This window comes from Streptomyces sp. DH41, from assembly GCF_029813785.1.
GTDB lineage: Bacteria > Actinomycetota > Actinomycetes > Streptomycetales > Streptomycetaceae > Streptomyces.
In genome coordinates, this window is sequence record NZ_JARVKY010000010.1 from 114349 (window position 1) to 229691 (window position 115343).

Sequence of the window (115343 nt, forward strand, 5' to 3'; positions counted from 1 at the left end):
TTCCGCGTCGAGGCCGCCAACGAGCTGATCGCGGACGTGCCGCCGCCCCGGGACAGCAGCGAGCTGATGAAGTTCGCGTCGTCCCGGCTCGGCAAGACCGTGTTCGACCTGGAGGACGTGACCGTCCAGGCCGGTCCCAAGGTGCTGCTCAAGCACGTCACCTGGCAGCTCGGCCCCGGCGACCGCATCGGCCTCGTCGGAGTCAACGGCGCCGGCAAGACCTCCCTGCTGCGGGACCTCGCGAACGCCGCGTACAGCGACGGGGAGCAGCAGCCCGCGGGCGGGCACGTCAAGGTCGGCCGGACCGTCAAGCTCGCGTACCTGTCCCAGGAGGTCGCCGAACTCGACCCCACCTGGCGGGTGCTGGAGGCCGTGCAGCGCGTCCGTGAGCGCGTCGACCTCGGCAAGGGCCGGGAGATGACCGCCGGGCAGCTGTGCGAGACGTTCGGCTTCGGCAAGGAGAAGCAGTGGACGCCGGTCGGTGACCTGTCCGGCGGTGAGCGGCGGCGGCTCCAGCTGCTCCGCCTCCTCATGGACGAGCCCAACGTCCTCTTCCTCGACGAGCCCACCAACGACCTCGACATCGAGACCCTGACCCAGCTGGAGGACGTACTCGACGGCTGGCCCGGATCGATGATCGTCATCTCCCACGACCGGTTCTTCGTCGAGCGCACCACCGACCGGGTCTTCGCCCTGCTCGGTGACGGCGCGCTGAGGATGCTGCCGCGCGGCATCGACGAGTACCTGGAGCGCCGCAAGCGGATGGAGGAGGCCGCCGCGGCCAGTGCCCCGGCGGCGGCGGTGAAGCCGGCCGCGGAGGTGCCCGAGAAGAGCGCCGCCGACGTGCGCGCCGCCAAGAAGGAGCTCCAGAAGGTCGAACGGCAGTTGGACAAGGTCTCCGAGAAGGAGACGAAGCTGCACGCGCGGATCGCCGAGAACGCGACGGACTTCGCCAAGGTGGCCGAACTCGACGCCGAGCTGCGCGAACTGGCCGGTCAGCGCGAGGAGCTGGAAATGCGCTGGCTGGAACTGGCGGAGGACGCCTGAGTCAGGCGAAGGACGGCTGAGTCCGGCTGAGTCTGGCCGAAACCGTACGGATACCGGGCGCACGCCGCGTGCAGAGGGCGTGCTGTGCTTTCTGGGGGGAACCCCCCCAGACCCCCCAACGCGTAACAGAGGCATCACGGGCCGGTCCTCCCTTGGGCACAGGGGCGGACGCGGCCCGGTGTGCTGTCGTGCCCGGGTGATAGAAAGGCCGTCCGAGAACTGTCTGAGTGACTGCCGTTCGACGACTTCGAGGCCAGCGCGTACCTCGGGTCGTGGCTAAAAAACAGTAGTAATAAGGGGGAACGCGCTGATGAGCCAGCCGCCCAACCAGCCGCCGCAGCCGGGTGGCTTCGGAGCACCGCAGGATCCACCACCGGGAGGCTTCGGGGCCCCGACCCCGCCGCCCCCGCAGGGTCCGCCGTCCGGTCCGCCGCAGCAGCCGGGGTACGGATATCCGCAGCAGCCGGGGCCGTACGGCCAGCCGCAGCCGGGACAGCCCGGGCAGCCGCAGCCGGGACAGCCGGGGCCGTACGGCCAGCAGCCCGGACCGTACAACTCCGGTCCGTACGCCGCCCAGCCCCAGCAGCCCGGCCCCTACGGCCAGCAGCCCGGGTACGGCTATCCGCAGCCGCAGTTCCCGGGCGCGCCCGGCACCCCGCCGCCCGGCTCCCGCAACCCGTTCAAGGGCAAGCCGGCCCTGGCGATCGGCGCCGCGGTCGCGGCCCTGCTGGTCATCGGCGGCAGCGTGTGGGCGGTCACCGCGACCGGCGGTGACGACAAGGACGAGAAGCCCGTCGCGGGCAAGAGCGACGACCCCAAGCCCTCCGGCTCCGGCGGCGCCCCGGTCAACCCCGGTGACGGCAGCGGCGACGGCGGTGAGGACACCGAGGACCTCAACGAGGGCCGCCAGGCCGGGGAGTCCAAGGTGCTCTGGTACAAGGAGGCGCCCGACGCCCCCGGTTCCGGCGCCGACGCCCCCGGCATGTGGGTCACCGGCGACACCGCGGTGAAGGCGGCGTACAAGCAGGTCTTCGCCTACGGCGTCGGTGACGGCAAGCCCGCCTGGGACCCGATCACCTTCCCGGAGGAGATCTGCGCGGTCACCCCGCAGAAGACGGCCGCGGACAAGATCGTCGTCGCCTACATGAGCGGCTCCAGCGACCGCGCCAAGTGCAACCAGATGCAGGAGATCGACCTCGCCACCGGCGCGAAGGGCTGGAAGGGAGAGGTCGAGGACGGAGAGCTCTTCGACTCCGCCCTCTCCGTCGAACTGAACGTCAGCGACAACGTCATGATGGTCGGCCGTTCCCAGTCCGGCACCGCCTACGACGTCACCAGCGGCAAGAAGCTGTACGACAAGAAGCGGTACGGCGACGCCTGCTTCCCCGCCGGGTTCGCGACCGGACCGACGAGCATCGTCCAGGTCGCCTCCTGCGGCGCCGGCGGCAACAACGAGCACGACGAGGTGCAGGGTCTCGACCCGAAGACCGGCAAGGTCCTGTGGACCTACAAGTACGAGAAGGGCTGGCGGGTCGAGCGCGCCTACTCCGTCGACCCGCTCGTCGTCTACGCCACCAACGAGGAGAAGAAGGTCTGGAACATCTCCACCTTCACCTCCAAGGGCACGGTCCTCGAACAGGTCGGCGTCGACGAGGACTTCGCCCCCGAGTGCGGCTGGGCCATCCTCGACCGCGACCTCCAGGGCTGCGAGGGCGTCGCCGTCGCAGCGGGCACGCTCTACCTGCCGACCGAGGCGACCAGCGGCGCCAACGAGATCGTCGCGATCGACCTCGCCACCGGCAAGGAGAAGTGGCGCGCGAAGTCCCCCGCGGACGAGTCGATGATCCCGATGAAGGTCGAGGGCGACCAGCTCATCGCGTATGTGCGGCCGTCCTACGACGCGGGCGGCCAGATCGTGTCGATCGCGACCGGCGGCAACAGCCACGAACCGGCCAAGCTGCTGCAGAACCCGCAGGGTGTCGCGGACATCGAGAACAGCTTCTACTCCAAGGACATCGACTGGGTCGACGGGCGGTTCTACATCTCCACCACCCGCCTGACCGGAAACGACGAGTCGAAGGAGAAGTTGATGCTCGCCTTCGGCAAGTGACCTTCTTCTTCCGCTCCGTTCGGTTCGTGCGTTCCGTTCGGTTCGTACGCCCTGTCCGGCCGTTCCCGCCGTCCCCGCTCCCAGAGGTACTCACGTCATGACCCAGCCGCCGCCCCCGCCACCCAACCAGCCCCCGCAGGGGGGAGGCTTCGGCCCCCCGCGGAACGAGCCGCCGCAGCCGCCGACCCCGCCCTCGGGCGGTACACCGAACCTCGGCAAGGCCCCCGAGCCGGGCTACGGCTACCCGCAGACACCGCAAACGCCTCCGCCGGCCCCGCAGGCGCCCGCGGGGCCGCCGACCCCGCCGGCGGGCGGTCCGCAGCCGGGTTACGGCTACCCGCAGGCCCCGCCGCAGCCCCAGCCCGGGTACGGCTACCCCGGTCAGCAGCCCGGCCCGTACGGGCAGCCGCAGCAGCCCGGGCCCTACGGGCAGCCGACGCCGCCGTACGGCCAGCCGGGGCAGCCCGGTATGCCGGGCCAGCCCGGTATGCCGGGCCAGCCCGGCCAGCCGGGCTACGCCTATCCGCCGGTGACCGTGCCGATGCAGGCCCAGGCCGGCGGTCCGGGCGGCGGACGGAAGATCAACGCACAGCTGGCGATCATCGTGTCGGCCGTCGTGGCGATCGCGCTGATCATCGGCGGCGGCGTCTGGTACGCGAGCTCCGACGGCAAGAACGACGGCAAGGACGACACCGCGAGCTCCGGCGGCAAGGGCGGCGAGGGCGGCACGGACCAGAAGGGCGGCGAGGGCGGCGCGTCCTCCGGCGGCGAGGAGAAGGTGCCCGCCGACCCCGCCTCCAAGATGCTCTTCCAGGTTCCCGCGCCCGCGGTGGCCAAGGACGACAACAGCGTCGTCGTCTCCGGCTCGTGGCTCACCGACACGGTGTACGCCAAGAGCGGCATCGCCGAGATCGTCGGCTACGACCGCGACAAGGGCAGCAAGAAGTGGTCGGTCAAGCTGGCCGGCCCCGTCTGCACGGCCACCCGGCACGTCACCGACGACAACAAGACGGTCGTCGTCCACCAGCCCGCCATGCCGACCAAGACGAAGACCTCGCACGGCTGCTCCCAGGTCGCGCTCATCGACCTGGACGCGGGCAAGACGCTGTGGACCAAGACCGCCGGTGACCAGCCGATGACCTTCAACAACGTCACGATCAGCGGCGGCACCGTCGCCGCCGGCGGCAATGACGGCGGCGTCGCCTGGGACATCGCCAAGGGCAACGTCCTGTGGTCCCCGAAGACGACCGACACCTGCTCCGACGCGGGCTACGGCGGCGGCGAGAAGCTGGTCGCGGTGCGCAGGTGCGGCTCGTACGACGCCCGGGAGCTGCACATCCAGACCATCGACCCGAAGGACGGGAAGGTGATCTCGGAGTACAAGATGGCCAAGGGCATCGAGTACGCGAGCGTCGTGTCGACGAACCCGCTGGTCGTGGCCGCCGATGTCGGCGACTCCGCCGGTGACGGCAGTGGCATCTCGGACTTCTTCTCCATCGACAACAAGACCGGCAAGCTGCTCGCCCGCATCTCGGCGCCGGGCGACCAGTTCGCGGCCGAGTGCGACGGCATCACCGAGATGGAGAACTGCACGGGGCTCGCGGTCGGCAAGGACCGGCTCTACATCCCGACGGAGGAGCACGAGGCCAGCGGCGGCAAGTCGTACAGCCGGACCAACGAGATCGTCGCCTTCGACCTGGCCACCGGGAAGCAGACCGGGCAGCGCGCCGACGCCGGCGTCGACTACACGATCATCCCGCTGCGCATGGACGGCGGCAACGTGATCGCCTACAAGGTCCCGCCGTACGACAAGGGCGGCCAGATCGTGAGCATCGACGGCGGTACGTTCGAGCAGACCACGCTGCTGGAGAACCCGGCGACCGAGGCGGTGCGGGACGTGGAGACCAGCATGTCGCCCGAGTACTCCGAGTTCATCTACTCGCAGGGACACCTCTACATGTCGGAGGTGTACGCGAGCGAGCCGACCAGCGCGGACGACAAGGAGTACCTCGTGATCGCGTTCGGTACCGGCGGCTGAGGCCGTTCGTCGCTTCGCCGGTGCCCCGATCGCGGCCCCGTCCCTGTTCAGGGGCGGGGCCGTATTGCGGGGGATTTCGGCGATCCGGGGCGGTTATCACCGGTAGGGCAGCGCGACGGCGGGCTAGCGTGTAGCTTCCGGGGGCATGAAGGGCGGGGTCGGGGCTGGGCCGCGGGCGGGGGAGCCGGGGGCCTTGGCCGACCGTGCCGGGGGACTGGGTGACTGGGGGGTTGCTCTATGGGAGTACGGCTCATGGTGGTCGACGATCACCGATTGCTCGCCGAGGCGCTGGCCTCGGCGCTGAAGCTGCGCGGGCACCGGGTGCTCGCCGCGGCGGCGCCCGCCGCCGGCGCGGCGGAGCTGGTGATCAGCCGGGCGCCGGAGGTGTGCCTGCTGGGGACGGCGACACCCGCCGAGCCGGGGATGTTCGATCCGGTGGTGCGGATCAAGCGGGAGCGTCCGCAGGTGGCGGTGCTGGTGCTGGGGCCGGTGCCGAACCCTCGCGGGATCGCGGCGGCGTTCGCGGCGGGGGCGTCGGGCTATGTCCGGCACGACGAGCGGATCGAGGGCGTCGAGCGGGCGATCATGAAGGCGCGGGCCGGGGAGGCGGCGGTGGCGCCGTCGCTGTTGCAGGGGGCGTTCGGCGAGCTGCTGAACCCGGCGGCCCAGCCGGACGACGAGGGGCAGCGGCTGCTGCAGATGCTCACGCCGCGGGAGGTGGAGGTGCTGGTCCGGGTCGCCGAGGGCGAGGACACCCGCCTGATCGCGGCGGGTATGGGGATCGCCCCGTCCACGGCGCGTACGCACGTCCAGCGCGTACTGATGAAGCTGGGTGTGGGCTCCCGCCTGGAGGCGGCGGCACTGGCCGCGCGGACGGGGCTGCTGGACCGGGCGAGCGCCCTGGGCGGCTGAGCGCCTTGGGCGGCTGAGTGCCTTGGGTGGCTGAGCCGCCCGCACCGACGCCGGTGCCCCGTGAGCGCGGGGCACCCGGCGTCGGACGTCACTCCTTCGGTGCCTTCTCCTTCGGCGCCTCCTCGACCGGCGGGGGCGGCGGAGCCGTCGGCCTCAGCTTCAGCCACGCCAGGAAGAACAGCCCCAGCACCAGCATGCCCAGCCCGGTCCACAGGTTGATGTTCACCCCCTGCGCCTTGTCGATCTCGTCGTCGGACGCCACGAGGCCCGCGATCGTCACGATGACGCCGTAGACCACGAACAGCCCGCCGATGATCCGCCGGATGTCGAACAGCCGCGCGGCGGTGACGGACTTGGTCTCCAGCTCGGTGACCTCGTCCTGGACGTTCTTGTCGGAGTAGGAATCAGACATGTTCTCTCAATCCTCCCGCGATCAGAACGAGAACGGGATGTAGCAGGCGGCGGCCAGTACGACCGCTCCCCAGCCCAGCAGCGCCGGCTTGCGGTACCACGCGTCGTCGCCCTCGGCGGGCGCCTCGGCCATGCCGGGGGAGGTGGTGCCGTAGACCAGGCCCCGCAGCTCGGCGACCGGCTTCGGCTTGGTGAACAGGGTGACGGCGACCATGACCACCGCGCCGGCGACGAAGCCCGCGATCGCGGAGACGAAGTTGGCGCCCTGGTCGGTGGGGATGTCGACGATGCCCTGCTCGTAGAGGACGAAGTAGTTCACCATCGCCGCGGTGGTGCCCGCGATCAGGCCCCAGAAACCGGACTTCATGGACGCGCGCTTCCAGAACATGCCGATGATGAAGACCACGAACATCGGCACGTTGAAGAAGGAGAACAGCGTCTGGAGGTAGCTCATGATGTTGGAGAACGACGACGCCAGGAAGGCCGTGCCGATCGAGGCCAGGACGCCGATCACGGTGATCAGGCGGCCGAACCGCACGTAGTAGCCGTCCTCGCGGTCCTTCACGACGTACTTCGCCCAGATGTCGGCGGTGAAGACCGTGTTGAAGGAGGAGATGTTCGCCGCCATGCCCGCCATGAAGGCGGCCAGCAGGCCGGTCACCGCGATACCGAGGACGCCGTTGGGCAGCAGCTGCTGCATCAGGTACGGGATCGCGTCGTTGTACTGGAGATCCGAGCCGGGCGTGCCGATCTTCGGGACGAGTACGGCGGCGACCAGGCCCGGGATCATCACCACGAAGACGATGAAGATCTTCGGGAACGCGGCGATCAGCGGCGTGCGCTTGGCCGCCGAGAGGTTCTTCGCCGACAGGGCGCGCTGCACCTCCGCGAAGTTCGTCGTCCAGTAGCCGAAGGAGAGGACGAAGCCCAGGCCGAGCACGATGGTCAGCCAGTTGGCGCCCAGCGGGTTGTCGCTGCCGATGCCCGTGCCGCCCCATGAGGTCATGAAGTCGGCCCCGCGGGTCTGGGTGAGGGAGTCGGACAGGCCGTCCCAGCCGCCGACCTTCTTCAGGCCCAGGATGGTGATCGGGATGAGGCCGGCCAGGATCACGAAGAACTGGAGGACCTCGTTGTAGATCGCCGAGGACAGTCCGCCCAGGGTGATGTAGGCCAGGACGAAGAAGCCGGCGACCACGATGGCCACCCACTGGGGCCAGCCCAGCAGTGCCTCGACGACGATCGCGAGGGCGTAGAGGTTCACTCCGGCGATCAGGATGGCGGCGACGGCGAACAGGACCGAACTCAGCAGGTGCGCCGCCTTGTCGAAGCGCAGCAGCAGGAACTCGGGGACCGAGCGGACCTTCGAGCCGTAGTAGAACGGCATCATCACCAGGCCGAGGAAGACCATGGCCGGAATGGCGCCGATCCAGTACCAGTGGGTCGTGTAGACGCCGTACTGGGCGCTGTTGGCGGCCATGCCCAGGATCTCGGTGGCGCCCAGGTTGGCCGCGACGAAGGCGAGGCCGGTGACCCAGGCGGGCAGTGAGCGGCCGGACAGGAAGAAGTCCAGGCTGGTCTTGACCGAACGCCGGGCGGCGAAACCGATGCCGAGTACGACGAGGAAGTAGATCCCGAGGATCGAGTAGTCGAGCCAGTTGGTGGGGAGTCGAAGCTCAGCGGCTAGATATGTGGGGGTATGCATACGAACTCGCTTCGTTGCGCGAACTGATCAGAGCGGAACCTACGCCTCCGCGTTCAGTAATTGAACACTTTTGGTGATGTTCTTTGTTCGATTGTGATGATCGGCGCGCTGACGGATCGGTGGTCGGTCGCGGATGGCTCGTCGGTTCGATTGCTGATTGGTTGTGACGTGTTATGTTTGATTGTGTTGGATGATTGGGTGCGGATGCAGGTGTAGAGGAGTCCGGCAGTGAAGAAGACCTCGACCCGACTGGCCGACGGTCGCGAGCTCGTCTACTACGACCTGCGCGACGACACCGTGCGGGACGCCGTCGACCGCCGTCCGCTGGAGCCCACCGTCACCACCTCCGAGGTCCGCCGCGACCCGCTGCTCGGCGACTCGGTGGCCGTCGCCTCCCACCGCCAGGGCCGCATCTACCACCCGCCGGCCGACGAGTGCCCCCTGTGCCCCTCGCAGGGCGAGCGGCTGAGCGAGATCCCGGACTCGTCGTACGACGTGGTGGTCTTCGAGAACCGCTTCCCCTCGCTGGCCGGCGACTCCGGCCGCTGCGAGGTCGTCTGCTTCACCTCCGACCACAACGCCTCCTTCGCCGACCTGAGCGAGGAGCAGGCCCGCCTGGTGCTGGACGCCTGGACGGACCGCACGTCGGAGCTCTCCCATCTGCCCTCCGTCCAACAGGTCTTCTGCTTCGAGAACCGGGGCGCCGAGATCGGTGTGACGCTGGGTCACCCGCACGGGCAGATCTACGCCTACCCCTTCACCACGCCCCGCACCGCCCTGATGCTCCGTTCACTCGCCGCGCACAAGGAGGCGACGGGCGGGGAGAACCTGTTCGACGCCGTCCTGGCGGAGGAACTGGCCGGTGAGCGGGTCGTCCTGGAGACCGATCACTGGGCCGCCTTCGTGCCGTACTCCGCGCACTGGCCCTACGAGGTGCACCTCTACCCCAAGCGCCGGGTGCCCGACCTGCTCGGCCTCGACGAGGCGGCGCGCACAGAGTTTCCCCAGGTCTATCTGGAACTCTTGAGGCGCTTCGACCGGATCTTCGGTGCCGGTGAGCCCCCGACGCCGTACATCGCGGCCTGGCACCAGGCCCCGTTCGGGCAGCTGGAGGACTTCGAGGGCGTGACGCGGGACGACTTCGCGCTGCACCTCGAGCTTTTCACCATCCGCCGGACATCGGGCAAGCTGAAGTTCCTCGCGGGCTCCGAGTCCGGCATGAACGTGTTCATCAACGACGTGCCTCCGGAGCGCGCGGCCGAGCGACTGCGAGAGGTAGCGAGTTCATGAGCGGGAAGTACCTGGTGACGGGCGGGGCCGGTTACGTAGGCAGCGTGGTCGCCCAGCATCTGCTGGAGGCCGGCCACGAGGTCGTCGTCCTCGACAACCTCTCGACGGGCTTCAGGGAGGGCGTGCCGGCCGGCGCCTCGTTCGTCGAGGGCGACATCCGTGACGCCGCCAAGTGGCTGGACCCGTCGTACGACGGTGTCCTGCACTTCGCCGCCTTCTCCCAGGTCGGCGAGTCGGTCGTGAAGCCCGAGAAGTATTGGGACAACAACGTCGGCGGCACCATGGCCCTGCTGGAGGCGATGCGCACGGCGGGCGTCGGCCGCCTCGTCTTCTCCTCCACGGCCGCCACCTACGGCGAGCCGGACCAGGTCCCGATCGTCGAGTCCGCGCCGACGAAGCCCACGAACCCGTACGGCGCCTCCAAGCTCGCCGTCGACCACATGATCACCGGCGAGGCGGCGGCCCACGGCCTGGGCGCGGTCTCGCTGCGCTACTTCAACGTCGCGGGCGCGTACGGCGCGTACGGCGAACGCCACGACCCCGAGTCGCACCTCATCCCGCTGGTCCTCCAGGTGGCACAGGGCAGGCGCGAGGCGATCTCCGTCTTCGGCGACGACTACCCGACGCCGGACGGCACCTGCGTCCGCGACTACATCCACGTCGCCGACCTGGCCGACGCCCATCTGCTCGCCCTGGACGCGGCCACCCCCGGCGAGCACCTCATCTGCAACCTGGGCAACGGCAACGGCTTCTCCGTCCGCGAGGTCGTCGAGACCGTCCGCCAGGTCACCGGCCACCCGATCCCCGAGGTCGTGGCCCCCCGCCGGGGCGGCGACCCGGCGGTCCTGGTGGCCTCGGCCGGCGCCGCCCGCGAGAAACTGGGCTGGAACCCGTCGCGCGCGGACCTCGCGGGGATCGTGGCGGACGCGTGGGAGTTCGCGCAGCAGCGCGCGAAGTAGACCGTACGGACGAGAAGGGTGAGGGGTCAGGGCATGGGCGAGGCTGTCGCAGGGGACGTCGCAGGAGCTGTCGGCGAGCGGTTCCGGGAGCTGTACGGGACGGACCCCGAGGGGGTGTGGGCGGCGCCGGGCCGGGTCAACCTCATCGGCGAGCACACCGACTACAACGACGGCTTCGTCATGCCGTTCGCCCTGCCGCACACCGCCGTCGCGGCGGTGTCCCGACGCGACGACGGCATCCTGCGCCTGCACTCGGCGGACATCGCGGCCGGCCCCGTAGAGCTGCGCGTCGCGGACCTCACCCCCGAGTCGGACCGGTCCTGGACCGCGTACCCCTCGGGCGTGGTCTGGGCGCTGCGCGAGGCCGGCCACGAGCTGACCGGCGCCGACATCCACCTCGCCTCGACGGTCCCGTCCGGCGCGGGCCTGTCCTCCTCGGCGGCCCTGGAGATCGTCGTCGCCCTCGCCCTGAACGACCTCTACTCCCTCGGCCTGCGCGGCTGGCAGCTGGCCCGCCTGTGCCAGCGCGCCGAGAACGTCTACGTCGGCGCCCCGGTCGGCATCATGGACCAGACCGCGTCCGCCTGCTGCGAAGCGGGCCACGCCCTCTTCCTCGACACCCGCGACCTCTCCCAGCGCCAGATCCCCTTCGACCTCGCCGCCGAGGGCATGCGCCTCCTCGTCGTCGACACCCAGGTCAAGCACTCGCACAGCGAGGGCGAGTACGGCAAACGCCGCGCGGGCTGCGAGAAGGGCGCCGCGCTGCTGGGCGTGAACGCGCTGCGCGACGTGGCGTACGACGAACTCGACGCGGCACTGGAGCGGCTGGCCGACGACGAGGAGGTGCTCCGCCTGGTCCGGCACGTCGTCACCGAGGACGCCCGGGTCGAGCGGGTGGTGTCGTTGCTGGAGTCCGGCGACACCCGCGCCATCGGCCCCGTCCTGGTCGAGGGCCACACCTCCCTGCGCGACGACTTCCGCATCTCCTGCCCCGAGCTGGACCTGGTCGTCGACACAGCCCTCGCCTCCGGCGCCCTGGGCGCCCGCATGACCGGCGGCGGCTTCGGCGGCTCGGCGATCGTCCTGGCGGAGGCCGCCGACGTCGACGCCATCACCAAGGCGGTGAAGGAGGCCTTCGCCTCGGCGGGCTTCACGGCGCCCCGCGTGTTCGAGGCGGTGCCTTCGGCGGGGGCGCGGCGGGTGGTCTGACGGGGCGCGGAGGTGGTCTGACACGGCAGGACTGCTGACAGGGCCCGGGTGTGACTGGTGTCACACTCGGGCCCTGTCAGCAGTCGGAGCGCCGTCTCGTTCAGGGAGCACGCGAACGAGACAGGAGCACGCCATGAAGCACCGCATCGTCGTCCTCGGCGCCGGATACGCCGGGGCTTTCGCCGCCGGGAACCTGGCCCGCCGGCTCTCTCCCGCCGACGCCGAGATCACCGTCGTCAACGCCGTGCCCGACTTCGTCGAGCGGATGCGCCTCCACCAGCTCGCGGCCGGCCAGGAGATCGCGTTCCGCAAGCTCGCCGACGTGTTCGCGGGCACCGGGGTCCGGCTGCGGCTGGCACGCGTCACCGGCGTCGACCCCGGGCGCAAGTCCGTCGCCGTGACCGGCGAGGACGGCGACGGGGAGCTCGCCTACGACACGCTGCTCTACGCGCTCGGCAGCTCCGTGGCCCACCACGGCGTCCCCGGCGTGGCCGAGTACGCCTTCGACGTGACCGGCCGTTCCTCGGCGCTGCGTCTGCGCGAACGCCTGGCCGGCCTGGGCGCGGGCGGCACCGTGCTGGTCGTCGGCGAGGGGCTGACCGGCATCGAGACCGCCACCGAGTTCGCCGAGTCCCGGCCCGACCTCTCGGTCGCGCTCGCCGCCCGCGGCGAGCTGGGCGCATGGCTCTCCCCGAAGGCCCGCCGCCACCTGCGCCAGGCTTTCGACCGGCTCGGCGTCACCGTCCACGAGAACACCGCCGTCGAAGCCGTCGAGCCGACCCGGACGATCGCCGTCGACGGCACGGTCATCCCGGCCGACGTCATCGTGTGGTCGGCCGGGTTCGCCGTGCACCCCATCGCGGCAGCCAGCGGCCTGGAGGTCGCCGGGACCGGCCAGATCGTCGTCGACCGCACCATGCGCTCGGTCTCGCACCCGGACGTCTACGCGGCCGGCGACTGCGCCTACGCGATCGGCGACAACGGCCGGCCACTGCCGATGTCCTGCGCCTCGGCCGGCTTCACCAACATGCAGGCGACCGCCGCGATCATCGCCCGCCTGACGGGCGGCGACGTCCCCACGGTCGGGCTGAAGTACCACGGCAACCACATCAGCCTCGGACGGCGGGACGGAATCTTCCAGATGGTGGACGGGGACGTCCGGTCGAAGTCCTGGTACCTGGGCGGCCGGACCGCCGCCCGGCTCAAGTCCGGCATCCTCATGGGCGCCGGCCTGGGCATCGCCCACCCGACCTTCGGCATGCCGAAGCGCAGGCGCCGACTGGCCACCACGCCCGACCGTGGGGCCGGGGCCGGGGCCGGGGCCGGTGCCGGTGCGAAGGCCGCCGCATAGGCTGACCCGCATGGACGACGCAGCCCTCGACCGGTTCGAGGCCGGCCGGGACCGGCTGGCCTCGCTGGCGTACCGTCTGCTCGGCTCGGCCGCCGACGCCGAGGACGCCGTGCAGGACACGTTCCTGCGCTGGCAGGCCGCGGACCGCGAACGGATCGAGGTGCCGGAAGCGTGGCTGACCAAGGTCGTCACCAACCTCTGCCTCGACCGGCTCCGCTCGGCACAGGCACGCCACGAGCGGACGGCCGGTGCCTGGTTGCCCGAGCCGCTCCTCCAGAGCGACCCGATGCTCGGCCCCGCCGACACCTTCGAGCGGCGCGAATCGGTGTCCTTGGCCGTACTGACCCTCCTGGAGCGCCTCTCGCCCGTCGAGCGGGCCGTCTACGTCCTGCGTGAGGCCTTCTCGTACAGCCACGCCGAGATCGCCGGGATCCTCGACATCACCGAGTCCGCGAGCCAGCAGCACGTCCACCGGGCCCGGACCCGGGTCGCCGCCGAACGCCGACGCGGCGGCGAGGCCGACCCCGCCTCCGCGCGCCGGGTCGTCGAGGAGTTCCTCGCCGCCGCCGTGTCGGGGCGTACCGAACGGCTGGTGGCGCTGCTCACCGACGACGTGACGGCGGTATCGGACGGCGCCGGACTGGCCGGGCGGCTGCTGCGGTACCGGACGCCCGAGCGGGTCGCCTCCTTCGTGCGGGCCGGCTTCAAGCCCACGGCGGCGAAGCGGCGGCTGGTCGGCGGCTCGCCGGCGATGCACCTCGCGACGCTCAACGGCTCCCCGGCCGTCGTGGCCGTGGTCGACGGCCGGGTCGTGGGCGCCGTGGCGTTCGAGGTCGCCGACGGCAAGGTCGCCTCCCTGCGCGGCATCGCCGCCACGGCCCGCCTCACGCGCCTCAACGAGACCTGGCGGCAGCACGAACCCGAGGCGCCGGTCCTCGCGGCGTGGTGACCGGGCGACCGGATCCGGTGAGCTGAGCCGGAGTGAGCACGGCACCGGGCGGCGGGGCGATGGCCCAGGGCCGCGGAGTACACCTGAGTTGCGAGTCGGCGACGGACCGTTCGGAAGGTTGGATTCCGGGTGATCGTGGAACCATGCCTGAACTTGCCGACAAGCAGCCCTCCGGCGGAGAGGGTGATGCCGTCACTGAAGGTTGTCTCCTGCTTCTCGTGCTGATGGCGGACGTGGCGGCCGCGCTGTTGGTCGCCATCGTGCTCGCAGCCCGAGGGCTGGGCCGGACGGACGCCGGCTCCGGACAGACAGCGATCGGCGTGCCGTCCCTGGACTGGGCGCCAGTGCTGGGCTTCGGCGCTCTGGCCCTGGTGGTCGGGGTAACGGCCGTCGTGCTGCTGCGGATCGGGCACCGAGTCATCGGGGCGGTGCAGCTGACGCTTTGCGTCTTCCTGACAGTCCACACGCTGGGGTCCTGGCCCTGACCGCCGGTGCCGCCCGGCGCTACCTCCGTGCCACGGCCGGGTCATGGCGTCTGCCGCCCGACACGACGGACGACCTGGAGGCCATCACCGGGGAACTGGCCGCCAACGCCCTGGAGCACAGTGACAGCTCCACCGTCACGGTCACCTGCGCCCTCACCGCCGACACGGTCACGATCGGCGTGACCGACGACGGCGGAAGCAGGCGTACGCCCGTGATCCCCGCGCCGACCGGATCACCCGAGCCGGAGTGTGAGCGTGGACGCGGCCTGCTGATCACCGACGCGCTGGCCACCCGGTGGGGGACGCGGCGGACGAGCGGTGGCCTGACGGTCTGGGCCGGGGTCTCCGTCGGTGTCGCGTCGGGTGCGCCGGCCGGTACCTGGTGAGCAGGAGGACGCTCGCCCGCACCGGAAGGCCGGCGCCTTCTGCCCCAGTTCCGCCTGTCGTCACCCATTGTGATGACGATCAGCGGAGCCGACGGCCACCGTGGACGGGCCGGCCGAGAATCCCGTCCATGGGAGGAACCATGACCGCCGAGCCCCTCGCCGAGCCGAACGCCACGCCCGGCTGCCGCTGGCCGGTGCCGCCCCGGGACGGGTACACCGTGGACGACCTGTTCACGTTGCCGGACCTTCCGCCGCACACCGAGCTGATCGACGCGAGCTTGGTTTTCGTGAGTCCGCAGCGGCATTTTCACAGCATCACGATCGACCTGCTGATGGCCGGTCTGCGCCGCACGGTGCCCAAGGAGATGAAGGTCCGCCGTGAGATGACTGTCGTCCTGGACCGCCGCAACGGTCCCGAACCCGACATCTCCGTCGTCCGCGCCGACGCCGTCACCGGCAGGGAGCAGACCCGCTTCCAGGCCGCCGACGTCCTGCTCGCCGTCGAGGTCGTCTCCCCGGACTCCGAATCCCGCGACCGCGACACCAAGCCGCACAAGTACGCCGCCGCGGGCATCCCGCACTTCTGGCTGGTCGAGACGGGCGGCGGTGCCGGCAAGCACCCGGTGGTCCGGGTCTACGAACTGGACCCCGTCTCCAAGACGTACGACCTGACCGGTACCCATCGCGAGCTGCTCAAGCTCGGCGTGCCGTACGACATCGACGTCGACATCACCTCGGAAGCGCTCGACGATTTCTGAACACCTCAGACCGGCTGCCGCCGGCCCAGCCGCTTCACCAGCGTGTACTCCGTGATCCCCGGCGGGTAGTCAGGGATCACGCACATCACGTCGTAGCCGTGTCTCGTGTAGAAGTCCGGTGCCTGGAAGTCCCAGGTCTCCACGCGGGCGGCCGCGCAGCGCCGTTCGTCGCGGGCCGTGCGCTCCGCCTCCGTCAGGAGGGCCGAGCCCAGGCCCGCGCCCCTGCACCGGGCGTCCACCCACAGGTACGTCACGTGCAGCCAGGTCGCCCAGGTGTGGCCGACCAGGCCGCCCGCCAGGCCGCCGCCCTCCTCCAGCACCCAGACGTGCAGCGGGAATTCGCGTTCGTGAGGGGTTCCGCGCAGGGAACGGAGGGTGGAGGAGGCAACCGTGTTCGTCTCCCGCAGGCGGGTGCGCAGCAGATCGCGCCGTGCCTTGTCTACTTCTGTCACAAGACGAAACATGCGGCTCACCATAAACGCGCGGGGCTGTCAGTTCTGCAAATAGCCTTCCGCTCCCGGCGACCGTCCGTACTCTGATGAGCAGCACCGGTGGGGGCCGGTGCCGTTCAGGGGGCGAGACAGCCGGGTACGGCGCCCGGGGCGGGGGTAGCGGTTACTGCACGGCGGCGGCCGTGCGGCCGCGGCGACCTGTCCCGGAGTACCGAGCGCACAGTCGGATACGGGGCTTCGGGCGCCGTACCCGTGCCGGTGTCGTCTTCCGTGTTCCGTGGATGGACAGACGATGGGTATCCCCTGCTCCTCCAGGAGCTCGGGGGAGGGGGTTTCGTGGTTCGTATCCGAGTCCTGGTCGTCGACGACCACCGGATCTTCGCCGAGTCGCTCGCCGCGGCGCTGGCCGCCGAGCCGGACGTCGACGTCTCCGCGGCCGGCAGCGGCCCGGCCGCGCTGCGCTGCCTGGAGCGGGCCGCGTCCGAGGGGCGGCGGTTCGACGTGCTGCTCGTCGACGCCGACCTGGGAGGTCACGCGCCCGGCGCGCGTCCCGCCGCCGTGCCCGTGCGGGACGGCAACGAGGACGGGCTGGTGGACGGGATCTCGCTGGTCGCCGGGGTGCGGTCGGGGCAGCCGAGCGTACGGACCGTGGTCCTCGCCGAGAAGGACGACCCCCGGCGGGCGGCCCTCGCGCTGGGCGCCGGCGCCTCCGGCTGGGTGGCCAAGGACTGCTCCCTGTCGCGGCTGCTCAGCGTCATACGGGGGGTTCTGCGCGACGAGACGCATCTGCCGCCCGCCCTGCTCACCGGCGTCCTGCGCGAACTGACCGCCGCCCGCAAGCACCGCACCGAGAGCGAACGGCTGGTGGAGTCGCTGACCCCGCGTGAGCGGGAGGTGCTGCGCTGCATGGTCGCCGGACTCGGGCGCAAGGCGGTCGCCGAGCGGCTGTACCTGTCCCCGCACACCGTGCGGACACACATGCAGAACGTCCTGGGCAAGCTGGGCGTCCACTCCACCCTCGCCGCCGTGGCACTGGCGAGAAGGGCCGGGGTGGGGCCGGCGGACCTAACCGGGGATGTTGTCGAACGGGGCGGTCAGCTGGCGTAGCAGCGCGGCCAGTTCGCTGCGCTGGGCGCGGGAGAGTTCGGCCAGGATCGCGCGCTCCTGGGCGAGCAGGCCCGCCAGCGACTGGTCGGCGCGGTCGCGGCCCTCGTCCGTGAGCCGGACCAGTACGCCGCGTCGGTCGCTCGGGTCGGGCAGACGCTCCACCAGGCCCTTCTTGGCCAGGCGGTCGATACGGTTGGTCATCGTGCCCGAGGTGACCAGGGTCTGGGTGAGGAGCTGCCCCGGCGAGAGCTGGTACGGGGTGCCCGCGCGGCGCAGCGCCGTCAGGACGTCGAACTCCCAGGGCTCCAGATTGTGTTCGGAGAAGGCCAGGCGGCGTGCGCGGTCCAGGTGCCGGGCGAGCCTGCTGACCCGGCTCAGCACCTCGAGCGGTTCCACGTCGAGGTCCGGGCGCTCCCGGCGCCACGCTGCGACCAGCCGATCGACCTCGTCCTCCATGACGATCAGTGTAGTGGTTGTGTCGACGTGAAGTCTCTTGATGTCGATTATCTTGACGCCGAGAGAGTGTCGGGGTGACGCTGGGTACCCGTCCCACACGGACATCCCCTGGAGGCCTCATGCCCGCCACCGCCCCCACCTGGGACCCCGCCCAGTACCTCCGGCACGCCGACCACCGCGCCCGCCCCTTCACCGACCTCCTCGCCCGCGTCCACGACCTGCCCGGCGACCCGCCCCGCATCGCCGACCTCGGCTGCGGCCCCGGCAACGTCACCGCCCTGCTCGCCGACCGCTGGCCCACCGCCCGCGTCACCGGCTACGACAACTCGCCCCGGATGCTCGAACGGGCCCAGCGGCACGCCGGCCCCACACCACACGGCGGCCACCTCGACTTCGCCCCCGCCGACGCCCGCACCTGGACCCCCGACGAGCCGTACGACCTCCTCGTCACCAACGCCACCCTCCAGTGGGTCCCCGGCCACGTCGAGCGCTTCCCCGACTGGATCGCCGGGCTCGCCCCCGGCGGCACCCTCGCCCTCCAGGTGCCCGGCAACTTCGACGCCCCCAGCCACCGCCTGCTGCGCGAACTCGCCCACTCCCGGCGCTGGCGGGACCGCCTCGCCGGCACCCTGCGCCACGACGACGCCGTCCTCACCCCCGAGGCCTACCTCGCCCACCTCACCGACCTCGGCTGCACCGCCGACGTGTGGGAGACGACGTACGTCCACCTGCTGACCGGCGACGACGCCGTGCTGGACTGGGTGAGCGGGACGGCGCTGCGGCCCGTGCTCACCGCGCTCGACGACGAACCGGAAGCCCGCGACGCGTTCGTCGAGGAGTACCGGACCGTCCTGCGCGCCGCCTATCCCGCCGGGGCGCACGGCACACCGTTCCCCTTCCGGCGCGTCTTCGCCGTCGCCCGGAAGACGAACCGCTGATCCACGCGGCCCGTCACGAGACAGCAGCCGGTCACGCCAGGAGGGGCACGGCCCGGGGCCGTGCGCATCCGCTCACGCCACGCCCTCCGCGACGAGCGCGTCGACGGCCTCCCGGGACAGACCCAGCTCGCCGAGTATGGCGCGGGTGTGCTCACCCAGCGCCGGCACCGCCTCCATGCGGGGCGCGCCCCCGGCCGGGCCGGGCGGTGCCATCGCCGGGACGGGACCGGCCGGCGTCGGCACCTGGTGCACGCGTCCGCGCGCGGCCAGTTGCGGGTGGTCCCACACCTCGGCGAGCGTGTTCACCCGGGCGTTGGCGACCGGCACCGCGCTGAGCAGGGCGATCGCCTCCGTGCCGGTCAGCTCCGCGAACCGGGCCGCGATCAGCCCGCCCAGCGCCTCCCGGTGCGCGTCGCGGTCCACGTTGGTGGCGTAGTGCGGGTGATCGGCCAGCTCCGGACGGCCCAGGAAACCCGCGCAGAAAGCGCGCCACTCGCGCTCGTTCTGGACCGCCATCATGACGACGTCGCCGTCACCCGCCGTGAAGGGGCCGTACGGGTGGATCGTGGCGTGCGCGGCGCCCGCCCGGGGCGGCGGCTCGGCTCCGTCGAAGGCGTAGTAGAGGGGGAAGCCCATCCACTCCACGGTGGCCTCCAGCATCGACACGTCCAGGTGCGTGCCCCGCCCCGTCCGCACGCGCTCCAGCAGGGCGCCGAGGATCGAGCTGTACGCGTACATCCCGGCGGCGATGTCCGACACCGAGATGCCCACCTTGGCCATGTCGTCCGGCGTGCCCGTGACGGACAGCAGCCCTGCCTCGGACTGCACCATCAGGTCGTACGCCTTGCGGCCCGTGTAGGGGCCGGGCTCGCCGTAGCCGGAGATGTCGCACACGATCAGCTTCGGATGCAGCTCCAGCAGCTCCTGTGCGCCCAGACCGGCGCGGGCCGCCGCCCCCGGTGCCAGGTTCTGGAGGAAGACGTCGGCGTCCGCGATCAGGCGGCGCAGTACGTCCGCGCCGCGCGGGTCCTTGAAGTCCAGGGTGAGGGACTCCTTGTTGCGGTTGGCCCACACGAAGTGCGAGCTCAGACCACGTACGCGGGTGTCGTAGGACCGGGCGAAGTCCCCCGCCCCGGGACGCTCCACCTTGATCACGCGCGCGCCGAGGTCGGCGAGCTGACGGCTGGCGTAGGGAGCGGCGACCGCCTGTTCGAGTGAGACGACGGTGATTCCGCGCAGCGGCTGCATGTGTTTTCCGGTTCCGTTCTCCGGTTCCGTTCCCGGATACGGCCGTCCCCGGGTATGGCCGTCTCCGGATACGGCCGTCCCCGGGTACGGCCTCTAGTTCTTGCGGTGCCCTATCAGCCGCGGCTTCGGCTCCAGGCCGTCCAGGCCGTGCCACGCCAGGTTCACCAGGTGCGCCGCCACCTCCGCCTTCTTCGGGCGGCGCACGTCCAGCCACCACTGCCCGGTCAGCGCCACCATGCCGACCAGCGCCTGCGCGTACAGCGGGGCCAGCTTGGCGTCGAAGCCGCGGTTCTTGAACTCGCGGCCCAGGATGTCCTCCACCTGGGTGGCGATGTCGGAGATCAGCGAGGCGAAGGAACCCGTCGACTGCGGGATGGGGGAGTCGCGGACCAGGATGCGGAAGCCGTCCGTGTACTCCTCGATGTAGTCGAGGAGCGCGAAGGCCGCCTGCTCGCACAGCTCGCGCGGGTGACCGGCGGTCAGGGAGCTGGTCACCATGTCCAGCAGCCGCCGCATCTCACGGTCCACCACCACCGCGTACAGCCCCTCCTTGCCGCCGAAGTGCTCGTACACCACCGGCTTGGAGACCCCGGCCTTCGCCGCGATCTCCTCCACCGACGTGCCCTCGAAACCCTTCGCCGCGAAGAGGGTGCGACCGATCTCCAGCAACTGCTGGCGGCGCTCGGCACCGGTCATCCGGGTGCGACGCGCGCGCCGCGGCTTCTCATTGCTCGGGGTGCTGCTGGAGTCGGTCGCCACGCCGACCATCATGCCGCTTCGACGGTTTCCTTCCGGCGGCGGGAGCCGCCTTGGTCCGTGTTGCGGCGGGAATCGATACGCGAGCGTGACGGCCACCGCACGTCGTACGCCCAGCCGCACCGCTCGAACCAGCGGATCAGCCGGGCGGAGGAGTCCAGCTGCCCGCGCATCACGCCGTGCCGCGCCGACGTCGGGTCGGCGTGGTGCAGGTTGTGCCAGGACTCGCCGCAGGACAGGATCGCCAGCCACCACACGTTGCCCGAACGGTCCCGCGACTTGAAGGGACGCTTGCCGACCGCGTGGCAGATCGAGTTGATCGACCACGTGACGTGGTGCAGCAACGCCACCCGGACGAGTGACCCCCAGAAGAACCCGGTGAACGCCCCCCACCAGGACATCGTGACCAGCCCGCCGATCAGCGCCGGAAGGGCCAGGGACACCAACGTCCACAGAACGAACTGGCGGGAGACCGCACGGAGCGCCGGATCCCTGATCAGGTCCGGCGCGTACTTCTCCTGCGAGGTCTGCTCCTCGTCGAACATCCACGCGATGTGGGCCCACCACAGGCCCTTGATCAGGGCCGGCACCGTCTCGCCGTAGCGCCACGGCGAATGCGGGTCGCCCTCGTCGTCGGAGAACTTGTGGTGCTTGCGGTGGTCGGCCACCCAGCGGACCAGCGGCCCCTCGACCGCCATCGAACCCGCGATCGCCAGCGCGATCTTCAGCGGCCGCTTCGCCTTGAAGGAGCCGTGGGTGAAGTGGCGGTGGAAGCCGATGGTGATGCCGTGGCAGCCCAGGAAGTAGAAGAAGACCAGCAGGCCCAGGTCCAGCCAGCTCACGCCCCACCCCCACGCCAGCGGCACCGCCGCCACCAGCGCGAGGAACGGAACGGTGATGAACAGCAACAGCGTGATCTGTTCGAGTGACCGCTTCTGCTCACCACCCAGCGTGGCGGAGGGTGTGGAGGCGCCGCCCTCGGGGGGCGGCTGCGGAGCGTCTGGGATCACATCGGAACTCGTGGTCATGCGCGTCCCCTGTGGGGTCGAGGGTGGGGGTCGGGGTGGGGGTCGGGGGTGTGTCCGGTTGTCCGGTGCCGGGCTTCGGGAACCTGTGCACGGTTTCCTACGGTTCCGTAACCTACGGCGACGTAAGTATGGCAGCGCGTCACGCCGCGGCGAGAGCCCGAGGCCCTGCGCGTCCTGGTCGACACCTATCCTGGGAGTCGGTCGGACAGCGCGGTCCGCTCTGATTTCTTCCCGGACGTCCGGCCCCGTAAGCGGCTCCCGCCGCGCGAGACGCCGTCCGGGTTCCCTCCCAGACGAGCTTCAACACTGCAAGGAGCCGCACCTGTGAGCAGTGCCGACGACCAGACCACCACCACGGCCAGCAGCGAGCTGAGCGCCGACATCCGCCGGCTGGGTGATCTCCTCGGAGAGACCCTTGTCCGGCAGGAGGGCCCCGAGCTGCTGGAACTCGTCGAGAAGGTACGCCGACTCACCCGAGAGGACGGCGAGGCCGCCGCCGAGCTGCTGCGCGGCACGGAACTGGAGACCGCGGCCAAGCTGGTCCGCGCCTTCTCCACCTACTTCCACCTCGCCAACGTCACCGAACAGGTCCACCGAGGCCGCGAACTGGGCGCCAAGCGCGCCGCCGAGGGCGGACTCCTCGCCCGTACGGCCGACCGGCTGAAGGACGCCGACCCCGAGCACCTGCGCGACACCGTCCGCAACCTCAACGTCCGGCCCGTCTTCACCGCCCACCCCACCGAGGCCGCCCGCCGCTCCGTCCTCAACAAGCTGCGCCGCATCGCGGCCCTCCTGGACACCCCGGTCATCGAATCCGACCGCCGCCGCCTCGACACCCGCCTCGCCGAGAACATCGACCTCGTCTGGCAGACCGACGAACTCCGCGTCGTACGCCCCGAACCCGCCGACGAGGCCCGCAACGCCATCTACTACCTCGACGAACTCCACGCGGGCGCCGTCGGCGACGTCCTCGAGGACCTCACGGCGGAACTGGAGCGCGCCGGCGTCAAGCTCCCCGACGACACCCGCCCGCTCACCTTCGGCACCTGGATCGGCGGCGACCGCGACGGCAACCCCAACGTCACCCCCCAGGTCACCTGGGACGTCCTGATCCTCCAGCACGAACACGGCATCAACGACGCCCTGGAGATGATCGACGAGCTGCGCGGCTTCCTCTCCAACTCCATCCGCTACGCCGGCGCCACCGAGGAACTCCTGGAGTCCCTCCGCACCGACCTGGAGCTGCTCCCCGAGATCAGCCCCCGCTACAAGCGCCTCAACGCCGAGGAGCCCTACCGGCTCAAGGCCACCTGCATCCGGCAGAAGCTGGAGAACACCAAGGAGCGCCTCGCCAAGGGCACCCCCCACGAGGAGGGCCGCGACTACCTCGGCACCGCACAGCTCCTGGACGACCTGCGGCTCGTCCAGACCTCCCTGCGCGAACACCGCGGCAGCCTCTTCGCCGACGGCCGCCTCGCCCGCACCATCCGCACGCTCGCCGCCTTCGGCCTCCAGCTCGCCACCATGGACGTCCGCGAACACGCCGACGCCCACCACCACGCCCTCGGCCAGCTCTTCGACCGGCTCGGCGAGGAGTCCTGGCGCTACGCCGACATGCCCCGCGAGTACCGCGCCAAGCTCCTCGCCAAGGAGCTGCGGTCCCGGCGTCCGCTGGCGCCCAGCCCGGCACCCGTCGACGCCGCCGGCGAGAAGACCCTCGGCGTCTTCCAGACCGTCAAGCGCGCCCTGTCGGTCTTCGGCCCCGAGGTCATCGAGTCCTACATCATCTCCATGTGCCAGGGCGCCGACGACGTCTTCGCCGCGGCGGTCCTCGCCCGCGAGGCCGGCCTCATCGACCTGCACGCCGGCTGGGCCAAGATCGGCATCGTGCCGCTCCTGGAGACCACCGACGAGCTGAAGGCCGCCGACACCATCCTCGAGGACCTCCTCGCCGACCCCTCCTACCGGCGCCTGGTCGCCCTGCGCGGCGACGTCCAGGAGGTCATGCTCGGCTACTCCGACTCCTCCAAGTTCGGCGGCATCACCACCTCGCAGTGGGAGATCCACCGCGCCCAGCGCCGCCTGCGCGACGTCGCCCACCGCTACGGCGTACGCCTGCGCCTCTTCCACGGCCGCGGCGGCACCGTCGGCCGCGGCGGCGGCCCCACCCACGACGCGATCCTCGCCCAGCCCTGGGGCACCCTGGAGGGCGAGATCAAGGTCACCGAGCAGGGCGAGGTCATCTCCGACAAGTACCTCATCCCCGCCCTGGCCAGGGAGAACCTGGAACTGACGGTCGCGGCAACCCTCCAGGCCTCCGCCCTGCACACCGCGCCCCGCCAGTCCGACGAGGCCCTCGCCCGCTGGGACGCCGCCATGGACGTCGTCTCCGACGCCGCCCACACCGCCTACCGCGAGCTGGTCGAGGACCCCGACCTGCCGACGTACTTCCTGGCCTCCACGCCGGTCGACCAGCTCGCCGACCTGCACCTGGGCTCGCGGCCCTCCCGCCGCCCCGGCTCGGGCGTCTCGCTCGACGGACTGCGCGCCATCCCGTGGGTGTTCGGCTGGACCCAGTCCCGGCAGATCGTCCCCGGCTGGTACGGAGTCGGCTCCGGCCTCAAGGCCCTGCGCGAGGCCGGCCTGGACACCGTCCTCGACGAGATGCACCAGCAGTGGCACTTCTTCGGCAACTTCATCTCCAACGTCGAGATGACCCTCGCCAAGACCGACCTGCGCATCGCCCAGCACTACGTCGACACGCTCGTCCCGGACGAACTCAAGCACGTCTTCGACCGGATCAAGGCCGAGCACGAACTCACCGTCGCCGAAGTCCTGCGCGTCACCGGCGAGGCCGAACTGCTCGACGCCGACCCCGTCCTCAAGCAGACCTTCACCATCCGCGACGCCTACCTGGACCCCATCTCCTACCTCCAGGTGGCCCTCCTCGGCCGCCAGCGCGAAGCCGCCGCCGCCGGCGAGGAAGCCGACCCGCTGCTCGCCCGAGCCCTGCTCCTCACGGTCAACGGCGTCGCCGCGGGCCTGCGCAACACCGGCTGACCCGCACCCCGCCGTACACACGACGGTGCCCCCGCGCTCACCACTCGAGCACGGGGGCACCGTCACGTCCGTACGCGCCGGCGGATCACACCGCGAAGAACGCCGCCGTCAGCAACGCCACACCCGCGCCGGCCATCCCCCACGCCGCCCGCGTCCGCCGCAGACCGCCCGCCACCACCACCGAGGCGAGCAGCAACGCCCCGCCCAACGGCACCCACGCGTACAGCATCCCGGCCGGACCTGAACGCACCACGTCGTCACCGCCCGGCTTCACCACCACCGAGTACGTCCGCCCCTTCGCCACGGCGACCGAGTCCTCGATGACGACCCGCTCCCGCGCCTGCGACCCCGACGACACCGGCGAGTACGGCCCACTGCACGACCCCTCGCCGCACCGCGCCACCTCGACCGTGCCCTGCTCCCGCCCCTTGGTCAGCAGCACGTGCTGCGCCGTCCCCCAGGACGCCCACACACCCGCGATCAGGATCAGCGCCGTGACCGTCCCCATCGCCGCGACCCGGCCGAACCGCAGCACGGCGTGGGAGGCCCGGCGGGAGCGGGCGGCGGACGCGGCGGTTGCGGCTGCGGCGGATGCTGAGGCAGGCATGGCGGGGATCATTGGCCACTCCTGTGCGCTCGGTCAACTCGCCCGCGCGCCATCGACGGACAAGTCGGGAGTTGTACGTCAGGAGCCGCAGGCCAGGAGCCGCGGGTCAGGAGCCGCGGGTCAGGAGTCGCGGGTCAGGAGTCGCGGGTCAGGAGTTGTACGCGCTCTGCGCCCGCTCCAGCCCCTCGATCACCAGGGCCTCCACCGCGTCCGCGGCCCGGTCCACGAAGTAGTCCAGCTCCTTGCGCTCCGTCGACGAGAAGTCCCGCAGCACGAAGTCCGCCACCTGCATCCGCCCCGGCGGCCGTCCGATGCCGAACCGCACCCGGTGGTAGTCCGGACCCAGCGCCTTCGTGATCGACTTCAGCCCGTTGTGCCCGTTGTCCCCGCCGCCCAGCTTCAGCCGCAGGACGCCGTAGTCGATGTCCAACTCGTCGTGGATCGCCACGATGTTGGAGACCGGCACCTTGTAGAAGTCCCGCAGCGCCGTCACCGGCCCGCCCGAAACGTTCATGAACGACATCGGCTTCGCCAGGATCACCCGCCGGTTCGCCGGCCCCGGCGGTCCGATCCGCCCCTCGACCACCTGGGCCTGCGCCTTGCCGTGCCGCTTGAACCGCGCCCCGATCCGCTCCGCCAGCAGATCCGCCACCATGAAACCGACGTTGTGCCGGTTCGAGGCGTACTCGGGTCCGGGATTGCCGAGACCGGCCACCAGCCAGGGCGCGGCCGCGTCCGTCGTCACGTCCGTGTCTCCTTCGTATCCGTCACGCCGTATCCGTCATGTCGTACCCGTCACATGCAGACGAGTCGGCCGCTGCTCCGCACGGGAACAGCGGCCGACCCAACGATGACCGTGCTGAGGATCAGGCCTCGGCGGCCTCGTCGCCACCCTCGGCGGGGGCCTCCTCGGCCTGCGACGACAGCACCTGCAGGACCACGGTGTCACCCTCGACGTCCAGCTTCACACCGGACGGCAGCGTGATGTCCTTGGCGAGGATCGAGGCACCGGCCTCCAGGCCCGCCACCGACACGGTGACCTGCTGCGGGATGTGCGTGGCCTCGGCCTCGACCGGCAGCGCGTCCAGGACGTAGTCCAGCAGGAAGCCACCCGGGGCCAGCTCGCCCTCGGCCTGCACCGGGATCTCGACCGACACGGTCTCGCCGCGCGTCACCAGCTGCAGGTCGACGTGCTCCAGGAAGCCCTTGATCGGGTCACGCTGGACCGACTTCGGGATGGCCAGCTCGTTGGTCTTGCCGTCGATGTCCAGCGCGATCAGCACGTTCGACGTACGCAGCGCCAGCAGCAGCTCGTGACCCGGAAGCGTCAGGTGCAGCGGGTCCGAACCGTGACCGTACAGAACACCCGGAACCTTGTTGTCGCGGCGGATACGACGCGCGGCACCCTTGCCGAACTCGGTGCGCGTCTCGACGGCGATCTTTACCTCAGCCATGAACACTCCTCGTATGAAACAGAAACGGACGTGGTCACCCGGCCACGAACGGCCTGCTACGAAGAGCGCGTCGATAACGGACCGCCACACCCGTGAAACGGGTACGGCCTCCCTCGCCGAGCAACTTCGACAGTCTACTCGGAGAGGAAGGCCGTACCCAAAACGATCTCTGCGGAACGATCTCTGCAGAACGGTTACTGCACGACGCTCACTGCTCGTCGAACAGGCTCGTCACCGAACCGTCCTCGAACACCTCACGCACCGCACGCGCGATCGTCGGCGCGATCGACAGCACCGTGATCTTGTCCAGCTCCAGCTCGTTCGGCGTCGGCAGCGTGTCCGTGAACACGAACTCACTCACCTTCGAGTTCTTCAGCCGGTCCGCCGCCGGACCCGACAGCACACCATGCGTCGCCGTCACGATGACGTCCTCCGCACCGTGCGCGAACAGCGCGTCAGCCGCCGCGCAGATCGTGCCACCCGTGTCGATCATGTCGTCCACCAGGACGCAGATCCGGCCCTCCACCGAACCGACGACCTCGTGCACCGTCACCTGGTTCGCCACGTCCTTGTCGCGCCGCTTGTGCACGATCGCCAGCGGAGCGCCCAGCCGGTCGCACCACCGGTCCGCCACCCGCACCCGGCCCGCGTCCGGAGACACCACCGTCAGCTTCGACCGGTCCACCTTCGCGCCCACGTAGTCCGCGAGGAGCGGCAGCGCGAAGAGGTGGTCGACGGGCCCGTCGAAGAAGCCCTGGATCTGGTCCGTGTGCAGGTCCACGGTCAGGATCCGGTCCGCGCCCGCCGTCTTCATCATGTCGGCGATCAGACGCGCCGAGATCGGTTCACGTCCCCGGTGCTTCTTGTCCTGACGCGCGTAACCGTAGAACGGCACGATGACCGTGATGGAGCGGGCCGACGCGCGCTTCAGCGCGTCGATCATGATCAGCTGCTCCATGATCCACTTGTTGATCGGAGCCGTGTGGCTCTGGATCAGAAAGCAGTCGGCGCCACGGGCCGACTCCTGGTACCGCACATAGATCTCGCCGTTGGCGAAGTCGAAGGCCTTCGTCGGGACGACCCCGACACCCAGCTGATGGGCGACCTCCTCGGCAAGCTCGGGGTGGGCGCGGCCGGAAAAGAACATCATCTTCTTTTCGCCGGTCGTCTTGATCCCGGTCACAGCACTTTCTCCTCAGAGGTTTCGCAGCTGAACGTCACGGACGCTCTTCCGGCTGGGTGCGGGAGGGCGTCTCAGCTGGTGGGGTGCGGATGTGCACTTATCACGGTACGCCGTGTTCGGCGCGCCGGTTTCCGGTCAGCCTTCGCCGCCGGCCTCCCGGGACACCGCCTCGGCCGCCTTCGCCGCCGCGCTCCCCGGACGCTTCCGAGCCACCCAACCCTCGATATTCCGCTGCTGGCCACGGGCCACGGCCAGCGAACCGGGCGGCACATCCTTCGTGATCACCGAGCCGGCGGCGGTGTACGCACCGTCCCCGACCGTGACAGGAGCCACAAACATGTTGTCCGAACCCGTACGGCAGTGCGAGCCCACAGTGGTGTGGTGCTTGTCCTGCCCGTCGTAGTTCACGAACACGCTCGCGGCACCGATGTTCGTGTACTCACCGATCGTCGCGTCACCCACATAGGAGAGGTGCGGAACCTTCGTCCCCTCGCCGATCGAGGCGTTCTTCGTCTCCACGTACGCACCGATCTTGGACTTCGACCCCAGACGGGTACCGGGACGCAGATACGCGTACGGACCCACCGTCGCCTCCGGACCGACCACGGCACCGAGGGACACCGTGTTGTCCACGCGGGCGCCCGAGCCCACGCGCGTGTCCGCGAGCCGGGAGTTCGGCCCGACCTCGCAACCCTCGGACAGGTGCGTCGAACCGAGCAGCTGCGTACCCGGGTGGACGACCACGTCCTGCTCGAACGTCACCGTCACGTCCACCCACGTCGTCGCCGGGTCCACGACCGTCACGCCGGCCAGCATGGCGTCGTTCAGCAGCCGGTCGTTGAGCGTCCGGCGGGCCTCGGCGAGCTGCACCCGGTTGTTGATCCCCGCGATCTCCCGGTGGTCACCGGCCACGGACGCGCCCACCCGGTGACCCGCCTCGCGCAGGATCCCGAGCACGTCGGTGAGGTACTCCTCGCCCTGGCTATTGTCCGTCCGCACCTTCCCCAGCGCCTCGGCGAGCAGCCGCCCGTCGAAGGCGAAGACACCCGAGTTGATCTCACGGATCGCCCGCTGCGACTCGGAGGCGTCCTTGTGCTCGACGATCGCGGTCACGGCACCGGAGGCCCCGTCCCGCACGATCCGGCCGTACCCCGTCGCGTCCGGCACCTCCGCCGTCAGCACGGTCACGGCGTTCCCGTCGGCGGAGTGCGTGGCGGCCAGCGCCCGCAGCGTCCCACCGGTGAGCAGCGGAGTGTCACCGCAGACGACCACGACCGTGCCGTCCACGGCACCGCCCAGCGCCTCCAGCCCCATCCGCACGGCGTGCCCGGTGCCGTTCTGCTGCTCCTGCACGGCGGTGCGCACGTCGGGGGCGACCTCGGCGAGGTGCGCGGTGACCTTCTCGCGGGCGTGCCCGACGACGGCGACCAGGTTCTCCGGGTCCAGCTCACCGGCTGCGGCGAGCACGTGCCCCACGAGGGACCGGCCGCACAGCTCGTGCAGGACCTTGGGTGTGGCCGACTTCATACGGGTGCCCTCACCCGCTGCGAGAACGACGACGGCGGCCGGGCGAATGGCGCTCACGGGATGCCCTTCGACTGAGGGGGTGGGGGTGGACATCCGCAGGATACCGGGGTGGTTCGTGGGGGACATGAGTGCGGGCCCTGACTGAGTGGTCAGGGCCCGAACCGAGCATGGCTCCCCCGCCAGGACTCGAACCTGAAATACATCGTCCAAAGCGACGCGTGTTGCCGATTACACCACGGGGGATTACCGGGTGCAGCCTACGCGGTTCGCCGCTTGGCCTCCACCACCATGCCAGACCACCAGCCTTCGATGCGACGGTACAAATCGGCTCCTCCGCGGACATCGACGCGGAGGCAGCCGTAGTAGGTCTCGTCAGTGTTCTTGCGGTTCGTGCTGGGGTTGTGCTTTTTCAGCGTCGTCTTGAGAAGCGCTGTTCGTTCAATGCCCACATGGTCTGTCCAGAACTGCTCGGCGCCTGCCACATCGGCGGTCTCGTGGATGTGCACGGCGAACTTGAGGCGCATCGGCTCAACGCGGAGCAGGTGTAGCCAGGCGAGGAAGAGCGTGATCATGTCAGGGTCGCTGTTGACAAAGGTGACCCGCTCCTGTCGCCGGTAGGGCTTGCTCTTGGAGCCTTCAGCCCAGTAGAGACCCACGCCCACCAGGAACAGCTCACGGTCGGTCATTTGTGCGATCTCCTGGGTTGCTGCCTGCTTGGTTCGCTGACGTTCCTCTTCTCGAAGACGCAGCGTCGCCTCCCAACCGCGCTTGGCGATCACCGAAGCTTCCTCACGTGTCCGTTTCCGTCGCTCCGGCTTCGGCAGGTCACGTACCCAGAGCGAGATCGAGCTCTTGCTGCACCCCAGCTCCACCTGGATCTGGTCGTAAGTCCACCCCTGGAGCCGCAGCTCCCGCGCCCGCTCCCGTACGTCGTCCTTCGCGTTCGGGCGCTTCGTCCACTCCGGGGGTGGCTCGCCCTCCAGGAGGCGGTTGAGGATGTCGTTGTTGTCGACGTGGAGCCGGTCGCGGATCTGGCGGCGGCTCAGGCCCTCGCGCCGCAGCGCCACCGCCCGCTCCCGCAACCCTTCGAAGTCCGCGTACTTGTTCTGTGGATGTGCCATAGGCATACCGTCCGGCCGGAATCCTCCCCTCCGGAGGTGAACGGCGTACGGTTCGCCAGTTCGAGGGATATCGCGTCGTATCGCTTGTCGAAAGTCGCCGGAAATGTGCCGCCCGCCGCCCGTAGGCTGGTGGGTATGACCACGACGGGGGAAGACCACGTACCGGCCCGGGGTGGGCCTTGGTGGTGGGACAGGCGGCGCGGTGCGGTGCTCGATGTGAGCCTCGGTGTCGTGTCCGCGTTGGAGTGCGCGGCGGAGGGGGTTCCGTTCGCGCGGGACGCCGGGATCCCGTGGGCGGCGGGGGTCGTCTTCGGGTTGCTGGCCGGTTCGGTGCTGGTGGTGCGGCGGCGGTGGCCGATCGCGGTCGTGCTGGTGGCGATCGCCATCACGCCCGCGCAGATGGGCTTCCTGATGGGCGTCGTCGGCCTCTACACGCTCGCGGCGTGCGAGTTGCCGCGGCGGATCATCGGTTCGCTGGCCGGCATGTCGATGCTGGGGACGTTGATCGTGACGTTCGTGCGGGTGCGGCAGGACATGGTGCGGGAGGACCTGGGGGTCGGGGACTGGGTCCTGCCTTTCGCGGCGATCACGATGTCGGTGGGGGCGACCGCGCCGCCGTTGCTGCTGGGCCTGTACGTGGGGCAGCGTCGGCGGCTGATGGAGAGTCTGCGGGAGCGGGCGGACAGCCTGGAGCGGGAGCTGCAGTTGCTCGCCGAGCGTGCGGAGGAGCGCGCGGAGTGGGCGCGGGGTGAGGAGCGGACGCGGATCGCCCGGGAGATGCACGACGTGGTGGCGCATCGGGTGAGTCTGATGGTGGTGCACGCGGCGGCGTTGCAGGCGGTGGCGCGGAAGGATCCCGAGAAGGCGGTGAAGAACGCCGCGCTGGTGGGGGACATGGGGCGGCAGGCGCTGACGGAGTTGCGGGAGATGCTCGGGGTGCTGCGCAGTGGCGGGGCCGGTGCGCGGGCGGAGCGGGCGTCGGTGCCGTTGGCGGCGGTGGGGGTGGCCGCGGCGGCGGCGGCCTCGCGGGCCGCGGGTGACGGTGAGGGGCTCGCCGAGGGGCCTTTTCTGTCCGAGTTGGGTGAGCTGATCGGGCAGTCGGAGGCGGCGGGGATGGTCGTGGATCTGTCGGTGGAGGGGGAGGAGCGGTCGTATGCGGCGGGGGTGGAGCAGACGGCGTTCCGGGTGGTGCAGGAGGCGTTGACGAACGTGCACAAGCACGCGGCGGGCGCGAAGACGTACGTACGGCTGGCGCACCGGGTGTCGGAGGTGGCGATGCAGGTGGAGAACGAGCCGCCGCCGGAGGTGTCGTCGGAGTCGTCGGCGCGGTTGCCGTCGGGTGGCAACGGGCTGGTGGGGATGAAGGAGCGGGTGGCCGCTCTGGGGGGTGTGTTCGTGTCGGGGCCGACGGACGCGGGGGGTTTCCGGGTGTCGGCGGTGATTCCGGCTTCGTCGTAGCCGCGGGGTCGGTCGGTGGCCGGCACGGTGCTGGCCGTGAGGGTGTGCCGTGGCAGTGGCCGTCGGCGTCGGTGTGCGTCAGCCCGTGGTGAGGCGGGTCGGCTGGGTGCCGGCGACGAGGGTGGCGAGGGCCTGGTCGATGGTGGGGCCGAGGTACCAGTCGCCGGTGTGGTCGAGGGCGTAGACGCGGCCCTCAGTGTCGATGGCGATGAGGGCCTGGCTGTCGGTCTCGGCGCCGAGGGGGCAGGTCTGGGTGTCGAGGGCGCGGCCGAGGTCGCCGAGGGTGCGGGCCAGGTGGAGGCCGTGCAGGGGGTCCAGGTGGAGGGTGGCGGGGGCGATCTGGCGGCCGGGGCCGGTGGGGGTGAGGTGGAGGCCGCCGAATTCGGCCCAGGCCTCGACCGCGGCGGGGAAGACGGTGTGCCGGTGTCCTGCGGGTGAGGTGTGTTCGCGCAGGGTGTCGGCCCAGATCTCGGCCTGCTTGATGTCCCAGCGTCCGGGTTGCCAGCCGGCGTCCCGCAGGGCGGCGTCGACGGGGACGGGGAAGCGGGTGGTGGAGGTGCGGTCGGCGTGCATCTGCCCTTGGCTTCGTTTCGGTCGGCTCGGTCGGCTCGGTCGGCTCGGTGGTGACGTGCCGTGTGCCGTGTTGTGTGGCGCGGGTGGTCTTTGGCGTGGGTCGCCGGGGGTCAGTCGTCGTGCGTCGTGGGGTCGACGACTCGGACGCCGAAGTGGGCGCTGAGGGCGGTGCAGGCGCGGCACGGTGCGGCGAAGCTGCCGTGGAGGGGGTCGCCGTCCTCGCGGATGCGGCGGGTGGTGAGTTTGGCGTGTTTGAGTGCTTTGCGGGCTTCGCCGTTGGTCATGGGTTTTCGGGCGGCGCGTTTGCTGCGGGTGGCGTCCGCGGTGGCCAGGTGCCGTGAGATGAGGATGGTCTCGGCGCACCGGCCGGTGTAACGGTCTCGTTGGCCGCTGGTGAGGGTGTCGAGGAAGTCCTGTACGAGGTGGTGCAGGGCCGGGGGTGTGTCGGCGCGGGTGGCGGTGCCGGTGAGGGTGGTGCCGCGGACCGAGAGTGCGGCGGCGACGGTGGGGAGGATGCCGTCGCGCCGGTGCTGGAGAGTGGGGGTGTGGAGGGCTTCGGTGGCGCTCCAGCCGATGCGGGGGTCGCCGCCGCGGGGGTCGCCGTCGCGGAGGTGGCCGCCGCGTGGATCGCCGCCGCGGGGGCCGTCGGGCCGTCCCGTGTGGGGTCCCGCCTGTGTCGCACTCATGATCATCTTCCCCTCCTGAGCATCCCCCCGAAGGTCACAGAGTGCCAAATCCCGTGGCTGCTGCGGAAGCTGGGGCGTGTTGACACGCCCGGGCGTGGGCGTTGCGTCACGGCAGGGTGACGGCTGGTCACGGAAGTGGAGGGGCGGGGGTCGGGTGCGGGGTCCGGTGCCGGTGACCCGTCCCGTCGTACCGCATAGGCTGTCGGCACCGCGATCGCGTGCGGTGACCGGACAGTGCAGACGGATTCGGTCGGACCCAGATCAGACAGACGCCGCAGGGGGCAACCGCCATGACGACAGGTCGGCTCGGGCTGGGGGCACCTCCCGGCCGCCAGGCCGGGGGACACGCCGCGCCGCCGAACGCGGCCTATGCCGGGCAGGTCGTGCATTTCCCGGATCCGGTGCGGGCGGCGCGTCACCCGAGAGGGGTACGGGTGGACGAGGGCGGTTACCCCGTCTTCTCGCCGTACGCCCGTGCGATCGCGGAGATCGCGGACCCGCCGGAGGGGTTCGGTGTCGACGAGCTGCGGCTGACGGACTACGTGTCGGCGAACGCCGCGCTGTCGGCGTCGGGGCACGAGTTGTGGGACACGGTGCCGGCGGTGGCGACGCCGCACGGCTGGACGTGGCACCACGTGGCCGGTTCACGGCGGATGGAGCTGGTCCCGGTCGAGGTGAAGGCGCTGCTGCGCCATCACGGCGGGATCGCGACGGCGGCGGTGGACCAGGGCAAGCGCGGGACGAGGCCGTTGCAGGAGACGCGTCCGGCGCACTTCGGTCTGCCGAAGTCGGGTGTGGCCGTGTCGGAGCAGCAGGTGCAGGAGGTCGAGGAGGACCTCGGGTACCGGCTGCCGGGCGCGTACCGGTCGTTCCTGAAGGCGGCGGGTGGTTGCGCGCCGGTGGGTACGGCGCTGGACGCGGAGCTGGGGCTGCTGGTCGACCAGCCGTTCTTCACGGTGCGTGAGGAGGCGGCGGTCAATGACCTGGTCTATGTCAACAAGTGTCTGCGGGACCACCTGACGAAGGACTACCTGGGCGTCGCGTTCGTCCAGGGCGGTCTGCTCGCGGTGAAGGTGAAGGGCGAGCGGATCGGTTCGGTGTGGTTCTGCGCCTACGACGATGTGCGGGACGTGGACCCGTCGTGGCCGCCGGCGGATCGCGTGGAGCGGTTGCTGCTGCCGTGCGGTGACGACTTCGACGCGTTCCTGTCGAGGCTGGCGGGGTCCCCGCCGGAGCTGGAGACGGTGGCGAACCTGATGGTGGACGGCGGGTTCGCGCGTGCGGTGCCCGTGGCGTCGGCGTCGGTAGGGGAGTGAGCTGACGATGGTGACGTTCGCGCAGGCGCAGGAGCGCGCGGAGGAGTGGGTCAACGGCGAGCTCCCGGCGTACCAGCACCGTGAGGTGCGGGTGCGGGAGTTCGAGCTCGGGTTCGTGGTGTGGGCCGAGGACCGTGCGGACGGGCCGCGTTCGGACGGGGGCGCGCAGCGGCTGGTGCTCGCGCGGGACAGCGGTGAGGCCACGCTGTGGCCGGGGCTGCCGGTGGGTGAGGTGATCCGCCGGTACGAGGAGGAGTACGGCCGTCCCGACGGGGCCGCGGAACCGGCGCCGGCGCCTGCGGCGCGGGTGGACCTGAACCAGACGTCGTTCCTGTTGACTCCGCCGGAGTGGTTGCAGGAGGCGGCGGACAAGCTGGGCATTCCGGATCGTCGGCGGGGGGATCACGACGGCGGTGGCGGTGGTGGTGCCGGTGGTGACACCAGCGGTGCCGGTGCCGGTGGTGGTGCCGGAACCGGGGCTGGTGCGCTTCCCGAGACGCCGGCCGGGGTGCCGTCGGCGCCTGCGGCGGCGTCGGCTTCTGGGGTCCCCGGGGCTCCTACGGCTCCCGTGACGTCCGCCGCTTCGGCGGACGCGCAGGGGAGCGGTGCGGCGTGGCCCGCCGCCGGGGCGAGTGGTGCCGGCTCCGGGTCGGGCGCGGCCGGTGCGCCGGGTGCGCCCGCCGGGGCGACGCCCTGGGCGGGGACGGACACCAACGCGGACGCCGGTGAGGACCGCTCCGTACCGCTGCCTCAGACCGTGTTCGCGCCGCCGCTGAGCGGCTCCGACGATGACGGGCCGCCGCCCACGGCGACGCCGGACGCCAAGACGGCGCTGATGTCGGGCGGCAGCGGGCTTCCGCCGACGGCGCTCGCGCCGGCGCTCGACGACCCGAACACGCCGGGCGCGTCCGCGGGTGCGGGCACGCCGCCGCCCGCACCGCCGACGCCGCCCACTTCGCAGCCGCCCGCCGGTCCGGGGGCGTCCGCCACGCCGGCCCGGCCGCTCGCCCCGAACGCCGGGGACATCGCTGACGCAGCGACCAGCAAGGCGGCGCCTCCGCCGCGCCGTGGCGGTGGTTCGACCACACCGCCTCCGCCGGGTGCCCCGGGTATGCCGGGCGCGCGGCCGGGAAGCACGCCGCCGCCGACGGGGCCTCAGGCGCCGGGAGCGCAGGCGACGGGTGGCGGCGGTTACGTGCCTACGCAGTTGGTGTCGTCACTCGGCCCCGAGGGCTCGGCCGGCCCCGGCGGTCCGTCCGGTCCGGGTACGCCGCCCCCGCCTGGGGCGCCGCAGTCTCCGGCCGGTCAGGGCGCCCCGGGTACGCCGCCCCCGCCGAGTGCTCCCGGTGGGACGCCCCCCGGTGGGATGCACCATGCCGCCACGATGCTGGCCGACCCGGGCCGGACGGGCGGCGGTGCTCCCCAGCCGCCGGGTCCGCCCGGTGCTCCCGGTGTTCCTGGCGCTCCAGGTGTTCCCGGTGCTCCTGGTGTCGCAGGCGGGCCCGGTGGGCCGGGCGTGCCGCCGCCCCCCGCCGCTCCCGGCGTTCCGGGGGCGCCCGGTCCGCAGGGCTCTTCCGGGGGTGCGGGCGGTGCCGTGCACCACGCGCAGACCGTGCTGGCCGGGCCTCCGATGGGCGGCCCCGGCGCGCCTCCGCCGCCGAGTGCCCCGGGTGTCCCCGGAGTTCCGGGCGCGCCCGGCGCTCCGGGCGTCCCCGGTGGCCCGGGTGCCGCACAGCCCATGCCGGCCGGCGCCGTGCCGCCCGGTGCCGTGCCGCCGCCGGGCGGGCCGGTGCCCGGTCAGCCGCCGGCGTACGGCTATCCGCAGCAGCCTCCGTCCGGTCTGCCGACCGTCGGTCCGGGCTACCAGGCCGTGCTGCGCTATCGCGCCCAGGACGGTTCCGAGCAGCAGCTGATCCGGCGTTCGGCGCCGGGTACGCCGCACCCGGAGTGGCAGATCTTCCACGAGCTGCGGGCCATGAACGTGCCGCCGGACCAGGTGCTGGAGCTGCACACGGAGCTGGAGTCGTGCGAGCTGCCGGGCGCGTACTGCGCGCGGATGATCCGGGAGCAGTGGCCGCAGGCGCGGATCACCTCCATCGCGCCGTACGGCACGGATCACGCGAGCCGGCAGCAGGGTATGCGGCAGTTGCTGGCGCACCAGGGCGAGCTGCACCAGGTGGCCGACGGGCCGGCCCGTCCGGCGCCGGTGCGTGCTCCGCTGCCGCAGGTGCAGCCGGTGCCGCCGGTCCCGCCGGAGGCCATCGGGCAGGAGCTGGGCGGCGCGTTCGGTCCGGGTGTCTTCCGGTTCGAGCAGGCCGCGGTGTCCCGGCAGGGGGTGCCGCCGATCGTGGCGCACACGCTGGTGGCGGCGGGTCTGCCGATGGACATGGGGCCGTTCTTCTGGGCGCAGGCCCAGCCGGGGCGTCCGGTGCCGACGCTGGCGGAGCTGGCGGCCGAGCGGGGGGTGCAGCCGGCCTCGGACGCGGGTTCGTACCTCGTCGTGGGCAGTGACTTCGGCCGGGCGATCTGTGTGCAGTACGGCACGGCGGCCATCGTGGCGGTGCCGGTGGAGGCGGGGCCGGGTGGTGCGCCCGTGCCGCCGCAGTTCGTGAACACGGGGCTGCCGGAGTTCGCGCGCTGCCTGGCGCTGCTGGGCCGGATGTGGCGGCTCAGGTTCGGTCTGAACCAGGAGCAGGCGGGCCGCTGGACGGTGGACTTCCAGGCTCAGCTGGCCGCGTTGGACCCGGCGGCGCTCGGGTCGCCGGAGAGCTGGTGGTCGGTGCTGCTGGAGCAGATGTGGGACGGACTGCTGTGAGGCGGTTCGGCCGCTGACGTGACCGACGGGCGGGGCCCGGTCGACCTGTGAGGCGACCGGGCCCCGCCCGTTCGCGTGCGGTGTGTCGCATTATGAGGCCTTCCTTCCGATCCATAAAGTCGGTTAAGTCCGTTTAGTGTGACAGTTCACCGCAGGGGTGGTAGGCATGAGCAGCGCATCGGCGTCCCCTCACGGCTTCGTGACCGTACGCGGGCGTGAGCGCGGCTACCGTCCCGAACAGGTGGAGGCGTACGCGGCGGCCCTCTTCGCGGAGCGTGACGCGGCCTGGGAGCGGGCCGCCCGGCTCACCGTGCTCGCCCGGGAGATGGAGGAGGAGCTGGAGGACCTGCTGGACGTGGTCGCGGAGCTCGCCTCGCAGGACTACGAGGAGCTCGGTGAGCGCGCGCGGCACCTTTTCCGGCTCGGTCAGGAGGAGGCCGAGGCCGTACGGGAGGGGGCGCGCGGTGCGGCGCGGAGCCTGCTGGAGGAAGCCCGGGCGCACGCGGCCGGCGTGAACGAGGCAGCGCGGGCGCACGCCGACGCCGTACGCGCCGAGGCCGACGAACGCGCCCGGCATCGGCTGCTGGCGGCCCGCGCGGAGGCCGACGAGGCGCGGATCGAGGCGCGGCGCGAGGTGCGGGCGGGGCGCGCAGAGGCGCTGGCCGCACTGCGCGAGATGCGGAAGCGGACCACCGGGATGCTCGCCGAGCAGCGCAGGGAGCAGGCGGAGCGGTGGGCCGGGGAAGAACGGGCGGAGGAGGAGCGGGCGAGGGCACTCGACGCGCACCACGCCGAGCTGGAGGCCGCCGCCGAACAGGATGTGTGCGAGGCCGGGCAGGCCCTCGCCGACGCCGGGGAGGCGGACGGGCGGTGGCAGGAGGAGGCCCGGGCCCGGGCGGCCGAGGTGGTCGCCGAGGCCCGGGAGTGTCAGGAGCGGATCGCCCGCGAGACGGAGCGGGTGCTGCGGGAGCACGGGGAGCGGTGGGACGAACTCCAGGCCCACATGGCCTCCGTACGCAGCAATCTCAGTTCGCTGACGGGGCGGGCGGTGGAGTGACGCCGGGGCGGTGCGGGCGCGGCGGGGACGGGTCGTAGACCCTCCCTTCCGGGGCTCCTCGCGCGGCCAGGGGTGTGGCGCGGCGGGCCGCTGGGAGTTGAGGGGGCGGCGGGCCCCGCACGCTACCGGGCGGTTCGGCCACGCGCTGCGCTGAGGCGGCTCCAGGTCGATCGGTGAGGATGCGCGGCCCCGTCCTCGGCCCCGGGTGTCACCCCCTCGGGCAGGTACTTCGGGGGAGCGGCGGCCCTCGTCCCCGATCCTCCGCCCGCCGGGCCGGCTTCCCCTGTGCCCCGACTCCGCCCCGACGACTTGACCATCACGTAGCGGGAGGGTGGACGCTCGACGTGTCCCGGGCCGGGGGCAACCCCGAGATTCCCTCCGCCGGAGGGCGGACTACCCCTAGGGGTACCTCCGTACTACGGCCTGGGGAGGGTTCGTACCGACGGAGGACGAGACGGGCCGGGGGACGTCCTTAATCTGGCTTTACGCCGCTGGGGGGTGGCGAACCGGACCCCTGGGGGTGGGGTTTTCCACAGGAAAAGAGTGCGCTGAACACCAGCGCGGTCGACCCCATGTTCCGGACAGACTCTTCGACGTAGCAGCAACGGCACACGCACGGCGGTACGTACACCGCGAGGGATCGCAGCACCGCAGCACAAGACGTTCACCGGTACCGCTCAGGCGGACTGACGGCACCGGCGGCTCATCTGATGACCGACATAGGAGACTTGACATGACATCGGCCGTAAGTATTCCCACGCACGGGAGCACTGGAGGACGTACGGCCGTTGCCGCGCGAGCGCGGCAGGTCGTGAAGGCGTACGGATCGGGCGAGACCCGGGTGGTCGCACTCGACCACGTGGACGTGGACATCGTCCGCGGCCAGTTCACCGCGATCATGGGGCCGTCGGGGTCCGGCAAGTCCACGCTGATGCACTGCCTGGCCGGCCTGGACACCGTCACCGGCGGGCAGATCTACCTCGACGAGACCGAGATCACCGGCCTGAAGGACAAGCGGCTCACGCAGCTGCGCCGGGACCGGATCGGCTTCATCTTCCAGGCCTTCAACCTGCTCCCGACGCTCAACGCGATCGAGAACATCACGCTGCCCATGGACATCGCCGGGCGCAAGTACGACCGTGCGTGGCTGGACCGGGTCGTGGAGACCGTGGGACTCGCCGGGCGGCTCAAGCACCGGCCGAACCAGCTCTCCGGCGGCCAGCAGCAGCGGGTCGCGGTGGCGCGGGCGCTGGCCGCGCGGCCCGAGATCATCTTCGGTGACGAGCCGACCGGAAACCTCGACTCGCGCGCCGGCGCCGAGGTGCTCGGCTTCCTGCGCCAGTCGGTCACCGAACTGGGCCAGACCATTGTGATGGTCACCCACGACCCGGTGGCCGCCAGTTACGCGGACCGGGTGCTGTACCTCGCCGACGGCCGGATCGTGGACGAGATGCACAAGCCGACCGCGGACGCCGTCCTGGACCGCATGAAGGACTTCGACGCCCGGGGGCGCACGTCATGACCGTCGTCAAGACCTCGATGCGCAACTTCCTCGCGCACAAGGGGCGTATGGCCCTGTCGGCGGTGGCGGTGCTGCTGTCGGTGGCGTTCGTGTGCGGCACCCTGGTGTTCACGGACACGATGAACACCACCTTCGACAAGCTCTTCGCGATCACCTCGTCGGACGTGACGGTCCTGCCGAAGGAGGCCAAGAGCGAGGACACCCCGCAGAACGGGGTGCCCGAGTCGCTGCCGGCGTCCGTGCTGGAGCAGGTCCGCGCGGCCGACGGGGTCGAGTCGGCCGAGGGCATGGTCAGTTCGATGAACGTGACCGTCGTCGACAGTGACAACGACAACGTGGGCGCCACCAGCGGTGCCCCGACCATCGCCGGCAACTGGACGAAGAACGACCTCCGGTCGATGGAGATCACCTCCGGGCACGCCCCGCGCGGGCCCACCGAGTTGATGGTCGACGCCGACACCGCCGACAAGCACGACCTGAAGCTCGGTGACGAACTGCGCACCATCGCTCAGACCGGCGACATCAAGGCGAGGATCGTCGGCATCGCCTCCTTCACGGTGACCAACCCCGGTGCCGCCGTCATCTACTTCGACACGCCCACCGCCCAGCGCGGACTGCTCGGCGCCACCGGCAAGTTCACCCAGTTCAACGTCGTCGCCGAGGCCGGTGTCTCCGACACGCAGCTCAAGCAGAACGTCTCCCAGGCCATGGACGGCACCTACAAGGTGCAGACGGCGAAGGAGAACTCCGACGAGAACCGCAAGGAACTCGGCGAGTTCATGAACGTCATCAAGTACGCCATGCTCGGCTTCGCCGGCATCGCGTTCCTGGTCGGCATCTTCCTGATCATCAACACCTTCTCCATGCTGGTCGCCCAGCGCACCCGCGAGATAGGCCTCATGCGGGCCATCGGCTCCTCCCGCAAGCAGGTCAACCGCTCGGTGCTGGTCGAGGCCCTCCTCCTCGGCGTTGTCGGCTCGGTCCTCGGTGTCGCGGCCGGTGTCGGAATAGCCATCGGCCTGATGAAGATGATGTCGGCGGCGGGGATGAACCTCTCCACCGACGACCTGACCATCAAGACGGCGACCCCGGTGGTCGGCCTGGTGCTCGGCATCGTGGTCACCGTCCTGGCCGCCTACCTGCCGGCCCGTCGCGCGGGCAAGGTCTCCCCGATGGCCGCCCTGCGTGACGCCGGTACGCCGGCCGACGGCAAGGCCGGCCGGATACGCGGCCTGATCGGCCTGGTCCTCACCGGCACGGGCGCCGCGGCCCTGTTCACGGCGGCCGCCGCGGACAAGGCGAGCGAGGGTTCGCTGATGCTCGGCGCGGGCATCGTGCTGACCCTCATCGGCTTCGTCGTCGTCGGTCCGCTGCTGGCGGGCTTCGTGGTGCGAGTGATCAGCGCGGTGCTGCTGCGGGCCTTCGGCCCGGTCGGCCGCCTCGCCGAGCGCAACGCGCTGCGCAACCCGCGCCGGACCGGCGCCACGGGCGCCGCCCTGATGATCGGCCTCGCGCTGGTCGCCTGTCTGTCGGTGGTCGGCTCCTCCATGGTCGCCTCGGCCACGAGCGAGCTGGACAAGACCGTCGGCGCGGACTTCATCGTCCAGGGCAACCAGCGGATCGTGCCGCAGGCCGAGAAGGCGATCCAGGACACGCCCGGACTGGAGCACGTCACCCGCTACAAGGTGCTCGACGCCACACTGACCTCGCCCGACGGCAAGACGGACGACGACGGCATCACGGCCGCCGACCCGACCTACGCCCAGGACGTGAACCGTGTGACCACGGAGGGCAAGCTCTCCGCCGCCTACGGGCCGGACGCCATGTCGGTCGGCGCGGACTACGCGAAGAAGCACGGCGTGCACGTCGGCGACACGATCTCCGTCGCCTTCAAGGGCGGCGAGACCGCGAAGCTGAAGGTCGCCGCGATCACGGACGACGACGTGGCCATCGACCAGGGCGCCCGGTACATCAGCATCGAGACGATGCGGAAGTACCTGCCGGCCGAGAGCGTCCCACCGAACATGATCATGTTCGCCAAGGCGAAGGACGGCCAGGGCGAGCAGGCGTACGCCGCGCTGAAGAAGTCGCTGGACGCGTACCCGCAGTACCAGGTGGCCGACCAGACCGACTACAAGCAGGAGCTGAAGGACCAGGTCGGCCAGCTGCTGAACATGGTCTACGGTCTGCTCGCCTTGGCGATCATCGTCGCGGTCCTCGGTGTGGTGAACACGCTGGCGCTGTCGGTGGTCGAGCGGACCCGCGAGATCGGCCTGATGCGGGCGATCGGCCTCTCCCGCCGCCAGCTGCGCCGCATGATCCGTATGGAGTCCGTCGTCATCGCCCTCTTCGGTGCGCTGCTGGGCCTGGGACTGGGCATGGGCTGGGGCGCCACGGCGCAGAAGCTGCTCGCCCTGGAAGGACTGAACGTCCTCGACATCCCGTGGCCGACGATCATCGGCGTCTTCATCGGCTCGGCCTTCGTGGGCCTGTTCGCCGCCCTGGTGCCGGCGTTCCGCGCGGGCCGGATGAACGTCCTGAGCGCCATCGCGACGGAGTAGCGCCCGACAGCCACCGCACACGGGGGTTGCGGGGGAGCGCCCGGTGCCGGATGCCCTGCGGGACACCCGGCACCGGGCTCGTCGCCGTTCCGCCCCCGCCGAGGGGCGCCGCGCGTCCCGGCCCCGACACCGTCGCGGGCTCGTCGCCGTCGCGGGCGCCGCGCCGTCCCGGCCCCGTCGCGGGCGCCGCGCCGTTCCGGCCCTCCGTCCGACGCCGCCTTCCGGTCCGCCGGGCCGGGGGTGAGTGGGCATGGGCGGTCCGGGCCCAGGGGGTGGCGCCCCTGGTGGGGCCACGGCCATGCCGGTCACCGGAGGCGGACGTCGTCCACAGGCTCCGGCGCCGGCCCGCGCAGCGTCGTACGCTGGACACCCCCGGCCCTTCAGACCGCCGGGTTACTCGTGTTGTACAACCCAGGACGGAAGCGCCCCCTCCATGAGCCTGCACGGTCTGCTCGACGCCGTCGTCAAGGACACCGCCCTCGCGGAAGCGATCTCGGCGGCCTCGGACGGCAACCGCATGCACGTCGACCTGGTCGGCCCTCCCGCGGCCCGCGCCTTCTCGGTCGCCGCGCTGGCCCGCGGGACGGGCCGCCCCGTGCTGGCGGTGACGGCGACGGGACGCGAGGCGGAGGACCTGGCCGCGGCCCTGCGCTCGCTGCTGCCCGAGGAGGGCGTCGTCGAGTACCCCTCGTGGGAGACGCTCCCGCACGAGCGGCTCAGCCCCCGCAGCGACACCGTCGGACGCCGCCTCGCCGTCCTGCGGCGCCTCGCCCACCCCCGCCCCGACGACCCCGAGACCGGCCCGGTCTCCGTCGTCGTCGCACCCGTACGCTCCGTGCTCCAGCCGCAGGTCAAGGGCCTGGGCGACCTGGAGCCGGTGGCGCTGCGCACCGGGCAGAGCGCCGACCTGAACGAGATCGTCGAGGCCCTGGCGGCCGCCGCGTACGCGCGCGTGGAGCTGGTGGAGAAGCGCGGCGAGTTCGCCGTGCGCGGCGGCATCCTGGACGTCTTCCCGCCGACCGAGGAGCACCCCCTCCGCGTCGAGTTCTGGGGTGACGACGTCGAGGAGATCCGCTACTTCAAGGTCGCCGACCAGCGCTCCCTGGAGGTCGCCGACCACGGCCTGTGGGCACCGCCCTGCCGTGAGCTGCTGCTCACCGACGACGTACGGGAGCGGGCCCGGGTCCTCGCCGAGGACCACCCCGAGCTGGGCGAACTGCTCGGCAAGATCGCCGAGGGCATCGCGGTCGAGGGCATGGAGTCCCTGGCCCCCGTCCTCGTCGACGACATGGAACTGCTGCTGGACGTGCTGCCCAAGGGCGCGATGGCCCTGGTCTGCGACCCGGAGCGGGTGCGCACGCGGGCCGCCGACCTCGTGGCCACCAGCCAGGAGTTCCTCCAGGCGTCCTGGGCGGCCACCGCGGGCGGCGGCGAGGCGCCGATCGACGTGGACGCGGCCTCCCTGTGGTCCATCGCGGACGTCCGGGAGCGGGCCCGCGAGCTGGACATGATGTGGTGGTCGGTGTCGCCGTTCGCCGCCGACGACGCGCTGGACGACGCCGACACGCTCAAGCTCGGCATGCACGCCCCGGAGACCTACCGCGGCGACACCGCCAAGGCGCTGGCCGACACCAAGGGCTGGCTCGCCGACGGCTGGCGCGCGGTCTACGTCACCGAGGGCCACGGCCCGGCCGCCCGCACCGTCGAGGTACTCGGCGGCGAGGGCATCGCGGCCCGCCTGGACAGCGACCTCGGCACACTGAGCCCGTCCGTCGTGCACGTCTCCTGCGGTTCGATCGACTACGGCTTCGTCGACCAGGCCCTCAAGCTCGCCGTGCTCACCGAGACCGACCTGACCGGGCAGAAGGCCGCCGGCCGCGAGGGTGCCCGGATGCCGGCCCGGCGCCGCAAGACCATCGACCCGCTCACCCTGGAGGCGGGCGACTACATCGTCCACGAGCAGCACGGCGTCGGCCGCTACATCGAGATGGTCCAGCGCACCGTGCAGGGCGCCACCCGCGAGTACCTGGTCGTGGAGTACGCCCCCGCCAAGCGCGGCCAGCCCGGCGACCGGCTCTACATCCCCACCGACCAGCTGGAGCAGATCACCAAGTACGTCGGCGGCGAGGCCCCCACCCTGCACCGTCTGGGCGGCGCCGACTGGACCAAGACCAAGGCCCGCGCGAAGAAGGCGGTCAAGGAGATCGCCGCCGACCTGATCAAGCTGTACAGCGCGCGGATGGCGGCGCCGGGGCACGCCTTCGGCACGGACACCCCCTGGCAGCGCGAGCTGGAGGACGCCTTCCCCTACGTGGAGACCCCGGACCAGCTCACCACCATCGCCGAGGTCAAGGAGGACATGGAGAAGACGGTCCCCATGGACCGCCTGATCTGCGGCGACGTCGGCTACGGCAAGACCGAGATCGCGGTGCGCGCCGCCTTCAAGGCCGTCCAGGACGGCAAGCAGGTGGCCGTACTCGTGCCGACGACGCTGCTGGTGCAGCAGCACTTCGGGACGTTCAGCGAGCGGTACGCCCAGTTCCCGGTGAACGTGCGGGCGCTGTCCCGCTTCCAGTCCGACACCGAGTCGAAGGCGACCCTGGAGGGTCTGCGCGAGGGCTCGGTGGACATCGTCATCGGCACCCACCGCCTCTTCTCCTCCGAGACGAAGTTCAAGGATCTCGGACTCGTCATCGTCGACGAGGAGCAGCGCTTCGGCGTCGAGCACAAGGAGCAGCTGAAGAAGCTCCGCGCCAACGTCGACGTCCTGACCATGTCCGCCACGCCCATCCCGCGCACCCTGGAGATGGCGGTCACCGGCATCCGCGAGATGTCCACGATCACCACCCCGCCCGAGGAACGCCACCCGGTGCTGACCTTCGTCGGCCCCTACGAGCACAAGCAGATCGGCGCCGCGATCCGCCGCGAGCTGCTGCGCGAGGGCCAGGTCTTCTACATCCACAACCGGGTCGAGTCCATCGACCGCGCGGCGGCCAAGCTGCGCGAGATCGTCCCCGAGGCGCGCATCGCCACCGCCCACGGCCAGATGTCGGAACAGGCCCTCGAACAGGTCGTCGTCGACTTCTGGGAGAAGAAGTTCGACGTGCTGGTCTCCACGACCATCGTCGAGTCCGGCATCGACATCTCCAACGCCAACACCCTCATCGTCGAGCGCGGCGACAACTTCGGCCTCAGCCAGCTCCACCAGCTGCGCGGCCGCGTCGGCCGAGGCCGGGAGCGCGGCTACGCCTACTTCCTCTACCCGCCGGAGAAGCCGCTCACCGAGACCGCGCACGAACGCCTCGCCACCATCGCCCAGCACACCGAGATGGGCGCGGGCATGTACGTGGCGATGAAGGACCTGGAGATCCGCGGCGCGGGCAACCTCCTCGGCGGTGAGCAGTCCGGCCACATCGCGGGCGTCGGCTTCGACCTGTACGTACGGATGGTCGGCGAGGCGGTCGCCGACTACCGGGCCTCCCTGGAGGGCGGTGTCGAGGAGGAGCCGCCGCTCGAGGTCAAGATCGAGCTGCCCGTCGACGCGCACGTCCCGCACGACTACGCGCCGGGCGAGCGGCTGCGGCTCCAGGCGTACCGGTCCATCGCCTCCGCCAGCAGCGAGGAGGACGTCAAGGCCGTACGCGAGGAGCTCGTCGACCGCTACGGCAAGCTGCCGGAGCCGGTGGAAAACCTGCTGCTGGTAGCGGGCCTGCGGATGCTCGCGCGGGCGTGCGCCGTCGGCGAGATCGTGCTCCAAGGCAACAACATCCGGTTCGCGCCGGTCGAGTTGCGCGAGTCCCAGGAGCTGAGGCTCAAGCGGCTCTACCCCGGAAGCGTCATCAAGGCGGGCGCCCACCAGGTCCTGGTACCGCGACCGAAGACCGCGAAGGTGGGCGGAAAGCCCCTGGTCGGGCGGGAACTGCTCGGCTGGGTGGGGGAGTTCCTGACCTCGATCCTGGGTTCGTAGCCGCCCGGCAGGTGTGTGACGAAGCCGCCCACGGGGACAGGCCCGTGGACGGCTTCGAGGTGTTCGACCTGCGGGGCGCCCTACTGCGCCCGGCTAGTGTTCCGGCCGGCCGCCGCCCCGCTCACGCCCGAAGCCGAGCTTGCCCTCGGCCCGCTGCTGTGCGGCGTCGACCTGCTTCGCGTGCTTGCCGCCGGTCCTCTGGTTGACCTGGCGCTCGGCGGCGTCGGACATCTTCCTTGACCTGTCCTTGTCCTTGCCGGCCATGTTCTTCATCTTGTCGAGGATGCCCATGCAGGAGCTCCTTCCGAGACGTGACTCACCTCCGACGTTACGGCAGATATGTCCTGCATGCCCATTAAGGACGATTAAGGCCCACTATGGTCTGGACCTCTCTGTCGCTACGGTGAGACGGCGAACGGCAAGGGGAGGGCCCGCATGAGGCGACACAGCAGGATCCGTACCGGATGGGCGGCGGGCGCGGCCCTCGCTCTGGCCCTGGTCACCGGATGCGAAGGCGGCGACGGCGACGGGGCCTCGGCCTCCGGCAGCGCTGCCGGGGCCCCGGCCGAGGGGCGGGCCGCGGGCCAGGCCGTCAGCCCGCTGGACAACCCGGACGGTACCGAACCCGGCCTCGCCCCGGTCACGGGCGACACCCACCGGGCGACGGGCAGGAAGCTCATCGAGGGCCTGAAGACCAAGGGGCGCGGCCCCAAGACGGGGTACGACCGCGACGAGTTCGGCTACGCCTGGATGGACACGGCCGACGGCGTGCCGTACGCCCGGAACGGTTGTGACACGCGGAACGACCTGCTGAAACGCGACGGTGAGAAGGTGCGCTTCCGCTCCGGCTCCGACTGCGTGATCGTCGCCATGACCCTGGACGACCCGTACACCGGAACGACCATCGAGTGGCGCAAGCAGAAGGCGAGCGAGGTCCAGATCGACCACGTCGTGCCGCTGTCGTACAGCTGGCAGATGGGCTCCTCGCGGTGGGACGAGGGCAAGCGCGAACAACTGGCGAACGACCCGCTCAACCTGCTCCCGGTCGAGGGCCGCGCCAATTCCGCCAAGGGGGACTCCGGGCCGGCCACCTGGCTCCCGCCCAGCAAGACGGTCCGGTGCGCCTACGCCGTCCGCTTCGCGCAGGTCGCCGACAAGTACGAACTGGCGGTGACGGCGTCCGACAGGCGGATGATGCTGAAGCAGTGCGGCGGCTGACGGGGGCCTGGGGAGCGGTGACGAAAACCGCTTCCGGGCCGTCGGTGCTCCTGTCTACGGTGACGCCATGGAGCTGAAGGTATCGAGCCTCGCGGAGCGCCCGGAGATGGTGGACCGGGTCCGGGAAATGGCCGACAGCTGGCCCGCGTTCGCCGTCGAGGACCTCTCGGGCAACGCCCACTACCCGCGCATCGCCGTCGAACTGCCGGAGTACGTGCAGTTCGCCGAGGACGAGCACGGCGAGGTCGTCGCGCACGGCCAGAGTGTGCCGTTCGCCCTGCACCGGGAGGGACGCGGCACGCTTCCCGCGCGTGGCTGGGGCGAGGTGCTCGTGTGGGCCTTCAGCGACCTGCGCCGCGGTGTCCGTCCCGACACCGTCAGCGCCATCTCCGTCACCGTCGCCCCGCATGCCCAGGGGCGCGGCGTGTCCGGCCGGATGCTCGCCGCGATGCGCGACAACGCCCGCGCCCGCGGTTTCCGCGAGGTCGTCGCTCCCGTCCGCCCCAACGCCAAGCACCTCGAACCACACACGCCCATCGAGGAGTACGCCCGCCGCCTGCGCCCCGACGGCCTGCCGCACGACCCGTGGCTGCGGGTCCACGCCCGGGCCGGTGCCACTCTCGACTCGGTGGCCCCGGCCTCCATGACCGTCTCCGGCTCGCTGGACGAGTGGCGGCACTGGACGGGACTGCCCTTCGACACCGCCGGGGACGTCGTGGTTCCCGGCGCCCTGGTGCCGGTGCGCTGCGAACCGGAGCGCGGGTACGCGGTGTACGTCGAGCCGAACGTGTGGATGCGTCACGCGCTTTGAGCTTCTGGGCTTGCTTCCCAGGCATGGGCGCCGTAAGGCGCAGGCGTTCATCCGCCCGCCGGTTCCCCTCGTCCCGTTCGTCCCGTCGGTCCCGGCGCGTCAGAACTCGCCGTTGCCGAGCAGCTCGCCGTCGGCGTCGTAGACGGTGACGAGGCCGTTCTCGCTCTGCTTCCAGTCGGCGAACGCGGAGGCGATGAGATTGGCGGGGCCCGTGCCCTCGCCCATGATGCCGCCGGTGAAGTCGGTGTAGACGTCGGCCGCGTCGAGGATGTCGTTCTGCTCGTCGGCGCCCTGCACCTTGGTGACGTGGGCGATGGCGTCCTTCTCCGCCGCCGTTCCGTTCTTCTGCACGAACGCCTTGAACTGATCGGCCTGGGACGCTTTCTCGACGGCCTTGTCCTCGGCGGGCTTCGCGTCGGACTTGCCGTCCGTGCCGTCCGACTTCGCGCCGCCGGAGTTCTCGCCCGAGCTCGCCGAGGTCCGGCTGTCGCTCTTGCCGTCGCCGCCCCCGTCACCGGAGTTCGCGGACACCGCGCCGATGACGACGAGCCCCACGACGGCCCCCAGCGCGATCTTGGTCTTCATGCCCATGACTTCTGTCCCTCCCCATGCGGCAACCGCCACCTCTCGGCGGTTGCTTGTTCGCGAGGTCAATAAGAACAGAGCTTGTGAACCGAGTCAACCGCGTTCACAGGAGTGCGTGCGTACACGGGCGTGAATCGAGGAAGGCGCGGCTACGTCGGTATGCTCGCCGACACACCATCGACGAGGGGGCCGTGCGGGTGCAGGACAACGCGACAGAAGTGACCGCCGCTGGAATCGCCCGGCTCGCCGGCGTCGGCCGAGCGGCCGTCAGCAACTGGCGCCGTCGGCACGCCGACTTCCCCAAGCCGGTCGGCGGCACCGAGACCAGCCCCTCCTTCGCCCTCGCCGAGGTGGAGGGATGGCTGCGCGAACACAGCAAACTCGCCGAGGTCCCCCTGCGGGAACGGGTCTGGCAGCAACTCGTCGGCCACCCCGAGGGCCCGGTCACCGCGCTCAGGCACGCCGGCTGCGTCCTGCTGCTGATCCACGACCGCCCCACGCGCTGGCTGGAGGTGAGCGCCGGCTCCGACGTACGGCTCGCCGCGATGCTGCCCGAGGCGCTGGACCAGGTGCTGACGGCGCGTTTCGGGACGGCTGCTGTGAACGCCTCCAGCGGTGACCGCGCGGCCGCCTCTGTTCACACGGAACGCTCCGGGAAAGCGCCGACCCCTGTGAACGCCTCGCCGAGGGTTCACACCCCCGCCCTCGACGCCCCCACCGGCCCAGCCGTCCTCCCCTCCGCCCCCCTCCTGCGCGGCACCGCCGAACTCGCCGCCGAGCTCGGGGCCCGGCAGACCTTCGAGTTCCTGCTCGGCCGGCACCTCGACGCCAACCCCCGCCAGTACACGCTCACCCCCGCCGACCTCGCCGGCCTCATGGCGGACCTCGCCGGCCCCGCCCGCACCGTCCTCGACCCCGCCTGCGGCACCGGCGCCCTCCTGCGCGCCGCCGCGCCGCACGGCCCCGCCCCCCGCACCGAACAGGCCGACCAGCGGCTGTACGCCCAGGACGGCGCCCCCGACCTCGCCGCGCTCACCGGTCTCCGGCTGGCCCTGCACTCCCGGGCCACCGTGCGCGGAGCCGCCGGCGACACCCTGCGCGCGGACGCCTTCCCCGAGCTGCGCGCCGACGCCGTCCTGTGCCACCCGCCGTTCAACGAACGCAACTGGGGCCACGACGAACTCGCCTACGACGCCCGCTGGGAGTACGGCTTCCCGGCCCGCACCGAGTCCGAGCTGGCCTGGGTGCAGCACGCGCTCGCCCGCCTGCGGGACGGCGGCACGGCCGTCCTCCTCATGCCGCCCGCCGCCGCCTCCCGCCGCTCCGGCCGCCGCATCCGCGCCGACCTGCTGCGCCGGGGCGCGCTGCGCGCCGTGGTCGCCCTGCCCGTCGGCGCGGCACCGCCGTACAACATCCCGCTCCACCTGTGGGTGCTGCGCCGGCCCGAGAGGGCGCCCGCGCAGCCCGAGGTGCTGCTCGCCGACGTGGGGCGGTTCGCCGGCGAGGGACGCGGCGGTCCCGACTGGCGGGCCGTGCGGGACGCCGTGCTCGACGCCTGGCGGGACTTCGACCGCGCCGGCCGCCTCGACGACCGCCCGGGCCTGGCCCGTTCCCTGCCGGTCATCGCACTCCTCGACGACGACGTCGACCTCGCCCCCGCCCGCCACCTGCCGCCCCCCGCCGCGGCCGACGGCGCCGGACGGCTCACCGACGTACGCCGGCGCCTCGACGAGACCCTGCGCCTGACCACCGACCTCACCCCCGACATCGCGGCCGACCCCACCCCCTCGGCCGCCGGCACCGCACAGCCGGCGCCCCGCTGGCCGCTCACCACCGTCGGCGAACTCGCCCGCGGCGGCGCCCTCGTGCTGCGCACCGGCACCAACGGCGGCCACGCGCGCGTACCGGTACTCACCGACCACGACGTACTCGCCGGCACCGCCCCCTCCGGCACCCTCCCCGAAAGCGACGAGGAACCCGTACTGACCGAACCCGGCGACGTCGTCGTCCCGGTCCTCGGCGGCGGCTCCGTCGCGCGCATGATCGACGACGCCACCGCCGGCGCCGCCCTGGGCCGCAACCTCGTCCTGCTGCGCCCCGACCCCGCCGCGCTCGACCCCTGGTTCCTCGCCGGGTTCCTGCGCGGCACCGCCAACAACCGGCAGGCCAGCAGCTACGCCTCCACCGCCACCCGCCTCGACGTCCGCCGCCTCCAGCTCCCCCGGCTCCCGCTCGACGCCCAGCACCGCTACGGCGCCCGCTTCCGCGCCCTCGACGAGTTCGAACGGGCGCTCAGGCTCGCGGGCCGCCTCGGCGAGCAGCTCGTACGCGGGATGTACGACGGGCTCACGGACGGCACGGTGGCACCCGGCCGGTGACCTGGTGGTGATCGGTACGGCAACGGTTCGGTACAACCGGGGACCACTGTCGGTCCGGGCCTATACGCTCGGACTTCCACACTGAACGGCCCGTTCGTCCGTTCGGCACGTCGGCATCATGGTCCAGGAGCAGTCATGTACGGCAACAGCGCCGCCGGGCCGCCGCCCTCCCGCGGCGCGGCCACCGTCATCACCCTGCGCGTGCTGTTCGCCGCCGCGGGCTTTTTGACGTGCGGTCTGCTCGCCTGCGTCCCGCTGTTCCGGATCGCCGTGCTGCGCGGCCGCGGGCTCGACTGGACCGTGGCCTGGCTGAGCCTGCCGGTGTCGATCGGCTGCCTCGCCGTGGTCGGTGAGCTGCCGGAGAGCGACCGCCGCACGGACCTCGCCATGATCGCTCTCCTGCTGATCGGGGCCGCGGCCAGCGCGTACTTCCTCGTGGTCGACATACGCCTGCACGCCGTACCGCGCCAGTTCGCGGGCTACGCGCCGCCGCGGCAGGCCCCCGCCGCGTACTACGGCCAGAGCCACCCCGCGGGACCGTACGCGCCCACGGTCGTGTCGCAGCCCCCGCTCGCCCCGGCCCCGAGGTCCGCGCACCCCGGGTTCCCGGCGCCCCAGTCGCCGGTACACCAGACGCCGGTACACCAGACGCCGGTACACCAGATGCCGACAAGCCAGGGACCGACCCCCCAGCCGCCGGTGCCTCAGACGCCCGTGCCCCGGGGACCCGCTTCCACCCCGCCGCCCGGACATCCCACCCCCGCCCGCATCGACCAGGTCCGCGCCGAGCTCGACGAGCTCAGCGACTACCTGCGCGCCCACGACGGCAACAGCAACGGCAACGGCAACGGCGACAACCAGGGCGGAAGGTGACCGTGACGACCGGCCGTGTCGTCGCCGACCGGTACGAGCTGTCCACGCTCATCGGGCAGGGCGGCATGGGCCAGGTCTGGACGGCGTACGACCGGAGGCTCGACCGGCGCGTCGCGGTGAAGCTGCTGCGCCCCGACAAGGTGGCCGGCCAGGAGGCCGACGAACTGCGCCGCCGGTTCGTGCGCGAGTGCCGGGTGACCGCACAGGTCGACCACCCCGGTCTCGTCACGGTGCACGACGCGGGCAGCGAGGGCGAGGAACTGTTCCTCGTCATGCAGTACGTCGACGGCGCCGACCTCTCCGACCACCTCGCCGAACACGACCCGTACCCCTGGCAGTGGGCGGTCGCGGTCGCGGCCCAGTTGTGCGCCGTCCTGAGCGCCGTGCACGCCGTGCCGATCGTCCACCGCGACCTCAAGCCGCGCAACGTGATGGTGAAGCAGGACGGCACCGTCACCGTCCTCGACCTCGGCGTCGCCTCCGTCATGGACGCCGACACCACCCGCCTCACCCACACCGGCACCCCCATAGGCTCGCCCGCCTACATGGCGCCCGAGCAGGCGATGGGCGGCGCGGTCGGCCCGTACACCGACCTCTACGCACTCGGCGTACTCCTGCACGAACTGCTCAGCGGCGACGTCCCGTTCGCCGGCTCCACCGCCCTCGGCGTGCTCCACCGGCACCTGTACGAACCGCCGCTGCCCGTACGCCGTATCCGCCCCGAAGTCCCCGAGGAGCTCGAAACCCTCGTGCTGCGCCTGCTCGCCAAGGACCCGCAGCACCGCCCCGCCTCCGCCCAGGAGGTCTACGAGCACCTGGCGCTGCTGCTGCCCGCACGCGGCATGCCCACCGGCGGGCCCCTCGACCCCACCCGCCCCTTCGTACGCCCGCACGCCCCCTGGCCCGACCGCGCGCGCACCCCCGCGCCCCAGCCGGCCCCCGTGGCGCCCGCCGCCGAGGCCGAGAAGCCGGACGTGGCCCGCGCCGTCGACGACGTCAAACGCCTCCTCGGCGAGGGCCGCATCACCCAGGCCGTCGACATCCTCGGCGCGATCCTGCCCGCCGCCGCCGAACAGCACGGCGAGCGCTCCCCGGTCGTGCGCACCCTGCGCAAGCAGTACGCGGCCACCCTGATGGACGACGGCCAGTACCGGCGCGCACTGCCGGAGCTGCGCCGCCTCGCCGGCGAACGCGCCGCCGAGGCCGGCCAGGCCGACCCCCAGTCCCTGCGCCACCGCTACGACGCCGCCCAGTGCCTGGAACAGCTCGGCGAACCGGCCGCCGCCCTCGCCGAGTACCGCGCGCTGCTGCCGTACTACGAGAACCAGTACGTCGCCGGCGACCCCGGCCTCGCCCACGACGTCCGCCGCCGCGTCGGCCACCTGCTCCTCGCCCTGGGCGACCGCGCCGCCGCCCACGAGACGCTGGCCCGGCTGCTGCACGACGTGGAGAGCCTGCACGGCCCCGGCCACCCGCTCGCGGCCGAGATCCGGCGCACCCTGCAGTGGCTCGGTCAGGTACGCGGCTGACGACCGCCACCCCGCCAGGGGCGAGGCGGTGCCCGAAGTCCCGGTGAATCGTTGGTCGAATGGGTTGGCCAGAGCCCGGCCACTGCCTACCATCGATCATCGCAAGACTTTGTGCACCGTCGCACAAGCTCTCCTCGGGAGGTTTCCTTGCACCGCCGCCGTCGCACCGCGCTCCTCCTCACCGCCGCGATCGCCGTCGCGGCGCCCCTGCTCACCGCCTGCGGCAACGACGCGCATCCGGGAGCGGCGGCCGTCGTGGGCGACCAGCGGATCACCGTCGCCCAGCTGGAGAACCGCGTCGACGAGGTACGCGAGGCACAGCGGGCCGCCGTCCCGGACGACGCCCAGTACCAGCAGGTCCTCGCCCGCACCGGCGGCCTCACCCGCGACACCCTGCACAGCATGGTCCTCGACCGGGTCCTGCACCGCGCGGCCCAGGACGCGGGCGTGACCGTCACCCGCAAGGACGTCCAGCGGATGCGCGGCGGCCTCGAGGAACAGGCCGGCGGCGCCGAGGCGCTGGAGACGGTCTGGCTGCAGCAGTACGGCGTCCCGCCCGAGCGCCTCGACGACAACCTCCGCGTCCAGCTGGAGGCCCAGAAGCTCGCCGAGACCCTCGGCACCGACACCAGCCGGCCCGAGTTCTGGCAGGCCCTGTCCGAGGCCTCCGAGAAGCTCGACGTCGACCTCAACCCGCGCTACGGCGCCTGGGACGTCCAGAAGAGCAGCCGCGTCGACACCAAGGTGCCGTGGCTGCGGGAGACCACGGCGGCGCAGACGCGACAGACGGCGTAACGGCAGGGCGGGGCGGCGGACGGCCTCGCCGGACGGCACGGGACCCCGGGCTCTCGGGACCCCGGGATCTCGGGACCCCGGGATCTCGGGACCCCGGGATCTCGGGACCCCGGGGCTCCTGGATCTCGGGACCCCTGGGCCCCTGTGGACAACTCACGGGGCTGTCGGCCCTGTGCGTTACGTTCTGATGGTGAACGCAACCACCGCCGACGCCACCCCCGGCACCGCCGCCGACCCCGGCCGCGTCGTCCTGCTCACCACCAGCCACCGCGTCGCCCCCGGCCTGCTGTCCTGGCCCGCCTGGCAGGCCCTGCGCACCGCCGACCGTGTGCTGTGCGCCGACGGGACGCACCCGCAGCTGCCGTATCTGCGCGAGGCGGGCATACGGGTCGACGAGACGGCCCCCACCGCCGAGGAACTGGTCGCCGCCTGCGCCGGCGGTCACACGGTGGTGGTCGTGGCGACCGGTGAGGGCGACCCCGCCCTCACCGACGGACTGGCCCGCCTCGCCGGATCGGGCCGCCTGCGGATGCCGGACCTGGAGCTGCTCCCCGCCTCCTACGACCTTCCGGGCGCGCGCCTGCTCGACCTCGTCCAGGTCATGGACCGCATCCGCGTCGAGTGCCCGTGGTCGTCGCAGCGCACCCACAAGGGCCTCGCGAAGTACGCCATCGAGGAGGCGTACGAACTCGTCGAGGCGATCGAGGACGGCGACCGCGACGAACTGCGCGAGGAGCTGGGCGACGTGCTCCTCCAGGTCGTCTTCCACGCCCGCATCGCCGAGGAGGACCCCGACGCGCCGTTCTCCGTCGACGACGTCGCCGGCACCATCGTCACCAAGCTGATCCACCGCCACCCGCACGTCTTCGGCGACGAGACGGCGTCCACCCCCGAGGAGGTCAGGGAGCACTGGCTGCGCACCAAGGCGGCCGAGAAGCAGCGCACCTCGGTCACCGAGGGCGTCCCCCTCGGCCAGCCCGGCCTCGCCCTCGCCGCCAAGCTCGCCTCCCGGGTGCGCACGGCCGGCCTCCCGGTCCCGCTCCCGTCGGGCGAGGGCATCGGCTACGAGCTACTGGCCCTGGCGGCACGCGCCGAGGCCGAGGGCACGGACCCGGAGGCGGCACTGCGAGCGGCGGCACGGGCGTACCGGGACGCGATCAGGCAGACCGAGGGCGCCGGGGACTGAGGACGCCGGGGGACTGAGGAGGCCTCCGGCTCCCCGGATACGGTCAAGGTGTGACCGACCACCCCACGCCCGACCACCCCACGCCCGCCGGCGCCGGCCCCGACAGCGCAGCCCCCGCCGTCCCCGCCCCCGAGCTCTTCACCTGGGAGTTCGCCGGCGACCCCTACCCCGCCTACGCCTGGCTGCGCGAGCACGCCCCCGTGCACCGGACACGGCTGCCCAGCGGTGTGGAGGCCTGGCTGGTCACGCGGTACGCCGAAGCCAAGCAGGCCCTCGCCGACCCGCGGCTGTCCAAGAACCCGGCGCACCACGACGAGCCCGCGCACGCCAAGGGCAAGACCGGCATTCCGGGGGAGCGGAAGGCCGAGTTGATGACGCATCTGCTGAACATCGACCCGCCCGACCACACCAGGCTGCGCCGGCTGGTCAGCAAGGCGTTCACGCCCCGCCGGGTCGCCGAGTTCGCGCCCCGGGTGCAGGAGCTCGCCGACGACCTCATCGACCGGTTCGCCGGCACGGGGTCCGCCGACCTGATCCACGAGTTCGCCTTCCCGCTGCCCATCTACGCCATCTGCGACCTGCTCGGCGTACCCCGCGAGGACCAGGACGACTTCCGGGACTGGGCGGGGATGATGATCCGCCACGGTGGCGGGCCTCGGGGCGGGGTCGCGCGGTCGGTGAAGAAGATGCGGGGCTACCTCGCCGACCTCATCCACCGCAAGCGCGCGGCGCTGCCGCCCGAGCCCGGCCCCGACGAGGACCTCGTCTCCGCGCTCATCCGCGCCTCCGACCACGGCGAGCACCTCACCGAGAACGAGGTGGCGGCGATGGCCTTCATCCTGTTGTTCGCGGGTTTCGAGACCACGGTCAACCTGATCGGCAACGGCACGTACGCCCTGCTCACCCACCCGGACCAGCGGTCCCGGCTGCAGACGTCCCTCGCCGCCGGTGAGCGCGCCCTGCTGGAGACCGGCGTCGAGGAACTGCTGCGCTACGACGGCCCGGTGGAAATGGCCACCTGGCGCTTCGCCACCCGGCCGCTCACCATCGGCGGGCAGGACATCGCGGCCGGCGACCCCGTACTGGTCGTCCTCGCCGCCGCCGACCGGGACCCGGAGCGGTTCACGGACCCGGACACCCTCGACCTCGCCCGCAGGGACAGCCAGCACCTCGGGTACGGCCACGGCATCCACTACTGCCTCGGCGCCCCGCTCGCCCGGCTGGAGGGGCAGACCGCCCTCGCCACGCTGCTCACCCGACTCCCGGACCTGCGCCTCGACGCGGACCCTGCCGAGCTGCGCTGGCGCGGCGGGCTCATCATGCGCGGTCTGCGCACCTTGCCCGTGTCGTTCACACCCGTTCCGTCGTCATCCGCGGTCAACGGTTCGTCGCCAACGCAAAAGTGACACGCGCTCATCTCTGTGATCTTCACGTGATCTGCGCGGCATGAACTTGTGACAAGCGATCATCTGCCTATACGTTCACGGATCAGCGTGGCCGAGCATCACCGCCACGCGGTCCCCGTTGTCTCCGAAAGGTCGTCGCATGCTCTCCGGGAACGGTCGTCACCGTCGCCCCCGCCAGGCTCCCGCCCTGGTCGTCGCCGCCGGAGTGACCGGCTCCGCCATCGCGATCCCGCTCCTCGGCGCCACCGGCGCCCACGCGGCCGACGGGGCGAACTGGGACCAGGTCGCGCAGTGCGAGACCGGCGGTGCCTGGAGCCAGAACAGCGGCAACGGGTACTACGGAGGCCTGCAGCTGTCCCAGGACGCCTGGGAGCAGTACGGCGGCCTGGAGTACGCGCCGAGCGCCGACCGGGCCAGCCGCTCCCAGCAGATAGACGTCGCCGAGAAGATGCACGCGGACCAGGGCATCGCCGCCTGGCCGACCTGCGGTCTGCTCGCGGGCCTGGGCAACGACGCGGGGTCCGTGGGCGGCGGCACGGGTTCGCCGGGTGACGGATCGTCGCAGGGCTCGGGCACCTCGGGCACCTCGGGGACGCCGGACACCTCCGGCTCGTCCGGTTCCTCCGGCTCGACCGGCTCGACCGGCTCGACCGGCTCATCCGGTTCGACGGAGTCGTCGGAACCCGCACCCGAGGAGTCCTCTTCATCCCCTTCGTCCCCTTCGTCGTCCGCCTCGCCCACCCCTGACTCCTCGTCGGGCAGCGAGAACGATTCGACCAAGTCCGACACATCCACCGAATCCGACCCCGTGGAGAGCGCCGATCCGCAGGGCGTCGACAGTTCGCCCACGGCCTCTCCGGAGGTCGGTGAACCGGACAAGTCCGGTCGGACCGACGGCTCTTCGGCACTCACCGACACCGGTGAGTCCGGCGAGGGACGGCACCGCGGCGGCAGCGCCGAAGAGGGTGCGGCGAGCGGCCGTACGGCCGAGTCGTCGGGGCGGCACGCCTCGCGCGGAGAGGGCCAGGCGCGAGAGGTCGTGGACGGCGCGTACACCGTGCGTTCCGGCGACAGTCTCTGGGGTATCGCCGACTCCCTTGAGCTCGACGGCGGGTGGCGCTCGCTCTACACCGGCAACAAGGAGGTCGTCGGCGCCGACCCGGACCACATCCTGCCCGGTCAGACGCTCACGGTCGTGGGCGAATCGGGCGAAAAGTAGGGCCAGTTCGCGTCATAGTTAGAGACTGTATGTCCGTTTTGGATCACGTGAGAGATAGGTCTCAGAAGCCGTGATCGTCTTTGAAAAACCGCGGAGCGCGTGTCTACGGTCATGACCGCTCGCCATCGCGGGCCCCGGCTGCCGCAACGCCGAATCCTGCCAGCGGCCGTCCGGGAACAGTCGTCGCGCAAGCGCCGAAGGCAGGAGCGGGGGACCCAAGGTAAGTGCCGCACCGGGCAGTTGAGCCGGAGCGGCTAGGGGTGGAGCCGAGTTCCGCGAGGAACCCGGCCGGGCAACTCAACCGGCCCGAACCCGACAGCTCACCTCGCAGGCGTCGGTGAGGGGATCAACCATGCTGTTTTCCGGCAAGGGCAAGCACCGCCGCCCGTCCAAGGCCACCCGTGTCATCGCCGTCGCCGGCGTCACCGGTGCCGCCGTCGCCGCCCCGCTGATGGCGGCCGGCAACGCCTCCGCCGCCACCGCGTCCGAGTGGGACGCCGTCGCCCAGTGCGAGTCCGGCGGCAACTGGTCCATCAACACCGGCAACGGTTACTACGGCGGTCTGCAGTTCTCCGCCTCCACCTGGGCCGGCTACGGCGGTACGCAGTACGCCTCCACCGCCGACCAGGCCAGCAAGGCGCAGCAGATCGAGATCGCCGAGAAGGTGCTCGCGGGCCAGGGCAAGGGTGCCTGGCCGGTCTGCGGCACCGGCCTGTCGGGCGCCGCGTACACCGGCGGCGGCTCCGGCGAGAGCCAGGACGGCGGCTCCTCCGAGAGCTCCGGCAGCTCCGAGGGTTCCGGCAGCTCCGAGAGCTCGCAGAGCCAGAGCGGCGGCTCCACGGCCGAGCGTTCCACCGAGCAGAAGGCCTCCCGTTCCGACGAGCGCCCGGCGGCCGAGAAGAAGACCGTCACCACCCCGACCGGCAAGAAGGTCGAGAAGGGCGACGGCGAGTACAAGGTCGTCGAGGGCGACACCCTCAGCTCGATCGCCGAGGAGCACGACGTCGAGGGCGGCTGGGCGAAGGTGTTCAAGCTGAACGACGACATCGTCGACGACGCCGACCTGATCTACCCGGGCCAGCAGCTGCACCTCAAGTAGGCAGCGGCCCCCCCGACTCCCGTCCCGGTGCGTGTTCCCCCGTACGCACCGGGACGGGATTTTTGCGCCCCGGCCCCTCCCGGTTTCCGGAAACGTCTTTGTTCCGTTCGGAAACAATTTACTCTCGGTTCTGTCCACCGGGTGGGCGATCGGCTGGCCGATCGCCCGGAGCCGGTTAGGCTCGGTCCCGCAGAGCCGCCGCGGTCCTGTGGGCCCGCGCGTCACACCTAAGCGTCACATTGAAGAAGGAGATGCTCGTGCCGTCCATCGACGTCGTCGTAGCCCGGGAAATCCTGGACTCCCGAGGCAACCCCACGGTCGAGGTCGAGGTCGGCCTCGACGACGGCAGCACGGGTCGTGCCGCCGTTCCGTCCGGCGCCTCCACCGGCGCCTTCGAGGCCGTCGAACTCCGTGACGGCGATGCGGGCCGTTACCTGGGCAAGGGCGTGGAGAAGGCCGTCCTCGCCGTCATCGAGCAGATCGGCCCGGAGCTCGTCGGCTACGACGCCACCGAGCAGCGCCTGATCGACCAGGCCATGTCCGACCTGGACGCCACCGACAACAAGGGCTCGCTGGGCGCCAACGCCATCCTCGGCGTCTCGCTCGCCGTCGCCCACGCCGCCTCCGAGGCCAGCGACCTGCCGCTCTTCCGCTACCTGGGCGGCCCCAACGCGCACCTGCTGCCGGTGCCGATGATGAACATCCTGAACGGCGGGTCGCACGCCGACTCGAACGTGGACATCCAGGAGTTCATGATCGCCCCGATCGGCGCGGAGTCCTTCTCCGAGGCCCTGCGCTGGGGCGCCGAGGTCTACCACACCCTGAAGAAGGTCCTGAAGAGCAAGGGCCTGGCCACCGGCCTCGGCGACGAGGGCGGCTTCGCCCCGAACCTCGGCTCGAACCGCGAGGCCCTCGACCTCATCCTCGAGGCGATCAAGGAGGCCGGCTACACCCCCGGCGAGCAGATCGCCCTCGCGCTCGACGTCGCCGCGTCCGAGTTCTACAAGGACGGCGTCTACACCTTCGAGGGCAAGGACCGCTCGGCCGCCGAGATGACCGAGTACTACGCCGAGCTGGTCGAGGCGTACCCGCTGGTCTCCATCGAGGACCCGCTGTTCGAGGACGACTGGGACGGCTGGAAGGTGCTCACCGGCAAGCTCGGCGACAAGGTCCAGATCGTCGGCGACGACCTGTTCGTCACCAACCCGGAGCGCCTGGCCCGCGGCATCGAGGAGGACGCCGCCAACGCCCTGCTCGTCAAGGTGAACCAGATCGGTTCGCTGACCGAGACCCTGGACGCCGTGGAGCTGGCCCAGCGCAACGGCTTCAAGTGCATGATGTCCCACCGCTCCGGCGAGACCGAGGACGTCACCATCGCCGACCTGGCCGTCGCCACCAACTGCGGCCAGATCAAGACCGGCGCCCCGGCCCGCTCCGAGCGCGTCGCCAAGTACAACCAGCTGCTGCGCATCGAGGAGATCCTCGACGACGCCGCGGTGTACGCCGGCCGCAGCGCGTTCCCCCGCTTCAAGGGCTGAGCAAGGGCTGAGCGCCGCACTCGTAGTAAGCGTCGTACGTACGTCCCCGTACTCGGTCCCGTACCGTGTGCGGGGACGTACGCACGTATGGACTGGAGGCGGGGACAGACATGGCGGTGAAGGACCGGGACCGTTTCTCCACCGCGACCAGGATCCGGATCATCGGGGAACAGACCGCGGCCCGGGTCTACCGCTCGCAGACCAAGCGCCAGGCCCGTCGTTCCCGGCTGACCGGCCGGGCCGCGCTGCTCGCGATGGTGCTCTGCTCGCTCGTCGTGGCGCTCGCCTACCCGATACGGCAGTACGTCGCCCAGCGCGCCGAGATCGCCGACCTCCAGCGGGAGCGGCAGGAGACCCGGGACCGGGTCGAGGACCTGCGCGACCTCAAGGCGCGCTGGCAGGACGACGCCTACGCCGAGCAGCAGATCCGGCTGCGGCTGCACTATGTGATGCCGGGGGAGACGGGGTTCGTCGTCGTCGACCCGGACGCGGCCGAGCAGGCCCGCGCCGAGGCCGGTGCCGCCGACCGGCCCTGGTACCGGAACGTCTGGGACGGGGTCGACAAGGCCGACGCCGCCGCCCACCGGCAGTGACTCAACAGGAAGACCAGCAGAAGACAGTCATGCAGACTCCCCCGCCGACCACCCCGCGCACCGAGCCCACCGACGCGGACGTGGAGGCCTTCAAACAGCAGCTCGGGCGGCCTCCGCGCGGCCTGCGCGCCATCGCGCACCGTTGCCCGTGCGGGCAGCCGGACGTCGTGGAGACGGCACCGCGGCTGCCCGACGGCACGCCCTTCCCCACGCTGTACTACCTGACGTGCCCGAGGGCGGCCTCCGCGATCGGCACGCTGGAGGCGAACGGCGTGATGAAGGAGATGACCGAGCGGCTGGCCACCGACCCGGAGCTGGCCGCCGCCTACCGGGCGGCGCACGAGGACTACATCCGGCGCCGCGACGAGATCGAGGAGCTGACCGGCTTCCCGAGCGCGGGCGGCATGCCGGACCGGGTGAAGTGTCTGCACGTGCTGGTCGGCCACTCGCTGGCGGCCGGTCCCGGTGTCAACCCGCTGGGCGACGAGGCGATCGCGATGCTGCCGGAGTGGTGGCGCAAGGGGCCGTGCGTGACGGTCTGCGAGACGGAGAAGACCTGCGGGGAGGACGGCAAGTGACCCGTGTCGCCGCCATCGACTGCGGTACGAACTCCATCCGGCTCCTGGTCGCCGACGTCGACCCGGAGACGGGCGGGCTGACGGACCTGGACCGCCGCATGACCATCGTGCGGCTCGGCCAGGGCGTCGACCGCACCGGGCGGCTGGCGCCCGAGGCGCTGGAGCGGACCTTCGCCGCCTGCCGTGAGTACGCCGGGGTCATCGAGGAGCACGGCGCCGAGCGGCTGCGTTTCGTGGCGACCTCCGCCTCCCGGGACGCGGAGAACCGGGACGTGTTCGTGCGCGGGGTGCTGGACATCCTCGGCGTCGAGCCGGAGGTCATCTCCGGCGACCAGGAGGCCGAGTTCTCCTTCACCGGCGCCACGAGGGAACTGAGCGGACGGGACCACCTCGACAAGCCGTACCTGGTCGTCGACATCGGGGGCGGCTCGACGGAGTTCGTCGTCGGCGACGACCACGTGCGCGCCGCCCGTTCCGTGGACGTCGGCTGCGTCCGGATGACGGAGCGGCACCTGGTGCGCGACGGCGCCGTGACCGACCCGCCCACCGCCGGGCAGGTCGCGGCGATGCGGGCCGACATCGAGGCGGCCCTGGACCTGGCCGAGCGGACGGTGCCCCTGCGCGAGGCGCGCACGCTGGTGGGGCTGGCCGGCTCGGTCACGACCGTCTCCGCGATCGCGCAGGAGCTGCCGGAGTACGACTCGGCCGCCATCCACCACTCCCGCGTCTCCCGAGACCGGGTCCGTGAGATCACCGAATGGCTGCTGCGCTCCACCCACGCCGAGCGCGCGGCGGTCCCCTCCATGCATCCGGGCCGTGTCGACGTGATCGGAGCGGGGGCACTCGTCCTGCTCTCGATCATGGAACGGACGGGCGCGGAGGAGGTCGTCGTGAGTGAACACGACATCCTTGACGGCATCGCCCACAGCTGCGCCGCCGAGGCGCGCTGAGCGGCACTGCCAGGCGATGCCGGCACCGGACGGGGCGTCACGGATTGCGGCAGACGTCCCGCCGGTCGCCCCCTTTGACGACGAGGGCGACGAGTTCGCCGTCGTTGATCCGGCAGGCGATCCGGTAGCTTCCGACCCGGAGCCGGTAGAGCCCGGACGGGCCGGTGAGCTTCTTGACGTCGGCGTCCTGGCGGTACGGGTCGTCACCGAGTGCGGTCAGCGCGGTCAGGATGCGCATGGCGTCGGGTCGGCTGATGGCCCGTAGCTGCCGCTGCGCCGCAGTGGTGAACCGGAAGGCGTACTTCACGCCGCCTCGCCGTCCTGCTCGGTGAACAGGTCCGCCAGCAGTTCCGCCATCGTCACGGTGGTGCCGCCCTCCGCCAGGACGGCTTCGGCCTCGCGCGCCAACATCACGTCGGCGGCTTCCTCCAGCGCTTCGAAGTCCGAGATCGGGACCACGGCTGCCACTGGTGCGCCGTTGCGCGTGATGACGGTCGGGACGCCTTCCTCGGCCCGGTTGATGTGATCGGCGAGGTGCGCGCGGGCTTCCCGTACGGTCACGGTGTTCTCAGTCATGAACTCAGTGTACGCATCCGCGTGTACACGCCGCATCCGAAGGCGGAATCGCTTGCGTGCGCGCCCTTCTACGGCGTCGCGTGGCCATTGGCGCAGGGGTCCTCACCGTCGCGGTCTGAGCAGGACGGACGACGATTGAGCGGCTGCTGGGGCCCTTCGGGGCCCCACGGTGACATCCTGTCGGGAAACTTCGTGAAGTTCTTCACAAGGAATTGGGCCCGGTCGGACGAAGAGAGCGCGTCGGTTGACCCTTTTGGGGGTTCAACTGCCCTTTGAACGTGTTCAGGACGGTGTTCGGAAGGCCTCTCGGGCGGACGCTCCAGGAGGGTGGTCCACCGGCCTCGGAGGTGCGGAGGAGCAGCTCACGCGGCATTGACAACGGGGTGCGCCACACCCTGGTTCCTTGCTCCACCATGATCTCCGTCACGTGGGCGGCGGATGGTAGCACAGGCACCACCGAAGCTTGTGAAGGGGCGCACGAACCACCCCCCTCAGACGGGTGGATACTCGATGGCATGAGCACCACGGAGCGTCCCAGGATCCTCGTAGTAGGCGGTGGGTACGTAGGCCTGTACGCAGCTCGACGCATCCAGAAGAAGATGCGTTACGGCGAGGCGACCGTCACCGTCGTCGACCCGCGGTCGTACATGACCTACCAGCCCTTCCTCCCCGAAGCCGCCGCCGGCAGCATCTCCCCGCGGCACGTCGTCGTCCCCCTGCGGCGCGTGCTTCCGAAGGCGGAGGTCCTCACCGGTCGGGTCAGCACCATCGACCAGGACCGCAAGGTCGCCACGATCGCCCCCCTGGTGGGCGAGGCGTACGAGCTGCCGTTCGACTACCTGGTCATCGCCATGGGCGCGGTCTCCCGCACCTTCCCGATCCCCGGCCTCGCCGAGCAGGGCATCGGCATGAAGGGCATCGAGGAGTCCATCGGCCTGCGCAACCACGTCCTGGAGCAGCTGGACAAGGCCGACTCCACCACCGACGAGGAGATCCGCCGCAAGGCGCTCACCTTCGTCTTCATCGGCGGCGGTTTCGCCGGCGCGGAGACCATCGGTGAGGTCGAGGACATGGCCCGCGACGCGGCCAAGTACTACAACAACGTCTCCCGCGAGGACATGCGCTTCGTCCTCGTGGACGCCGCCGACAAGATCCTCCCCGAGGTCGGTCCCAAGCTCGGCCAGTACGGCAAGGAGCACCTCGAGGGCCGCGGCGTCGAGGTCTACCTGTCCACCTCCATGGACTCCTGCGTCGACGGCCACGTGGTGCTGAAGAACGGCCTGGAGGTCGACTCCAACACCATCGTGTGGACGGCCGGCGTCAAGCCGAACCCGGCGCTCTCCCGCTTCGGCCTGCCGCTGGGCCCCCGCGGTCACGTCGACTGCGCGCCGACCCTCCAGGTCCAGGGCACCGACTACATCTGGGCCGCGGGCGACAACGCCCAGGTGCCGGACCTCGTCGGCCGCAAGGCCGGCAACGAGAACGCCTGGTGCCCGCCGAACGCCCAGCACGCGCTGCGTCAGGCCAAGGTCCTCGGCGACAACGTGATCTCCGGTATGCGGGGCTTCCCGCAGAAGGACTACAGCCACGCCAACAAGGGCGCGGTGGCGGGCCTCGGCCTGCACAAGGGCGTGGCGATGATCGTCATGGGCAAGATGAAGATCAAGCTCAAGGGACGTCTCGCCTGGTACATGCACCGCGGATACCACGGTCTCGCGATGCCGACCTGGAACCGGAAGATCCGCATCTTCGCGGACTGGACGCTCGGCATGTTCCTCAAGCGCGAGGTCGTCTCCCTCGGCGCGATGGAGACCCCGCGCGAGGAGTTCTACGAGGCCGCCAAGCCGGCCCCGAAGGCCGCCGCGCCGAAGGCCGTCGACAAGAGCGAGACGGCCGCGAAGTCGGAGAAGACCGAGGAGAAGGCCAAGGCCTCCTGACCTTGGGTCACCTCCCGCAGTAGTTCCCCGAAGGGGCCGTCCGCCATCCGTGGTGCGGGCGGCTCCTTCGCGTTGCGCCGACGGGGCGAAAAATCTCGTGGCGTGTACAGGTATTTTGCTCAGTCGTAACGCGCGCCGGGGACTGTACGGCGGGCTCCCAGGTGTTTACGTGGTGTCGGACATTCATGTCGGACATTCATGTGGGACATCCGGGATCGCTCGTCACGGAGGTACGCCATGGCTGACGCCGCGCTGCGGCTGCAGAACCTCTTCGAACAGTTGCTGGGAACACCACTCCCGGTGCGCATCCGCGCCTGGGACGGTTCACAGGCGGGCCCGCCGGGCGCGCCGACCCTCGTCGTCCGCAACCGCCGGGCCCTGCGCCGCCTGCTGTTCAAGCCGGGCGAACTCGGCCTGGCCCGTGCCTGGGTGGCCGGGGACCTGGACGTGGACGGCGACCTCTACACCGCCCTCGGTCTGCTCGCCGGTCTCGTCTGGGAGCGCGGCGAGGATGCCCGGGGCCTCGCGGAGGCGCTCCGCGACCCCGAGGTCCGGGCCGCCGTACGCGGTCTGGTCACGATGGCCGGGCCGCCGCTGCCGCCCGCCCCGCCACCGGAGGAGGTCCGCCGGGCCCGCCGCCACCTGCACACCAAGCGCAGCGACAGACGGGCCATCAGCCACCACTACGACGTCGGCAACGACTTCTACGAGCTCGTCCTCGGTCCGTCCATGGTGTACTCCTGCGCCTACTGGCCGGCCCCGCCGTCCGAGGGCGGCACCCTGGAGGACGCCCAGCGCGACAAGCTCGAACTGGTCAGCCGCAAGCTCGGGCTGAGCCCCGGCCAGCGCCTCCTCGACGTCGGCTGCGGCTGGGGCTCCATGGCGATCCACGCGGCCCGCGAGCACGGCGTGAGCGTCGTCGGCGTCACGCTGTCCCAGGAGCAGGCCGCGTTCGCCCGCAAGCGCGTCGCCGACGAGGGGCTCACCGACCGGGTGGAGATCCGCGTCCAGGACTACCGGGACGTGGCCGACGGACCGTACGACGCCATCTCGTCCATCGGTATGGCCGAGCACGTCGGCGCCGAGCGGTACCTGGAGTACGCCGTCGACCTGTTCAAGCTCCTGAAACCCGGCGGACGGCTGCTGAACCACCAGATCGCCCGCCGCCCCCGGAAGGACGAGTCCGCCTACAACGTGGACGAGTTCATCGACGCCTACGTCTTCCCCGACGGCGAACTCGCCCCGGTCGGCAGTACCGTCACCCAGCTGGAGCGCGCCGGGTTCGAGGTGCGCGACGTCGAGTCGATCCGCGAGCACTACGCGCTCACCCTGCGCCGCTGGGTCGCCAACCTGGAGTCCGGCTGGGCGACGGCCATCCGGCTCGTCAGCCCCGGCCGGGCCCGCGTCTGGCAGCTGTACATGGCGGCCTCCGCGCTGGCCTTCGAGCGCAACCGCATCGGCGTCAACCAGGTTCTCGCCGTGCGGACCCCCGAGCCGGGCGGCTCCGGGATGCCGCTGCGCGCCCGTACCTGGAACTGACCTCCGCGCGCTCCTGGAGGCGACCTCCGCGCGTACCGCGAAGGGCCCCGCTCCTTGCGGAACGGGGCCCTGTACACACGTACCGCCTACTCGGCCTTGATGGCGTCGAGCATGTTCAGACGCGCCGCCCGGCGGGCCGGCCACAGCGCCGCCAGGACGCCCACGACGGCGGCCAGCAGGAGGAAGACGCCCATCCGGCCCCAGGGCAGGACCAGCTCGTACGTCGGTATCGCCGTGCCCATCAGCTGTCCGGCCGCCCAGCCGAAGAACACGCCGAGGCCGATGCCGAGCACACCGCCGAAGAGGGAGATCACCAGGGACTCCAGGCGGACCATCCGCTTGATGCCCTTGCGGTCCAGGCCGATCGCCCGCAGCATCCCGATCTCCTGGGAGCGCTCGAAGATCGACATGGCCAGGGTGTTGATGACACCGAGGACGGCCACGATCACCGCCATGGCCAGCAGACCGTAGAGCATGTTCAGCATCAGGGTGAACATCTTCGCGATCTCGTTGGAGATGTCCTGCTTGTCCTGGATCTTGATCGCCGGGTTGGTGTCCAGCGCCTCCACCAGGCTGTCCTTCGCGGCCGAGGAGGCCCCGTCGGACATCTTCACCATCACCTGCATGTCGACCGGGTCCGACTGGTGCGGGGCGACGGTGGGAAGGTCGACCATGATGCCGCGGATCATGTCGTTGCCCTCGTAGACCCCGGCGACCTTCAGCCGCTGCTTCTCGCCGTCCTCGTAGGCGGCGGTGAAGGTGGAGCCGGTCTTCCAGCCGTGGTCCTTCGCGGTGTCGGCGTCCACGACGACGTCGGTGCCGCCGACCTCGAAGGCGCCCTGCTCGACCTTGAGGTCGGTCAGCTCGCCGATCGTGGAGCCGTTGACGCCGGTGAGGTACTCGGTCTGCCCGCCGATGCGGGACTCCGCGTTGCGCAGCGGGCTGATGGCGGTGATGCCGTCGGCCCTGCCGAGCTTCTCGGCGATGTCCGGGCTGAGGGGGCTGCCGTTGGCCATGGAGACCACGTAGTCGGCCTCGATCGACGCCGACGCCATCTTGTCGATCGACTTCTGCAGGCTGCCGGCCATCACCGTCATGCCGGTGATCAGGGTGAGGCCGATCATCAGCGCGGAGGCGGTGGCGGCGGTGCGGCGCGGGTTGCGCACCGAGTTCTGCCGGGCGAGCTTGCCCGCGACGCCGAACACGCGCAGCACCGGTGCCACCGCGGCGATCAGCGGGCGGGAGAGCAGCGGCGTCAGGATGAACACGCCGATGATCAGCAGCACCGCGCCCATGCCCATCGGGGCCTGTCCGTCCGAGCCCTCCATCGTCGTCGCCGCGAGGACGACCGCGACACCGGCGGCCGAGACCAGCGCGCCCAGCGTGTTGCGCAGCACCAGCGACTTCGTCGTGGCCTTGGCGTGCACGCTGCTCATCGCCGCGACCGGCGGGATCTTCGCCGCGCGGCGGCCGGGCAGCCATGCCGCCAGCATGGTGACCAGCACGCCGACCGCGAGGGCGGCGACGATCGTGCCGGGGGACACCACCAGCGGCCCGTCGGGCACGACCTCGCCCATCGAGCCCATCAGGGAGCGCATCCCGGCACCGATGCCGATGCCCGCGAGCAGGCCGGTGACCGCGGCGACGACGCCGACGACGAACGCCTCGATCAGCACCGACCGCGTGACCTGCCGGCGGGAGGCGCCGACCGCCCGCATCAGGGCGAGCTCCTTGGTGCGCTGGGCGACCAGCATCGTGAAGGTGTTGGCGATGATGAACGTGCCGACGAACAGCGCGATGCCGGCGAAGACCAGCAGACCCTGCTTCATGCCGCTCATCGACGAGGCGATCATCTCCGCCTGGTCGTCGGCCAGCTCCTCGGCGGTGGTGGTCTCGACGAGGTCCTTCGGCAGCGCCTTGTCCAGTTCCGCCTTCAGCGCGGCCTGGGTGACACCGGCCTTCGCCTTGACGTCGATCTCGTCGTACGTGCCCGCCTTGCCGAACAGCGTCTGCGCGGTCGCCGTGTCGAAGAGGGTGAGGCTGCCGCCGGCCGCGACGCCGCCGTCGTCGGTGGTGAAGACGCCGACCACCTTCGGGGTGATGACCGGGCCGTCGACGGACATCCGCACGGTGTCACCGACGTCGTAGCCGGACCGCTCGGCGGTCTTGGAGTCGATGAGGATCTCGCCCTCGCCCTTCGGGGCGCGCCCGTCGGTCAGCGGGTACCGGGGGTCCTCGGTGCCCCAGTAGTTGCCGCCCCGCGTGCTCCAGCCGTCGCCGATCAGGTCGCCGTCCTTGTCGGCGACGGCGGTGAAGCCGGTGACCACGCCGATGGCGGAGGCCGCGCCGGGGACCTTCGCACTGTCGTCGAGGAGCGCCTCGGTCAGCTCGGGGACCTCGCCGACCTTATCGCCCTCGGCCTCCTGGTACTCGGTCGTGACGGCGACGTCGACGTGGTCGAAGCCCTTGGCGGAGCTGTTCTGCAGGGCGTCGGAGATGGTGTTGGTGAAAACCAGGGTGCCCGACACGAACGCCACGCCGAGCATCACGGCGAGCACGGTCATCAACAACCTGGCCTTGTGCGCGAATACGTTGCGCAAGGCGGTACGGAACATGGGTCTTCTCTGTCGGAGGTACGGCGGGTCAGGGACGGGGCCTGCCCCGGACGGGCCGGGGACGGGCCGGGACGGGCCGGGGACGGGCCGGAGGCCGGGTCAGCTGGTGCGGCCCTTGGCGTCGAACTGCTTCATGCGGTCCAGCACCGAGTCGGCCGTCGGCCCGTACACCTCGTCGACGATGCGTCCGTCCGCGAGGAAGACCACCCGGTCCGCGTAGGCGGCGGCCACCGGGTCGTGGGTCACCATCACCACGGTCTGCCCCAGCTCCCGCACCGAGTTGCGCAGGAAGCCCAGCACCTCGGCACCCGAGCGGGAGTCGAGGTTTCCGGTCGGCTCGTCACCGAAGATGATCTCCGGCCGGGAGGCCAGCGCCCGGGCCACGGCCACGCGCTGCTGCTGGCCGCCGGAGAGCTGGGAGGGACGGTGGCCCAGCCGGTCGGACAGACCGATCATCCGGATCACGGAGTCCAGCCACTGCTTGTCCGGCTTGCGCCCCGCGATGTCCATCGGGAGGGTGATGTTCTCCAGCGCGGTCAGCGTCGGCAGCAGGTTGAACGCCTGGAAGATGAACCCGATCTTGTCCCGGCGCAGCTTGGTCAGCTGCTTGTCCTTCAGGGAGCCCAGTTCCGTGTCGCCGATGCGCACCGAGCCGGAGGAGAAGGTGTCCAGCCCGGCGACGCAGTGCATCAGCGTGGACTTGCCGGAGCCGGAGGGGCCCATGATCGCGGTGAACTCGGCCTGCCGGAAGTCGACGGAGACCCGGTCCAGCGCGACCACCTGGGTCTCGCCCTGGCCGTAGATCTTGGAAAGCTCCGTGGCGCGTGCGGCCACGGTGGTGGACCGGTCGGCGATGGGTGCGGTGGTCACGGGAAGGGCGCTCCTGTCGGTACGGCGTGTGCTCGGGGACGTTCTCCATCCTTCCGGCCGCGGAGCGCCGTGTAGTCAGCCGCTGTTCCGGTTCTGGGGGGCGACTTCGGTCGGACCACGCGGGCCGGCGTCATACCTGGGGATGACAGGCGCCCCTGACAGGCTCCACCGCGGCGCCCCCGGGCGATAACAGGGCGGGCGCCCTTGTAGAGACGGTGAAATTCCGTCATTCCGCATACAAGGCCGGCCACCGCGCGCAAGGGTGTTGGCAAGTGCGGATGACCCGCCCCCCGAGCTGATGCTCCCTCAGGCGCCAATAAAATAAGACAACATCGCTCCGCCCGCCCGCTGTTCGAGGGACCCGTCCCGATAGGCTCGGGGCGCTCAACGCGGAGCCCATGGCCTGCCCGGATGGTGGAATGCAGACACGGCGAGCTTAAACCTCGCTGCCCCTTCGCGGGCGTGCCGGTTCAAGTCCGGCTCCGGGCACCACCGCTGTCACCCTGCGTGACCAGTGGCAACGGTCCTACGGGGCCGTCTCTCTCTTTCCGTTTGGTGCACCGTGAGTGCACGGGCGGCTACTTCGTCGGCAAGAGCTCAGAGTTCGCCGTCAAGGGACAGCGCGCTGATCATGACCGTCTGCTGTACGACTACTGCGACACCGCGGCGCGGTCGGCTCGTGCGGCGCCCGGCCGTCCTCCACTGCCTAGGACGACCGGGCAGCTCGGTCAGCGCTTCGTTTCACCGAGGGCGGCGCGGAGCCAGTCGAGCGAACCGGTCTCCAGGACAGCGTCCGCGAGGGCCTGGCCGCTCCTGGTGACGATCCGGCCGCGACTGTTGTCGATCCACCGCTGAGCGTTCTCATATCCCTGGGCTCGGTATTCGATGCCCTGGATCATGCACTCCAGCTTGTCGGCGTCCCGCGCGCACACCGCCTCGGGGGACTCCCGTGCCTCGTACTCGCCGATCAGGTCGGTCACGGCCTGCGCCAAGGCCTCGGGCATGCCGGTGACCTGATCGGCGGCGATCGCGCGCGCGTCGGCTTCACCGTCGGTGTACTTCTTGCCGAGGTGGTTGACGTCCCCGGTCCTGGTCTCACCGGTGTCGTGCCAGACGGCGAGGAACGCGGCCCGCGCCGGGTCGGCGCCCTCCAGCTTCGCGATGATCGACGCGATCAGACTGGTGCGCCACGAGTGCTCGGCCACCGACTCAGGTTCCCGGACGCCCGCCATCCACCATCCGGTGCGCTTGGTCTGCTTGAGCGTCCCCGCCTCGTACAGGAAGTTCGCCACCGCGGAAAGGTCGTCTGACACTTCGGGCTCCTCTCACGCCTCGGCGAGGCGGATTGCATAGTGGATGCTCTCCAGCTCCCGTCTGCCATGTGGCGAGAGCTCCCGGCTATCCAACATGATCGGTAGCCGGTCGCGCAGGGCGCGGGAGGCAGCTCCTGAGCGCAGGAGGTTGGGCCGGAGCTGGAGCAGGGACCACACGGTGTGGATGTTGAGGTCCACGTATCCGTGCTCGGGGGCCACGCCCTGGACGAGATGGTCGAGGAGCCGGTCTCCGGGCCAGGGCCGTGGCGTGCGGTCGGCGATGAAATCGTCGGACAGTTCTACGTGCTGCATCTCGCCGACCCAGTACGCCCAGTAGTTGAGGTTGGCGGTCTCGCCTGCGTCGTTGTCACGGAGGGCCGTGTCGATCCAGTGGTCCATGCGGTCGCGGTCGCCCTGGCGGGCGGCGACGGCCGCCACCGAACGACCGTTGAGCCAGCCCGTCAGCCAGTCGTCGGGGCGCTCGGTCCTCTGCTGGTGGGCAAGCCAGTCGGCGGTGTCCGTGGCGGTGTCGTACCCCGACAGGTAGAGGGCCTGACGGCGCAGCAGGAACCGGCCGGGGCCGCGGGCCTGCTCGGCGGTGGTCCGCATATGCGTGAAGAAGCGCCGGCGCTCCTCCAGGGAGAGCTGCGGCCCGGGCGGTGCCGGTCCGCGCCGGGGCCGGGCAGGGGCGGGCAGGGTCCGCACCGGCTCCGGGGGTACACCGTTGAGGGGCCACGCCAGCACGGCGCCCAGCTCGCGCTGCATCACCATCACCGCGAGAGGGCTCTCCTCGACGGGGACCTCCTCGTCGAGGACGGTTGTGAGGAGCACGTCTGCCTCGAGGGCCCTCCCCCACGCCTGGAGCAGCGCGGCCGAGACGCCCATCAACATCAGTTTGTGCCGGTACGTGAGCATCTGCCCGTACGGTACGGCGGTCAGCGGTCGGCGAGCTGTCTCCCACCCCGCGACGGTGTCCAGGCTCACGCCCAGGTGCTCGGCCGCCTCCTCCTGCGTGTAACCCTGCTGCTCCCTTATGACGCGCAGGACGTAACCGGAGATGAGGCCGGCGCGGGGACGCGGAGGCGTACCCGTACTGGCGGTCAGGGTTCGGTCCGGGCGAGGCCGCATGGGGTGTCCATCCTGACGGTTAGAGCTCAAGCCACCTGTACTCGCAGTCAGTTCCAGCCCCCACCTGCGGTTTCTAGTGTCGAGGCCATCACGGAATCGAGCGTAGAGGGGGGCAGCCAGACATGGGACCCGTTCGGCAAGTCGACGGATCGAAGGTCGCAGTCGTGACCACCGCGGGTGCGCTGGTGCAGGCCCGGGACAGGGCCGTCTCGAACTGGCTGCTCGCCGCTGCGGACAACCGCGACCGGGCCCAGAGGGAATGGAACGACCGAGGAGTGGCGCTGCTGCGCTGCGGCGGAGCGTTCACCGCCATCCGCGTCCCCGCCTCCCTGATCACCGCCGCTGCCGGCAGCGAGGAGCGTGTCAGGGTGAGTGCCTACCTGAGCGCGGCGCTCCACCGAGGGCCGGTCTTCGTCGACCAGACCGCAGGTTGGTACTACTGCCTCGTCCCCTCGAAAGCCTGCGACTCCTGGCGAGAGCCCGAGACCGAGTGCTTCGGCGATGACCACTACCTCGGCGTGCCCTGCCCTGGAATCGACTTCCGGCACCCCCGGGCGCGCTCCTGCTGGGTGGTCCCGATGGACGGACCCGCCGATCTGTGCAACCCCGACGCAATCAGCCAACTCGTGCACGTGACGAGGAAGAAGACGGCCGAAGCAGGTGCGCGGTGAGGCCCGCGGAGCCGACGGTGGACCCTCGGCAGGACTGGACTGAGGCGCTGAGCATCACTTCCTGCCTGCCGTTGCGCGTACCGGGCCGCGAGCAGGTCGACCAGCTGACCGCCCGCCTGCGCCAGCATGTCGGGCACCTGGCGCCGAAGCTGGACGAGGCGATCAACGACGAGTGCCACGACACTGCCGACCGAGACACGGCCCGCTGGCTCCTCGACCGCGTCGACCACACCCTGCGCCAAGGGCCTGGCCCGGACAACCGCACGGCCGCTGCCCACCTCGAAGACCTCGCCCTGAACTGCCGTGCTCTGGCCGCGATCTGCTCGCACAAGGAAGAGACCGGGCAGCTCGTTGCCATCCGTCTCCTGTCCACACCGTCCTGACAGTCGGCTTTCCGCTGCTGGCCGTGCTGCCCGGTGCGTACGGCAGGGAGCGGCACCAACCCCACCCGAGGAGCCTTCGTGCACTCTTTGATCGCCAGCCCGTTTCTGGAACAGCACACGCTCGTGCGGCCAGGTAGCCGTGGCGGGGCCCTCTTGCCAGAGGCCCGGTACGAGGAATTGCGCGCCCATGACCCCGCCAAACCTGCCCCGGCCTGGCTCGTCGACGCGGTCCGTGGACAGTGGCCCGACCTCGACGTGACCGGCCGGCCGACCGGGGAGTACCTCCTCGTCCGTCAGCCGTCCTCCTGGGGCTATGGCAAGGCGTCCTGGGAGGTCAACCTCGGCTGCAACTACGACTGCAAGCACTGCTACCTGGGGCTGAAAATGCAGTCCGGGATGCCGTGGGAGGACAAGCGGCGCTGCCTGGACGTCATGGCCGAGGCCGGCGTGCTCTTTCTCCAGGTCACCGGTGGCGAGCCCACCATCGACAAGGACTTCATGCGGTCCTACCGGCACGCGTTCGAGCTGGGCATGATGGTCACGGTTTCGACCAATGGGTCGCTGCTGTGGCGGGAGAACCTGCTGCGCCTCTTCCGGGAGTGCCCGCCCTACCGCGTCACCGTCTCCATGTACGGAGCGGCCAAGGCCAGTTACGACGCGCTGACGCAGCGCCCGGGTGCCTGGGACCAGTTCGTGCAGGGCATGAACGCCGCCCGCCACGCCCGGCTGCCGCTGCGCATGAGCATCGTCGTCACCGAGGACAACGGCCACGAGGAACAGAACATGGTCGACCTGTGTCAGCGGTGGGGCGTCGAGTACGAGGTCTTCACCAACATGACGCCCACCATTTACGGCGGGGGCGAGGTGCTGACCGCGCAGTCCAAGGAGCACCTGCGCGTCCGTAAGCAGTTCACCGGCTGCAACGCCGGCCACACCTTCTTTCACATGGACCCCCACGGCCTGGTGTCCATCTGCAAGATCGGCCGCGACGACCAGATCAGCCTGCCCCACGAGGGGATCGAGGGCCTGGCCCGCCTGGGCGCGATCGCGGACCGCCTGATGCTTCGCACTGGAGGCTGCTCGGGATGCAGCCTGGCCGGCTCCTGCCGGGTGTGCAGGCCCCTGGCCAAGCACTACCAGGAGGCGAAGGCCCCGCTGGCGGCGTACTGCCAGCACGGAGATAAGAAAGCAGGGTGAACAGATGACCGCTGTAACCGTCGAAATCTCACCGCGGCGTCCGCTGCCGGACGAAGGACCGACCCAGACCGGCCAGCCGTACCTGACGCGTCCCGTCCTGGTGCCGGTGGAGCCCGTGACCCGGATCACCGCCGTGAGCGACATGGACACCGTCATGGACAGCGCCAAGTGCTCGTGCGCCGCCGGTGACGACAACCCGCACTAGCCGTCCCCTGACCGGCGGGTGACGCCGCAGGCTCCGGGCCAGTTCGCGCCGGGGCCTGCGGCGTGTGCGCGGCGTGGGTAGCGTGCGGTCATGCGCTTTCACTGGGGCTGGATCGAGCCCGTGATGCCCGTGCCGTATGTGCCCACCCTCGGGCCCGCGCGCTGGGGAGACCCGCTCCACGAACTCCTGGAGGCTGTGGTGGACAGCGCCGGTACCGGCCGCTTCCTCCCGCACGACAAAGACCGCCGCTGGGCCGAGACCAAGACCGAACGGGTCTTGGTCGACGCGATCGAGCACGACCAGGCGCAGACCTTCGTCCCGACCCTCGCCGAGCGCGGCCGGGGCGTCGTCAAGGTCCACGTCTACGGGGCAGCGCCGGACAGCCTGTCGGCCGGCGCCGACCTGGCCCGGAAACTGGCCCCCGCCCACGGCGCGGCCAAGGCCCGGATCGTGTGGTTCCTGGGCGCCGACCAGCCCGACGCGTCCGCCCAGGGGACGCGCGTCCAGCTCAAGGACCTCACCGCCGGGCCCGGGGATGCGCCAGGTGTGCCGATCCAGGAGTACAAGGAGCTGCCCGAGGACGCCGGGTTCCAGGCGTTCGCCACGGCGATGGCCGAGGACGGGTTCGCGTTCCTGTACGGACAGATGCAGGCCGGGACGGTCGGCCCCGTCCTGGCTGTGCTCCACGACGGGCTGGTCGCCGGCGCCATCGGTCCGATGGAGACCATGAACGACGCCCAGGGGTACGCGCGACTACTGCCCCAGTACTTTGGCGTCCTGCCCCAGCACCGCGGCCGCGGCTACGGGCGGGCCCTGTGGCGCGCAGCGATGCGTTGGGGGCACCAGCACGGGGCTGCCTACCAGCTCCTGCAGACCGAGGTCGGGGGCGCCTCGGACCGGCTCTGCCGGGCCGAGGGGTTGACCTCGCTGGGATTCGTCAACCAAGCCGACGTGTGAGCCAGCGCCGCGCCGATAGGGACCCGTCGGCGCTACGCCGCTACCGTCACCGACCAGAAGGAACTGACCATGACCCACCGGAAGGCGAATCGGCCAGCCACACTCGCCCGATGAGCCAAAGCACGCCAGCGGGCAGTTGGGACGGAGCGTGGTACCGCGTCCGCACCGAGCAGTTCGAGGCCGCGTTCCTGCCGAATGCCGGCGAGGACTTGGAGGCCGTGGACAACGTCGATGTCTTCGTGGCTCTCAAGGACGGTTCCCGGTGGAGCGCGACCATCATCTCCCTCGCCCAGGTCGAGATCCTTATGAAGCGATGGGCCACCAGCGGAGAAGCCCTCGGAGGCCGCTACTTCTGGTGCTCGGACGGGCTCATCGTCCGCGACGCAGGAATCGACAACATGACCCAGGTCCTCACCGGTCTGATCGAGACAGGCGAGTTCAGACAGACGCTTCAACGGCTGGAGGACTGACAGCCACCTCAGCCTGCTCGTCTCATTCCGAAACGATCAGTCAGCCGGCGATGGGGATGCACCAGAGCGTGCACCATTTGACGCACCAGAACCTTCACGAGCCGGGGAGATGCGGGCGGATGCGGGAAGACCCGGGCGGATTCTCCGAGGTCACGGCGCCGACGCAGGTCAGAGGGTGTGCCGCATCGGGTTCAAGTCAGCCCCCGCCGGTGCCGTCGTCGGCCGGCGCCGTGGGAGCGGGGCGTACCAGCGCGCTGCCCAGCGTGGCCAGTCTCCGGCGCAGTTCCGGATCGTGGGCCGGCTCCGGCGCCCGGGGCGGCCCGGGCAGGGCCGACCGGAGGGCGAGCGATCCGGGGAGGCCCGCGCGGGCCGCGTGTGCCAGGGCGTCCATGTAGCTCCCGGCCCGGGCGCCGTCGTCGGGGGCGGGAGGCACGGGGCCGCCGAGCACGGTCCAGGCCAGCAGGCGGCGCACCGCCAGCACGGCCGGCCACAGCCGGTCCGCCGTGCCGGTCGTGCGGATCTCCTCGGCGGGCACGGCGGCGTGCATGTCCCACAGTTCCGCCATCCGCTGCCAGGAGGCCCCCTCGGAGGCGGACCGGACCGTTCCCGTCCGCAGGCGTTCCTGTACGGCGGCTCCCGTCGCCGCCACGGCGTTCGCCACCGCCGCGCACACCCGGCGCCGTGGCACCCCGCGCACCAGCAGGGCGGCGGCCACGCCGAGGATGAGTCCGAGGGTCAGGTCGAGGAGCCGGAAGGCGGCGAGTGTGCCCAGCCCGGTGGAGGTGGCGGCATCGACCAGGAGCAACGCGACCGGCGTGTTCAGCAGGGTGCGTACGAGGAGGGCGCCGGGGGGAACGCCGCGCGAAACCGCGTGCGCGACGGTGGCCACGACGACGGTCACCCACGTACCCGGCTGGTAGGAGTGGAAGACGAGAGCGGCGACCGCCACCCCGGCCACGGTCCCGACGAGCCGGGCCTGCGCGCGCCGCGCGGGCTGCTGACCCGGCCCGCCCTGGAGGGCGGCGGCCGCGCCCACGGCCACCCACGCCGGGTGCAGGAGCGGAAGTACGGTGCCCAGTACGGTGCCCACCGCGACGGCGAGGCCGACCCTGAGGGCGACCGGCAGGGCGGGGGAGGAGCGGGACAGTACGCGGCGCAGCTCCGCGGCCACGCTCTTGCGTGGTGGAAGCGGCACGGGCCAGAGCTCCCGCGCGGCCTCCAGGAGCTCCCGGGGCGTGTCCCGGCCGCTGGGGCCGGCTGCTCCGGTGTCCGTTCGGGTGTCCGTCGGGGTGCCCGCTCCGGTGTCCGTTTCGGCGGCCGTTCCGGTGTTCGTTCGGGTGTTCGCTTCGGGGGTAGCTCGGGTGTCCGAGTCGGCGGGGCAGGGTCCCGGCACCCGGCCCGCCGCGATGTCCGTGGCCGCGGCGCGGAGCCACGCGGTCCGTTCGGCCGGGAGCGGGGTGCCGCCCCGTTCCACCGCGTTCTGTACGGCGTCGAGCAGGACTTCCAGCCTGGCCATGAGGGCGTAGAGCAGCATCCGCCGCGGCGCGGGCGCTTCCCGCCGGCCTCCTCGGGCGTCGTCGAGCGCCGCCCACGCGCCGTGCACGGCCACATAGGCACTCCGCCCGGCGGCGGCGAGGTCACCCGGTGGGCTTGGGCCTCCCGCCCCTGGCCCGGCCCCGGCCCCGGCCCCGGCCCCGGTCCCGGTCCGCGCGTCCGCGAACGCCGCGACCGACCGGAAGGCGGCGGACACCGCCCGCTCCTCGGGCCCGTACGGTCCGGCCGGCCACCCCGACATGCCGGCCACCCAGGACACGGCGGCGCCGATGGCGAGGCAGCCCGCCCGGACCGCCGTGTCCGCGAGGCCGGCCGGCGGCAGGAAGGCCCCCATGGCGGCGACCAGGATGACGAAGTAGCTGCCCGGTCCGCTCAGACGCAGGGTGCGGACGAACAGGGTGGCCGCGACGGCGACGACGGTGAGGACCCCCACCATCGCCCACCTGTCTCCCGCGGCCAGGGATCCCGCGACGAAGGCCACGACGAACGCCGCCGAAAGGCCGGCGAGCAGCGGGCCCCGGCGGGGGTAGGGGTCGCGGGTGCCGTAGGCGTCGACGTAGCAGCCCATCGCGGTGAAGATCCCGTGGTGGACCCCGGCGACCGCCGTGACCGTGCCGAAGGAGAGACCGAAGGCCAGCATCGACCGCGCCGCGCGCCCCCGGTCGAGTCGGGGCAGTCGGGACCGCCACCCGTGCGCCGTCCGGGTGACGGCCGGGATCACCACAGGGCCTGGGCGACCGCCATGCCCGCGAACGACAGACCGAGGCCGAGGGCGACCGTCACGAACACGTAGCCGGCGGCGCCGGCGACGTGCCGGGCGCCGGCCATGGAGTGGACCTCGTTGGAGAACGTCGACCAGGTGGACAGGGCACCGCAGAAGCCCGTGGACAGCAGGGCCTGCCCGGACCGGCCGAGCGCTCCCTCGGTGCCCGCCTCGACGAGAAAGCCCAGCAGCAGGGCAGCGGCCATGTTGGCGAGGAACGTGCCCCAGTGGAAGGCGGACCGCAGGTGCTCCCGGGCCGCCGTTCCGATCAGATAGCGGGCCGGCGCGCCGACCGCTCCGCCCGCCAGGACCAGCAGCCAGTCGGTCATCGGGAACCACCGTCCTGCCGGGCCCGCGCGCTCCGGGGGCGCGTCAGCAGCAGGCGGGCCAGGAGCACGCCCAGGACGACCGCGGCCAGGGCTCCCGCCACCGTCAGCAGGAGGTTGCCCACGGCGGCGCCCGGCTGGTCGTTCTCGAACAGCCGCCGGGTGTCGTCGGTGTAGGACGAGAACGTGGTGAAGCCGCCGAGGACGCCCGTGCCGAGCAGGGGGTTCAGCAGGCGGGGCGCACGGGTGAACCGCTCCTTGAGCGCGACGGTGAGCACTCCCATGAGGAAGCAGCCGACCACGTTGATCAGCAGGGTCGTCCAGGGGAAGGCGGCCTCGCCGGTCCGCCACAGCAGGGCGGCGTCACTGCCGTTGGGCCACAGGCGGGAGGCGCCGTGGCGCAGGAGGGCGCCGACCGCTCCGCCCACCGCCACCGCGGCGACCACGGGCCCCGTCGAGCCGCCCGCGTGATCCGGATGACGGTGGAGGTGCATATCGCCAAAAAGATGCATATCGTCACACTAGCTGGCGATCGATCAAGCGGCTCCGCGCGGAACGACGACAGCCTCGCACCCGGTCGACGGCCCTTCAGGGGCCAAGTCGTGACGGACCGTGAAGGAGTCAGCGTGGCCTCTCAGCCACTTGGGAACGCCCCCGAGTCACCGTCGGCGTCGGGTCCGGTGGCGCCATCGCACTCGTGGAAGGAGACGGCGCTCGGCGCGCTGCGCGGCGTGGGCCAGGTGGACTTCCAGGCGAGCGTATGGGCCTCGCTGGTGATCCTCGTGGCCCTCTGGGTGGCGGGCTGGGAGATCGGCCTCTTCGCCACCATCGGAGCGGTGGTCTCCACGCTGACCGCACGGCTTCTCGCCGTACCGCACGACTCCGTCGTACAGGGGCTGATGACCTACTGCGGCGTGCTGGGCGGCATCGCCATGGTGGTGTACCTCGGCCACCACCCCTCGACCTACGTCATGGCCGTGAGCGCGGCCGTGATGTGCACCCTGGTGACCGCCGCCCTCGGCAACCTGCTGCGTCCCTTCGGGCTGAAGGCCTTCACCGGGCCGTTCTGCCTGGTCTCCCTGGTGATGGTCCTGGGCGCCCCCTCCTTCGAGCGCGTCTGGCACGGAACCCCCGAGTCGGCGGTCACCCCCGCCACTCCCAAGAGCCCCGACGTCAGCTGGACGGACCTGTGGCAGGGCTTCTTCTCGAACATCTCCCAGATCTTCTTCGTCGAGACCTGGTACGTCGGCCTGATCATGCTGGTCGGTCTCTTCCTCGCCGGGTGGCGGGTGGGGCTGTTCACCGTGCTGGGCAGCGTCGTCGGGATCCTCACGGCATGGGCGCTCGGCGCCCCGGCCGCACTGATCGGCGAGGGGATCTACGGCTACAACGCGGTCCTGACGAGCCTCGCGTTCGGCGTCGTCCTGCTGCGCCCCACCCCCTGGAACCACGCCTACACGGTGCTGGCCGCCGCCGCCAGCACCGGCCTGACGGCCTCCCTGTCGGTGCTGTTCGAGGACTTCGGCAGTCACACCTTCACCTGGCCGTTCAACATCACCACCTGGGCGCTGCTGGCGGCCGTGCCCGTCCTGTCACGCATCACCGTGCGCGCCGACGACTCCTGAGACCCGGCCCGCCCACGACCGCGTCGCGCGTACGCGTGACCGAGGAAGGCAGTCCCCATGAACCTGGCCCCCCGAGAGATCGACAAGCTGATCGTCTACGTCGTGGCGGACCTGGCCCGCAAACGCCGGGACCGCGGTCTCCAGCTCAACTACAGCGAGTCGGTGGCGCTCATCACCGAGGCCATCCTCGAAGCCGCCAGGGACGGCAAGTCCGTCGCCGACTGCATGGAACTGGGCCGGCAGGTGGTCGGCGAGGCACAGACCATGCCGGGCGTGCGGGAGATGCTGCCGCTGCTCCAGGTGGAGGCGACCTTCGACGACGGCAACAAGCTCGTCTCCTGTCACGACCCGGTCGGCGGCTGATCCGTGCGCACGGGTGAGGTGGTCGCCGTCCGCGGTCACGAGAGCGGCGGCGGGCACGCCCTACGCGGTCTGCTGGATCCCCGGGTGGCCCTCGTGACCGGTGGCCGCGAGCTGTTCCGGCGCGTCCGCCTCTCGCGCGCCCGCGGCGAACCCGTCTGCGTGGTGCCGATGACCCTGGGCCGCGACCCGGAGTTGGTCGCCGACGCCGCCCGCACCCTGCTGGGCCTGTCCGCGCACGAACGCGCCGGGACCGTGCTGGCCGAGCCCTTCGGCACCGCGGAGCACCTGACCGGCTGGCTCCGGGCGGCGGCCACGCGGGTGCCCGGGACCAGCGCGCTCCTGGTCACCGCTCCGTCCGGCGACCCCTTCGTCGACGCGGACCTCTTCCGGATCGCGCGTCTGGTGCGGCAGTACGGGCGGCACCGCACGGTCGAGGTGGCCCTCACCGGAGGCGATCCGGACCCGGCCGAAGGCGTACGGCGCTGCCGTGCCCTCGGCGCGGAGCGCGTCGTCCTGCTCCCGGCCGCCTGGGAGACCCCGCGGGTGCCGGACCCCGGACACTGCGAGCCCGGCGGGCCACTCCTGACGGCGTCCGCGGTGGCGGGCGTACTCCGTGCGCGTGTCGACGCGGCCTGGCACCGACGTGAGGCACACGCCGACGACGGCCTGTCCCGAGGCCTCACCGCGGCGGACGCCCACGGGCACTCCCACAGCCACGGTCCGGGCGGCCACAGTCACGGGCCGGGCGGCCACAGCCATGATCCGGGCGATCACGCCCACACCCATGACGGCCGGGATGCCCACGGTCCGGGCGATCATGCCCACTCCCATGACGGCCGGGATGCCCATGGTCCGGGCGATCACGCCCACTCCCACGGCGGGCGCGACGCCCAGGGCCCGTCCGGTGTCCCGGCCACCGCCTCCCCGGCCACCGCCTCCCCGGCCATCGCCACCCCTGTCCTCTCATCCAGCAGGAGCCTTCGATGACACTCCCCCCTCGATACCAGTACGGCGACGACCCGATCGAGATCAACGTCGGCCGGCGGACCCTCAAGGTCACGGTCCGCAACACCGGCGACCGGGCGGTCCAGGTCGGTTCGGACTACCACTTCTTCGAGGCGAACTCCGCCCTCGAGTTCGACCGGAACGCCACGCTCGGCATGCACCTCAACATCGCCGCCGGCACCGCCGTCCGCTTCGAGCCCGGCGGCACCCGTGAGGTCGAGCTGTGCGCCTACGCGGGCACCGGGCGCCTCACCGGCTTCAGCGGCCTTCTCAACGGCAGTGTCAAGTCGCACCCCGCCCGGGTGGAGGCCGTCGGCCGGGCGCTGCAACGCGGGTTCCGGGGAGCGGGCGGCGCGGCCGATGCGGAGCAGGAGGGCGGCCCGAGGCGGAAGGGCGGCCGGCAGGAGGAGGGCGGCCCGGACAACGGCGGCGCCAAGAAGTCCAAGAAGAAGGGATCCCACTGACATGCCGACCCTTTCCCGCAAGCAGTACGCCGACCTGTTCGGTCCCACGGTGGGCGACCGGTTCCGGCTGGCCGACACCAACCTCGTCGTCGAGGTCGAGAAGGACGTCCGCGAGGGCTCGTACGGCGACGAGGTGGTCTACGGCGGCGGCAAGACCATGCGTGACGGCATGGCCTCGGACCCGCAGGCCACCGCCGCGCAGGGCGCCCTCGACCTCGTCATCACCAACGTCGTGGTCATGGATCCGGTGATCGGCGTGGTCAAGTGCGACATCGGCGTCAAGGACGGGTTCATCGCGGGCATCGGCAAGTCCGGCAACCCGCAGACGCAGGACGCCGTCGACCCCCGGCTCGTCGTCGGCACCGGCACGGAGGTCATCGCCGGCGAGCACCTGATCGCCACCGCCGGGGCGTTGGACTCGCACGTCCACTTCATCTCGCCCCAGCAGTGCCAGCAGGCGCTCAGCAACGGCATCACCACCCTCTTCGGCGGCGGCACCGGGCCGACGGACGGGACCAACGGCACGACCTGCACGCCCGGCCCCTACAACATGGCCCGCATGCTGGAGGCGGCCGAGGACCTGCCGGTCAACATCGGCATCATGGCCAAGGGCAACGGCAGCCTCCCCGCCGCGCTGGACGAGCAGATCGAGGCGGGCGCCGCCGCGCTCAAGGTCCACGAGGACTGGGGCGCCACCCCCGCCGTCATCGACAACGCGCTCGCCGTCGCCGACCGCCACGACGTCCAGGTCGCCATCCACACCGACACCCTCAACGAGGGCGGCTTCTTCGAGGACACCCGGTCCGCGATCGACGGCCGCACGATCCACACCTTCCACAGCGAGGGCGCGGGCGGCGGCCACGCCCCCGACATCCTGCGGGTCACCGGCGAGCCGAACGTCCTGCCGTCCTCCACCAACCCGACGCTGCCGTACACGAAGAACTCCGTGGACGAACTGCTCGACATGGTGATGGTGTGCCACCACCTCAGTCACGACATCCCCGAGGACGTGTCCTTCGCCGACAGCCGGGTGCGGGCGGAGACCATCGCCGCCGAGACGGTCCTGCACGACCGGGGCATCATCAGCATGATCTCGTCCGACTCCCAGGCCATGGGCCGGATCGGCGAGTCCGTCACCCGCGCCTTCCAGATCGCGCACGTGTGCAAGGAGGCCTTCGGCCCGCTGCCCGAGGACTCCGACCGCAACGACAACCAGCGCGTCCTGCGCTACCTGGCCAAGGCCACCATCAACCCGGCCATCGCCTGCGGCGTATCGGACTACGTCGGATCGCTGGAGGCGGGCAAGCTGGCGGACATCGTGCTGTGGCCGATGCACTCCTTCGGGGCCAAGCCCAAGATGGTCATCAAGGGCGGCATCGTCTCCTGGGCGCAGATGGGCGACCCGAACGCCTCGCTGCCCACCCCGCAGCCCGTCTACTACCGGCCGTCCTTCGGCCAGGTCGGACGCGCCATGCAGTCGACGCACGTCACCTTCATGTCCCAGGCCGGCATCGCGGCCGGGGTGCCCGAGAAGCTCGGGCTGGAGCGGCAGGTCCTTCCGGTGCTCAAGACCCGCACGATCGGCAAGCACAACATGGTCCGCAACGACGTCCTGCCGGAGATCGAGGTGGACCCGGAGACGTACAAGGTCACGGTGGACGGCAAGGTCGCGACCATCGAACCGGCCCAGAAGCTGCCTCTCAACCAGCTGTTCTTCCTGACCTGACCGCCCCCATGTACCGCGACGAGAAGGAAGCGGCTGCCCTCGGGACGCCGGACACGCGCCTGGTGCACGACCTGCCGCACACACCGGGCCACGAACCGCCGCACACACCGGGCCACGACCTGAGGCATCTCCTCGTCAGCCTCCAGCTGACCGACTCGGCGTTCCCCAGCGGGTTCTACACCCTGTCCCACAGCCTGGAGGGCTTCGTACAGCAGGGCGCGGTCGATCAGGACTCCCTCGCCGTGCTGCTCCACGACGTCCTGCGGCACGGCGTCGGCCCCTCCGACGCCACCGCGCTGGCCCTGGCCCACCGGGCCGCCGCGGCGGACGACTGGGACACGGTGGCCGCGACGGACCGCCGGCTGCACGCGACGAAGCTGGGCCGCGAGATGCGGCAGGCGGCGACCCGTACCGGGCGCCAGCTGCTGGACCTCGCCGCCGAGGTGTTCGGCACGCCCGGCATCAGCCGCTACCACCGAACGGTGACGGACCGCCTGGCCCCCGGTACCCAGGCCGTCGCCGCGGGGGTCGTGTACGCGGCGACCGGGGTGCCGGTGCGGCAGGCCGTCGCCGCCGACCTGTTCGCGTTCTGCGCCAGCTTCACCGGAGCGGCGCTGAGGCTGAGGCTGACCGACCACCGGCTGGCCCAGGGCCTGCTGCGGCGGACGGCCCCGGTGATCGAGGAGACCACCCGCGAGGCACTGGCCCGCGGCCCCGGCGACCTCGGGGCGACCACCTTCGCGGCCGACGTCATGTCGGCCCGTCACGAGCGGGCGGAAGCCCGTCTGTTCGCCAGCTGACCGCCGGCGGTCTCCATCCGCCGGCCGCGACGGCCGGCGACCGAAGGAAGAAGAGAGAGGAAGAGGAATGCGAGACAACGTACTGCGCGTGGGGATCGGCGGACCCGTCGGATCGGGGAAGACCGCCCTCATCGAGGCCCTCGTCCCGATCCTGATCCAGCAGGGCCACCGGCCCGCCGTGATCACCAACGACATCTACACCCAGGAGGACGCCCAGCACATCCGCCGCACGCTCGACGGCGTGCTGGACGGCGACCGCGTGGTGGGCGTCGAGACGGGTGCCTGCCCGCACACCGCCGTCCGCGACGACCCGACGATGAACCTGGCGGCGGGCGCGGAGATGCTGGAACGCTGCCCCGACGTCGACGTCCTCCTCTACGAGAGCGGCGGCGACAACCTGACGCTCACCTTCAGCCCGGCCCTGGTCGACGTGTTCGTCTTCGTCCTGGACACCGCCGAGGGGGAGAAGATGCCGCGCAAGCGGGGGCCGGGCATCACCGACTCCGACCTGCTGGTCATCAACAAGATCGACATCGCCCAGTACGTGCGGACCGACATCGGCGTCATGGAGTCCGACGCCCACCGGGTGCGCGGTGACGGGCCGGTGGTGCTCACCGACTGCCTGACCGGCAAGGGCGTCGACGAGGTCCTCGCCTTCCTCGAGTCCCGGCGCAAGGTCCTGATCTGACATGCCGGCCGTCCGCGACCGCCTCGCGCCGGAGCACTACGAGCCCGTCCGGATCCCACCGGAGCTGTCGGCCTTCTCGGCCGCGCCCGAGACGCTCGGCCCGGGCTCACCGGCCAAGGTCGGCATCCTCGACCTGGGGTTCGTCCGCCGGGGCGAGCGCACCGAGCTGGTCGAGCGGTACCAGAAGTCGCCGCTGGAGATCATGCGTCCGCTCTACGTCGACCCGGCGCTGCCCGGCATGGCCTTCACCTACGTGATGGCCACGGGCGGCGGCGTCGCCCAGGCCGACCGCTACCGCCAGGACCTGCGGTGCGGTCCGGGCACCCAGGCGCTCTTCACCACACAGGCGGCCACCAAGCTCTACCGGATGGAGCAGGACTACGCGACGCAGGTGGTCCGCCTGACCGCCGCCGAGGGCTCCTACGTCGAGTACCTGCCCGACCCGCTGATCCCCTTCCAGGGGGCGCGGTTCCACCAGAACGTCGTGCTCACCGTCGACGAGGACGCCACGGTCGTCTACGGCGAGACGGTCACCGCGGGCCGGATCGCCCGCGGCGAGCGCCACGCCTACACCGCCCTCACCGGTGACCTGGAGATCCGCCGGCCCGACGGCACCCTGCTGGCCGTGGACACGCTGCGGCTCGTGCCCGAGCGGCACGGCGGGGTGAACGGCCCGGGGGTCTTCGCCGGGCACGACCACGTCGCCTCCCTGTTCGTGGTGAGCGGCCGGTGCCCCGCCACGGAGATCGCCGACGCCCTGCACGAGTCCCTGGCGGACCGTGAGGTGCTGCACGGGGCGAGTGTCCTCCCGGACGACTGCGGGGCCTGGGTGCGCGTTCTCGGCCACGAGGAGCCCCGGGTCACCGACGCCGTCCGGGCCGCGTGGGACGCCGTACGCCGGCTGCTCACCGGCCATCCCGCACCTGACCTGCGTAAAGCGTGAGCCGTAAACCGTAGTCCGACAGCCGACAGCCGACAGCCGACAGCCGACAGCCGCGCCCCGCCTCCGCCCTCGCCTCCGCCCCCGCGTCCAGGAGACCATGTCCGTGATCACCGCGCCCGCCCCCATGCCGCCCGCCTACGACTCCGGCGACACCGCCTGGATGCTGGCTGCGGCGGCCATGGTGCTGCTGATGACCCCCGCCCTCGCCTTCTTCTACGGCGGCATGGTCCGCACCAAGCACATCCTGGTGATGCTCAAGATGAGCTTCGCCTCGCTGTGCTTCGTGACCATCCTCTGGTACATCGTCGGGTACTCACTCGCCTTCGGCCCGGACGTCGGAGGCGCCGGCCTCATCGGGAACCTCGACCACGCCTTCCTGCGCGGCATCGATCCGAACACCCTGTCCGGGTCCATCCCGACCTACGTGTACGCCACCTTCCAGATGGGCTTCGCCATCGTCACGGTGGCGCTGATCAGCGGTTCCATCGCCGGCCGGGTCAAGATGCGGGGGTGGCTGGTCTTCTCGGCGCTGTGGCTGCTGATCGTGTACGTGCCGATCGCGCACTGGGTCTTCGACACGGAGAACGGCTGGATCACCCAACACCTGGGCGCGCTGGACTTCGCCGGCGGCCTGCCGGTGGAGCTCAACTCCGGCATCGCCGGGCTGGCCGCCGCCCTGGTCATCCGAGGACCGGCGGACTTCCGGCGCAAGGAGCCGAGGCCCAACAACATCCCCCTGGTCATGATCGGTGTGGCGCTGCTCTGGTTCGGCTGGCTGGCCTTCAACGCCGGGTCGGCCGTCCGCGACACCGGCACCGCCGCCACGGCCTTCATCAACACCCAGCTCGGCGCGGCCGGCGCGATGGTCACCTGGCCGCTGGTGGAGTACTGGCGTACCCGGCGGGTCACCATGATGGGCGTGGGCTCGGCGGCCGTGGCCGGCATGGTGGCCATCACCCCGGCCTGCGGCGAGATCGACCCCACCGGCGCGCTGGTGACCGGACTCGTCGCCGGCGCCGTCTGCGCGTACGCCATCACCCTGAAGTACCGGCTGAACGTCGACGACACCCTCGACGTGGTCGGTGTGCACGGCGCGGGCGGCCTGGTCGGCCTGATCATGGTCGGCCTGTTCGCCACGGCCGAGGTCAGCGGCAAGAAGGGTCTCTTCTACGGGGGCGGCGGCTCCCTGCTCTGGAAGCAGATCGTCGCCATCCTCGCCGTGGCCGCGTTCTCCTTCGTCCTGACCTGGATCCTCGCCAAGCTCGTGGACGTCGTCGTCGGTTTCGCCGACGAGGAGACGTACGACGCCGTACCGGGTGAGGACGAGGAACGCGCCTACGACTTCCGCACCGCCGAACGCCTGGACGCCCTCGCGGGCGGCGACCGGGGCCCCGACCGGGAGACACTGGCCGAGATCCAGCGGCTGCTGCGGGACCGCCGGGAGGGCTGAGGGGACCGGGCGCCGGCGGTGCGACCCCGGAGGCCGCCGCCGGCCCGTCCCTCGCATGTCCCTGGCGTCACACGATCTTCGAGGACGCGTCGCGGACCCGTTGACAGCCGCGCGCGGTGGACCGAAACTCTGCGCAGCGACGGTGAAAGAAATTTCACCACGCGAACAACAGGGCGCGGTGAGTGAAGCTCACCGCCCACCGTGACGGCAACGACGCCAATCGAAGGGAACGACCGATGCGCACCACCGTCGGCATCATCGGGGCCGGCCCCGCCGGACTCCTCCTCGCCCGGCTGCTCCACAACGCCGGGATCGACTCGGTCGTCCTGGAGAGCCGCGACCGTGCCTACGTCGAGCGGCGGCAGCGCGCCGGAATCCTGGAGCAGGGCACCGTGGACGTCCTGCGCGCGGCCGGGGCCGGGGAGCGGATGGACCGCGAGGGCCTGCCCCACGACGGCATCGAGCTGAGGTTCGCCAAGCGGCGCCACCGCGTCGACTTCCCCGCGCTCACCGGCGGCAGGTCCGTCATGGTCTACGCCCAGACCGAGGTCTGCAAGGACCTCATCGCCCTCCAGCTGAAGGACGGCGGACCGCTGCTGTTCGAGGCCGAGGCGCTGGCCGTGGAGGGCGCGGAGACCGACCACCCGCGCGTCCGCTTCCGGCGTGGCGGCGCCGAGGGCGCGGAGGGCACGGAGGAGGTCCTGGAATGCGACTACGTCGTCGGCTGCGACGGCTTCTGGGGCGTGGCCCGGGCGGCGGTCCCGGCCGGACCGGTCCGCATCTTCGAACGGACATACCCCTTCGGCTGGCTCGGCATCCTCGCCGACGTCGCCCCCTCGCACGACGAACTGGTCTACGCCCGCCACGACCGCGGCTTCGCCCTGCTCTCCATGCGCTCCCCGTCCGTCTCCCGCCTCTACCTCCAGGTGCCCGCCGACACGGACGCCGAGAGCTGGAGCGACGAGGAGATCTGGGCCGAGCTGGAACGCCGCTTCGAGACCGACGACGACTGGGTCCTGCACCGGGGCCCGATCACCCAGAAGTCCGTCACCCCCATGCGCTCCTACGTCCACGAGCCCATGCGGCACGGCCGCCTCTTCCTGGCCGGCGACGCCGCGCACATCGTGCCGCCCACCGGTGCCAAGGGCCTCAACCTCGCCGTCGGGGACGTCGTCACCTTCGCCCGCGCGCTGGCCCACCGCACGGAGACCGGCTCCGACGACCTCCTCGACGCCTACTCCGAGACCTGCCTGCGCCGCGTCTGGCAGGCCGAGCGCTTCTCGTACGACATGACGACCCTCCTGCACCGCGCCCCCGACGCCACCCCCTTCGAGAACCGGCTCCAGCTCGCCCGGCTCGACCGGATCGCCTCCTCCCGCGCCGCCGAGACCGACCTGGCCGAGGCCTACACCGGTTTCCCGATCGGGTGAACGGGCACCCGGCCGCCCGCCTGCCCCGCCGGTGAGGGGAATCACGGATCCGCGTAGCGTGTTGTCCGGCAGGAGCAGGGAAAGATCCTCCCCAAGCAGTAGGGTCATTCCTTTGCCGTTCTATTACTCTTGAGCCAAGGCTGCGTCGTGTGGCCATGGAGGAGTGAAATGAGGAGCAGAAACCCGGTCTTCTCGCGACGGGGGTTCAGCCGCGACAACGGCTACGCGGGCTTCAACGCCGCGCCGCAGGCCGGGGGCCCCGCCGTCGCCACGCAGGGCAACCCGTACGCGCAGGGCGCTCCGTACGCCCAGCCCGCCGGCAACCCCTACGCGCAGAACCCGTACGCCCAGCAGGACCAGCAGTACGGCGCGCCGCCGCAGGCGCCGGCCACCACCGGCCGCATGACGATGGACGACGTCGTCATCCGGACGGCGAGCACGCTCGGCGTGCTCGTGGTGACGGCCGCGCTCGCCTGGGCGCTGCTGCCCGTGGACGACGCCAACATCGGCCGTTCCATCGGTGTCGGTGTCGGTGCCGCGCTCGTCGGCATGGTCCTGGCGCTCGTCCAGTCCTTCAAGCGCAAGGCCTCGCCGGCGCTGATCCTGACGTACGCGGCGTTCGAGGGTGTCTTCCTCGGCGTCATCTCCAGCGTCGTCGACAACCGCATCGCCGACGGCGCGGCCATGCAGGCCGTGATCGGCACGATGGCGGTCTTCGCCGGTGTGCTGATCGCGTACAAGGCCGGCTGGATCCGCGTCAACCGCCGTTTCTACGGCTTCGTGATGGCGGCCGCGCTCGGCTTCGTCTTCCTGATGATGGTGAACCTGCTGTTCGCCGTCTTCGGCGGCGGTGACGGCCTCGGCTTCCGCAGTGGCACCCTCGGTGTCGTCTTCGGCATCGTCGGCGTCATCCTCGGCGCCTGCTTCCTGGCCATGGACTTCAAGCAGGTCGAGGACGGCCTGGCCTACGGCGCCCCGCGCGAGGAGGCCTGGCTCGCCGCCTTCGGTCTCACGCTGACGCTGGTGTGGCTGTACCTGGAGTTCCTGCGGCTGATCGCGATCCTGAACAGCAACGACTAGCGACGTCCGCCGCTGACCGGCGACGGTCGGTGACGGCCGGCACACGAAGGGCCCCGGGCTTCGAGCCCGGGGCCCTTCGTCGTCGTCAGGCAGGCCGGCGCTTCTAGCGCAGCTTGCGCGCGGCCCTTCTCAGGTCGTACTCGTGGATGATCGCCTTCGCGTGGCCGTACGCGAGGTCGTGTTCGTGACGGAGCCAGCTGACCTTCTCCTCGAAGCGGAAGAGGGAGGGGCCGTCCTCGACGGCGCGCAGCCAGTCGGAGATCTCACGACCGGTGCACTGGGGGATGCGGGCGAGCATGTTGCGATGGGTCTCCTCGGAGAAGACGTGGGACATCGGCGCCTCCGGGCGAAAGGGTATGTAAGCCGGTCCTTCAGGTCACCGTGCCTGAGCGTTTGCCCGTTGGCAACAGTCCCGGAGGGGCGCGTACGCTCGCGCCGTGGTTGATACGACGCCTTTGACCCGAGCCGTGGACGACTTCGCCGACCGGTTGCGGGCCGCCCCGCAGAGCAGGCTGCAACGCGGGGCCGCCGCCGAGGCGCTGGAGCTGGCCAGGGAGCTGGCCCGGCGCGCCCAGCTCGTGGAGGAACCGGGGACGGAGCCGCGCGAGATGCCGGACGCGGGGATGTTCGCCGCCGCCGACCAGATCGTCGTCGCCGCGCACGATCTGGCCCTCGTACTGACGGACGAGGGTCAGGTGGAACAGGCGGTGGGGCTGGTGGAGGAGGCCCGCAAGCGGGCCGGGGTCTGATCGCCCCCGACCACCGGCGTGACCAGAGGCGTGACCGGCGTGACTAGAGGGACGCGATGACGCGGTCCGCCAGGATGTACACGTTCTCCTCGCCGCAGGCGAAGGTCAGCGTGTAGGCGCCGGAGATCCCCGAACCGCCGAGCAGGTACGGCGTCCTGCCCGCGCCCAGCGCGGCGGCCAGGCGCTCCGCGGTCTCGCGGTGTCCCGGGGTCATGCACAGGGTGGTGCCGTCGGCGAAGACGTACACGTCCAGCGTGCCCAGCGGGCCCGGACGGACGTCCGCCAGCGCGACGCTCGACTCGGCCAGTTCCTCGAGGGTGGCGACGGTGCGCTCGTGGTCGCCCACGGCCGGTGCCGGGTTCGGTACGAAGTCCGGGTGCGAGGGGTGCCGGCGGCGGGCGGCGGCCAGCTCGGCGGACTCCCTGGGGCCCGCGTCCACCGCGTCCACCGCGTCCACCGCGGACGGTTCGCCGGTGTCCGTACCGGGCTCCGCCACCGGCTCCAGGCCCACGAGGTCGGCCTGGCGGGGCAGGAACAGCTCGCTGTCGGACAGGCCGAGCAGCAGGGGCGCGTCCGAGGCGTCCCGGGAGTCCTGGGCCGCCCAGAAGGCCCGCGCCTCGGCGAGCTCCCGCTCGCGCTCCTCGGCGAGCGCCTCCGCGACGGCGGCGCGTATCTCCTCGGCGTCCGCGCCGCCGCGGGCGGCGGGTACCCGGCCCCGCGTCGACGCGGCGCGGCTCTCGGCCAGCTCGGCGCGCAGCGCCGCCACCTGGCGGCGCAGCACCAGAATGCTGCGCAGGACGGCGACGCCCACGGCGCCGGTGGCGGCCGTGGTGAGCAGCAGGGCGATCGGCATGGCGCTCACTGACGTACTCCCGGTTCAAAGTCGACCCCCGACTTCCTACATCAGCTTGAAGGGAGGACTAACCGTCTGTCAGTGCGTAACGTCACGAAACGGACAGGACTTTGGGCCTGGACGGTGGGGGTGTGGCTGGTCTGACCTGCGTAAATCAAGGGGTCTGGAGAGGTAGGTCACATCCTGGGGCAGATTGGGTCACAAAACGGCCCGGAACCCTGGGGCGAGCGGGGTTCCGGGCCGTGGTGTCACGGGGGGTCCGCAGGGGACTACTGACGGTCCCTCGGTGATGTCAGCTCAGGCGCTCGATGACCATGGCCATGCCCTGGCCGCCGCCGACACACATGGTCTCCAGGCCGAACTGCTTGTCGTGCCACTGGAGGGAGTTGATGAGCGTGCCGGTGATGCGGGCGCCGGTCATGCCGAAGGGGTGGCCGACGGCGATGGCGCCGCCGTTGACGTTCAGCTTCTCCAGCGGGATGCCCAGCTCGCGGTAGGAGGGGATGACCTGCGCGGCGAACGCCTCGTTGATCTCGGCCAGGTCGATGTCGTCGATGGTCAGCCCGGCGCGGGACAGCGCCTGCTTGCTCGCCTCGACCGGGCCCAGGCCCATGATCTCGGGGGAGAGGCCGGAGACGCCGGTGGAGACGATGCGGGCGAGCGGGGTCAGGCCCAGCTCACGGGCCTTGGTGTCGCTCATGATCACGAGGGCGGCGGCGCCGTCGTTGAGCGGGCAGCAGTTGCCGGCGGTGACCAGGCCGTCGGGACGGAAGACGGGCTTGAGGCCCTGGACGCCCTCCAGGGTGACGCCGGCGCGGGGGCCGTCGTCCTTGGAGACCACCGTGCCGTCCGGCAGCGTGACCGGGGTGATCTCGCGCTCCCAGAAGCCGTTCTTGATGGCCTCCTCGGCGAGGTTCTGCGAGCGGACGCCGAACTCGTCCATGTCCTGCCGGGTGACGCCCTTGGCGCGGGCGAGGTTCTCGGCGGTCTGGCCCATCGCGATGTACGGGTCGGGGACGAGGCCGTCCTCGCGCGGGTCGTGCCAGGTGGTGCCCTCCTGCTGGGCGACCTCGGCGGTGCGCGCCTCGGCCTCGGCGAAGAGGGGGTTGCGGGTGTCCGGCAGGCTGTCGGAGTTGCCCTTGGCGAACCGGGAGACCATCTCGACGCCGGCCGAGATGAAGACGTCGCCCTCGCCGGCCTTGATGGCGTGCAGGGCCATGCGGGAGGTCTGCAGGGACGAGGAGCAGTACCGGGTGACGGTGCAGCCGGGCAGGTGGTCCATGCCCATCTCGACGGCGACGATCCGGCCGAGGTTGTTGCCCTGCTCGCCGCCGGGCAGGCCGCAGCCGAGCATCAGGTCGTCGATGTCCCGGGGGTCCAGCTCGGGGACCTTGGCGAGGGCGGCCTGGATGATCGTGGCGGCGATGTCGTCGGGGCGCAGGTCCTTGAGGGAGCCCTTGAAGGCGCGGCCGATGGGGGAGCGGGCGGCTGAGACGATCACGGCTTCGGGCATCACGGCTCCAGTGGCATGAGAAGGGGCGGCTGCTGGGGAAGTTACCCGGACGTATGGCCTGGGTCACGGGTGCGGGGGTGTGACATGGACCGCAACTTTCTAAGCGCTTGCTTTTGCCCCGGCGCTCGGGCGGTCCCGTATGCGGAGGTTGTGCGCGGGGCGCTCAGGGCGGCGCTCAGGGCGGGTGCTTGCGGTAGACGCTGAGGGCGGGTGTTCCTGGGGGGTGCGCCCCCAGGACCCGCTTCGGTCCGGACGGCCTCGTCCTCAGACGCCGGACGGGCTGGTGGGTTCCGTCTCCGCCACCCGGCGCCGCCGCCGGCGCTTGAGCAGCGCCCAAGGCCCCCGCGGCCCCGTGGGCATCGCCGCCGCGACCTCCGTGCCCGCCTCCGACGCGGCCTCGGCCGCCGCCCGCGCCACCGGCAGGAAGCCCTCGCGGCGCAGCGCGTCGGGACGCTCCTCGTCGGCCGGCCACAGGCCGAGCGCGGCGCACACCGACGGCAGTACCGCCATCGCGGCCGTGGCGTACCCCTCGGCGGAGGGGTGGTAGTTGTCGGGGCCGAACAGCTCCCGCGGGTTCTGCGCGAACTCCGGCCCCAGCAGATCACCCAGTGAGACCGTGCGCCCGCCCTGCTCCACCGCGCCGATCGTCTGCGCCGCCGCCAGCTGCCGCGAGGCCCGCCGGGCCACCCAGCGCAGCGGCTGCCGCACCCGCTCGATGGTGCCCAGGTCCGGACAGGTGCCGACGACCACCTCCGCGCCGGCCGTGCGCAGCCGCCGTACCGCCCCCGACAGGTACCGGACCGAACGGGTGGGCGGCATCCGGTGCGTGACGTCGTTCGCCCCGATCATGATCACGCAGATGTCGGGCACCAGGCCCGGATCCGCGAGCACCAGCGCCACCTGCCGGTCCAGGTCGTCCGAACAGGCCCCCGGCGCCGCGACCGACCCCAGCTCCACCGGCCGCTCCGCCACCGCCGCGAGCCCCGACGCCAGCAGCGCCCCCGGCGTCTGCCCGGCCCGGCGCACACCCTGCCCGGCCGCCGTGGAGTCGCCCAGCATCATCAGCCGCAGGGGCGGCCCACCGACGGTCGGCAGCGAGTCGCCGTACAGCCCCCGCGCGTTCGGCACCCGTTCGGGTCCGCCGACACCCACCCGGCGCCTGGCCAGCTGCACCTCCGCCAGCAGCAGACCGACCGTGGCCGCACCGGCCAGCCCGATGCCGCCGCCGCCGTACGCCGCGCCGGCCGCGATCCGCCGGGCCACCCTCGCCCTCGACATACTCGTCATACGTCGCCGCCACCTCCTCCAACCCGTACACCCAGTGCTTGCCCCGTACGGACGGTCGCCCAATCTCAACGGGGTGTGAACGACCGTCACGGGGTAGGGAGCGGGCCGGCGGGACGTCGGCTTGCCCGGCGGATTCCCGCCGCCAGGCCATAGGCTGGCCGAACCGATAACGACCACCTCTTTTGCAGCATCCGGAGACCACGGTGCATTTCCACGACTCGATGATCAGCCTCGTCGGCAACACCCCGCTGGTGCGGCTCAACAGCGTGACCAAGGGCATCAGGGCGACCGTCCTGGCCAAGGTGGAGTACTTCAACCCGGGCGGCTCCGTGAAGGACCGCATCGCCCTGCGCATGATCGAGGCCGCGGAGGAGAGCGGAGCCCTGCGGCCCGGCGGCACGATCGTCGAGCCGACCAGCGGCAACACGGGCGTGGGCCTCGCGATCGTGGCCCAGCAGAAGGGCTACAAGTGCATCTTCGTCTGCCCTGACAAGGTGTCCACCGACAAGATCAACGTGCTGCGCGCGTACGGCGCCGAGGTGGTCGTCTGCCCGACGGCCGTCGACCCCGAGCACCCGGACTCCTACTACAACGTCTCCGACCGCCTGGTCCGCGAGACGCCGGACGCCTGGAAGCCGGACCAGTACTCCAACCCGCACAACCCGCTCTCCCACTACCACTCGACCGGCCCCGAGCTGTGGGAGCAGACGGAAGGGAAGATCACCCACTTCGTCACCGGCGTCGGCACCGGCGGCACCATCTCCGGCACCGGCCGGTACCTGAAGGAGATCAGCGACGGCGCGGTCAGGGTGGTTGGCGCCGACCCCGAGGGCTCGGTGTACTCCGGCGGCTCCGGACGCCCCTACCTCGTCGAGGGCGTCGGCGAGGACTTCTGGCCGACGGCGTACGACCGGGACGTCGCCGACGAGATCGTCGCCGTATCTGACAAGGACTCCTTCCAGATGACCCGCCGCCTCGCCAAGGAGGAGGGCCTGCTGGTGGGCGGCTCCTGCGGCATGGCCGTCGTCGCGGCGCTGCGCGTCGCCGAGCGGCTCGGCGAGGACGACGTGGTCGTCGTACTCCTCCCGGACAGCGGGCGCGGCTACCTCAGCAAGATCTTCAACGACGAGTGGATGGCCGACTACGGCTTCCTGGAGGACGCCGGACCCAGCGCGCGCGTCGCCGACGTCCTGAACCACAAGGAGGGCGGCCACATCCCCTCCCTCGTCCACATGCACCCGGACGAGACGGTCGGCGAGGCCATCGAGGTGCTGCGCGAGTACGGCGTCTCGCAGATGCCGATCGTCAAGCCCGGCGCCGGCCACCCGGACGTGATGGCCGCCGAGGTCGTCGGCTCGGTCGTGGAACGCGAGCTGCTGGACGCCCTGTTCGCCAAGCGCGCCTCGCTGGAGGACCCGCTGGAGAAGCACGTGTCGGCCCCGCTGCCGCAGGTCGGCTCCGGCGAGCCGGTCGCGGACCTGATGTCGGTGCTCGGTACGGCGGACGCGGCGATCGTCCTCGTCGAGGGCAAGCCGACCGGTGTGGTGAGCCGTCAGGACCTGCTGTCCTTCCTCGCCAAGAGCGGGAAGTAGCGGGAAGCGGCGGGAAACGAGGGACGTGGCCGGAGAAGTGGCGGGGCTGCGGGGACCCGCGGTGAACGCCGGGTGAACCCACCGTTGTGCCACCGGCGTCGAGGCACCCGACGATCTTCGCGGACTTCGCGGAAGTGGTACGCGCACGTCACGTCGGCGCAGCACACGCTTAACACGGGCCCGGCAGAGTAGCGGTTGTCGGCAGGGGAGGCGAGGGTGCCTCCCAGGCGTTCAGCACTGGGAAGGGCTCCCCGCCCCGCCGGCACCGAACGGCGTCAAGGACCTTCCGGAGCGGCTCCCGGACCTCCAAGGACGCCACGGACGCGCCGCCCCGGCCGTGAGGCCCGGCACCGCGCGTCCACCGCGGGGACCGCCATCGTCCCGCCCCCCAGCGATGGGGGTGCGGCGGTCCCCGCGCGGTCTTCTCCCGCGCCCGCCTCAGTTCTCCCAGGCGTCGTCCCTGTCGGCGCGGCGGCGTCGCCCGAAGAGGCCGGGGTTGGTCCGGGCCACCTGGACGACGTTGACCCCGACGATTCCGGCCCAGGCGACCAGCAGCCCGGGGAGGTCGCCGACGCCGCCGCCGATCGCGGACAGCGGGATCGCCAGGACCAGCGACACGATGCCGAAGCCGAAGCGCTCGCCGAAGGAGTCCATGGGCTTCGGCGAACGGCTGTCCCGGGCCGCCGTCATCTGCTGCTCGGCGAGCTGCCGGCGCACCCGGCGCTCCACCGTTCCGTCGATGCGCTGGTCGACCTTCTCCAGGAACGAGTCGACCAGCGCGGCCTCGTACTCCTCGCCCAGCTCCCTGCGGGTCTGCAGGGTGGCGTCGAGTTCCTTCTTCAGGTCGGTCTCCCGCCCGTCCATTCCCGTCATGCCCCCAACGTAGGCAGACAGGACTCGGGAGACACTGGGGCCAACCCCCCTATCGGCCCGGGGGCTGGCGGTCCTGCCCGTCACCCGCCACTGGCCACCACCGACGTCCGAGGCCCCGCGCCCGCGCCCGGCCTTCCCCCTGCCGCCCGCCATCCGACCCGTCGAAGCCCTCCGGCGCTGAGCGGCCGGGCTACTCCCCGCACATCTTCTCGTCGGCGCGGGACTGGTCGACGTCCACCTTCTTCGGTGGGGCGACGGGGACGCCGGCCTCCTTGAAGTCGGGGCCGAGGGTGAGCGTCATCGGCTCCGTGTCAGCGGCGTCCGTCGTGCCGGGCTTCAGGGCCGAGGCGGGCAGGCCCATCAGGTCGGCGAGCTTGCGGGCCTGATCGGCCTGGTTCGGGGCGTACTCCAGCCGCGTCTTGTCGACGTCGGCCGGGGCGTTGCCCTTGTTCGTGGCCCTGGGCACCCCCTCGCTGGTCTGCAGCCATGCCAGGGTGTCCTGCGCGGCACCCTGCGGTCCGCCGCCGTTGAGGACGTCGACGCGTATGCCGGACGCTTCGGCGCGCGGCCCCTTGAGGAGTGCGGCCTGCTTGTCCTTGGCGTCCTTCTCCTTCTTCTTCACTTCGGTGAAGGAGACGTCGTTCTGCAGCATGCTGAAGACCTTCGGGGCCTTGACCGGGTCCAGGACGACGGTGACGGGTACGGGCTCGGCCGGGTTGTCCTTCACCGGCACGGTCATCAGGGTGATGTTCTTCAGGTTGATCTTGCTGAGTCCCTTGGCGAGGGTGAGCAGCTTGCTGGGGCTTCCTATGGCCTTGTCCACGGTGAGGGAGTCGGTGGCCGCGTCGGCGATGTCGAGCATCTTCGACGGGCTGTCCAGTGTGCCCTTGAGCTGGCGGATCATCGACGCGACGAACTTCTGCTGCATCTCGATCCGGTCCAGGTCGCTCTCGTTCTTCAGGCCGTGCCGGTTGCGGAGGAAGGAGAGCGCGTCCTCACCCTCGAGCGTGCTCGGCCCCTTCGGCAGATCGAGTCCGGAGCCGCCCTCCAGGTCCTTGATGGGCTTCTCCAGGCACACCTCGACGCCGCCGACCGCGGTGGACAGCGTCTTGACCGCGTTGAAGTCGAACATCATGAAGTGGTCGACCTCGAGGCCGGTGATCTGCTCGACCGTGAGCATGGTGCAGCCCGGGTCACGGCCGTTCACGCCGAAGGACTCGTTGAACTTGGTGGGGACCGTCGAGCCGGGGATGTCCTTGGCCGAACCGTCGGGCTGCTTGGCCGTGCAGTCCGGGATCATGATCATGAGGTCGCGTGGAATGCTCATCACGGTCGCGTTGCTCCGGTCCTCGGCCACGTGGAAGAGGAGCGTCGTGTCGGCGTGGCCGGTGACGTTGTCCCGGTTGCCGTATTTCTCGTTGCCCTCGCCGGTGCGGACGTCGTTGCCGATGATCAGGATGTTGACCGGCCCGTCCTTCAGGACCGTGTCACTGCCCACGTCACCGATGTCGACGGTGTCGATGTTGCCGTCGAGGCGGTCGTACCAGTAGTAGGCGAAAGCCGAACCGCCGACGAGGACCAGGCCGAGGGCGCCTCCCGTCCACATCAGCGCCTTCTTCTTGGCGCTCTTCTTCTGCTTGCGCTTGCGGCGGCCGGAGTTGCTCCCGTGGTCCGGAGCGGGGGCGGAAGCGGGGGCGGGGGTGGGAGCGGCGCGGCGGCCGCGCTGGCGGGGGACGCGGCCCGGGCCGGGGCCGGTGGAACCGGCGTGGGGGGCGCTGCGGGGGCGGGGCGTCTCGGGCTGCTCCGGGGAACTGTCCAGCCGCAGTTCGTAATCGCCGGTTTCAGGATTGAGTAACCACTGGTCGGCAGGATCGGTCCCGTCCGCCTGCCCACGACTCTGCCCGTCCATGATGGTTCCAGTCCTCCGTCGGATACCCGTGCGGGCCGCCTGTTCTCAAGGCGCTCTTTTGTTCGACGCGTTAGGCTATCCGGCTCGTGCGGATGCGGTGACGACTGTGACGGAACCAAGAAGAACGAACTGGGCGGTGACCTCCGCCCGTCGTGACGCGTGAACAGCGCGATTCCGCGTTCGCCTGTATAACGGCATGCAGGCTTTGCGACGGGTGAATAGGCCGAGGGGCCGAGGGGAGAGTCACGTCATGAGCGGCACCGAGAGCCCTGCCGCGCGCCTCCAGGCGCTCTTCGAGGGGCACCGGCTGACGCCGACCCAGCGACGCATCGCGCACAGCATGGTGCGGCGGGCCGCCGACGTGCCCTTCCTGTCGAGCGTGGAACTGGCCGAGCTGGCCGGAGTCAGCCAGCCGTCCGTGACCCGCTTCGCCGTCGCCCTCGGCTTCGACGGGTACCCGGCGCTGCGCCGCCATCTGCGCGAGGTCGCCCCCGCGGAAGCGGCGGCGGACACCGGCTCGCTCAACGAGTACCAGCAGGCCGTGGCGGCCGAGATCGAGAACCTGCGCCACCTGGCGGAGGCGCTGGCCGACCCCGGACCGGTGCGGGAGGCGGGCCGGACCCTCGCCGCCAGCCGGCCCCTGCCGGTCCTCGGGCTGCGGGCGGCGGCTGCCCAGGCGCACGGCTTCGCCTACTTCGCCGCCAAGGTCCACCCGGACGTGCGGCTGCTGGGCGAGGGCGGCACGATGCTCCACGACCGCATCGACGCCGCGGTCCGGGCGGGCGCGACGGCCCTGCTCTGCTTCGCCCTTCCCCGCCATCCGCGCGAGGTCGTCGACGCGCTCGCCCACGCCAAGGAGGCGGGGCTCACGGTGGTGACCGTCGCCGACTCGGCCTTCGCGCCGGTCGCCAAGATCTCCGACCTGCTGCTGCCCGCCGCCGTCGGCACCGGCCTCGCCTTCGACACCGCCTGCGCGCCGATGCTGCTCGGCCGGGCGCTGCTCGAGGTCATGTGCGACGACCTGCCGGACGCCCAGGCCCGGCTGGAGGAGTTCGACACCAAGGCGGCGGCGCGGGGCCTCTTCGTGGACTGAGGCGAGGTGCCGGCCCAGGCGGCCCGCCCCTTCTTCTCAGACTCGTCTCACCTTCTCCCGTTAGCCTGCCTCGCCGCACACCCTTCAGACGCATTGCGGAAGCAGAACGGAAGAGGAGGCCGGACGTGGCGCGCGGAGGACAGGGACTGGCTCGGGTCGCCGTCGTCGTACGGGCGGGGGCGGCACCGCTGTGGTGGCTGGGCGTATTCGCGACGGGCATCGGGGTGCTGGTGCCGGGACTGACCGGTCGCCGGATCGGCGTCCTGGCGGGCGCCGCGCTGTTCATCCTCGCGGCGGCGGTCGTCGCGCCCGTGCGGCGCGGGCGGTACACGGCCCTGGCCCGCTCGGCCGCCCACGCCGGCAAGCACGACGTACTCCAGGACCGCGGGGTGACCCTGCGCAACTGGCGCCGGGGCCACCGCTGGTGGCTGCTCCTCGCCTTCCTCGCCGCCCTGGGCAGCGCCTTCGCCGTGCCCGCCGCCGCCGGGCTGCTGATGGCGGGCTGCGGCGCCGGACTGTGGCTGAAGTCCGCCTGGATCGGCCGCCGTGAACAGGCCGAGGACGCCCTCCTGTGGGTCCGCGTCGACTGGCTCGCCCACGGTGCCGGCCGCCCGGCGGGCAAGGCCGTCCGCGCCTACCGCGGCACCGGCATCGCGGCGGGCGACGCCGCGCCGGGCGGGGCGAGGCGGAAGACGGCGGTGCCGGTGTGACGCGGAGGGTGCCGGTGCGGGGGCGGGTGCGGGGGCGGGTGCCGGTGCGAGGGCGGGCGCGGGGGCGGGTGCCGGTGCGAGGGCCGGCGCGTCGTGGCTGGCCGCGTGGTTCCCCGCGCCCCTGGGGCGTCACCTCGGCCGCGTCATGACCCGGACGGGGACGTCAGCGCGTCCGCGTGCGCCCCGCCCGCCTCCGCCACGATCTCCGCCACCGACTGGGCCTCCCGCACGGTCGCGAAGGCGACGTTGCCAGAACCGTCCGCTGCGAACCCGTACACCCCCGGACGCGCGAGCGAGTTGTACGCGTAGTGGTGCGCGAAGTAGTACGCCCCCGTGTCCAGCGCCGCCGCGTAGTCCCCCTGCTCCAGCAACGGCATGGCCCGGCCCACGGCCAGCAGGTCCCCCGCGAAGCACGCCGGCCCCGCCACGTCCTGCACCACGTCCGGCCCCTCCTTCGGCGACCCCTCGCCGTCGTACGCGGAGATCCGCAGCGGCCACGCCTCCGGCGTGTACACCGTCCGCGTCGCGACCTGCACGCCCGCGTGCGTCACCGCGACCGGCCGCCCCCCGGCGCTCTTGGCGTACTCCACGCGCGCCACCACCGTGCCGTGCTTGGCCAGCAGTGACCGCCCGAACTCGGTGACCAGCCCGTACCGCCCGTCGAACAGGCCCGGCACCACCTCGCGCAGCACACGCGCGTACTCGGCGTACGTCGGTGTGGTCTCGTCCGACGCGAAGTTCACCGGCAGCCCACCGCCGATGTCGAGCGTGTCCACCTGCCGGCGTCCGGCCCGCTCGTTGATCTCCTCGGCGAGCGCGTACGTCGCGGCCACGCCCTCGGCCATCAGGGCCAGGGGGATGCCCTGGGAACCGGTGTGCGCGTGCAGCCGGGTCAGCCACGGCCGGTCCAGATATGCCCGCACCACCCACTCGCGCGCCCCCTCGTCGCGCAGCGCCACCCCGAACTTCGAGGTGGCCGTCGCCGTCGACAGCGCCTCGATGGAGCCCCCGCCGACCTGGGGGTTGACCCGCATGCCGAGCGGGGAGGCGCTCGCCCCCTCGGCCATCAGGGCGTCGACGCGCTCCAGCTCCTGCGGGTTGTCCGCGTTGACGGCGATGCCCAGGGCCAGCGCCTCCCGCAGTTCGCCCGGCGTCTTGGCGGGCGAGTCCAGCACCGTCCGCTCCGACGGCACCCCCGCCGCCCGTGCCAGCGCGAGCTCGCCCGGGCTCGCGACCTCCGCGCCGATGCCCTCCCCGTGCAGCAGCCGCAGCACGGGGACCAGCGGGGTCGCCTTGACCGCGAAGGCGTGCAGTACGGACGTCCCGGGCGCCGTCACCGCCTCGAACGCCGCCCGCAGCTCCGCCGCCGACTCCCGTATCCCGGCCACGTCCAGCAGCCCGACGATCGGGGCGTCGGGCCCGAGCAGCCCCTGCTCCACGGCCGCCCGCACGGCCTCGTCCCGCCGGGCCGCCCGCACGGCCCGCTCCCGCCGCGCGACTTCCTCAGGCCGCGCGCCCGTGTCGCCGAGGCCACCGCTGACACCCGTGCTCGTTCCGTCGCTCACGCGACCCTCCGTCCCTCGTTGCCTGCCGGTACGTCTCGCTGCCTGCCCCACACATCCAGCCAAACACCCGCGACGCGTCCGCGCCGGGACACGAGACGTATTGACTAGCTCTATTCACAAGACGAGTATGTGAATATCCGTAGCAACAATCCGCCGGGAGCAAGCCACCAGGAGGCAGACCATGTCCGGACCCCGCACCGTCCGAGCGCCACGCGGTACGACGCCGAGCGCCCTGGGCTGGCAGCAGGAGGCCGCCCTGCGGATGCTGCAGAACAACCTCGACCCCGAGGTCGCCGAGCACCCCGACAAGCTCGTCGTCTACGGCGGTACGGGAAAGGCCGCCCGCGACTGGCGTTCCTTCGACGCCATGGTCCGCACGCTGCGCACCCTCAAGCAGGACGAGACGATGCTCGTCCAGTCCGGCCGCCCCGTCGGCGTCATGCAGACCCACGAGTGGGCCCCGCGCGTCCTCATCGCCAACTCCAACCTCGTCGGCGACTGGGCCAACTGGGAGGAGTTCCGCCGCCTGGAGGCCCTCGGCCTGACCATGTACGGGCAGATGACGGCCGGCTCCTGGATCTACATCGGCACCCAGGGCATCCTCCAGGGCACCTACGAGACCTTCGCCGCCGTCGCCGCCAAGCTGCATTCCACGGGTAAGGGGGTCGGCGGCACCCTCGCCGGGACCATCACCCTCACCGCCGGCCTCGGCGGCATGGGAGGCGCCCAGCCCCTCGCCGTCACCATGAACGACGGTGTCGCGATCTGTATCGACTGCGACCCGCGAGCCATCGACCGCCGCATCGAGCACCGCTTCCTCGACGTGAAGGCCGACTCCCTCGACCACGCCCTCCAGCTGGCCACCGACGCCCGCGACCGGCGCGAGCCGCTCTCCATCGGCGTCCTCGGCAACGCCGCCGACATGGTCCCCCAACTGCTCGCCATGGGCGCCCCCATCGACATCGTCACCGACCAGACCTCGGCCCACGACCCGCTGGCCTACCTGCCCACCGGGATCGCCTTCGAGGACATGGCCGACGCCGCCGCCAAGGACCCGGCCGGCTTCACCACCCGCGCCCGCGAGTCCATGGCCCGGCACGTCGAGGCCATGGTCGGCTTCCAGGACGCCGGCGCCGAGGTCTTCGACTACGGCAACTCCATCCGCGGCGAGGCCCGGCTCGCCGGCTACGACCGGGCCTTCGCCTTCCCCGGCTTCGTCCCCGCCTACATCCGCCCCCTCTTCTGCGAGGGCAAGGGCCCCTTCCGCTGGGCCGCGCTGTCCGGCGACCCCGCCGACATCGCCAGGACCGACAAGGCGATCCTCGACCTCTTCCCCGAGAACGAGTCCCTCGCCCGCTGGATCAGGATGGCGGGGGAGCGGGTCCGCTTCCAGGGACTGCCCGCCCGTATCTGCTGGCTCGGCTACGGCGAGCGCGACAAGGCCGGCGAGCGGTTCAACGACATGGTGGCGAGCGGCGAGCTGGCCGCGCCCCTCGTCCTCGGCCGCGACCACCTCGACTGCGGCTCCGTCGCCTCCCCGTACCGCGAGACCGAGGCGATGCTCGACGGCTCCGACGCCATCGCCGACTGGCCGCTGCTCAACGCCATGGTCAACGTGGCCTCCGGCGCCTCCTGGGTCTCCCTGCACCACGGCGGCGGCGTCGGCATGGGCCGCTCCCTCCACGCCGGTCAGGTCACCGTCGCCGACGGCACCGCGCTGGCCGGCGAGAAGATCCGCCGCGTCCTCACCAACGACCCCGGCATGGGCGTCATCCGGCACGTCGACGCCGGGTACGACATCGCCGACTCGGTCGCCGGGGAGCGGGGCGTGCGGGTGCCCATGCGCGAGGGCGACGGGACGCGCGAGAGTGACGGGACGCGCGAGAGTGACGGGACGCGCGAGAGTGACGGCGCGCGCGAGGGTGGCGACGCGTGAGCTTCCACAGCATGTGGGCGGAGCTGCTGCCGGTCGGCCGCAGCTCCGCCTCCGGCGGCTACCGCCGCTACGCCTGGACCGGCGCCGACGCCGACTGCCGGACCTGGTTCCGGGAGCAGGCCGAGGCCCGCGGACTGACCTACGAGCTCGACCGCAACGGCAACCAGTGGGCCTGGCTCGGCGACCCCGCCGCCCAGAACGCCGTCGTCACCGGCTCCCACCTGGACTCCGTGCCCGACGGCGGCGCCTTCGACGGCCCTCTCGGCGTGGTGTCCGCCTTCGCGGCCCTGGACGAACTGCGCGGGAGGGGAGCGCGCCTCGCCAGACCCCTCGGCATCGTCAACTTCGGCGACGAGGAGGGCGCCCGCTTCGGCCTCGCCTGCGTCGGCTCCCGGCTCACCGCGGGCGCGCTCACCGTCGAGCAGGCCCACCGCCTGACCGACGGCGACGGCATCACGCTCCCGCGGGCCATGGAGGCCGCCGGGTACGACCCGGACACCATCGGACCCGACCCCGAGCGCCTCGCCCGCATCGGCGCCTTCGTCGAGCTCCACGTCGAACAGGGCCGCGCCCTCGACCTGTCCGGCGACCGGATCGGCCTCGCCAGCGCCATCTGGCCGCACGGCCGCTGGCGGTTCGACTTCCGCGGCGAGGCCAACCACGCCGGCACCACCCGGCTCCCCGACCGGCACGACCCCATGCTGAGCTACGCCGAGACCGTCCTCGCCGCCCGCCGCGAGGCGGAACTCGCCGGTGCCGTCGCCACCTTCGGCAAGATCGCCGTCGAGCCCAACGGCGTCAACGCCATCCCGTCCCTCGTACGCGGCTGGCTCGACTCCCGCGCCGCCGACCAGGAAAGCCTGGACACCGTGGTGACCGGCATCGAGAAGGCCGCCCGCGAGTACGCCGCCGCCCACGGCGTCGACCTCGACGTCGAACGCGAGTCCTTCACGCCCGTCGTCGATTTCGACCACGCCCTGCGCGACGAACTCGCCCGCATCCTCGGCGGCGACACGGAAGCGGATCCCGAGGTGCCCGTCCTCGGCACCGGTGCCGGACACGACGCCGGAATCCTCTCCGGACGCGTCCCGACCGCCATGCTGTTCGTACGCAACCCCACCGGCGTCTCGCACTCCCCGGCCGAGTACGCCGCCGAGGACGACTGCGTGGCCGGGGTGAGCGCACTCGCCGACGTACTGGAAGGGCTGGCCCGCACGTGACCCCCACCGACACCGAGCGGACCCGGACGTACTGGCTGGAACACGCCTGGCTCGGCACCCACGTCGAGCCGGGCGTCGCCCTCGACGTGCACGCCGGTCGCATCACCGCCGTCCGCCAGGACACCCCCACCCCGCCCCCCGGCGCCGAGATCCTGCGCGGACTGACCCTCCCCGGCCTCGCCAACGCCCACAGCCACGCCTTCCACCGCGCCCTGCGCGGCACCGTCCAGGTCGGCTCCGGCACCTTCTGGACCTGGCGCGAGGTCATGTACTCCGTCGCCGACCGGCTGACCCCCGAGGCCTACCGTCAGCTCGCCCGCGCGGTGTACGCGGAGATGGCCCTCGCCGGCGTCACCACCGTCGGCGAGTTCCACTACGTCCACCACGCCCCGGGCGGCACCCCCTACGCCGACCCCAACGCGATGGGCGAGGCCCTGATCGAGGCCGCCGCCGAAGCCGGCGTCCGCATCACCCTCCTCGACACCTGCTACCTGTCCGCCGGTTTCGGGCAGCCCCCGAACACCCACCAGCTCCGCTTCCGCGACGGCACGGCGGAAGCCTGGGCGGAACGCTGTTCACTTCTCAAGGAACGGGATCACGCACGGATCGGAGCGGCGATCCACTCCGTACGGGCCGTGCCCGCCGACCAGCTGGCGACCGTGGCGCGCTGGGCCGAGGAGCGGCGGGCCCCGCTGCATGCGCACCTGTCCGAGCAGACCGCCGAGAACGACGCCTGCCGCGACGCCCACGGCTGCTCCCCGACCCGGCTCCTCGCCGACCACGGCGTGCTCGGCCCCCGCACCACCGGCGTCCACAACACCCACCTCACCGACGAGGACATCGCCCTGCTCGGCGGCAGCCGCACCGGCACCTGCATGTGCCCCACCACGGAACGCGACCTCGCCGACGGCATCGGCCCCGCGGCCGCCCTTCAGCGGGCGGGCTCCCCGCTCTGTCTCGGCTCCGACAGCCACGCCGTCGTCGACCTGCTGGAGGAGGCCCGCGCCATGGAGCTGAACGAGCGCCTGCGCACCCGCACCCGCGGCCACTGGACCGCCGCCGCCCTGCTGCGCGCCGCCACCGCCGACGGCCACGCCGCCCTCGGCTGGGACGACGCCGGGACCATCGAGGCCGGGGCCCGCGCCGACCTCACCACCCTCGCCCTCGACTCCGTCAGAACAGCGGGGCCGCTGCCCAGGCTCGGCGCCGAGACGGCCGTATTCGCGGCGACGGCAGCGGACGTGCGGCACACGGTCGTGGGCGGACGGCACGTCGTACGCGACGGGGCGCACACCCTCGTACCCGATGTGCCACAGGCCCTCGCGCGGGCCGTCGAAGCCCTGCGCGCGTGACCGCGCCCGCCCGCCCCCACTTCCGCTCCCGCCCCCACATCCGCTTCCGCCCGCACGAGGACGTCACGGACACCATGAGCAGCAGCACCGTCATCACCAACATCGCCGCACTCGTCACCAACGACCCCTCCCTGGGTGACAACTCCCCCCTCGGACTGGTCCGGGACGCGGCCGTCGTCATCGACGGCGACCGCGTCGCGTGGACCGGTGAATCAAGCAAAGCACCCGCCACTGACAACCGCCTCGACGCCGGCGGCCGGGCGGTCCTCCCCGGCTTCGTCGACTCCCACTCCCACCTCCTGTTCGGCGGTGACCGCACCGAGGAGTTCAACGCCCGCATGTCCGGCCGCCCCTACAGCGCCGGCGGCATCCGCACCACCGTCGCCGCGACCCGGGCCGCGAGCGACGCGGAACTGGAGGCGGGCCTCACCCGTTACCTCGAAGAGGCCCTGCGCCAGGGCACCACCACCTTCGAGACCAAGTCCGGCTACGGCCTGACCACCGCCGACGAGTCCCGCGCCCTGCGGGTCGCCGCCCGCCACACCGACGAGGTCACCTTCCTCGGCGCCCACATCGTCGCCCCCGAACTCGCCGACGACCCGGCCGCCTACGTCGCCCTCGTCACCGGCGAGATGCTCGACGCCTGCGCCCCGTACGCCCGCTGGATCGACGTGTTCTGCGAGAAGGGCGCCTTCGACGGCGACCAGGCCCGCGCGATCCTCACCGCCGGCAAGGCCAAGGGACTGCACCCCCGCGTCCACGCCAACCAGCTCTCCCACGGCCCCGGCGTCCAGCTCGCCGTGGACCTCGACGCGGCCAGCGCCGACCACTGCACCCACCTCACCGACACCGACGTGGACGCCCTCGCGAACAGCCGCACCGTCGCCACCCTGCTCCCCGGCGCCGAGTTCTCCACCCGCGCCGAGTGGCCGGACGCCCGGCGCCTGATCGACGCCGGCGTGACGGTCGCGCTGTCCACCGACTGCAACCCCGGCTCGTCCTTCACGTCCTCGGTGCCCTTCTGCGTCGCGCTCGCCGTACGGGACATGGGGATGACCCCCGACGAGGCCGTCTGGTCGGCCACCGCGGGCGGCGCGGCCGCCCTGCGCCGCGACGACATCGGCCGCCTCACCCCGGGCGCCTACGCCGACCTGACCCTCCTCGACGCCCCCAGCCATGTCCACCTGGCCTACCGGCCCGGAGTTCCCCTGGTCGCGGGCGTGTGGCGACGGGGCGTACAGATGGTGTGAGCGGCGCGCGCTTCGGCGGGAGCGCAGCCGAGAGGGCGGCGCGGCCCTCGACAGCCCGAAGGGGGGCGGCCCGGTTCCGGACCGCCCCCCTGGAGGGCAAGCGTCGCGCGGTGAGGGTTTACTCCTCGACCGTGAGCCCCTTGCGCAGTCGTACGAGTGTCCGCGACAGCAGGCGCGAGACGTGCATCTGGGAGATGCCCAGTTCCTCGCCGATCTCCGACTGGGTCATCCCCGCGACGAAGCGGAGCGAGAGGATCTTCCGGTCCCGGGACGGGAGTTCGGCGATCAGCGGCTTCAGCGACTCGACGTACTCGATGCCCTCGAGTCCGTGGTCCTCGTAACCGATGCGGTCGGCCAGCGCGCCCTCGGCGTCGTCCTCCTCCGGCTGGGCGTCCAGCGAGGAGGCGGTGTAGGCGTTGGACGCCGCCATGCCCTCGACGACCTCGTCCTTGGACAGGCCGAGGTGCTCGGCCAGTTCGCTCACCGTGGGGGCGCGGTCGAGGCGCTGGGCCAGCTCGTCGCCGGCCTTGGCCAGGTCGAGCCGCAGCTCCTGGAGGCGGCGCGGGACGCGCACGGACCACGAGGTGTCGCGGAAGAAGCGCTTGATCTCGCCGATGATGGTCGGCATCGCGAACGTGGGGAACTCCACACCGCGGGACGTCTCGAAGCGGTCGATCGCCTTGATCAGGCCGATCGTGCCGACCTGGATGATGTCCTCCATCGGCTCGCTGCGGGAGCGGAAGCGGGAGGCGGCGAACTTGACCAGCGCGAGGTTGAGCTCGACGAGCGTGTTGCGTACGTACGCGTACTCGTGGGTGCCTTCCTCCAGCGACTCCAGCCGCTCGAAGAGGGTCTTGGACAGGGCCCGGGCGTCCGCCGGAGCAACCTCGTCGTAAGCGGGGATGTCCGGAAGCCCGGCGAGTGCGCCGTCGTGGTCGACGACCGCGTCATGATGCTCGATGGGATCCAGATGTTCCGGAGGGAGTGTCGACGTCGCTTCTTGGGTACGCGATCCGTCGAGCCGGGGTGACATGATGTCCTCCATCGTTCTCGGCATACGGCTGCCGAAGCCAGTTACGTGCACTGCGGTGTGCGGCGCCTCCAAAGCCGGCCGTGTCGGTTTACGTGTCCTACTAGCCCTACCGGGTTTACCGAGCCCACCGCAAGTGTGTTATGTGCGAGTATGTCCGTTTGTGTGCGGTTGTTCGGGTGTCGGAGTGCGCTGGGAAGGCGTAGTGTTCGAGGGCGTCAGCAAGCAGTCACGACCTCGGGAGAGAAAACGGCATGGACCGCGGGACGGTCGGCAGTGCCCAGTCGGGCCGGCTACTGGTGGAGGTGCGGGACGAGGGCCCCAGTGCCGTCGTGACTCCGGCGGGTGAGTTGGATCATCACACCGCCGATTTGTTGCGCGAGCCCCTGGAGGACTGTCTCGCCAAGGGATTCAACCGGCTTGTCGTCGACTGCTCGCGTCTGGAGTTCTGCGACTCCACAGGGCTCAACGTCCTGCTCGGCGCGCGGTTGAAGGCGGAGGCCGCGGGGGGCGGTGTGCATCTGGTGGCCATGCAGCCCGTAGTGGCTCGCGTGTTCGAGATCACGGGGGCCGAAGCGGTCTTCACCCTCCATGACACGCTTGAGGCCGCCCTGGCCGACGCGACCGGCTGAGCCGGTCCTTGTCCAGCCGGCGACGGGTCTCGCGCGCCCCCTGGGGCAGGGGTTTTCGCCCCGTCCGAGGTTTCGTGCCGAATACAGGGGTGTTCGGACGGTCCGGTCGGGCAGGAGACCCCCTGAACCGACTGTGTACGACGTACGACTTTGAAACGTGAACTGGTGAATCGGTGAGGTGAAGCGCTGATGAGCACCACCCGGCCCTACTCGCCGGGCGACCGTGGTCCGGAGCCCAGCGGCGCTTCCGGGGCGTCCGAGGGGGGCGCGTCCGGGACCGGGGAGTCCGAGGGTGGCGTGCCCGCCGGGCAGTCCGCCGTGATCGGGGGGTCCGTGTCCTCGTCCCCGTCCCCGCCCGCGTCCGGGGCCGCCGCGTCCGCGGGGGTCCCCGCCGGTGGCGGAGGGCGGCAGGTCCGCCGCCTCAGCTTCGACGACCAGAGCGGGGTGGTCCCGCTCGCTCGTGACTTCACCCGCCAGGCGCTGTACGCCTGGGGCTGGCTGCCCTCCGCCACCGCGGACCAGCGTGCCGCCGCCGAGGACGTACTGCTCGTGGTGTCCGAGCTGGTCACCAACGCCTGTCTGCATGCCGAGGGGCCGGACGAGCTGTGGATCACCTGTGAGAAGAAGGTGATCCGGCTGGAGGTCTCCGACCGGGGCACGGGGCAGCCGGCGCCGCGCACCCCGCACCGCGCCGGGCGTCCCGGCGGACACGGCATGTTCATCGTGCAGCGGCTGTGCCTGGACTGGGGTGTGGTGCGTACGCAGGGCGTCGCGGGCAAGAGGGTGTGGGCGGAGCTGGGGGCGCCGGCGTAGGCGTGTGCCTGCGGCGCTCTTCCGGCCTTTTCCCACCCGCCCACCCGTCTCGGTCGGCCGAGGAGGCCCCCTCCTGGGGCTCCGCCCCAGACCCCGGCGGGGCCCGCGCCCTCGGCGCTACCCCCTCACCTCGAACCACAGCAGCTTCCCGGCGCCCCTCGCGAGCAGGTCGTCACCCAGCGACCATCCACCCCACGAGTCCGCGCACGCCCGCACGAGGTGCAGCCCGCGCCCGCCCTCCGCGTCCCCCGACGGGGCGGGCGTCGTACGGCGCTCTCCCGGCGGTTCCGCGAAGGGCGAGGGAATGTGCGGGTGGCTGTCCCACACCCCGACTCGCAGCCGCCCGTCACTCAGTGCGGTGAGGCGCAGCGAGCACGGTCCGCGGGTGTGCCGGTAGGCATTGGTGACCAGCTCCGACGTCAACAGCTCGACGGTGTCCAGTACTCCGTGCCGCCCGTGCCCACCGAGGGCGGCCCGTACGGTCATGCGTGCGACGCGTGCGGCTCTCGGGTCGTGCGGCAGGCGGAGGGCGTACGCCCAGGTGTCGGACGGGGATACGGTGCCCATGAAGCAGCCTTTCTGGAGCGAGGGGGTTCGGCTGCCCAACGGCCGCGCCGAGCGGTGGCTGTGCCTGTGGGGGTGCGCTTCCGGCTTACGGGGGCGGGAGGTTGGGCGGTGAAGCGAAACTCACCATAGAGGGTTCGATGTGATACTTAACATCGAACAGAGCAGAGGATTTACATTTCCCTCGTGCGAGTGACGCGAGGGAGCGCGCCGTGACGAGAGAAGGACCGTGCCGCCCAGCACCCCGCCCACCTTGCGCCAGCAACGCCTCGGCGCCGAACTCCGCAAGCTCCGTGAACACTCGGGCCTGACCTCGACCGCTGCTGCGGCACTCCTCGGTCTCAAACAGGCGCAGATCAGCAGCATCGAGTCGGGCCGCTATGCCGTGGGCGCGGAGCGGGTGCGTACCCTCGCTCGCGCGTACAGCTCCCCCGACGAAGCACTGGTGGAGGCGCTGGTCGCCATGACGGGCGGCCGCACCCGTGGCTGGTGGGACGACTACCGGGAATATCTCCCGGTTGGCCTGATCGATCTGGCGGAACTGGAACACCACGCGACGGCGCTGCGCGTGGCCCTCCCGCTACACATCCCCGCGCTGTTGCAGACTGCCGATCACGCCCGGGCCATGCTCAGGGAAGCCGTTCCGCCCTTCCGGTCGTACGAGCTCGAGCACCGCCTCTCGTACCGCATCAAGCGGCAGGAGGTCCTCCATCGCGCCGGAGGCATCCCCTACACGGCCCTGGTGCACGAGGCAGCGCTGCGGATGCAGTACGGAGGACCTGACGTCACCCGTGCCCAGCTGCTCCACATCCTCGAACTGAGCGAACAGGGCAACGTGACCGTTCGGGTCATCCCGTACGCCTCGCCTCACTTCCCGGGTAACGGTCAGCCCTTCGACTACGCGGCTGGCCCGGTCCCTCAACTCGACACCGTCCAGTTGGACACCCACCACGGCGGGTGCGAGTTCTTGGACGCGGAGGCCCAGCTCTCGAAGTACCGGACGCTCCTCGACCGCATGGAGACCTGCGCGCTCGATGCCGCCGAGTCCCGCAAGTTCATCGAACACCTCACCCAGAGCCTCTGAAAGGAAGAACGTGCAGCCTCTCACCTGGCGCAAGTCCACCTACAGCCCCGACGGTTCGAACTGCGTCGAGATAGCCACCACCGCGACCGTCACCCTGGTCCGCGACTCCAAGACCCCGACCGGATCACGCATCGCTTTCCCCCGCACCGCATGGGCGGACTTCCTCTCGGGCATGGCGAGAGCAGGCGCGGAGAGCCGCCCGTAATCTCCGGAGCCCCCCGAACGCCCGGAGGGCCACCGCGTCCACCCGGACGCGATGACCCTCCGCGGAACAGGACCGCCAGGCCGGATCGGCTCAGCGCACGTCGCCCATGAGTTCCTTGACGCGCTTGCGGTACATCCAGATCGCGATACCGGCGACCACGGCGAGCGTGGCCTCCGCGGCCACGATGCCCGTCTTGTTCAGGTCGACGCCGGCGATGGAGAGCAGACCGGTCGTCGCGTCACCGGCGGTGACGGCCAGGAACCAGACGCCCATCATCTGCGAGGCGTACTTCACGGGCGCCATCTTCGTGGTGACCGACAGGCCGACCGGGGAGAGCATCAGCTCACCGCAGGTCTGCACGAAGTAGATCGCCACCAGCCACAGCGCGGCAGCCTTGTGGCCGCCCTCCGCGATGGACAGCGGGGCCAGGAAGAGGAAGAAGGACGCGCCGACCAGGACCAGGCCGAAGGAGAACTTGACGATCGTGCTCGGCTCCTTGCCGCGCCGCGCGAGCGCCAGCCACACCGTGGCGAAGACCGGGGCCAGGGCCATGATGATGACCGGGTTGACCGACTGGAACCACGAGACCGGGAACTCCCAGCCGAAGACGCTGGTGTCGGTGGAGGAGTCGGCGAACAGCGACAGGGTCGAGCCGCCCTGGTCGTAGATCATCCAGAAGACGGCCGCGGCGACGAAGAACCAGATGTACGCGGACATCTTCGACTGCTCGGCGCGGTCCAGGTCCTTGTCGCGCTTGATGCGGGTCAGCACCAGCACCGGGATGATCACGCCGAGCAGGGTCAGCGGGACCAGGATCCAGTTCAGGGTGTAGTTGCCGGAGAAGCCGACGATCGCGTAGAAGACGACGGCGAGGGCGGCCCAGAAGGCGGCCTTGCGCAGGGTGGAGGTCTTCTCCGCCGTCGTCAGCGGCTTCGGGACCACGCTGGAGTGCGGCGCCAGGTGACGGCTGCCGAGCAGGAACTGCACCACGCCCAGACCCATGCCGACCGCGGCGAGCGCGAAGCCCAGGTGCCAGTTGACGTTCTCACCGATGGTGCCGATGATCAGCGGCGCGGCGAAGGCACCGAGGTTGATGCCCATGTAGAAGACGGTGAAGCCACCGTCGCGGCGCGGATCGTCGGGGCCGCTGTAGAGCTGGCCGACCATCGTGGAGATGTTGGCCTTCAGCAGACCCGAGCCGATGGCGACCAGACCGAGGCCCGCGAAGAACGTGCCGGAGGACGGCAGCGCCAGCGTGAGGTGGCCGAGCATGATCACGCCACCGGCGACGGCGACGGTCTTGCGGGGACCCCAGACACGGTCGCCGAACCAGCCGCCCGGCATCGTGAGCAGGTACACCAGCGAGAGGTACACCGAGTAGATCGCGGTCGCGGTGCCGGCGTTCATGCCGAGACCGCCGGGGGCCACCAGGTACAGCGGGAGCAGGGCCCTCATGCCGTAGTAGGAGAAACGCTCCCACATCTCGGTCATGAAGAGAGTGGCCAGTCCGCGGGGGTGGCCGAAGAAGGTCTTCTCGGATCCGGGGGTGCCCGGAGAGACCGAGTCCTTCGTCAGGCTGGACGCCATGGTCGATCCTTGCTGGTCGGGACGCGCTCATGAGGCGATGCGCGCCCGGTGGGGGAGGCGGCCGGCACCGGCGGCTCGTCATCCGTCCACCCCACGCCTGAGGGATTCCGCTCCGGATCACGAAGCGGTGGACGGCGGCCACCGGGATCCACGCCTCCGCGCGCGGCACTGCACGCGTTGAGGCCCGGCCA

103 protein-coding genes, 2 tRNA genes and 1 riboswitch (1 of these 106 running past the window's edge) are annotated in these 115343 nt (G+C 71.4%); of the genes, 68 read left to right on the top strand and 37 right to left on the bottom strand.

The window, feature by feature from the left end; all coding sequences use genetic code 11:
- The 4 genes from QC283_RS18410 to QC283_RS18425 form a co-directional block, all read left to right on the top strand.
- Positions 1–1047: the 3' portion of an ABC-F family ATP-binding cassette domain-containing protein gene (locus QC283_RS18410; protein WP_279562640.1), read on the top strand. The gene continues 768 nt to the left of window position 1, outside the view; only the last 1047 of its 1815 coding nucleotides appear in the window; its start codon lies off the left edge, out of view; it ends in the stop codon at positions 1045–1047.
- Positions 1048–1357: 310 nt separating this feature from the next.
- The gene (locus tag QC283_RS18415) at positions 1358–3157 is read left to right on the top strand and encodes an outer membrane protein assembly factor BamB family protein (protein WP_279562641.1); all 1800 of its coding nucleotides are present in this window, start codon (positions 1358–1360) and stop codon (positions 3155–3157) included.
- Positions 3158–3254: 97 nt separating this feature from the next.
- A complete protein-coding gene (locus QC283_RS18420) occupies positions 3255–5195 on the top strand; it encodes an outer membrane protein assembly factor BamB family protein (RefSeq protein WP_279562642.1) in 1941 nt (646 codons plus the stop codon).
- Positions 5196–5432: 237 nt separating this feature from the next.
- Positions 5433–6107: a helix-turn-helix transcriptional regulator gene (locus QC283_RS18425; RefSeq protein ID WP_279562643.1), complete on the top strand. Its 675-nt coding sequence runs from the start codon at positions 5433–5435 to the stop codon at positions 6105–6107.
- An 88-nt stretch (positions 6108–6195) separates the two neighbouring features.
- On the opposite strand, the gene QC283_RS18430 is transcribed toward QC283_RS18425, so the two are convergent.
- Positions 6196–6519: a hypothetical protein gene (locus QC283_RS18430; RefSeq protein ID WP_279562644.1), complete on the bottom strand. Its 324-nt coding sequence runs from the start codon at positions 6517–6519 to the stop codon at positions 6196–6198.
- A gap of 21 nt (positions 6520–6540) precedes the next feature.
- Positions 6541–8220: a sodium:solute symporter family protein gene (locus QC283_RS18435; RefSeq protein WP_279562645.1), complete on the bottom strand. Its 1680-nt coding sequence runs from the start codon at positions 8218–8220 to the stop codon at positions 6541–6543.
- 228 nt (positions 8221–8448) lie between these two features.
- On the opposite strand from QC283_RS18435, the gene galT reads away from it, so the two are divergent.
- From galT to QC283_RS18475, 8 genes are all read left to right on the top strand, one after another.
- Positions 8449–9510 carry a galactose-1-phosphate uridylyltransferase gene (gene galT / locus QC283_RS18440; protein ID WP_279562646.1) on the top strand — a complete coding sequence of 354 codons (1062 nt, stop codon included), beginning with the start codon at positions 8449–8451 and terminating at the stop codon, positions 9508–9510.
- Positions 9507–10469, top strand: a complete 963-nt coding sequence (galE, locus tag QC283_RS18445) for a UDP-glucose 4-epimerase GalE (RefSeq protein ID WP_279562647.1) — start codon at positions 9507–9509, stop codon at positions 10467–10469. The genes galT and galE overlap by 4 nt, the downstream gene beginning before the upstream one ends.
- A gap of 33 nt (positions 10470–10502) precedes the next feature.
- On the top strand, positions 10503–11678 hold the full coding sequence (gene galK / locus QC283_RS18450; protein ID WP_279562648.1) for a galactokinase: 1176 nt from the start codon (positions 10503–10505) through the stop codon (positions 11676–11678).
- A 133-nt stretch (positions 11679–11811) separates the two neighbouring features.
- Positions 11812–13029 (top strand): NAD(P)/FAD-dependent oxidoreductase, encoded by a 1218-nt coding sequence (locus tag QC283_RS18455; protein WP_279562649.1) that lies wholly within the window; start codon positions 11812–11814, stop codon positions 13027–13029.
- 10 nt (positions 13030–13039) lie between these two features.
- Positions 13040–13978, top strand: coding sequence for a sigma-70 family RNA polymerase sigma factor (locus QC283_RS18460; protein WP_279562650.1), 939 nt, complete (start codon positions 13040–13042; stop codon positions 13976–13978).
- A 143-nt stretch (positions 13979–14121) separates the two neighbouring features.
- Entirely contained in the window at positions 14122–14463 is a 342-nt protein-coding gene (locus QC283_RS18465; protein ID WP_279562651.1) for an inner-membrane translocator, read from the top strand.
- A complete protein-coding gene (locus QC283_RS18470; protein ID WP_279562652.1) occupies positions 14421–14849 on the top strand; it encodes an ATP-binding protein in 429 nt (142 codons plus the stop codon). Before QC283_RS18465 ends, QC283_RS18470 begins: the two co-directional genes overlap by 43 nt.
- Before the next feature lie 140 nt (positions 14850–14989).
- Positions 14990–15607: a Uma2 family endonuclease gene (locus QC283_RS18475; protein WP_279562653.1), complete on the top strand. Its 618-nt coding sequence runs from the start codon at positions 14990–14992 to the stop codon at positions 15605–15607.
- 5 nt (positions 15608–15612) lie between these two features.
- Here QC283_RS18475 and QC283_RS18480 read toward each other — a convergent pair whose 3' ends face one another.
- On the bottom strand, positions 15613–16083 hold the full coding sequence (locus tag QC283_RS18480) for a GNAT family N-acetyltransferase (protein ID WP_279562654.1): 471 nt from the start codon (positions 16081–16083) through the stop codon (positions 15613–15615).
- A gap of 312 nt (positions 16084–16395) precedes the next feature.
- Between QC283_RS18480 and QC283_RS18485 the strand changes: the two genes are divergently transcribed.
- Complete coding sequence (locus QC283_RS18485) at positions 16396–17166, top strand: response regulator transcription factor (protein ID WP_279562655.1); 771 nt, start codon at positions 16396–16398, stop codon at positions 17164–17166.
- On the opposite strand, the gene tamR is transcribed toward QC283_RS18485, so the two are convergent.
- Entirely contained in the window at positions 17125–17622 is a 498-nt protein-coding gene (tamR, locus tag QC283_RS18490) for a MarR family transcriptional regulator TamR (RefSeq protein ID WP_279562656.1), read from the bottom strand. The genes QC283_RS18485 and tamR overlap by 42 nt on opposite strands.
- Positions 17623–17741: 119 nt before the next feature.
- Here tamR and QC283_RS18495 point away from each other — a divergent pair, with 119 nt between their 5' ends.
- Positions 17742–18560: a trans-aconitate 2-methyltransferase gene (locus QC283_RS18495; protein WP_279562657.1), complete on the top strand. Its 819-nt coding sequence runs from the start codon at positions 17742–17744 to the stop codon at positions 18558–18560.
- A gap of 72 nt (positions 18561–18632) precedes the next feature.
- On the opposite strand, the gene QC283_RS18500 is transcribed toward QC283_RS18495, so the two are convergent.
- The 3 genes from QC283_RS18500 to QC283_RS18510 all read right to left on the bottom strand — a co-directional run bounded on the left by QC283_RS18500 (position 18633) and on the right by QC283_RS18510 (position 21592).
- Complete coding sequence (locus tag QC283_RS18500) at positions 18633–19808, bottom strand: CaiB/BaiF CoA transferase family protein (protein WP_279562658.1); 1176 nt, start codon at positions 19806–19808, stop codon at positions 18633–18635.
- Between the two features lie 93 nt (positions 19809–19901).
- The gene (locus QC283_RS18505) at positions 19902–20579 is read right to left on the bottom strand and encodes a TetR/AcrR family transcriptional regulator (RefSeq protein WP_279562659.1); all 678 of its coding nucleotides are present in this window, start codon (positions 20577–20579) and stop codon (positions 19902–19904) included.
- Complete coding sequence (locus QC283_RS18510) at positions 20576–21592, bottom strand: acyl-CoA desaturase (protein ID WP_279562660.1); 1017 nt, start codon at positions 21590–21592, stop codon at positions 20576–20578. The genes QC283_RS18505 and QC283_RS18510 overlap by 4 nt, the downstream gene beginning before the upstream one ends.
- Before the next feature lie 324 nt (positions 21593–21916).
- On the opposite strand from QC283_RS18510, the gene ppc reads away from it, so the two are divergent.
- Complete coding sequence (gene ppc, locus QC283_RS18515; RefSeq protein ID WP_279562661.1) at positions 21917–24652, top strand: phosphoenolpyruvate carboxylase; 2736 nt, start codon at positions 21917–21919, stop codon at positions 24650–24652.
- 85 nt (positions 24653–24737) lie between these two features.
- Here ppc and QC283_RS18520 read toward each other — a convergent pair whose 3' ends face one another.
- The 7 genes from QC283_RS18520 to QC283_RS18550 form a co-directional block, all read right to left on the bottom strand.
- On the bottom strand, positions 24738–25271 hold the full coding sequence (locus tag QC283_RS18520) for a hypothetical protein (RefSeq protein WP_443032632.1): 534 nt from the start codon (positions 25269–25271) through the stop codon (positions 24738–24740).
- Between the two features lie 136 nt (positions 25272–25407).
- On the bottom strand, positions 25408–26004 hold the full coding sequence (gene pth / locus QC283_RS18525) for an aminoacyl-tRNA hydrolase (protein WP_279562663.1): 597 nt from the start codon (positions 26002–26004) through the stop codon (positions 25408–25410).
- Positions 26005–26125: 121 nt separating this feature from the next.
- Positions 26126–26713 carry a 50S ribosomal protein L25/general stress protein Ctc gene (locus QC283_RS18530; protein WP_279562664.1) on the bottom strand — a complete coding sequence of 196 codons (588 nt, stop codon included), beginning with the start codon at positions 26711–26713 and terminating at the stop codon, positions 26126–26128.
- Positions 26714–26921: 208 nt separating this feature from the next.
- A complete protein-coding gene (locus tag QC283_RS18535) occupies positions 26922–27896 on the bottom strand; it encodes a ribose-phosphate diphosphokinase (protein WP_279562665.1) in 975 nt (324 codons plus the stop codon).
- A gap of 135 nt (positions 27897–28031) precedes the next feature.
- A complete protein-coding gene (gene glmU, locus QC283_RS18540; protein ID WP_279562666.1) occupies positions 28032–29480 on the bottom strand; it encodes a bifunctional UDP-N-acetylglucosamine diphosphorylase/glucosamine-1-phosphate N-acetyltransferase GlmU in 1449 nt (482 codons plus the stop codon).
- A 111-nt stretch (positions 29481–29591) separates the two neighbouring features.
- Positions 29592–29666, bottom strand: a tRNA-Gln gene (locus tag QC283_RS18545).
- Positions 29667–29680: 14 nt separating this feature from the next.
- Positions 29681–30544, bottom strand: a complete 864-nt coding sequence (locus tag QC283_RS18550; RefSeq protein ID WP_383523124.1) for a terminase gpP N-terminus-related DNA-binding protein — start codon at positions 30542–30544, stop codon at positions 29681–29683.
- Between the two features lie 135 nt (positions 30545–30679).
- On the opposite strand from QC283_RS18550, the gene QC283_RS18555 reads away from it, so the two are divergent.
- Positions 30680–32002, top strand: coding sequence for a sensor histidine kinase (locus QC283_RS18555; protein ID WP_279562668.1), 1323 nt, complete (start codon positions 30680–30682; stop codon positions 32000–32002).
- A gap of 78 nt (positions 32003–32080) precedes the next feature.
- Here the strand turns inward: QC283_RS18555 and QC283_RS18560 are convergent, their stop codons facing one another.
- Positions 32081–32575, bottom strand: a complete 495-nt coding sequence (locus tag QC283_RS18560; RefSeq protein WP_279562669.1) for an SUKH-3 domain-containing protein — start codon at positions 32573–32575, stop codon at positions 32081–32083.
- A 110-nt stretch (positions 32576–32685) separates the two neighbouring features.
- Positions 32686–33261, bottom strand: a complete 576-nt coding sequence (locus QC283_RS18565) for a YwqJ-related putative deaminase (RefSeq protein WP_279562670.1) — start codon at positions 33259–33261, stop codon at positions 32686–32688.
- A gap of 290 nt (positions 33262–33551) precedes the next feature.
- On the opposite strand from QC283_RS18565, the gene QC283_RS18570 reads away from it, so the two are divergent.
- The 6 genes from QC283_RS18570 to mfd all read left to right on the top strand — a co-directional run bounded on the left by QC283_RS18570 (position 33552) and on the right by mfd (position 46499).
- Complete coding sequence (locus tag QC283_RS18570; protein WP_279562671.1) at positions 33552–34577, top strand: SMI1/KNR4 family protein; 1026 nt, start codon at positions 33552–33554, stop codon at positions 34575–34577.
- 7 nt (positions 34578–34584) lie between these two features.
- Positions 34585–37392, top strand: coding sequence for an SUKH-4 family immunity protein (locus QC283_RS18575; protein WP_279562672.1), 2808 nt, complete (start codon positions 34585–34587; stop codon positions 37390–37392).
- Between the two features lie 166 nt (positions 37393–37558).
- A complete protein-coding gene (locus tag QC283_RS18580) occupies positions 37559–38449 on the top strand; it encodes a cellulose-binding protein (RefSeq protein ID WP_279562673.1) in 891 nt (296 codons plus the stop codon).
- 733 nt (positions 38450–39182) lie between these two features.
- Positions 39183–39971, top strand: a complete 789-nt coding sequence (locus QC283_RS18585) for an ABC transporter ATP-binding protein (RefSeq protein WP_279562674.1) — start codon at positions 39183–39185, stop codon at positions 39969–39971.
- Positions 39968–42532, top strand: a complete 2565-nt coding sequence (locus QC283_RS18590) for an ABC transporter permease (protein ID WP_279562675.1) — start codon at positions 39968–39970, stop codon at positions 42530–42532. The genes QC283_RS18585 and QC283_RS18590 overlap by 4 nt, the downstream gene beginning before the upstream one ends.
- Positions 42533–42965: 433 nt before the next feature.
- Positions 42966–46499 (top strand): transcription-repair coupling factor, encoded by a 3534-nt coding sequence (gene mfd / locus QC283_RS18595; RefSeq protein ID WP_279562676.1) that lies wholly within the window; start codon positions 42966–42968, stop codon positions 46497–46499.
- 93 nt (positions 46500–46592) lie between these two features.
- On the opposite strand, the gene QC283_RS18600 is transcribed toward mfd, so the two are convergent.
- The gene (locus tag QC283_RS18600; RefSeq protein WP_279562677.1) at positions 46593–46790 is read right to left on the bottom strand and encodes an antitoxin; all 198 of its coding nucleotides are present in this window, start codon (positions 46788–46790) and stop codon (positions 46593–46595) included.
- A 144-nt stretch (positions 46791–46934) separates the two neighbouring features.
- Between QC283_RS18600 and QC283_RS18605 the strand changes: the two genes are divergently transcribed.
- Complete coding sequence (locus QC283_RS18605; protein ID WP_279562678.1) at positions 46935–47717, top strand: HNH endonuclease family protein; 783 nt, start codon at positions 46935–46937, stop codon at positions 47715–47717.
- A 67-nt stretch (positions 47718–47784) separates the two neighbouring features.
- Complete coding sequence (locus QC283_RS18610) at positions 47785–48528, top strand: N-acetyltransferase (protein ID WP_279562679.1); 744 nt, start codon at positions 47785–47787, stop codon at positions 48526–48528.
- 99 nt (positions 48529–48627) lie between these two features.
- Here QC283_RS18610 and QC283_RS18615 read toward each other — a convergent pair whose 3' ends face one another.
- A complete protein-coding gene (locus tag QC283_RS18615) occupies positions 48628–49119 on the bottom strand; it encodes a hypothetical protein (RefSeq protein WP_279562680.1) in 492 nt (163 codons plus the stop codon).
- Between the two features lie 191 nt (positions 49120–49310).
- Between QC283_RS18615 and QC283_RS18620 the strand changes: the two genes are divergently transcribed.
- The 12 genes from QC283_RS18620 to QC283_RS18675 all read left to right on the top strand — a co-directional run bounded on the left by QC283_RS18620 (position 49311) and on the right by QC283_RS18675 (position 63257).
- The gene (locus QC283_RS18620) at positions 49311–51491 is read left to right on the top strand and encodes an N-6 DNA methylase (RefSeq protein ID WP_279562681.1); all 2181 of its coding nucleotides are present in this window, start codon (positions 49311–49313) and stop codon (positions 51489–51491) included.
- Between the two features lie 135 nt (positions 51492–51626).
- A complete protein-coding gene (locus tag QC283_RS18625; protein ID WP_279562682.1) occupies positions 51627–52364 on the top strand; it encodes a hypothetical protein in 738 nt (245 codons plus the stop codon).
- 38 nt (positions 52365–52402) lie between these two features.
- Positions 52403–53893, top strand: coding sequence for a serine/threonine protein kinase PkaE (gene pkaE / locus QC283_RS18630; RefSeq protein WP_279562785.1), 1491 nt, complete (start codon positions 52403–52405; stop codon positions 53891–53893).
- A 147-nt stretch (positions 53894–54040) separates the two neighbouring features.
- On the top strand, positions 54041–54688 hold the full coding sequence (locus tag QC283_RS18635) for a SurA N-terminal domain-containing protein (RefSeq protein WP_279562683.1): 648 nt from the start codon (positions 54041–54043) through the stop codon (positions 54686–54688).
- A gap of 187 nt (positions 54689–54875) precedes the next feature.
- On the top strand, positions 54876–55874 hold the full coding sequence (locus QC283_RS18640; RefSeq protein ID WP_443032633.1) for a nucleoside triphosphate pyrophosphohydrolase: 999 nt from the start codon (positions 54876–54878) through the stop codon (positions 55872–55874).
- A gap of 50 nt (positions 55875–55924) precedes the next feature.
- Positions 55925–57280: a cytochrome P450 family protein gene (locus QC283_RS18645; RefSeq protein WP_279562685.1), complete on the top strand. Its 1356-nt coding sequence runs from the start codon at positions 55925–55927 to the stop codon at positions 57278–57280.
- Positions 57281–57419: 139 nt separating this feature from the next.
- On the top strand, positions 57420–58499 hold the full coding sequence (locus QC283_RS18650) for a LysM peptidoglycan-binding domain-containing protein (RefSeq protein ID WP_279562686.1): 1080 nt from the start codon (positions 57420–57422) through the stop codon (positions 58497–58499).
- Positions 58500–58681: 182 nt separating this feature from the next.
- Positions 58682–58848, top strand: a riboswitch (cyclic di-AMP (ydaO/yuaA leader).
- Between the two features lie 3 nt (positions 58849–58851).
- The gene (locus tag QC283_RS18655; RefSeq protein ID WP_279562687.1) at positions 58852–59598 is read left to right on the top strand and encodes a LysM peptidoglycan-binding domain-containing protein; all 747 of its coding nucleotides are present in this window, start codon (positions 58852–58854) and stop codon (positions 59596–59598) included.
- Positions 59599–59855: 257 nt separating this feature from the next.
- Positions 59856–61136 carry a phosphopyruvate hydratase gene (gene eno, locus QC283_RS18660; RefSeq protein ID WP_279562688.1) on the top strand — a complete coding sequence of 427 codons (1281 nt, stop codon included), beginning with the start codon at positions 59856–59858 and terminating at the stop codon, positions 61134–61136.
- Between the two features lie 110 nt (positions 61137–61246).
- A complete protein-coding gene (locus QC283_RS18665) occupies positions 61247–61729 on the top strand; it encodes an FtsB family cell division protein (protein WP_279562689.1) in 483 nt (160 codons plus the stop codon).
- Between the two features lie 29 nt (positions 61730–61758).
- The gene (locus QC283_RS18670) at positions 61759–62307 is read left to right on the top strand and encodes a DUF501 domain-containing protein (protein ID WP_279562690.1); all 549 of its coding nucleotides are present in this window, start codon (positions 61759–61761) and stop codon (positions 62305–62307) included.
- A complete protein-coding gene (locus tag QC283_RS18675; RefSeq protein ID WP_279562691.1) occupies positions 62304–63257 on the top strand; it encodes a Ppx/GppA phosphatase family protein in 954 nt (317 codons plus the stop codon). Before QC283_RS18670 ends, QC283_RS18675 begins: the two co-directional genes overlap by 4 nt.
- 37 nt (positions 63258–63294) lie before the next feature.
- On the opposite strand, the gene QC283_RS18680 is transcribed toward QC283_RS18675, so the two are convergent.
- The gene (locus QC283_RS18680) at positions 63295–63564 is read right to left on the bottom strand and encodes a type II toxin-antitoxin system RelE family toxin (RefSeq protein ID WP_279562692.1); all 270 of its coding nucleotides are present in this window, start codon (positions 63562–63564) and stop codon (positions 63295–63297) included.
- The gene (locus QC283_RS18685) at positions 63561–63833 is read right to left on the bottom strand and encodes a type II toxin-antitoxin system Phd/YefM family antitoxin (RefSeq protein WP_048457331.1); all 273 of its coding nucleotides are present in this window, start codon (positions 63831–63833) and stop codon (positions 63561–63563) included. Before QC283_RS18685 ends, QC283_RS18680 begins: the two co-directional genes overlap by 4 nt.
- Before the next feature lie 515 nt (positions 63834–64348).
- Here QC283_RS18685 and QC283_RS18690 point away from each other — a divergent pair.
- Complete coding sequence (locus tag QC283_RS18690) at positions 64349–65770, top strand: NAD(P)/FAD-dependent oxidoreductase (RefSeq protein ID WP_279562693.1); 1422 nt, start codon at positions 64349–64351, stop codon at positions 65768–65770.
- Positions 65771–66007: 237 nt separating this feature from the next.
- On the top strand, positions 66008–67309 hold the full coding sequence (locus QC283_RS18695) for a cyclopropane-fatty-acyl-phospholipid synthase (RefSeq protein ID WP_279562694.1): 1302 nt from the start codon (positions 66008–66010) through the stop codon (positions 67307–67309).
- Between the two features lie 86 nt (positions 67310–67395).
- Here the strand turns inward: QC283_RS18695 and QC283_RS18700 are convergent, their stop codons facing one another.
- Positions 67396–69924 (bottom strand): ABC transporter permease, encoded by a 2529-nt coding sequence (locus tag QC283_RS18700; protein WP_279562695.1) that lies wholly within the window; start codon positions 69922–69924, stop codon positions 67396–67398.
- A gap of 99 nt (positions 69925–70023) precedes the next feature.
- Positions 70024–70794, bottom strand: a complete 771-nt coding sequence (locus QC283_RS18705; protein ID WP_279562696.1) for an ABC transporter ATP-binding protein — start codon at positions 70792–70794, stop codon at positions 70024–70026.
- A 405-nt stretch (positions 70795–71199) separates the two neighbouring features.
- Here QC283_RS18705 and QC283_RS18710 point away from each other — a divergent pair.
- Positions 71200–71286 (top strand) — tRNA-Leu (locus tag QC283_RS18710).
- 236 nt (positions 71287–71522) lie between these two features.
- Here the strand turns inward: QC283_RS18710 and QC283_RS18715 are convergent.
- The gene (locus tag QC283_RS18715) at positions 71523–72107 is read right to left on the bottom strand and encodes an HD domain-containing protein (RefSeq protein ID WP_279562697.1); all 585 of its coding nucleotides are present in this window, start codon (positions 72105–72107) and stop codon (positions 71523–71525) included.
- A gap of 12 nt (positions 72108–72119) precedes the next feature.
- Positions 72120–73235, bottom strand: coding sequence for a helix-turn-helix domain-containing protein (locus QC283_RS18720; RefSeq protein WP_279562698.1), 1116 nt, complete (start codon positions 73233–73235; stop codon positions 72120–72122).
- Positions 73236–73399: 164 nt separating this feature from the next.
- Here QC283_RS18720 and QC283_RS18725 point away from each other — a divergent pair, with 164 nt between their 5' ends.
- The 6 genes from QC283_RS18725 to QC283_RS18750 all read left to right on the top strand — a co-directional run bounded on the left by QC283_RS18725 (position 73400) and on the right by QC283_RS18750 (position 77118).
- Positions 73400–73906, top strand: coding sequence for a hypothetical protein (locus tag QC283_RS18725; RefSeq protein WP_279562699.1), 507 nt, complete (start codon positions 73400–73402; stop codon positions 73904–73906).
- 17 nt (positions 73907–73923) lie between these two features.
- The gene (locus QC283_RS18730) at positions 73924–74289 is read left to right on the top strand and encodes a DUF6415 family natural product biosynthesis protein (RefSeq protein ID WP_279562700.1); all 366 of its coding nucleotides are present in this window, start codon (positions 73924–73926) and stop codon (positions 74287–74289) included.
- Positions 74290–74367: 78 nt separating this feature from the next.
- Positions 74368–75486, top strand: a complete 1119-nt coding sequence (locus QC283_RS18735) for a radical SAM protein (RefSeq protein WP_279562701.1) — start codon at positions 74368–74370, stop codon at positions 75484–75486.
- Positions 75487–75490: 4 nt separating this feature from the next.
- Complete coding sequence (locus QC283_RS18740) at positions 75491–75691, top strand: hypothetical protein (protein ID WP_279562702.1); 201 nt, start codon at positions 75491–75493, stop codon at positions 75689–75691.
- 90 nt (positions 75692–75781) lie between these two features.
- Entirely contained in the window at positions 75782–76648 is an 867-nt protein-coding gene (locus QC283_RS18745; RefSeq protein WP_279562703.1) for a GNAT family N-acetyltransferase, read from the top strand.
- A 110-nt stretch (positions 76649–76758) separates the two neighbouring features.
- Positions 76759–77118, top strand: coding sequence for a hypothetical protein (locus tag QC283_RS18750; protein WP_279562704.1), 360 nt, complete (start codon positions 76759–76761; stop codon positions 77116–77118).
- Positions 77119–77314: 196 nt separating this feature from the next.
- Here QC283_RS18750 and QC283_RS18755 read toward each other — a convergent pair whose 3' ends face one another.
- The 3 genes from QC283_RS18755 to QC283_RS18765 form a co-directional block, all read right to left on the bottom strand.
- The gene (locus tag QC283_RS18755) at positions 77315–79312 is read right to left on the bottom strand and encodes an FUSC family protein (RefSeq protein ID WP_279562705.1); all 1998 of its coding nucleotides are present in this window, start codon (positions 79310–79312) and stop codon (positions 77315–77317) included.
- 77 nt (positions 79313–79389) lie between these two features.
- Positions 79390–79764 carry a fluoride efflux transporter FluC gene (locus tag QC283_RS18760; RefSeq protein ID WP_279562706.1) on the bottom strand — a complete coding sequence of 125 codons (375 nt, stop codon included), beginning with the start codon at positions 79762–79764 and terminating at the stop codon, positions 79390–79392.
- Positions 79761–80273, bottom strand: coding sequence for a fluoride efflux transporter FluC (locus tag QC283_RS18765; protein WP_443032635.1), 513 nt, complete (start codon positions 80271–80273; stop codon positions 79761–79763). Before QC283_RS18765 ends, QC283_RS18760 begins: the two co-directional genes overlap by 4 nt.
- Positions 80274–80387: 114 nt before the next feature.
- Between QC283_RS18765 and QC283_RS18770 the strand changes: the two genes are divergently transcribed.
- The 11 genes from QC283_RS18770 (at position 80388) to QC283_RS18820 (ending at position 91335) form a co-directional block, all read left to right on the top strand.
- Positions 80388–81386, top strand: coding sequence for an urea transporter (locus QC283_RS18770; RefSeq protein WP_279562707.1), 999 nt, complete (start codon positions 80388–80390; stop codon positions 81384–81386).
- 57 nt (positions 81387–81443) lie between these two features.
- Positions 81444–81749, top strand: coding sequence for an urease subunit gamma (locus tag QC283_RS18775; protein WP_279562708.1), 306 nt, complete (start codon positions 81444–81446; stop codon positions 81747–81749).
- Between the two features lie 3 nt (positions 81750–81752).
- Entirely contained in the window at positions 81753–82736 is a 984-nt protein-coding gene (locus tag QC283_RS18780; RefSeq protein ID WP_279562709.1) for a sirohydrochlorin chelatase, read from the top strand.
- Positions 82733–83218: an urease subunit beta gene (locus QC283_RS18785; RefSeq protein WP_279562710.1), complete on the top strand. Its 486-nt coding sequence runs from the start codon at positions 82733–82735 to the stop codon at positions 83216–83218. The genes QC283_RS18780 and QC283_RS18785 overlap by 4 nt, the downstream gene beginning before the upstream one ends.
- A 1-nt stretch (position 83219) precedes the next feature.
- Positions 83220–84944, top strand: a complete 1725-nt coding sequence (gene ureC / locus QC283_RS18790; protein WP_279562711.1) for an urease subunit alpha — start codon at positions 83220–83222, stop codon at positions 84942–84944.
- 8 nt (positions 84945–84952) lie between these two features.
- Positions 84953–85744: an urease accessory protein UreF gene (locus QC283_RS18795; RefSeq protein ID WP_279562712.1), complete on the top strand. Its 792-nt coding sequence runs from the start codon at positions 84953–84955 to the stop codon at positions 85742–85744.
- 67 nt (positions 85745–85811) lie between these two features.
- Positions 85812–86432 (top strand): urease accessory protein UreG, encoded by a 621-nt coding sequence (gene ureG / locus QC283_RS18800; protein WP_279562713.1) that lies wholly within the window; start codon positions 85812–85814, stop codon positions 86430–86432.
- A gap of 1 nt (position 86433) precedes the next feature.
- Positions 86434–87375, top strand: a complete 942-nt coding sequence (locus QC283_RS18805; protein WP_279562714.1) for an urease accessory protein UreD — start codon at positions 86434–86436, stop codon at positions 87373–87375.
- A 97-nt stretch (positions 87376–87472) separates the two neighbouring features.
- Positions 87473–88825 (top strand): ammonium transporter, encoded by a 1353-nt coding sequence (locus QC283_RS18810; protein ID WP_443032636.1) that lies wholly within the window; start codon positions 87473–87475, stop codon positions 88823–88825.
- A 236-nt stretch (positions 88826–89061) separates the two neighbouring features.
- Positions 89062–90255, top strand: a complete 1194-nt coding sequence (locus QC283_RS18815) for a 4-hydroxybenzoate 3-monooxygenase (RefSeq protein WP_279562715.1) — start codon at positions 89062–89064, stop codon at positions 90253–90255.
- Between the two features lie 168 nt (positions 90256–90423).
- Complete coding sequence (locus QC283_RS18820) at positions 90424–91335, top strand: Bax inhibitor-1/YccA family protein (RefSeq protein WP_279562716.1); 912 nt, start codon at positions 90424–90426, stop codon at positions 91333–91335.
- Between the two features lie 103 nt (positions 91336–91438).
- Here QC283_RS18820 and QC283_RS18825 read toward each other — a convergent pair whose 3' ends face one another.
- Positions 91439–91669: a DUF4287 domain-containing protein gene (locus QC283_RS18825; protein ID WP_279562717.1), complete on the bottom strand. Its 231-nt coding sequence runs from the start codon at positions 91667–91669 to the stop codon at positions 91439–91441.
- A 133-nt stretch (positions 91670–91802) separates the two neighbouring features.
- On the opposite strand from QC283_RS18825, the gene QC283_RS18830 reads away from it, so the two are divergent.
- On the top strand, positions 91803–92084 hold the full coding sequence (locus tag QC283_RS18830) for a hypothetical protein (protein ID WP_279562788.1): 282 nt from the start codon (positions 91803–91805) through the stop codon (positions 92082–92084).
- A 43-nt stretch (positions 92085–92127) separates the two neighbouring features.
- Here QC283_RS18830 and QC283_RS18835 read toward each other — a convergent pair whose 3' ends face one another.
- The 3 genes from QC283_RS18835 to QC283_RS18845 all read right to left on the bottom strand — a co-directional run bounded on the left by QC283_RS18835 (position 92128) and on the right by QC283_RS18845 (position 95737).
- Entirely contained in the window at positions 92128–92946 is an 819-nt protein-coding gene (locus QC283_RS18835) for a hypothetical protein (protein WP_279562718.1), read from the bottom strand.
- 283 nt (positions 92947–93229) lie between these two features.
- The gene (locus QC283_RS18840; RefSeq protein ID WP_279562719.1) at positions 93230–94450 is read right to left on the bottom strand and encodes an acetyl-CoA C-acetyltransferase; all 1221 of its coding nucleotides are present in this window, start codon (positions 94448–94450) and stop codon (positions 93230–93232) included.
- 264 nt (positions 94451–94714) lie between these two features.
- Positions 94715–95737: an SGNH/GDSL hydrolase family protein gene (locus QC283_RS18845; RefSeq protein WP_279562720.1), complete on the bottom strand. Its 1023-nt coding sequence runs from the start codon at positions 95735–95737 to the stop codon at positions 94715–94717.
- A gap of 203 nt (positions 95738–95940) precedes the next feature.
- Here QC283_RS18845 and QC283_RS18850 point away from each other — a divergent pair, with 203 nt between their 5' ends.
- On the top strand, positions 95941–97329 hold the full coding sequence (locus QC283_RS18850) for a cystathionine beta-synthase (protein ID WP_279562721.1): 1389 nt from the start codon (positions 95941–95943) through the stop codon (positions 97327–97329).
- Positions 97330–97767: 438 nt separating this feature from the next.
- Here QC283_RS18850 and QC283_RS18855 read toward each other — a convergent pair whose 3' ends face one another.
- On the bottom strand, positions 97768–98202 hold the full coding sequence (locus QC283_RS18855; RefSeq protein WP_279562722.1) for a hypothetical protein: 435 nt from the start codon (positions 98200–98202) through the stop codon (positions 97768–97770).
- 190 nt (positions 98203–98392) lie between these two features.
- The gene (locus QC283_RS18860; protein ID WP_279562723.1) at positions 98393–100111 is read right to left on the bottom strand and encodes an LCP family protein; all 1719 of its coding nucleotides are present in this window, start codon (positions 100109–100111) and stop codon (positions 98393–98395) included.
- Positions 100112–100361: 250 nt separating this feature from the next.
- Here QC283_RS18860 and QC283_RS18865 point away from each other — a divergent pair, with 250 nt between their 5' ends.
- Together QC283_RS18865 and QC283_RS18870 are read left to right on the top strand one after the other, a co-directional pair.
- Positions 100362–101204, top strand: a complete 843-nt coding sequence (locus QC283_RS18865) for a MurR/RpiR family transcriptional regulator (RefSeq protein WP_279562724.1) — start codon at positions 100362–100364, stop codon at positions 101202–101204.
- Positions 101205–101329: 125 nt separating this feature from the next.
- Positions 101330–101914 (top strand): hypothetical protein, encoded by a 585-nt coding sequence (locus QC283_RS18870; protein ID WP_279562725.1) that lies wholly within the window; start codon positions 101330–101332, stop codon positions 101912–101914.
- A 143-nt stretch (positions 101915–102057) separates the two neighbouring features.
- Here QC283_RS18870 and QC283_RS18875 read toward each other — a convergent pair whose 3' ends face one another.
- Complete coding sequence (locus QC283_RS18875) at positions 102058–103392, bottom strand: diaminopimelate decarboxylase (RefSeq protein ID WP_279562789.1); 1335 nt, start codon at positions 103390–103392, stop codon at positions 102058–102060.
- Between the two features lie 268 nt (positions 103393–103660).
- Here QC283_RS18875 and hutU point away from each other — a divergent pair, with 268 nt between their 5' ends.
- The 4 genes from hutU to hutI all read left to right on the top strand — a co-directional run bounded on the left by hutU (position 103661) and on the right by hutI (position 109237).
- Entirely contained in the window at positions 103661–105415 is a 1755-nt protein-coding gene (gene hutU / locus QC283_RS18880; protein ID WP_279562726.1) for a urocanate hydratase, read from the top strand.
- A complete protein-coding gene (locus tag QC283_RS18885) occupies positions 105412–106635 on the top strand; it encodes an allantoate amidohydrolase (protein ID WP_279562727.1) in 1224 nt (407 codons plus the stop codon). Before hutU ends, QC283_RS18885 begins: the two co-directional genes overlap by 4 nt.
- On the top strand, positions 106632–107987 hold the full coding sequence (locus QC283_RS18890; protein ID WP_279562728.1) for a formimidoylglutamate deiminase: 1356 nt from the start codon (positions 106632–106634) through the stop codon (positions 107985–107987). Before QC283_RS18885 ends, QC283_RS18890 begins: the two co-directional genes overlap by 4 nt.
- Before the next feature lie 74 nt (positions 107988–108061).
- Positions 108062–109237, top strand: coding sequence for an imidazolonepropionase (gene hutI / locus QC283_RS18895; RefSeq protein ID WP_279562790.1), 1176 nt, complete (start codon positions 108062–108064; stop codon positions 109235–109237).
- Between the two features lie 118 nt (positions 109238–109355).
- Here the strand turns inward: hutI and QC283_RS18900 are convergent, their stop codons facing one another.
- Positions 109356–110270 (bottom strand): RNA polymerase sigma factor SigF, encoded by a 915-nt coding sequence (locus QC283_RS18900; RefSeq protein ID WP_279562729.1) that lies wholly within the window; start codon positions 110268–110270, stop codon positions 109356–109358.
- Positions 110271–110521: 251 nt separating this feature from the next.
- On the opposite strand from QC283_RS18900, the gene QC283_RS18905 reads away from it, so the two are divergent.
- Together QC283_RS18905 and QC283_RS18910 are read left to right on the top strand one after the other, a co-directional pair.
- The gene (locus tag QC283_RS18905; protein ID WP_279562730.1) at positions 110522–110899 is read left to right on the top strand and encodes an STAS domain-containing protein; all 378 of its coding nucleotides are present in this window, start codon (positions 110522–110524) and stop codon (positions 110897–110899) included.
- Positions 110900–111088: 189 nt separating this feature from the next.
- Entirely contained in the window at positions 111089–111712 is a 624-nt protein-coding gene (locus QC283_RS18910) for an ATP-binding protein (RefSeq protein WP_279562731.1), read from the top strand.
- A 117-nt stretch (positions 111713–111829) separates the two neighbouring features.
- On the opposite strand, the gene QC283_RS18915 is transcribed toward QC283_RS18910, so the two are convergent.
- Positions 111830–112279 (bottom strand): ATP-binding protein, encoded by a 450-nt coding sequence (locus QC283_RS18915; protein ID WP_279562732.1) that lies wholly within the window; start codon positions 112277–112279, stop codon positions 111830–111832.
- A 226-nt stretch (positions 112280–112505) separates the two neighbouring features.
- On the opposite strand from QC283_RS18915, the gene QC283_RS18920 reads away from it, so the two are divergent.
- On the top strand, positions 112506–113360 hold the full coding sequence (locus QC283_RS18920; protein WP_279562733.1) for a helix-turn-helix domain-containing protein: 855 nt from the start codon (positions 112506–112508) through the stop codon (positions 113358–113360).
- Between the two features lie 10 nt (positions 113361–113370).
- Complete coding sequence (locus QC283_RS18925; RefSeq protein ID WP_279562734.1) at positions 113371–113565, top strand: DUF397 domain-containing protein; 195 nt, start codon at positions 113371–113373, stop codon at positions 113563–113565.
- A 90-nt stretch (positions 113566–113655) separates the two neighbouring features.
- Here QC283_RS18925 and QC283_RS18930 read toward each other — a convergent pair whose 3' ends face one another.
- On the bottom strand, positions 113656–115152 hold the full coding sequence (locus QC283_RS18930; RefSeq protein ID WP_279562735.1) for an MFS transporter: 1497 nt from the start codon (positions 115150–115152) through the stop codon (positions 113656–113658).
- Positions 115153–115343: the final 191 nt, after the last annotated feature.

Bases quoted from the DNA above. Each gene is read 5' to 3' on its own strand.
- QC283_RS18415 (WP_279562641.1), top strand. From the start codon at position 1,358: ATGAGCCAGCCGCCCAACCAGCCGCCGCAGCCGGGTGGCTTCGGAGCA.
- QC283_RS18420 (WP_279562642.1), top strand. From the start codon at position 3,255: ATGACCCAGCCGCCGCCCCCGCCACCCAACCAGCCCCCGCAGGGGGGA.
- QC283_RS18425 (WP_279562643.1), top strand. From the start codon at position 5,433: ATGGGAGTACGGCTCATGGTGGTCGACGATCACCGATTGCTCGCCGAG.
- QC283_RS18430 (WP_279562644.1), bottom strand. From the start codon at position 6,519: ATGTCTGATTCCTACTCCGACAAGAACGTCCAGGACGAGGTCACCGAG.
- QC283_RS18435 (WP_279562645.1), bottom strand. From the start codon at position 8,220: ATGCATACCCCCACATATCTAGCCGCTGAGCTTCGACTCCCCACCAAC.
- galE (WP_279562647.1), top strand. From the start codon at position 9,507: ATGAGCGGGAAGTACCTGGTGACGGGCGGGGCCGGTTACGTAGGCAGC.
- galK (WP_279562648.1), top strand. From the start codon at position 10,503: ATGGGCGAGGCTGTCGCAGGGGACGTCGCAGGAGCTGTCGGCGAGCGG.
- QC283_RS18455 (WP_279562649.1), top strand. From the start codon at position 11,812: ATGAAGCACCGCATCGTCGTCCTCGGCGCCGGATACGCCGGGGCTTTC.
- QC283_RS18460 (WP_279562650.1), top strand. From the start codon at position 13,040: ATGGACGACGCAGCCCTCGACCGGTTCGAGGCCGGCCGGGACCGGCTG.
- QC283_RS18465 (WP_279562651.1), top strand. From the start codon at position 14,122: ATGCCTGAACTTGCCGACAAGCAGCCCTCCGGCGGAGAGGGTGATGCC.
- QC283_RS18475 (WP_279562653.1), top strand. From the start codon at position 14,990: ATGACCGCCGAGCCCCTCGCCGAGCCGAACGCCACGCCCGGCTGCCGC.
- QC283_RS18480 (WP_279562654.1), bottom strand. From the start codon at position 16,083: ATGGTGAGCCGCATGTTTCGTCTTGTGACAGAAGTAGACAAGGCACGG.
- tamR (WP_279562656.1), bottom strand. From the start codon at position 17,622: ATGGAGGACGAGGTCGATCGGCTGGTCGCAGCGTGGCGCCGGGAGCGC.
- QC283_RS18495 (WP_279562657.1), top strand. From the start codon at position 17,742: ATGCCCGCCACCGCCCCCACCTGGGACCCCGCCCAGTACCTCCGGCAC.
- QC283_RS18500 (WP_279562658.1), bottom strand. From the start codon at position 19,808: ATGCAGCCGCTGCGCGGAATCACCGTCGTCTCACTCGAACAGGCGGTC.
- QC283_RS18505 (WP_279562659.1), bottom strand. From the start codon at position 20,579: ATGATGGTCGGCGTGGCGACCGACTCCAGCAGCACCCCGAGCAATGAG.
- QC283_RS18510 (WP_279562660.1), bottom strand. From the start codon at position 21,592: ATGACCACGAGTTCCGATGTGATCCCAGACGCTCCGCAGCCGCCCCCC.
- QC283_RS18520 (WP_443032632.1), bottom strand. From the start codon at position 25,271: ATGATCCCCGCCATGCCTGCCTCAGCATCCGCCGCAGCCGCAACCGCC.
- QC283_RS18530 (WP_279562664.1), bottom strand. From the start codon at position 26,713: ATGGCTGAGGTAAAGATCGCCGTCGAGACGCGCACCGAGTTCGGCAAG.
- QC283_RS18550 (WP_383523124.1), bottom strand. From the start codon at position 30,544: ATGGCACATCCACAGAACAAGTACGCGGACTTCGAAGGGTTGCGGGAG.
- QC283_RS18555 (WP_279562668.1), top strand. From the start codon at position 30,680: ATGACCACGACGGGGGAAGACCACGTACCGGCCCGGGGTGGGCCTTGG.
- QC283_RS18560 (WP_279562669.1), bottom strand. From the start codon at position 32,575: ATGCACGCCGACCGCACCTCCACCACCCGCTTCCCCGTCCCCGTCGAC.
- QC283_RS18565 (WP_279562670.1), bottom strand. From the start codon at position 33,261: ATGAGTGCGACACAGGCGGGACCCCACACGGGACGGCCCGACGGCCCC.
- QC283_RS18570 (WP_279562671.1), top strand. From the start codon at position 33,552: ATGACGACAGGTCGGCTCGGGCTGGGGGCACCTCCCGGCCGCCAGGCC.
- QC283_RS18575 (WP_279562672.1), top strand. From the start codon at position 34,585: ATGGTGACGTTCGCGCAGGCGCAGGAGCGCGCGGAGGAGTGGGTCAAC.
- QC283_RS18580 (WP_279562673.1), top strand. From the start codon at position 37,559: ATGAGCAGCGCATCGGCGTCCCCTCACGGCTTCGTGACCGTACGCGGG.
- QC283_RS18585 (WP_279562674.1), top strand. From the start codon at position 39,183: ATGACATCGGCCGTAAGTATTCCCACGCACGGGAGCACTGGAGGACGT.
- QC283_RS18590 (WP_279562675.1), top strand. From the start codon at position 39,968: ATGACCGTCGTCAAGACCTCGATGCGCAACTTCCTCGCGCACAAGGGG.
- mfd (WP_279562676.1), top strand. From the start codon at position 42,966: ATGAGCCTGCACGGTCTGCTCGACGCCGTCGTCAAGGACACCGCCCTC.
- QC283_RS18600 (WP_279562677.1), bottom strand. From the start codon at position 46,790: ATGGGCATCCTCGACAAGATGAAGAACATGGCCGGCAAGGACAAGGAC.
- QC283_RS18605 (WP_279562678.1), top strand. From the start codon at position 46,935: ATGAGGCGACACAGCAGGATCCGTACCGGATGGGCGGCGGGCGCGGCC.
- QC283_RS18610 (WP_279562679.1), top strand. From the start codon at position 47,785: ATGGAGCTGAAGGTATCGAGCCTCGCGGAGCGCCCGGAGATGGTGGAC.
- QC283_RS18615 (WP_279562680.1), bottom strand. From the start codon at position 49,119: ATGGGCATGAAGACCAAGATCGCGCTGGGGGCCGTCGTGGGGCTCGTC.
- QC283_RS18625 (WP_279562682.1), top strand. From the start codon at position 51,627: ATGTACGGCAACAGCGCCGCCGGGCCGCCGCCCTCCCGCGGCGCGGCC.
- QC283_RS18640 (WP_443032633.1), top strand. From the start codon at position 54,876: ATGGTGAACGCAACCACCGCCGACGCCACCCCCGGCACCGCCGCCGAC.
- QC283_RS18650 (WP_279562686.1), top strand. From the start codon at position 57,420: ATGCTCTCCGGGAACGGTCGTCACCGTCGCCCCCGCCAGGCTCCCGCC.
- QC283_RS18655 (WP_279562687.1), top strand. From the start codon at position 58,852: ATGCTGTTTTCCGGCAAGGGCAAGCACCGCCGCCCGTCCAAGGCCACC.
- QC283_RS18665 (WP_279562689.1), top strand. From the start codon at position 61,247: ATGGCGGTGAAGGACCGGGACCGTTTCTCCACCGCGACCAGGATCCGG.
- QC283_RS18670 (WP_279562690.1), top strand. From the start codon at position 61,759: ATGCAGACTCCCCCGCCGACCACCCCGCGCACCGAGCCCACCGACGCG.
- QC283_RS18685 (WP_048457331.1), bottom strand. From the start codon at position 63,833: ATGACTGAGAACACCGTGACCGTACGGGAAGCCCGCGCGCACCTCGCC.
- QC283_RS18690 (WP_279562693.1), top strand. From the start codon at position 64,349: ATGAGCACCACGGAGCGTCCCAGGATCCTCGTAGTAGGCGGTGGGTAC.
- QC283_RS18695 (WP_279562694.1), top strand. From the start codon at position 66,008: ATGGCTGACGCCGCGCTGCGGCTGCAGAACCTCTTCGAACAGTTGCTG.
- QC283_RS18700 (WP_279562695.1), bottom strand. From the start codon at position 69,924: ATGTTCCGTACCGCCTTGCGCAACGTATTCGCGCACAAGGCCAGGTTG.
- QC283_RS18720 (WP_279562698.1), bottom strand. From the start codon at position 73,235: ATGCGGCCTCGCCCGGACCGAACCCTGACCGCCAGTACGGGTACGCCT.
- QC283_RS18740 (WP_279562702.1), top strand. From the start codon at position 75,491: ATGACCGCTGTAACCGTCGAAATCTCACCGCGGCGTCCGCTGCCGGAC.
- QC283_RS18745 (WP_279562703.1), top strand. From the start codon at position 75,782: ATGCGCTTTCACTGGGGCTGGATCGAGCCCGTGATGCCCGTGCCGTAT.
- QC283_RS18750 (WP_279562704.1), top strand. From the start codon at position 76,759: ATGAGCCAAAGCACGCCAGCGGGCAGTTGGGACGGAGCGTGGTACCGC.
- QC283_RS18755 (WP_279562705.1), bottom strand. From the start codon at position 79,312: ATGCTGGCCTTCGGTCTCTCCTTCGGCACGGTCACGGCGGTCGCCGGG.
- QC283_RS18760 (WP_279562706.1), bottom strand. From the start codon at position 79,764: ATGACCGACTGGCTGCTGGTCCTGGCGGGCGGAGCGGTCGGCGCGCCG.
- QC283_RS18765 (WP_443032635.1), bottom strand. From the start codon at position 80,273: ATGCATCTTTTTGGCGATATGCACCTCCACCGTCATCCGGATCACGCG.
- QC283_RS18775 (WP_279562708.1), top strand. From the start codon at position 81,444: ATGAACCTGGCCCCCCGAGAGATCGACAAGCTGATCGTCTACGTCGTG.
- QC283_RS18785 (WP_279562710.1), top strand. From the start codon at position 82,733: ATGACACTCCCCCCTCGATACCAGTACGGCGACGACCCGATCGAGATC.
- ureC (WP_279562711.1), top strand. From the start codon at position 83,220: ATGCCGACCCTTTCCCGCAAGCAGTACGCCGACCTGTTCGGTCCCACG.
- QC283_RS18795 (WP_279562712.1), top strand. From the start codon at position 84,953: ATGTACCGCGACGAGAAGGAAGCGGCTGCCCTCGGGACGCCGGACACG.
- ureG (WP_279562713.1), top strand. From the start codon at position 85,812: ATGCGAGACAACGTACTGCGCGTGGGGATCGGCGGACCCGTCGGATCG.
- QC283_RS18805 (WP_279562714.1), top strand. From the start codon at position 86,434: ATGCCGGCCGTCCGCGACCGCCTCGCGCCGGAGCACTACGAGCCCGTC.
- QC283_RS18810 (WP_443032636.1), top strand. From the start codon at position 87,473: ATGTCCGTGATCACCGCGCCCGCCCCCATGCCGCCCGCCTACGACTCC.
- QC283_RS18815 (WP_279562715.1), top strand. From the start codon at position 89,062: ATGCGCACCACCGTCGGCATCATCGGGGCCGGCCCCGCCGGACTCCTC.
- QC283_RS18820 (WP_279562716.1), top strand. From the start codon at position 90,424: ATGAGGAGCAGAAACCCGGTCTTCTCGCGACGGGGGTTCAGCCGCGAC.
- QC283_RS18825 (WP_279562717.1), bottom strand. From the start codon at position 91,669: ATGTCCCACGTCTTCTCCGAGGAGACCCATCGCAACATGCTCGCCCGC.
- QC283_RS18840 (WP_279562719.1), bottom strand. From the start codon at position 94,450: ATGCCCGAAGCCGTGATCGTCTCAGCCGCCCGCTCCCCCATCGGCCGC.
- QC283_RS18845 (WP_279562720.1), bottom strand. From the start codon at position 95,737: ATGACGAGTATGTCGAGGGCGAGGGTGGCCCGGCGGATCGCGGCCGGC.
- QC283_RS18855 (WP_279562722.1), bottom strand. From the start codon at position 98,202: ATGACGGGAATGGACGGGCGGGAGACCGACCTGAAGAAGGAACTCGAC.
- QC283_RS18860 (WP_279562723.1), bottom strand. From the start codon at position 100,111: ATGGACGGGCAGAGTCGTGGGCAGGCGGACGGGACCGATCCTGCCGAC.
- QC283_RS18865 (WP_279562724.1), top strand. From the start codon at position 100,362: ATGAGCGGCACCGAGAGCCCTGCCGCGCGCCTCCAGGCGCTCTTCGAG.
- hutU (WP_279562726.1), top strand. From the start codon at position 103,661: ATGTCCGGACCCCGCACCGTCCGAGCGCCACGCGGTACGACGCCGAGC.
- hutI (WP_279562790.1), top strand. From the start codon at position 108,062: ATGAGCAGCAGCACCGTCATCACCAACATCGCCGCACTCGTCACCAAC.
- QC283_RS18900 (WP_279562729.1), bottom strand. From the start codon at position 110,270: ATGTCACCCCGGCTCGACGGATCGCGTACCCAAGAAGCGACGTCGACA.
- QC283_RS18905 (WP_279562730.1), top strand. From the start codon at position 110,522: ATGGACCGCGGGACGGTCGGCAGTGCCCAGTCGGGCCGGCTACTGGTG.
- QC283_RS18910 (WP_279562731.1), top strand. From the start codon at position 111,089: ATGAGCACCACCCGGCCCTACTCGCCGGGCGACCGTGGTCCGGAGCCC.
- QC283_RS18915 (WP_279562732.1), bottom strand. From the start codon at position 112,279: ATGGGCACCGTATCCCCGTCCGACACCTGGGCGTACGCCCTCCGCCTG.
- QC283_RS18930 (WP_279562735.1), bottom strand. From the start codon at position 115,152: ATGGCGTCCAGCCTGACGAAGGACTCGGTCTCTCCGGGCACCCCCGGA.